A 113,486-nucleotide genomic window follows, 5' to 3' on the forward strand; every position below is an offset into this window, starting at 1 on the left:
CGTCACGCACAGGTTCACCACCACCGGGGACACCGGCCTGTTCGCCAGGCTCGGCCAGCGCTTCCTCGGTCCCGAGATCCAGGCGGTCGAGCTCGCGACGGTCGGGAACGGTTCGGGGAACGGCCAGGGACCCCACCGGACGACCCCGTGACACACAGCAAGTAGGAGGCCGCCGTGAAACTGACGATCATCGGATGCTCCGGGAGCTTCCCCGGCCCTGACAGCCCCGCCTCCTGCTACCTGCTGGAGGCCGAGGGGTTCCGCATGCTGCTCGACTTCGGCAACGGCTCACTCGGCGCGCTCCAGCGGCACATCGGCCTCTACGACGTGGACGCGATCTGCCTGTCCCACCTGCACTCCGACCACTGCCTCGACATCTGCCCCTACCACGTGGTGCGCACCTACTCCCCGCGCGGCCCGCTGCCCCGCCTGCCGGTCCACGCCCCCGCCGACGCCCCCCGCCGCCTGGCCGCCGCCTACGGCATGCCCAAGGAGCCCGGCCTGGAGACGGCCTTCGATTTCGTACGGCTCTCGCCCGGCGTCTTCGAGGCCGGCCCCTTCCAGGTGACGGCCGCCCTGGTCAACCACCCGGTGGAGACCTACGGCTTCCGCGTCTCCCACGGCGGGCGTTCGATCGCCTACTCGGCCGACACCGGAGAGTCGGCCGAGCTGGTCAAACTCGCCTCGGGGGCGGACCTCTTCCTGTGCGAGGCCTCCTTCGTCGAGGGTCCCGCCCAGCCCGCCGACCTGCACCTGACCGGGCGCCAGGCCGCCGAGCACGCGGCGGCCGCGGACGTGGGCACCCTGGTGCTGACCCACCTGGTCCCCTGGAACTCCACCGAGCAGGTCCTCGACGAGGCGTCGAGGGGCGGGTTCGCGGGCCGGATCGAACTGGCCCGCAGCGGCGCCCACTACGACCTGGAGGTGTGAAAGGCCCTAGGGTGAGCTCCATGGCTCGCGCAGATGGACGTTCTCCCGATCAGCTTCGCCCCGTCACCATCACCCGTGGCTGGCTCGCCCACGCAGAGGGGTCGGTGCTCGTCGAGTTCGGCGGCACCAAGGTGCTGTGTGCCGCCTCCGTGCAGGACAGCGTGCCGCGCTGGCGCAGGGGCAGCGGCCAGGGGTGGGTGACCGCCGAGTACGCCATGCTGCCCAGGGCGACCAACACCCGCAACGACCGTGAGTCGGTGCGCGGCAGGATCGGCGGCAGGACGCACGAGATCTCCCGCCTCATCGGCCGTTCCCTGCGGGCCTGCGTCGACTACAAGGCGCTCGGCGAGAACTCCGTCATGATCGACTGTGACGTGCTCCAGGCCGACGGCGGCACCCGCACCGCCGCGATCACCGGCGCCTACGTGGCGCTCGCCGACGCGGTGAAGTGGATGCGCACGCGGAAGATGTGCGGGGGAGACCCCCTCATCGACTCCGTCGCCGCCGTCTCGGTCGGTGTCGTCGGCTCCACCGCGCTGCTCGACCTCTGCTACACCGAGGACGTCGCCGCCGAGACCGACATGAACGTGGTGATGACCGGAAGCGGCCAGTTCGTCGAGGTCCAGGGCACCGCGGAGGGCAAGCCGTTCGACAGGGCCGCGCTCGACGAGCTGCTCGACCTCGGCGCCGCCGGATGCGCCGAGCTGACCCGCCTGCAGCGCGAGGTGCTGGCGTGAGTGCCGGGATCAGGCTGGTCCTGGCGACCAGGAACGCCGGGAAGATCACCGAGCTGCGCGAGATCCTGGCCGACGCCTCGATCACGGCCGAGATCGTCGGGCTTGAGGAGTTCCCCGAGATCGGCGACGTCGCGGAGACCGGCCTGACCTTCGCCGAGAACGCCCTGCTGAAGGCGGTCGTCGTCGCCAAGCAGTCGGGACTGCCCGCCATCGCCGACGACTCCGGCCTGTGCGTGGACGCGCTGAACGGCATGCCGGGCATCTTCTCCGCCCGCTGGGCGGGCAGGCACGGCGACGACCAGGCGAACCTCGACCTGCTGCTCGCCCAGGTGTCCGACGTGCCCGAGGAGCACCGGGGCGCCCACTTCGCGTGCGCGGCGGCGCTGGCGCTGCCCTCCGGCGAGGAGAGGATCGCCGAGGGCGCCCTGAACGGCGTGATCATCAACGCCCCGCGCGGCGCCAACGGCTTCGGCTACGACCCGATCTTCGTGCCGGAGGGCGAGGACCGCACGACGGCCGAGCTGTCCGCTCGGGAGAAGAACGCCATCAGCCACCGGGGCCGCGCCTTCCGCGCCCTGGCCCCGGTCATCGGGGAACTCCTCGGCTGACACCGTAATGGGCGTGTAAGAAACCGCCTGCCCGGACGGGCGTAACGTCGCAAGTATGGAGAGCAACAGACGTGCGCCCGGGTGGGCGGGCCCGCTGGTCGGCCTGGTTTCCTGCGCGACGGCGCTCGGGGTCTCCCTGCTGGCCGCGGGGCTGATCAAGGCGTCCGCCTTCCCCGTCGTCGCGGTCGGCGACGCCGCCGTGGACCTCGCCCCCGCCGGGGTGAAGGAGTTCGCGATCAGGACCTTCGGGGAGAACGACAAGAACGTCCTGGTCGTGGGCATCCTCGTGGTCCTCGCCGCGGTCGCCACGGCCATCGGCGCGCTGGCCGTACGGGATGTCCGGTACGGCACGGCGGGGCTGGTGGCCTTCGGCGTGGTCGGCGCGCTGGCCGTGCTGACCCGGCCCGACGCGGCTCTCCTGGACGTCGTGCCCACGCTCGCGGGCGTGGTCGTGGGCATCGTCACGTTGCGCCTGCTGGCCGGGCGCGCGCTGCGGGAGTCGCCCCCGGGGGAGGCCGTCGCGCTCGACCGGCGCGGGCTGCTCGTCGGGGCGGCCGGGGGGCTCGCGCTCGCCGGGGTGAGCGGCGTGATCGGCCAGAGCCTGTCGTCTGGGCACTCCGCGGTGAGCCGGGCCAGGTCCGCGCTGAAACTGCCCAGGCCCGCGAAGCCGCTGCCTCCGGTCCCGGCGGGCGCCGACCTGAGGATCAAGGGGCTGTCGCCGTTCGTCACCCCGAACCCCGACTTCTACCGGGTGGACACCGCCCTCGTGCTGCCGCAGGTCGATCCCCGCGACTGGACCCTAAAAATCCACGGCATAGTGGACAGACCCGTCGAGCTGACCTTCGCCGACCTGCTGAAACGGCCCGTGGTCGAGGCGGACGTCACCCTGTGCTGCGTCTCCAACGACGTCGGCGGCCCCTACGTCGGCAACGCCAGGTGGCTGGGGGTCAGCCTCGCGGGCGTGCTGCGCGACGCGGGTGTGCGGCGGGACGCCGACATGCTGCTGAGCACCTCCGCCGACGGCTGGACCTGCGGCACCCCGGTCGACGTCGTCCTCGACGGCCGTGACGCCCTGCTGGCCTTCGCGATGAACGGCGAGGCGCTGCCCGTCGTGCACGGCTTCCCCGTCCGCCAGGTCGTGCCCGGTCTGTATGGGTACGTCTCGGCGACGAAGTGGGTGACGGACATCAAGGTCACCCGGTTCGACCGGGACGAGGCCTACTGGACGCCCAGGGGGTGGGCGCCGAAGGGGCCGATCAAGACCGAGTCGCGCATCGACCTGCCCAGGGACGGGGCCAACCTGCCCGCCGGCCGTACGGTGGTCGCCGGGGTCGCGTGGGCGCAGCACAAGGGGATCGACGCGGTCGAGGTCAGAATCGACAGGGGGCCGTGGCGCCAGGCCAGGCTCGCCGAGGCGCCGACCGCCGACACCTGGCGCCAGTGGGTGCTCGACGACTGGGACGCCACCCCGGGCGAGCACACCATCGAGGTGCGGGCGACCGACGCCACCGGCTACACCCAGACCGCCGAACGCGCCCCCGTCGGCCCCGACGGCGCCACCGGCTGGCACAGCGTCGACGTGCGGGTCGCCTGAGCCTCCCGATCTGGTCAACTCGCCGCTGCCGTACGGCGGGGCGCCCTACCATCGGCCCGACACGAGGTCGAGGGGGGACCGGTGGAACAGGTGTTTTCTGCCGCGGGGACGCACGTGGGGACGTACAACCCCGTGGTGACCGCCGACGGGCAGCGGTGGCGCGACTTCGAACTCGACCCGCGCTCCTCGGTCGTCGTGGCGCCGCCCAGGGAGCCAGAGCGGGTTCCGTGGCGGCCGATCAGACTCGACAGGTGCAGGCCGTACGGCGCGGCGGGCGGGCTGGTGATGCCGGACCCGCAGACGCAGGAGGACATGCTGCGCTCGGTGCCGGTGACCGCCCAGGGGGCGCCGAGGCGCTTCCCCGACCCCCGGGGCATGTGGATCAGGCTGATCAACGGGGCGGGGGCAGCCGACGACCCGTTCCGGGCGACCAACTCCCTGGACTGCGCCCTGTCGGTGCTGTCCACGTGGTACGGCTCGCCGGTCGTCGCGGCACCGAGACGGCCCGAGTACGACCGGGTCGGCAGACCCCTGCTGACCGGGGAGGCGGGCGGGGCGGCCCGCGCCGAACGGTGGCTCGGGCAGCGCTTCCAGTACGTCGGGCAGGGGCGGCAGGCCTACGTCCCGATCGGGCAGGTGCTGCTCGCCGGGGGCCACGGGGCCGCCTCGATCATCGTCAACCGCTGGCCGGGGGGCGGCAGCCACGCCTGGAACGCGGTGAACGCGGCGGGAGAGGTCATCTGGCTCGACGCGCAGATCGGGCACCTGGCGGGTGAGCCGCTCTACGAGTCGGTGACCGGGGTGTTCTGCGTGGTCCTCGACGCGGAGGGACGCAGACTGTGAACCTCGAACAGGCCAGGGCGGTCGCCGAGGAGTACTTCAACGGGGTCAGGGGCCTCGGCGCCGCCATCGAGATCCGGATCTACGACTTCGCCGAGGGATACGTCGCCTGGGCCAAGGAGCCGGAGCCCGACGACCCCGGCGTGCTGCCGGACACGGTCGGCGGCGGCTGCCTGGTGATCGACAAGACCACCGGGGAGATCGCGATCAGGCCCCTCCTCAACCCGGAGACCGTCGCCGACCAGCGCCCCGCATGAGGGAGCCGGGGCACCCCGCGGGGCGCCCCGGCACCGGTCAGCCCGCGGCCAGCGCGTCCACGACCGAGGCCCGCGCGGCCTTGCGGGCGGGCAGCACCGCCGCGAGCACGCCCGCCAGGCCGGACAGCGCCACGAACGCCAGGACCTGCGGCACGGGCACGGTGAACACGACGTCGGACGTCGCGGTCCGCGCCGCGGCCCAGCCGAACGTGATGCCGAGCACCACCCCGACCAGCGCCCCGATGAGCCCCAGGATCAGCGCCTCGACCGAGAGCATCGCCCGCAACTGGGACCGGGTCAGGCCGAGCGCCCGCAGCAGCGCCGACTCCCTGGTCCGCTCGTGGACCGACAGGGACAGCGTGTTGGCGATGCCCAGCAGCGAGATCAGCACCGCCAGCCCGAGCAGCCCCGTGATGATCATCACGCTCATGTCGAGCGCCTCGTCGAACCCGCTCCTGATCTCCGTCGAGCTGGCCACCTTCGCCGTCGGGTACGGCTGCGCCGCCGCCTCGACCACCTTGCGCGTCACGTCGGAGGAGAGCCCCTCCTTGGCGTTGACCAGGATCCGGCTGTCGCCGACCGCGCCGAAGTAGCTGTCGAAGTCGGCCGCGGGCACCGTCACCTCCGTCAGGTTCGTCTTCTCGGCGTCGAAGACCCCGACGACCGTGAGCTCGACCCGGCCCGCCTTCTTCGTGCGCACCGGGAGCCGGTCGCCGACCTTGACCTTGAGGTCCTTGGCCACGTAGTCGGCGACCGCCACAGTCCCCGGCCTGAGCGCGCCGACCGACCCCGAGGTGAAGGCCGGGGCGAAGCCGGCCGCGGCGGTGAACGTCCCCGTCTGGTAGGGCTCGCCCTTGGCACCCACCTCGGCGTCGGTCTGGCGGAGCGCGACGACCGAGGTCAGCTCCGGCCTGGTCCGCAGCCCCTCCGCCAGGGCACGCGGCAGGTTCGACTCACGGGTCTGCGACTGGACCATGTAGTCGACGGGGAACTGCTCGTCGAGCTTGTGGGAGTAGGTCAGCCGCAGCGTGCCGGTGAGCACCGAGATGAGCGTCATCAGCGTCACGCCCACGGTGAGCGCGACCGTCGTGGTCGCCGAACGCCGGGGGTTACGCCCGGAGTTGTCCAGCGCGAGCCTGCCCGGCACCCCGAACAGCCTGCCGGGCAGCCAGCCGACGAAGGCCCCCAGCGGTCTGACGATCACCGGCCCGAGGATCAGCACCCCGAAGAACACCAGCGTGCCGCCCACCATCACGGTGACCAGCGCCGCCTGCCCGGGAGGACCCGACACCCCGACCCCGGTGACGGCCGCCCCCGCGAGCAGGAACAGCGCCGCCAGGACCACCCGGACGACCCCCGCCCTGAAGGTGTGCTCCTCGACCTGGGTGCGCAGCGCGGCGATCGGCGCGACCCGCGTCGCCGACCGCGCGGGCAGCAGGGCCGCCCCGACCGTGACGAGCAGGCCGACCGCCACGGCGAGCGCCACGGTGAACGGCGTCAGGGTCGCGGTCGCCTCGGGCAGCGGGGTGCCGGTGGCGCGCAGCAACACCATCGCCCCCGCGCCCATGCCGTACCCGATCAGCAGGCCCAGCAGCGACGACAGCAGGCCGACCACCACCGACTCCAGCACGACGGAGCCGAACACCTGCCCGCGCGTCGCGCCGATGCAGCGCAGCAGCGCCATCTCCCGGGTCCGCTGGGCGACGAGGATGTTGAAGGTGTTGTAGATGACCAGCGCCGCGACGAACATCGCCACCAGGCCGAACAGCAGCAGCCCCATCGTGAGGAACTGGCTGTCGGCGCCGTTCGCCTTGATCATGTCGTCGGCGTACTGCCTGCCGGTCTTGACCTCGTAGCCCGCTCCGACGGCCTTGACGACCGCGGCGCGCGCCTCCTCCTGGGAGACCCCCTCCGCCGCCGCGACGTCGATCTCCCTGAAGCCCTTCTGGCCGGTCATCTCCCTGGCCGTCTCCGTGACGTAGCCGACCGCCCCGGTGTAGGCCAGCTCCTGGTCCAGGCCCGGGTCGAACAGCCCGACCAGCGTGAACTCGTGCCTGACGTTCTCCTGGTCAAGCACCGCGATGCTGTCTCCGACCCTGAACCCCCGCGTCTTCGCGGTGTTCTTGTCGAGTACGGCCTGCGTCGCGGTCTTCGGCGCGGAACCGCTCACGATGGAGGTACGGCTCAGCGGCCCCTGGACGACGGAGACCCCCGAGGTCGGGTAGTCCCCGGCGGCCTTGCCGTCCTTGCCGATCAGCGCCGAGGTGCCCCGGACGAGCCCCTGGGCCTCGGCGACGCCGCCGACGGCGCGGATCCTCTCCAGCACGGCCTGCGAAAGGAACGCGGGTTCGTCCTTCTCGCTCGGGGCGGGGAGCACGGCGACGTCGATCCTGTCGGCCGCCGCGCCGAACTTCTCGGTGAAACCGGACTGCAGGGTGTCGGTGAGCACGAACGTGCCCGCGATGAAGCCGACCCCGAGCGCGATGGCCAGCGAGGTGAGCAGCAGCCGCAGCTTGCGCGCCCTGAGCCCGGCGATGGTCGTCCTGAGCACCGTCAGGCCTCCAGCTTCATCAGCGTGTCCAGCACGCTCTGCGGGGTCGGCTGGAACAGCTCGCTGACCAGCAGACCGTCCCGCAGGAAGATCACCCGGTCGGCGTAGGACGCCGCGACCGGGTCGTGGGTGACCATCACGATCGTCTGGTTCAGCTCACGCACCGACGTGCGCAGGAACGACAGCACCTCGGCGCCGCTGCGCGAGTCCAGGTTGCCGGTCGGCTCGTCGGCGAAGATCACCCTCGGCTTGCTGATCAGGGCGCGGGCCACCGCGACCCGCTGCTGCTGGCCGCCGGACAGCTCGGCCGGGCGGTGCCCGAGCCGGTCCCGCAGGCCGACGGTCTCCACGACCCGGTCGAACAGGACCTGGTCCGCCTGCCGCCCGGCGATCTCCAGCGGCAGCCGGATGTTCTGCTCCGCGGTGAGCGTCGGCAGCAGGTTGAACGCCTGGAAGATGAAGCCGATCCGCTCACGGCGCAGCAGCGTGAGCCGCTTGTCGTCGAGACCGGTCAGCTCGACCTCGCCTATGTGCACCTGCCCGTGGGTGACGGTGTCCAGCCCGGCCAGGCAGTGCATCAGCGTCGACTTGCCCGACCCGGAGGGCCCCATGATCGCGGTGAAGGCGCCCGACGCGAAGGAGACGTCCACTCCCCGGAGGGCCTCGACGGCCGCGTCCCCCTGGCCGTAGACCTTGGTCAGGCCCCTGGCCACCACGGCCGCCGCCGTGCCCCTGTGCGCGTGTCCCGCGCCGACCTCTCCGGTGATGGTCACGTCTCTGTCTCCTTGCAACAGCGTCTCTCTGCGAACGTGCAGAACGCTATTGGCGCGGGGCGGGGCCGTTCATCGGCCTGCGGGACAGAGTCCGTCTCCCCCGAAGGAGGCTTGTTCCAGGGCGACTGCGACCCGTGACGTAGCCCGGCATCGGCCATTCGGCCGAGAGGGGTTGTGCTCGGGTCTCGGAGGTGCCGGGCGCCTCGGCACGGTCTTGTGGGCGCCCGGCGGGTTTCTGGATGGGGGTGGGATTCCGCTTCACGGGTTGCGAAGGGGCGATTTATCGCCTTTTAACGGGCGGCTCTGCGATTTGTTGTGAAATAGGCGGAGATTTTCGGGGTTTGCCGGATTCGGGTTACTTCTCCGGCGGCGTCACGGCCCGCCAGAGGTGCGCCAGCGACGGCACCCCGCCCCACTGGCGGACCGGCACCACGTACACGTTGTTCAGCTCGTTGCTGCCCTGCGGGGCGAGAGCGTAGTCGGGGTAGACCTGCGGCACGATCGTGAACTGCTCCGACCCCGCCGCGGGACGCAGCAGCTGCCAGACCTGCTTGGGCGAGCCGTCGGGAACCTGGAGCCTGGGGTAGTCCTGGGCCGTCGCGCCCGCGGTCAGGCTGCGCTTGTTGTCGTAGCTCTTGATCAGGTAGGTGTTGCCGAGCACGTGGACCGGCTCCAGGTACCACAGGTGCCCGAGCAGGCCCTTGGCCGTCTGCAGGGGGTCACCGTTCCACGTCTGGACGGCCTCGTTCACGTTGTCGTGGTAGTTGTCGGTCTCCAGGTACGTCCCCGTGACCTGGTGGATGAGCATGAGAGCACCATTGAACGGCGTCGACATGATTCGCTTTCTCTCGGCGTCTGCTGGATGCGATGCGTTTCCGTTCGGAGCCGCCCGTGCGCGACCTTCGTGCATGACGAATATATGTCAACGATTTTGACAAAAGAAAGGGGGGCTGGAGAAATAAAGTGCGGGAAAACGAGAAAGGAATTCACGACTCCGCGGAATGGGGGGTCACGAGCCCCGACTCGTAGGCGTAGACCACCACCTGGGCCCGGTCCCGCAGACTCAGCTTCGCCAACACCCTGCCCAGATGCGTCTTGACCGTCGCCTCCGCCAGATCGAGCCGCTCGGCGATCTCCCCGTTGGACAGGCCACGGGCGACCAGCACCAGCACCTCCCGTTCCCGCGCCGTCAGACCCCCCAGCGCCACCGGCTCCGCCGTACCCCTCGAAGGAAGATGGACGGCGAAGCGCTCAAGCAGGCGCCTGGTCGTGCTCGGCGCGACGACCGAGTCCCCGCTGTGCACCGAATGGATGGCGCTGACCAGGTCGGAGGGCGGCACGTCCTTCAGCAGGAACCCCGACGCCCCCGCCTTCAACGCCGCGAACACGTAGTCGTCCAGGTCGAACGTCGTCAGGATCAGCACCCGCGGCCTGTCCCCGGCGGCACGGATCAGCCGGGTCGCCTCGACCCCGTCCATGACCGGCATCCGCACGTCCATCAGCACCACGTCGACGCCGCCGCCCCCGGCCGCCTCGACCGCCGCCGCCCCGTCACCCGCCTCCGCGACGACCTCGATGTCCGGCTGGGCGTTCAGCACCATGCGGAACCCGGCCCTCAACAGCGCCTGGTCGTCCACCAGCATCACCCGGATCACCGGCCACCCCCCTTCCCGTCCGCTGGAGACCCTCTCACGCGGCCCTGCTCCTGCCGGTCTCCCCGAACGGCAGCCGCGCCGTCACCCGGAACCCGCCCCCGGCGTACGGCCCCGCCTCGACGCTCCCGCCGAACATCGCCGCCCGCTCCCGCATACCGAGCAGGCCGTGCCCGTCCACACTCCTCGGCGCCGCCGCGCCACGCCCGTCGTCGGTCACCCGCACCAGCAGCTCCCGCGAGCCGTACTCCATCTCGACCACCGCCCTGCTGCCCGGCCCGCCGTGTTTGAGCGTGTTGGTGAGCGCCTCCTGGACGATCCGGTAGACCGTCAGCTGCTCTCCCTCCGGCAGCCGCGGAGCCTGGCCGGTGACCCGAACCTCGACCGGCAGCCCAGAGGCGCGCACCTGGGTCACCAGGTCTTCCATCTGCGACAGACTCGGCTGCGGGGCGTACTCCTCGATCCTGCCCCCGCCCCGGTCCTCCCCGGTCACGCCGTCGGTGCGCAGCACACCGACCATCCTGCGCATCTCGGCCAGCGCCTGCCGACCCGTGTCCGAGATGGCGCGCATCGCCTCCCTGGCCTGCTCGGGGTCGCTGTCGATCGCGTATCCCGCGCCGTCCGCCTGGACGATGATCACGCTCACGTTGTGCGCGACCACGTCGTGTAGCTCACGGGCGATCCTGGTCCGCTCGGCCGCGGCGGCCAGCCGTACCTGCTGGTCACGCTCGTGCTCGGCCCGTACGGCGCGCTCCTCCAGGCTGCGCAGGTAACGGCGGCGGGTGTTGGCGTAGATGCCCGCGATCCAGATGGCCACCACGAACACGGAGAGGCTGGCCCAACTCACGAAATCCGGATTTGTCACGATCTGGCCGAAGGAAAGGGCGAGCCCCAACTCCGCCACCAGACCCGCCGCGACCGCCCAGCGCAACAGACACCGCGCCGCCACGGCATACATCGCGATGAGCACCGACACGTTGAACGCCAGCGGCTCCACCCCGGCGAGCCACTGCACGAAACTCCCCAGCGAGACGACCGCGAAGACCCCGGCCGGGTACCGCCGCAACCACAGCAGCGGAACCAGGGTCACCAGGCCGAACGCCATGATCGCCTCCGGCCCCGTCACGACCCCCGGCCACGGCACGCTCCTCGCCCCCGACCCCGCCAGGGTCGCGGCGAACCACGCGTTCGTCACCGAGACCACCGAGAAGGGCACCAGCCAGAAGGCATCGACGACACCGGGATGCCGACGGCTCCAGTCGAGTAATCTGCCGAACACCTCACCACGATACGTATACGCAGATCAGTGCCCTTCCCTCTCAAGGCGGAACCGCGTCTACGACCCAGGTCGCACTCGCCGAAACCCTTACACCCCTCTTACGCCCCACCCGGCACCATGGTTGTCGGGAGCACCCTCCGGGGTGAGTAAAGGGAGAGATTGTTTGTGATGGCGGATCACAACAATGTCGGGCCGCGCGATGAAGAGGACGCATCGCGCGGCCCGTCGTCATTCCCGGCCCGTACAGCTCCCGGCTCGTGGGAGGCACGGAGCAGGCGGAGGGCCTCACGGAGGGCGGCGGATCTGGAGGGGGCGTTTCCCCGGCTGACGTAGGCCTCGACGAAGGCGACGTCCTGGGGGGCCAGGGTGACACTGACGGTCACCGATTTCAGAGTGACCGCATGAATTTTCGGCCGTTGGTGGGGCCGGTGGGATTCGAACCCACCCTGGCACGGACCTAAACCGTGTGTCTCTACCGCTGGACTACGGCCCCGATTCTTTCCCGCGAAATTGTCTGTCTGTGAATGGCAGTTCGGACAGAGGAATCGCAGGTTCTCTTTTCTGTTGTCCAGCCAGTCGCCGTTGATGTGATCGACGTGGAGAGTGAGATCCCGCCCCAGCCAGACGCCCTCGATCTTACAGCCAGCACAGTGGTATGGCATCCCGATTGTCCGCAGGTCCCGCCGCAGGCGGGCGGGGTTGGGGCGGGAGCTGCCCCTGGGGAGGACGACCAGGGCCTGGCCGGGGCTGCGGCGCCTGGGGGAGGGCTGCCCCCGGTTGGGGGCGACCCTGCGGAAGTGTGAGGTGTCGATGTTGAGGCGCTTCAGTTGGCGGCTGATGTGGGCGTGGTTTCCGCCCGCGATCGTGATGCCGAGGTGGCGCAGGACGTCGGTGACGCTGAGGGAGGCGGCCGCGGCCTCGGCCAGCATTTCGGGGGTGTATTTGTACTTCGCCGGCATGCCCCCGAGGTTACGGAAAGCTACCGACAATTCCTGCCGCATGAACTAATCACATTAAATGGCGAAAAAAGGGGAATCGTCGTTTGGGCTACGCGTCGAGGGCCTCGGTGTAGCGGCGGGCGAGGGTGCGGATGTGGGCGACCAGTTCGGGCGGGCCGTCGACGCGGAAGTCCATCATCAGCATGCTGAGGTAGATGGCGATGGTCTCCAGGGCGTCGGCGCCGGTGAAGAGGACGCTGGTGTGGGAGTCGACGGCCTCGACGATGCCGACGGCGGGGTTGATGCGGGCGATCACGGTCTCGGCGGGGGCGAGGACGGTGACGCGGGCCTGGACCTTCCAGCCGGTCTTCGCGACCTCGCGCAGGACGAAGGCGACGAGGTCGTCGTCGGGCAGGGAGCGGGCGGCGAAGCGGCGGGACGCGGACCGGACGCCGGTCAGGCCGGCGACGGGCAGTGCCCGCCAGGTGTGTGTGCCGAGGTCGTAGGCGACCAGGAACCAGCGGCGGCGCCAGCTGATCAGGCGGTAGGGCTCCACCTCGGTCTCGGCGTCGGCGTGGGTCACCAGCAGGGTCGCGCCGTCGCGGATGGCGCCCGCGACGACGGTGAGGGTTTCCGCGGGCACCGGGGCGTCCGGTTCGCGGGAGCCGACCGTGGCGGGTCCGACCGCGGTCGCTGAGCGCAGGGCGGTGACCTTGTGCTGCAGGCGTTTGGGAAGGATCTGCTGGAGTTTGGCGAGTGCCCGGGTGAGGCTGGCGTCGATGTCCGCGATCCCGGTCGAGCCGTCCTCCGCCAGGCCGACGGCCAGTGCCACGGCCACCGCCTCGTCGTCGTCGAGCAGCAGCGGGGGCATCTTCGCGCCCTGTCCGAGCCGGTAGCCGCCGACGGCGCCGCGGGTGGCGTGCACCGGGTAGCCGAGTTCGCGCAGGCGTTGGATGTCCTGCCGCAGGGTGCGTTCGGCGACGCCGAGGCGTTCGGCGAGTTCGCGGCCCGTCGCGGACCGGTCCTGCAGCAGGGACAGCAGGCGCAGCACCCGGGTCGTCGTCGAGGCCATCGATTTCTCGCCTTCAGGGATTATTAGGAGCAAAAGTAGCCTAATGGGCTCATAGGCTGATGTCGCAAGCGAGGAAGAGATCGAAGGGCAGAATCATGAACACCACCGACACCGCCACCGTCACCGCCCTGCAGCCGGTCTGGCGTGAGGTGCTGGCCGCCTCGTACCGGGCGCTGGAGAACAGCGTCGCGGGGGTGCGGGACGACGAGGGGGACAAGGTCACCCCGTGCTCGGAATGGACCGTCACCCAGGTGATTCAGCACGCGGCGGGTGACCAGCTCGCCTACGCGAAGGTGCTCGGCATCGGGGACGGCCCGGCCTACGACCCCTTCTCGCCTTCCGGGGCCGTCGACGGCAGCTCGGTGGCGCTGGTGAAGGACGCCGTCGGGCAGGCCGCCGCGGCGTGGGCGACGGTGCCCGACGACAGCGAGACCGTCCCGACGCCGCTGCCGCACGGTGACCTGCCCACCCCGGTCGCCGCGGTGATGTGCGCGCTCGACGCCGCCGTGCACGCGTGGGACGTCGCGATCGCCACGGGCCAGCCGTCCCCGCTCGACAACGAGCTCGCGGGCCACCTTCTCGCCGCCGCGCGGGGGACGGTCGAGCCGCTGCGTCAGTGGGGGGCCTACGCCCCGGTGGTCGAGGCCGCGGACAGCCCTTCCTCGACGCCGGTCGTCGACGAGCTGCTCCGCTACCTCGGCCGCGTCCCGCGCTGACGCTCGGTTCACGGGGCTTCCGGGATTGTCGGTGGCGGAGGCTACGGTGACCGGGAGGAGGCGGTAATCAGTGGAACTCACCCCCCAGCAGGTGCTTGGTCTGCGGATGTCCAGTCTGCTGCTGCGGACGTCGCCCGGCGAGGCGGGCCGGGCGACGGGCGTGGCCGAGGTGGTGACCTGGCTCGGGGCGATGCAGGCGCAGGACCTGGCCAGCGGGCTGTGGTCGTTCGGCGCGCGGCTGCCCGGGCACACCGTCGCCGACGTCACCGCCGCGCTTGAGCGGCGTGAGGCGCTGCGCACGTGGCCGATGCGGGGCACCATCCATTTCGTCCCGTCCCGCGACGCCCGCTGGATGGTCGAGCTGATGAGCGCCCGGGTGCTGAACAGCGCGGTGCGGCGGCGCGAGGAGCTCGGCCTCTCCGAGGAGACCGTCGCCCAGGCCATGGAGGTGCTGGGCGCGGCCCTGGCCGGGGGTGGGCGGCTGAGCCGCTCCGAGTGCCTGGCCGTACTGGCTGACAAGGGCATCGACACCGGTGACCAGCGTGGTTATCACCTGCTGTGGTACGCCAGCCAGCGGGGACTGCTGTGCATCGCCCCGAACATCGGCAACGAGCAGAGCTTCGTGCTGCTCGACGAGTGGGTTCCCGACCCGCACCGGCCTGAGCGCGACGAGGCGCTGGGCATCGTGGCGCTGCGGTACTTCCGAGGTCACGGGCCGACGACCCGGCAGGACTTCGCGGGCTGGACCGGCCTGACCATGGCCGACGCCAGACGCGGCATCGCCGTGGCCGGTGACGCGCTGGCCAGGGTGAGCGTCGACGGGGTGGAGATGCACCTCGACGCCGCGCTCCTCGACGTTGCCCCTCCCGTGGCGGGTGACGACGAGGTGCTCGTGCTGCCGGGGTTCGACGAGTACCTGCTGGGTTACAAGGACCGTTCGCTCATGGTCGCCGACGAGCACAAGGGGGCCATCATCCCCGGCAACAACGGGGTCTTCCAGGCCACGGTGGTGCGCGGGGGCCGGGTCGTCGCCATCTGGAAACGCACCTTCGCGAAGAGCCGGGTGCGGATCGCCGTCCAGCCGCTGGTGCCGTTCGGCGGAGGAGACAGGGCGGAGGTCGAGCGGGCGTTCGAGCGGTACGCGCGGTTCGTGGAACGCGACCCGGAGGTGCGCTGGCCGTGACCCGCCACGCGGCCACCGCACGATCACGCGGTGGCCGCCCGGAGTGTCAGTCCACGCCGAGTTCGCGGCGCAGGCGGGCCACGTGGCCGGTCGCCTTCACGTTGTAGAGGGCCTTCTCGATCTTCCCGTCCGCGTCGATCACGAAGGTCGAGCGCAGCACGCCGACGGTGGTCCTGCCGTACATCGTCTTCTCGCCGTAGGCGCCGTAGGCCTGGTGGACCTCAAGGCCGGGGTCGGACAGCAGGGGGAAGGTCAGGCCGTCGTGTTCGACGAACTTGGCGAGCTTGGCCGGGGTGTCCTTCGACACGCCGAGTACGGCGAAGCCCGCCGCGGCCAGCGAGTCGAGGCTGTCGCGGAAGTCGCACGCCTGCTTGGTGCACCCGGGGGTCATCGCGGCGGGGTAGAAGTAGAGGATCACACGTTTGCCGCGGTAGGCGTCGAGGGAGACGGTGCCGCCGTCGGCGGCGGGGAGCGAGAAGTCCGGGGCGGCGTCGCCGGGCTCTAGTTTCATGGGTTTCCTCCGTGGACTCGTTCCCGGGTCAACTTACCGGCCTGCCCGAAGTGCCGTGGGTGGGCCGGACCTGAGAGACTGATCAATGTCAAGGGTGACGAGAGGAGATCCGATGGCGGACACCGATCCCGCGGAGCTTGAGCGGCGGATCGAGCGGACCCGTGCGGAGTTGGCCCAGACGGTTGACGCCATCGCCGACCGGGTGAGCCCGAAGAAGGTCGCGCGCAGGACCGTCGCCAGGGCCGAGACGAGCGCGAAGCAGTTCCTGGTCTCGGTCGGAGACCGGGTGGGGGACGTGGTCGGGGTCACCCCGCGTCCGATCAAGCCGGATGACGAGCCGCAGGGCCTGTGGGCCGAGGAGGAACCGAACCTGGGTCCGGTGCTGGTCGGCGTCGGCGCCGTGCTGGTGGTCACCGCGGCGATCATGCTGTGGCGCCGCCGCCGTCGCTGACGGGTCAGTTGGCGGGTCAGAGGAAGGTGCGGCCCTCGCCCCGGTAGGTGGGGACGGTCTCGACGACCTCCTCACCTTCGACCAGGTGCAGGGCGGCGAAGTGCTCGCACAGCTCCCCGGCCTTGGCGTGCCGGAACCAGACGCGGTCGCCGGTCCTCAGGTCGTCCGCGGCGGGGCCGAGGAGCGGGGTCTGGACCTCGCCCGCGCCCTCGCCGGGGGCGTAGCGCAGCCCCTGGGGCAGATGGGGGTGGGGGAGGCGGTCCCGTCCCGGCGGTCCTGAGGCGTGGTAGCCGCCGCCGAGGACGGTGACGATCCCGGGGGGGGGGCGGCGGACGACGGGCAGGGCGAACAGGGCGGCGGGGCGGCCGGTGAAGCCCCGGTAGAAGTCGAACAGGCGGGGGTGGAAGAAGCCGGATCCCGCGGCGATCTCGGTAACGGCCTTCTCCCTTGCGGTCACGTCGATGCTGCCGGTGCCGCCGCCGTTGACGAACTCCAGGTCGGCGATCCGGGTGACGGCCTGGACGATACGGCCCCTGCGGACGAGGAGTTCGCGGCGGGAGCGGGCCTGGACGAGGCGGACGGCCCCGGTGAGGGCGGGGTTGCCGGGCCGGTCGTCGCCGAGTCCGGCGATCTGGGCCTCGTAGGCCATCACGCCGACCAGCCGGAAGCCGGGGCGTTTGGCGACGGTGGCGGCCAGGTCGGCGGCGTGGTCGGGCTCGCGGACGGGGGAGCGGTGCGCCCCGGCCCTGAACCTGCCGCCGAACGCCACGAACCCCGCATCGATGTCGAGACATATGCGGATCTCGTGGCGTCCGAGGCCCACCGTGGCGTCGATGAGGTCCAGGTGCTCGGCGCTGTCGATCGTCAGCGTGATCTCCCGGGCCGCCACGGGGTCGGCGGCCAGTTCGGCAAGCGCGGCCCTGTCGGTGGTCGGGTAGGCGACGAGCACGTCCCGCAACCCGGTCGAGACCAGCCAGAGCGCCTCGGGGAGGGTGAAGGCCATGATCCCGGCGAAGCCGTCCATGGCGAGGACGCGTTCGAGGAGGGGCCGGGAGCGGATGGACTTGCTGGCGACCCTGATCGGTTTGCCGCCCGCCCGCCTGAGCATGGCGGAGGCGTTCGAGCGCAGGGCTTCCAGGTCCAGCACGGCGAAGGGGGGATCCAGGTGCGCTGTCGCCCGGTCGTAGCGCTGGCGGTCGTCCATGCCCGCAGAATAGCCGCAAAACGACTAATATGAGCAGTGTTCATGTTGAGGTTCTCGCGGTAAATTCTCCGGCCAGGGCGATTCCAAGATCGTGAAAGTCGCCGCTTCGCCCCCTCGTGACGCCCCCGGGACGCGTAGACCTGACCAGGTGATGAGCACTCTCCAGGACATCATGGCGGGCACGGGCGGCGGGACCACGGCGGGGGAGCACCTGCACGCGGTCCGCCGCAGGTCGGTACGGCTGCTGCGGCCCGAGCGCAACCCCGCCGGTCTCGTGGCCGCGCTGCTGGTCTCGGTGACGCTCTCGGCGGCGGCCGGGGTGACGGCCGGACTGACGATGGGCTCCCCCGTGGGGCGGGTGCCGTACCGCAGACTCGCCGAGGGGGTCGGGGCGGCCAGGTGGTCCGACCCCGTGGTGTTCGCCGTCGCGCTGGGGGCCATGGCCCTCGGGATCGTGCTGCTCGCCCTGGCCGCGCTGCCGGGCAGGACCCGGCTCGTGCCGCTGGAGTCGGCGGACTCCCGGATGGTGATCGGCCTGACCAGGGCCGGGCTGCGCCGTACGCTGCGGGCGGCGGCGGAGTCGGTGGACGAGGTCGGGAAGGCGCGGGTGCGGCTCGGGTCGCGTGACATCGAGGTCACCGTGTTCACCGACGCCGACCGGGCGGGCCCCCTGCTGCGACAGGTCGGCACCGTCGTGGGCGACCGTCTGACGGCCCTGGGCGCGATGTGCGCGGGTGAGGTCGTCGTACGGCTGCGCAGGAGGGGCGTCTGATGAGGGCCTTTCTCGACAACAGGATCGGCCTGGCCCTCACCGGGGCCGTGCTGACCGGGGCGGGGCTGTACGCCTGCCTGCGGGGACAGGGCAGGTTCTCCTCCCAGCCGCGCGACGACAGGATCGTCGGCCGGGGGCTGCCCGCCTACCTGGAGCAGCACGCGTGGCTGGGCTGGCTGCTGGCGTTGCTACTGGTGGTAGTAGCGCTGCTGTCGATCAGGTGGCTGCTGCGCGCCCTGGGCTGGGGACGGGTCGGACGGCGCAGCGCGACCGGTACGGCCATGCTGTGGGTCGCGGTTAAAGAAGTCGAAGGGCTCGTCCGAGTGCGCGTCAGGCACGCGAAGGGTGATCGTCTGCGTGTCGCGATCACCTGCGGGCCCGCCACGGACGTCGGCAGGCTCGTCACCCGGCTGAACAAGGACGCCGTCGCGAAGGTCCGCAGGACGGTAGGGGACGAGGACCTCGGCGCCTGGGTCAGGCTGCACGTCAGGAGCCGTTGACCTGGGCGGCTCCGGCGAGACGGGGGTGCGCTCCCGTCTGGCGAAGGCGAGCCCGGCGGCCAGGCAGGCGAACGGGACGGCCGGGACCACGTAGCGGTGGTCGAAGGCCGCGATGAAGGGCGGCAGGACCAGCAGCACGGCCCCCGCCGCCCACGGCAGCAGCACGACGCCGCCGAGCCGCCGCCAGTTGCGCAGCACCCCGGCCAGCCCGAGCACCGCGATCACCGCGAGGAACGGGCCGCGCAGGAAGACGTTCTCCTGGTAGAGGCGCAGCCAGCCCGCGTACGGCTCGACGAGACGGGTCTCGCCGGAGGCGCCCTGGTAGGCGACGGTCAGCTCCTCGGCGGTCCTGCCCTGGGAGGCGGCGCCGGTGGGGAAGGACCTGACGGTGTCGGGGAAGACGTAGGCGCTCTGCGGCCCCGGGGTCGGGTAGACCCTGCGCTCCCAGTCGAAGATGTGGGCCACATCGGTCAGGCCCGCGTTGAGGAAGTCGAGCGGCTGCGCCCTGATGGCCTGGGTCGCGAAGGCGCCCGCGAGCCTGTCACGCTCGGCCCAGGTGCCCTTGACCCTGTTCAGCGGGGACGAGGCGTCCCAGATGTAGACGGGCGGGGCCTTGCGCTCGGCGACGGGGTCGGTGGGGCACAGCGCGGCCTCCGGACCGGAAGGCTTGATCTTCGCGCAGTCGGCGAAGGTGACTGTCCGCGCCCACAGGAAGGCGTTTCCCCTGGTCAGGCCGTAGGTGCCGTACTCGGAGGCGAACCAGGCCGCGTAGCCGCCCAGGCCGACCGCGCAGGCGAGCGTGGCGGCCGCGACCGCCCGCCAGCCGGACCGGCCGATCACCATGCACACCAGCACCACGGCGGCCAGCGGCAGGCCGATCGTCCTGGTCACCGTCGCCGCCGCGAGCAGGAGCCCGGCCAGCAGCGCCGCCCACGCCGAGGGGCGCCGCCGCCACATCACCAGCGTGACGGCCATGACCACGAAGAACTCCATCGGCAGGTCCGCCATCACGAGGTGTTCGAGCTGGACCTGGTGGACGTCGAGCAGCACCGGGAGCGTGGCCAGCGTCGCCCCCCACCCCGGCAGCCGTCCCCGGCGGCGCAGCAGGAGGTAGACGCACAGGGCGACGGCGAGCCCGAACAGGTGCTGGAGCACCACGACCGCCTCGACGCTGGACAGCGGCCGCATCGCCCACAGCAGCAGGGAGTAACCGGAGGGCCGCGACTCCATCGGCCGGGGGTCGAGCCCGGCGCCGAGATAGACGAAGGAGTCGGCCCAGAACCACAGCGCGGGCCGGTAGCCGAGCACGGCCAGCGCGCGCACCCCGGCCCCGGCGAGCAGGGCCAGCGCGAAGAGCCAGTGGGAGGCGAGGAACCGCAGGACACGGGAGCCACCGCGACCACGGTGGCCGTGGGGGAGGGGGGCCGCGCGGTGGCGGGCCCGGCCTCCCTGACGGGTCTCCTCCGGCTGCGGAACCTTCGTCGGCACGACGACCTCCCGACTCTCGGTGACAGCGGCACCCAGCATAGGGGCGTCACGACGACCGGCCGGGGGAGATGTCGAAGTTAAAGGCTTTTGAGTTGTTTGTCAGAACCTGGGAAGCGGCGTCAGCACTCGATGACGTTCACGGCCAGGCCGCCCCGGCTCGTCTCCTTGTACTTGTCGAGCATGTCGCGCCCGGTGTCGCGCATGGTCTTGATGGCCTTGTCCAGGGAGACGAAGTGGCGGCCGTCGCCGCGCAGCGCGATCCTGGCCGCGGTGATGGCCTTGATCGAGGCGACCGCGTTGCGCTCGATGCACGGGATCTGCACCAGGCCGCCGATCGGGTCGCAGGTCAGCCCGAGGTTGTGCTCGATGCCGATCTCGGCGGCGTTCTCCACCTGCTCCGGGGTGCCGCCGAGCGCCTCGGTCAGCCCGGCCGCCGCCATCGAGCAGGCGGAGCCGACCTCACCCTGGCAGCCGACCTCGGCGCCGGAGATGGAGGCGTTCTCCTTGAACAGCACGCCGATCGCCCCCGCGGTGAGCAGGAAGCGCACCACCCCGTCGTCGTCGGAGTGCGGGACGAACCGGTCGTAGTAGGTGAGCACGGCCGGGACGATGCCCGCCGCGCCGTTGGTCGGCGCGGTGACGACCCGCCCGCCCGCGGCGTTCTCCTCGTTCACCGCGAGGGCGAACAGTGAGACCCAGTCCATCGCGTGCAGCGGGTCCTTCTCCGCGGCCTCGCTCTGCAGCCTCCTGTGGAGCTGGTGCGCCCTGCGCCTGACCTTCAGGCCGCCGGGCAGCACGCCCTCCTTGGCGATGCCGCGCGCGACGCACTCGCTCATGACGCGCCACAGGTTCAGCAGCCGGTCACGGATCTCCCGTTCCGACAGGCCGAAGGCCTTCTCGTTCTCCAGCATCAGCCCGGAGACGGAAAGACCGGTCTCGGTGCAGTGGGCGAGCAGCTCCGCGGCGGTGGTGAAGGGGTACGGCAGGACGGTGTCGTCCGGTTTGATGCGGTCGGCGCCGGTGGCGTTCTCGTCCACCACGAAGCCGCCGCCGACCGAGTAGTAGACCTTCTCCCGCAGGACGTCGCCGGTCTCGTCGAAGGCGGTGAAACGCATGCCGTTCGGGTGGTGCGGCAGGGAGATCTTGCGTTCGAAGACGAGGTGCTCGCCGACCACGAACGGGATCTCGCGGGAGCCGTACAACTGGATCGTTCCCGAGTCGCGCATGGCGGCCAGCCGGTCGTCGACGGTGTCGACGTCGACGAGTTCGGGCTTCTCACCGGTCAGGCCGAGCAGGACGGCCTTGTCGCTGCCGTGGCCCTTGCCGGTCAGGCCGAGCGAGCCGTATAGGATCACCTCGACCCTGGTGGTCTTGTCGAGCAGGCCGTCGCGGTCGAGTCCCCTGGCGAACTTGTGGGCGGCGGCCATCGGGCCGCCGGTGTGCGAGCTGGACGGGCCGATACCGATCTTGAAGAGGTCGAAGACACTGATCGCCATTGATCTGTCCTGCCTTTGCGCCGTCGCCAGGCCGGGACCATGCGCGCCGATGGACGCGCATGATCACGACGCAAGCTGAGATATTTCAGGATTCGCCCGAAGTGAGCGCCGCGTACTCCTCGGGGGACAGCAGGTCCTCCGGGTCGCCCTCAAGACGGACACGGAACAGCCACCCCTCGCCGTAGGAGTCACTGTTGACCAGCGAGGGGTCGTCGACGACGACCTCGTTGATCTCGGTGACCTCACCGCTCACCGGCGCGAAGATGTCGCTGACCGACTTGGTCGACTCGACCTCGCCGACCGCGTCACCCGCGGTGACCGAGGAACCGACCTCGGGCAGCTGGACGAAGACCACGTCACCGAGGGCGTTGGCGGCGTAGGCGGTGATGCCAACGGTCAGGGTCAGGCCGTCGTCGATGCCCGAGATCCACTCGTGCTCCTTGGTGTAGTGCAGGTCCTCGGGAATGTCACTCACTTTTTCCTCCTGTAGAAAGGCAGCTCAACGACCTCGACCGGTTCGTGACTGCCCCGGATGTCCACGGCCAGTCCAGCGGACACTCCGTTGTCCACGTAGGCCATGGCGATCGGCCTGCCCAGGGTCTGGGAAGGCGCTCCGCTGGTCACCTCTCCGACGACGGCGCCGTCGGTGGAGACCACGGGATACCCGTGGCGGGGCACCCTGCGGCCGGTCGCGATCAGTCCCACCAGACGACGGGCCGGAGGGACGTCCTTGAGTGGCTCAAGGGCGGCCCTGCCGACGAAGTCGCCTGGTTTGTCAAACCTCACCACACGGCCGAGCCCCGCGTCGAACGGGGTGAGATCAGCGGACAGTTCGTTGCCGTACAGCGGCATCCCGGCCTCAAGGCGCAGGGTGTCGCGCGCCGAAAGCCCGGCGGGAAGCAGCCCGTACGGCTCGCCCGCCTTGGTGAGCGCGGCCCACAGCGGCTCGGCGTCCCCGGCCGCGACGAACAGCTCGAAGCCGTCCTCGCCGGTGTAGCCGGTGCGGGCCAGGAGCGCGGGACGTCCGGCGACGGTCGCGGGCAGCCCGGCGTAGTACTTCAGGCCGTCGAGGTCGGCGTCGGTGAGCTCGCCCAGGATCTCGCGGGAGCGCGGCCCCTGCACCGCGACCAGCGCGTACTGCTCGGAGCGGTCCTCGACGGCGGCCTCGAAGGTTCCGGCGCGCTCGGTCAGCTCGGCGGCGACCCGGGGGTAGTTGGAGGCGTTGGCGACGACCATGAACTCCTCGTCGGCCAGGCGGTAGACGATCAGGTCGTCCAGCACGCCGCCGCGGGAGTCGACGATCATCGTGTAGCGGGCGCGTCCCGGCTCCAGGGCGGAGATGTGGCCGACGAGCGCGTAGTCGAGGGCCTCGCCCGCCTGGGAGCCCGTCACGAAGATCTCCCCCATGTGGGAGAGGTCGAACAGGCCCGCCGCCTGACGGACCGCGTTGTGCTCGGCGGACTCGCTTCCGTAGCGCAGCGGCATCAGCCAGCCCGCGAAGTCGGTCAGCGTCGCGCCGAGGGCCTCGTGAACACCGCGTAGCGGCGTGGGTCGGGACATGTTCGCACCTCAGACAGGGGTCGGATGAGAAGCATCCTCCCCCTCTGTCATGGATGCCTGAGAGCTTCGCCCGGTTTTTGCCGGACTTTCACCTTCGGCGAGGCCGTACGGCCTGCTTTCCAGAGGCACCTACCCACGCGGTCCTTTGCCTTGAGAGGTTCGCGGGGAGGGCTTGCTCCTTCAGGGGTCCTGGCCTGGATGTCAGGACGCTCTCCCGCGCGGGTTCATCGGTGTCCCGGTCAGCCTAACCGTAGGTGAGGGCCGAGCGAAATCCCCGGGCGGCGACAGGCTGTCCGGTTAGGCGCGATCATGGGGGCCTCTCGCATAATCTGTCAGTGCAGTGGGGGATTTGTTCCAGCATCGAATCATGGAAACAGGACGGCTACCGCTCTTCTGTTTCTTCGTCGCGCTGATCGTCGCCTTCGTCTTCACGCGCATCAACGTCCGGCTCATCCGCGCCAAGATCGGGTGGTTCGGCAACGTCAGCGTCGGGGACATGCACATCCACCACGTGGTGTTCGGCGTGGTGCTGACCATGCTTGGCGGGGTCTCCGGCCTGCTCGTCTCCGGCGTCTCCCAGGCGTGGTACGCCCTGACCGCGGCGATCTTCGGGATCGGCGCCGCCCTCATCCTGGACGAGTTCGCGCTGATCCTGCACCTGCACGACGTCTACTGGGAGGAAGAAGGCCGCACGTCGGTCGACGCGGTGTTCATCGCGATCGCCGTCACGGGCCTGCTCCTGCTCGGGCTGCGCCCGCTGGGCTGGGAACGGCCGGACGGCACGTGGCAGGGGGTGTGGCTGGCGGTCGGCTATCTCGGGCTCAACCTCCTGCTCGCCGTGGTCACCCTGCTCAAGGGGAAGATCTGGACGGGCATGGTCGGCCTGTTCGTCCCGCTGCTGCTGATCGTCGGGGCCCTGCGGCTGGCCAGGCCGGGCTCTCCGTGGGCGCACTGGTTCTTCGCCCCCGGCTCCCGCAACCCCAGGCCGGGCAAGATGGCCAGGGCGCAACGCCGTGAGGAGCGCTGGCGCCGCCCGGTCATCAAGGTCAAGATCGCCTTCCAGGAGTTCGTCTCCGGCCGTCACGACCTGCCCTCCTCCCGCCTGCGCCCCCGCCGCTAGCCCTGTCCGGAACCCGTCACGCGCCGTCGTGCGCCCTGTGAACCTAATAGTATTAGGCAGAAGCTGGTAGGGTTAGCTATAGTCTAGGGGTCCTAGGAAATGGGGGTGCGTATGGCACGGGCCGGGTTGACGGTCGAGCGGGTGACGCTCGCCGGTGCCGAGCTGGCCGACGAGGTCGGCTTCGAACGGCTGACCATGTCGGCGCTCGCGCGGCGGCTCGGAGTCAAGGACGCCAGCCTCTACGCGCACGTTCGCGGCCTTGAGGACCTGCGCGGGCGGATCGCCCTGCTGGCGGCCGACGAGAAGACCGTCCGCATCGCGGAGGCGACCGCCGGGCTGGCGGGCCGGGACGCGCTGGTCGCCTACGCGGGCGCCTACCGGGACTACGCCCGCGAGCACCCGGGCCGCTACACGGCCACGCAGATCCCGACGGAGATCGACCCCGAGCTGCTGGCCGTGGCGCGGGGGCCCAAGCGCGCGGTCGAGCTGACCTACAGCATGCTGCGCGCCTACGCCCTGCGGGAGCCCGACCTGACCGACGCGGTACGGCTGATGCGCAGCATGCTGCACGGCTTCATCAGCCTTGAGGCGGCGGGCGGGTTCGCGCACACGCGTCCGGTCGAGGAGTCGTGGTCGCGCTGCCTCGACGCCCTGCACACCCTCCTTGAGCACTGGCCGGACGACCCGGACAAGGAAGGAAACACGACATGACCGGCACGACCATCGGACGCCTGCGCGTCGAGGGCGCGGAACTGCACTACGAGGTGCGCGGGCGGGGGCCGCTCCTGCTGCTCGTCCCCGGAGGCACGGGCGGCGCCGACTCCTTCGAGGAGATCGTCGATGACCTCGCCGAAGACCGCACGGTCGTCACCTACGACCCGCGCGGCCTGGCCCGCAGCCCGCTGGACGACCCCGAGGGACCCCAGCGGGTCGAACGGCACGCCGCCGACGCCCTCCAGCTGCTCGACCTGGTGTCCCCGGGGGCGTCCGCCGACGTGGTCGGCTGCAGCTCGGGGGCGATCGTCGCGCTGCACCTGCTCACCTCGGAGCCCGGACGGATCGGCCGCGTCGTGGCGCACGAGCCACCGGTGGTCGAGGTGCTGCCGGACGCCGCCGCGCACCGCGCGATGCTCGCCCAGGTCAGGGACGCCTACGACAGGGAGGGGCCGATGGCCGCGGCGACCGTGCTCGCGGCCGGTCTCAGACGGCCAGGCGACTCCCCGGACGTACGGCCCGCCGCCGAGCTGTCGCCCAGGGCCGCGGCGCGGGTCCAACGCTCGATGGCCGACGCGCCCTACTTCGTCGGGAAGATCATCCCGGGCTTCATGGCCTACGTCCCGGACGTGGACCGGCTGCGCGCCCTGTCCGACCGGCTCGTGCTCGCGGGCGGGACCGACTCCTACGGCGAACTGCCCTACCGGCCCGCGGCCTTCCTGGCCGAGCTGTTCGGCACGGAGCTGGTCCACTTCCCCGGTGGGCACACGGGCCTCAGCACCCATCCCGCGGAGTTCGGCAAGCTGCTGCGCGAGGTGCTGGACGCCCGGTGACAGCCCGGTTGAGGAGGGTGGGTTTGTCGGGGCCGTACGGCAGGATGTCGCCATGGATCACACTCGCTACCTCGACCTGATCCGCGCCGACGGCGATCGCCTGCTCGCGGCCGCGATTCAGGGGCTGGACGCCCGGGTGCCCTCGTGCCCCGGCTGGACCGGCCGTGACCTGCTCCACCACGTCGGAGGGGTCTACGACCACAAGGTCCTGTGCATGCGGCTCGGGCGCGAACCGGGCGAGGACGAGCAGGCGCCGCCGCCCGGCGACGCCACGATCACGGACTGGTTCCTCTCCCACCGTGCGGCGCTGCTCGACCAGCTCGTCCTGCGCGGTCCCGGGGCTCCCTCCCACACGTGGTTCCCCCCGGACCAGACGGTCGGCTTCTGGTACCGCAGGATGGCCCAGGAGACGGCCGTCCACCGGGTCGACGCCGAGTTGATCCACGGCGGGCCGACCCCGGTCGATCCGGACCTCGCGGCAGACGGCGTGGACGAGCTGCTCGGTTTCATCACCCACGACTTCGGCGGCAGGCCGGAGCGGGAGCAGGGCGTCGGCCGTACGGTCGGCCTGGGCTGCGGCGGGCGGCAGTGGGCGGTGACGCTGCGCGCGGACGGCGTGGCGTGGGCGCCGGAGGGGACGACGCCGGACGCGCGGATCGACGGCGAGCCCGATGACCTCCTGCTCCACCTGTGGAACAGGAGGAAGGCCGACGGAAACTCCCTCAGGAGCTCGGGCGACGTGAACGCGCTCGCCGGGCTGTGGGCGCGCCTGCAGGAGGAGACGCAGTAGCGCTCACGCGGCCCCGATGAGGCTCCGCACGGTCAGGCCGAGGCCGAGCAGCATGACGACCACGGCGGTGCCGACCGGCAGGAGCGAGGACAGGCGGGCCGCCACCCCGTTTCCCCCGGCCGCCAGACGGCCGAGCCGCCCGGCGATCCTGACCAGCAGCAACCCGGTGAGGGTCAGCGTGCCCGCCATGCCGACGCCGTACGCCAGGATCAGCGCGATTCCGAACCACGTGCGGCCCAGGCCGATCGCGCCCAGCAGGACGACGAGCGCGGAGGGGCTGGGCACCAGCCCTCCCGCGACCCCGAGCCCGACCAGCCCGCGCCGCGAGCGGGGCGCGGGGGCGGCGGGGGCCTCCTGGATCCGCCGTTCGAGTACGGCTACCCGCGAACCCTCTCTCACGGGGGCCGGGGCGTATTCGTGGGCGGGGATTTCAGGAACGGCGCCGAAGTGGCCGTGCCCGTGCCCGTGGGCCGGGTGCTCGCCGGTGCGGTGGGTGTGCCAGGCGGAGCGCAGCAGCCCGGCGCCGACCACGGTGATCAGCAGGCCGCTGGCCAGGCCGAGCCAGGCGAGCACGGCCTCGCCGGTGAAGGCGGACAGGACGGTCAGTAGCAGGCCGACCACCAGGACGCCGACGGTGTGGGTCACGGTGACGGTCGCGCCGACGACCAGCGCGTCGCGCGGACGCCCCTGCCTGCCCGCGAGGTAGGCCGCCATGATGGTCTTGCCGTGTCCCGGGATGAGGGCGTGTCCCGCGCCGAGCGCGACGGCCATGAGCACCGCGAGCAGCCCGAGCGGCGCGGTCGGCGAGTCGGTGCCGACCAGGTCGGTGAACGTGTGGTCGAGCCAGACCGTCACCCCGCCGAGCGGCCCACCGGACAGGCCGGACAGTTCGGACAGGCCGGACAGCGGGGGCGGTACGGCCGCCGAGGGGCCGGTCTCCGGGGTGACGTTCAACCGCGCCGTCCGCTGGTCGAGCGGGGCGGCGAGCAGATCATCCGGGTAGGTCCGCAGTTGCTCGCTGACGCTCGTGCCGGGGACGGAGGACCGGATCAGGCGCACACCCCCCGAGGCGACCGCGGTGATCTCCCGCCAGCCGGTCCGGTCCGGCAGGAAGTCGTCGCTGAAGCCGACCGTCCCCCGCGCGTGGACGTCGGCGGCCAGGCCGCAGGTCAGGCGGCTGGTCCGCAGGCCGCTCTGGCCGGGGGCGTACCGCAGGCCCGTCCCCGTGACGCGCCAGGCGACGGGGGAGCCGTTCACGGTCAGCCGCTGGGCCCCGGCGAGCGCGGCGCAGCGGGCGGCGCCGTACGCGGCGAGTTCGGCGTCGGACACCTCGCCCGAGCCGTCGGCGTCCATCTCGGGGAGGGCCTGGAGGGTGGGCAGTTCGGCGCTGTCGAGGACCGCCGTGTTCTCGATCCGGTCCGGGGTGATCCGCAGGCCGTCGTAGTGGTTGACGGTGAAGTCCCCCAGCGGATGCGCGGCCAGAACGGTGGCATGGGCGGGGGCCAGGGCGACGGCGGGCAGGGCGAAGGCCGGGAACATCGCGACCGTCAGGCAGGAAAGGGCGAAAAAGGACCTGCCGTGACGCGAGGCCCCCGGCTCCGGCCTGTCCACGTGCGGCTGTGCCTCCGCCCCCTCCGGACACGGTGTCCCGGCGTTCCCGGTAGGTGGTGGGACCTCTGCTGATGTCATGACAACCTCCCGAGGGCGGGATCGGCCTCACGGACGCGGGCGGGGGAGCATCCCTGGCTCCTCCGTCGTGCCGGCGAACGTTCGATCTCGGCGCGGGCGGTCCGGCGGTTCCGCCCGATCGCCGCTGGAATGCTCCCGGTTCTGACCGGCCTTTTCGCGCGCCGGGACAGGTGAGAGAGCAGAAAATTCAAGGATTTTTCCCTTGGGGAGACGGAAGCGGCGCCCCCGGCCTCCCCTGACGTCAACTGGGGTTGACGCCATCGATCGTGTCAACCTATGTTGACGGCAGCGACTTTCGTCTATGAAACCGGCCATGCCTCTCGAAAAGGACGCGTGCGCAGTAGATATGAAGCACGTCGATCGAGGGCCGGTCAGGTCAGCTCAGAAGGAGACAGGAATTGTCGGAGACCGCGTCGTGGCGCCCGCTGCTCGCCTACGTCAGGCCGCACCGGCCCGCCCTGCTGCTCGGCGGCGTGCTCAGCCTGGTCGGCTCGCTCGCCGGCCTGGCCATGCCCCTGCTCGCCAAGACCGTCATCGACGCCTTCGGTGAGAACCGCTCCCTCGTCGGCCCCGTGATCGGCCTGACGGCCGCCGTCATCGTGGGCGCGGCCGTCGGGGCGCTCGGCAGATACGTGCTCGAACGCATGGGGGAGGGGGTCGTCTTCACCGCCAGGCGGGGACTGGTCGGCCGCATCCTCAGGTTGCGGGTCTCCGAGGTGGACCGCCTCAAACCGGGCGACCTGCTGTCCCGGGTGACCTCGGACACCACGCTGCTGCGCGCGGTGTTCACCGAGGGCGTCGTCGAGATGGTCAGCGCGGTGTTCATGCTGGTCGGCGCCATCGTGATGATGGTGCTCATGGACGGCCTGCTGCTGGCGGTCACCCTGGGCGTCCTGGTCCTGGTCGGCTCACTCGTCGGGCTGGTCATGCCGCGCATCCGGCGCGCCTCGACGCAGGCTCAGGTCGCGGTCGGCGAGATGGGCGCGGTGCTCGACCGGGTGCTGCAGGCCTTCCGCACGGTCAAGGCCAGCGGCGCCGAGGAGCGCGAGATCGCCACCGTGGACGCCGCCGCCCGCGAGGCGCGTGACAGGGGCATCGCCGTGGCCTGGTGGACCTCGATCGCGGGCATCTCCGCCTGGGTCGCCGCCCAGCTCGCCTTCGTCGCCGTGCTCGGCGTCGGCGGCGCCAGGGTCGCCTCGGGCGCGCTCGCGGTTTCCTCGCTGGTCGCCTTCCTGCTCTACCTCTTCTATCTGGTCGCTCCGGTCGGCCAGCTCGTGCAGGGCTTCACCCAGATGCAGAACGGCCTGGCCGCGGTCAGGAGGATCAGGGAGATCGAGGACCTCCCCACCGAGGAGATCGGGACGCTGACGGACGCGCCCGGCACGGCTCCGGCGGGGGTGAGCTTCCAGGACGTGGTCTTCCGCTACGGCGAGGACCGGCCCGTCGTGCACGACGGCGTCTCCTTCGACATCCCGCCGCGTGGCCTGACCGCCCTGGTCGGCCCTTCCGGGGCGGGCAAGTCCACGGTCTTCGCCCTCCTCGAACGCTTCTACGAGCAGCAGTCGGGGACGATCACCGTTGACGGCCGTGACGTGCGGGACTGGCCGCTGCCCGACCTGCGGGCCGTGCTCGGCTACGTCGAGCAGGACGCGCCCGTGCTGGACGGCACGCTGCGGGAGAACCTCGTCTTCGCCGCCCCCGGGGTCGAGGAGACCGAGGTCCGGCGGGTGCTCTCGCTGACCCGGCTCGACGACCTGGTCGCCCGGCTCCCCGAGGGCCTGGAGACCGAGGTCGGCCATCGCGGGATCATGCTCTCCGGCGGAGAGCGTCAGCGGGTCGCCATCGCCCGCGCCCTGCTGCGCAAGCCCAGGGTCCTGCTGCTCGACGAGGCGACCTCCCAGCTCGACGCGGTCAACGAGATGCGGCTGCGCGAGGTGGTCGCCGAGGTGGCCAAGGAGACGACCGTGCTGGTGATCGCGCACCGCCTGTCCACGGTGACCAGCGCCGACCGGATCGTGGTCATGGAGGGCGGGGGAGTGCGGGCGGTCGGCACCCACGGGGAGCTTCTCGACGAGGACGACCTCTACCGCGAGCTGGCCGCGACCCAGTTCCTGCTGCCGACCTGAGCGAACCGGCCGCGGAGTCGAACTGATCCCCCACGTTTCGTACGGCTCCCGCAAATTTACGTGGTGGGGAGGGCGATGGTTCGGGCGCCGGTCTCCGGCGTCGGTTGGCGGCGGAGGAAACCGGGCATCCCGCCCTGTGCGGAGCCTCTTCTTCGCTCAGGAGCGTCCGTCGGGACGCTCGCCGGGTTCGGCCTCCGGTCCAGTCCGTGCGGGACAGGGCCAGGACACAGGCCGATGTGGCATTCGGAAAGGGTGGGGCGTCCCGGCGTGCGGCCTGGGGCGCCCCCTTTTTCGTGCTTGCATCCCTTCCACCGTCATATCCACCTTTCCGCGAGGTGTATGAACGACACCGGGGCGGGAGGGAGAGGGAATGCCGGTGGAGGGTGGAGCGGTTGGAGGGCACGTGGGGGAAGGACTCGATCGACTTCTGGAGGGCCGGAGGCTTTCGCCCGTGCAGCGGCGGATCGCGCGCTACCTCGACGACCACCTGGCCGAGGCCGTCTTCCTGTCAAGCGTGGAGCTCGCGGAACGGGCCGGGGTGAGCCAGCCCTCGGTGACCAGGTTCGCCACCTCGCTCGGTTTCGCCGGCTACCCCGAGCTGCGGCAGGCGCTTCGGCCCTTCGTGGTGAGCGAGCGGCCCCCCTCACGGGCCAACGACCTGCAGACCGCGATCGACACGGAGATCGAGAACCTGAGGAACGTGCGTGACCGGCTGGCCGACCCCGCGGTCATCGCCGAGCTGGGCGCGGCGCTGGCCGGGTGCGAGCCGCTGCCCGTGCTCGGGCTGCGGGTTTCGAGCGGGCTGGCCACCACGTTCGCCTACTTCGCCCGCAGGATCCACCCCGACGTGCGGCTGCTGACCCACGGCGGCTCCGAGCTTGCCGACGGCCTGCACGCCGCGCGCAGGGCGGGAGCCGCCTGGCTGGTGGCCGTGGTGCTGCCCCGCTATCCGGCCGAGGCCGTACGGGCCCTGCGGGCCGCGAGGGAGCTCGGCCTGCGGACCGCGGTGATCACCGACAGGCGGGACGTGCCGTTCGAGGCGGACGTGATCCTGGACGCCCCCGTCGGGGAGCGCCCGGTGTTCGACGCGCACACGGCGCCGCTCGCCCTGGCCATGGTGCTGGTCGAGGCCATGGCGGAGGCGACGCCGTTGCGGACGCGGGCCAGGCTTGAGGAGTACGAGCGGATGATCGACCGGGCCGGGGTCTTCGCGGACCGGCCGGGCACGGCTAGCCCGCCAGCTTCCTCAGCGAGCGCACGGACCAGGTCAGGGTGAGGGCGCCGAGCACGAAGAAGACGGCGAAGGCCACCGGGATCGTGCTGTCGGTCAGGCGCTCGGCGAACAGCGAGCGCCCGGCCTCGACCGCGTAGTAGAGCGGGTTGAACCTGGCGACCGTCTGCATCCACTGCGGCCCGAGGGAGACCGGCAGCAGCATCCCGGCCAGCAGGGTCAGCGGCAGGGCGAAGAACTGCACGATCTGCGACAGGCCGTTCTCGTCGCGGATGGCCAGCGCCAGGCCGTAGGAGAGGCTGGCGGCGAACAGGCCGGTGGCGGCCATGAGCAGCAGCATCAGCAGCGCCGCGGCCAGGCTCAGCCGCAGGCCCATGAGCACCGCGACGCCCATCACCAGCAGCGCCTGGCAGGCGAGCACGAGCATGTCCTTGAGCACCCGGCCGAGGATGATCGCGGGCCGCCAGGCCTGGCTGACCGCGAGCCGTTCGAGCACGCCGTTGCGGGTCTCGTTGATCATGGCGAAGCCGGTGAAGAGGGAGCCGAACAGCGCGATCATCATCATCGCGCCGGGGGTGAACATCCGCAGCGCCTCACCCATCGTCCCGCCCCGGGTGGTCGTGGTCAGCAGCGGGGCGAACAACAGCAGGTAGAGCACGGGCTGCATGATGCCGATCAGCGCCCAGGCCGGGTTGCGCAGGACGGTGCGCAACTCGTGGCCGAAGAACAGTGCGGTGTGCCGGAGCATGGGGGGTCCTAACGTTCCGTCGGTTGGATGGTCTCAGGCGGCGTCACGCAGGGAGCGGCCCGTGTGCCGCAGGAAGACGTCGTCCAGCGTGGCCCGGTCGAGCGAGATGGACCGGATGGCCAGGCCCCCGGCCTCAAGGGCGCGCAGCAGACCGGTCAGGTTGCGCTCGCCGTCGTCGAGATAGGCCAGCAGCGCGCCGTCCCGCTCCTGGGTCTCCTTGATGTACGGCTGCGCGGCGAGCAGGGCGAGCGCGGCGGCCTGGTCGTCCACCCTGAGGGTGACGACGTCCCCGGCGATCTCCTTCTTGAGCCCCTGCGGGGTGCCCTCGGCCACGACCTGGCCGTTGTCGATGATGACAAGCCGGTCGCACAGGGCGTCGGCCTCGTCCAGGTAGTGGGTGGTCAGCAGCACGCTGGTGCCCTGGTCGCGCAGGGCGCGCACCTCCTGCCACAGGTTGGCGCGGTTCTGCGGGTCCAGGCCGGTCGTCGGCTCGTCGAGGAAGACCAGCGGCGGCCGGTTCACCAGGCCGACGGCCAGTGCGAAGCGCCGCTTCTGACCGCCGGAGAGCGTCTTGAGGGGGCGCCTGGCGATCTCGGTCAGGCTGAAGGCCGCGAGCAGCTCGTCGGCGCGGACGGCCGCCTGCTTGCGGGAGTGGCCCGCGATGCGCGCGGCCAGCAGGAGGCTGTCGAGGCCGGGGGCGTTGTCGTCCATCCCGCCCGTCTGGCCCACGTATCCGATCCGCTCCCTGACCTTGGCCGCCTGCCGTACCACGTCGTGGCCCGCGACGGTCGCGGTCCCCTCGGTCGGGGCGGTGAAGGTGGCGAGCATCCTGACGGTGGTGGTCTTTCCTGCCCCGTTGGGGCCGAGGGCGGCGAAGATCTCGCCCTCCGCGACCGAGAGGTCGATGCCCCTGACGGCCTCGATCCGCTCGGTTCCGCCGCGTCCGCGCCTGGTGAAGGTCTTGCGCAGGCCGCGCGCTTCGATGATCATGACACTCCGTTTCTCCGGATGTTGGGGGGTGGCCGGGGAAGTCCTCTCTCAGGGCAGCTCCCCGTTCCTCACCTTCTCCATGGCCTCCTCGACCCAGGTGAGCTGGGCCTGGAGCTGGAGGATGTTGAGGCGCAGGCACTCGTCGATGTGCCGGGGGGCGCCGAAGGCCCGCTTGCCGCCGATCGCGCGCTCGGTCATGGAGATCGAGAAGCGCAGCTGCGCGGCCCTGGCCTCCATCGCCGAGGTCAGGTCGGCCTGTGAGAGCCGGTCCATGAAGGTGAGAGCGACCTGGAACGGGTCCACGATCGGCTTGATCTCCCACCAGTGGCTCATCAGGTGCCGGGCGAACTCCGCGCGGCCGATCTCGGTGATGCCATAGACGGTCTTGCCTCCCTTGCCCTCCTCGACCCGCTCAAGAAGACCTTCGTCGGCCATCTTGGCGAGCCCGTGGTAGATCGAGCCGTAGGCCACGTTGGCCCAGTGCTGGGTGCCCATGAGTTCGAGGCGGCGCCGTACCTCGTAACCGTGGAGAGGGCCGTCGAGCAGCACGCCGAGCAGTAGAACACGCGTTGAGGACATATGCAATTTTTTATTCAAGTTTGAATACCGTGTCAAACGTGGGCTACGGTGCCGACTGTGGCGCGGGAGCCACGGGTAGGGTGATCCACATGTCCGAACGTCCCCTGGCCCTGGTGACGGGGGCCTCCCGGGGGGTCGGCGCCGCCGTCGCGCGCGCCCTGGCCCCCACCCACGACCTGCTGCTCGGCGGCCGGGACGCCGAGGCGCTGGCCGCGCTGTCGGCCGAGCTGCCCGGCTCGCGTCCCTGGCCCGTCGAGCTGACCGCCGTCACCGAGGCCGACGTCGCGGGGATCGACCGGCTCGACGTGCTGGTGCACAGCGCCGGGGTAGCCATCCTGGGGCGGATCGCCCAGACGCCCGCCGAGGTCTGGCGGCGCACGCTGGAGGTCAACGTGGTCGCGGTCGCCGAGCTGACCCGGCTGCTGCTGCCCGCCCTGCGCGCGGCCTCGGGGCACGTCGTGCTGATCAACTCCGGGGCGGGCCTGCGGGCCAACCCCGACTGGGCGCCCTACGCCGCGAGCAAGTTCGCGCTGCGGGCCTTCGGCGACGCGCTGCGCCTTGAGGAGCCCGCCCTGCGGGTCACCTCCGTCCACCCGGGGCGGATCGCGACCGACATGCAGCGCGGGGTCCGCGAACAGGAGGGCGCCGACTACGAGCCGGACAGATATCTGACGCCCGAGTCGGTGGCGCGGGTTGTGCTCACCGCGGTGACCGCCACCCCCGACGCCCACATCACCGAGATCACCGTCCGCCCCTCGACGGGGCCGGTCAACTGAGCGGTGTCTTGGACGACCCTTTTGCGCCTCATGTGAGCCGCGCGGGACGCCCGTGAACGACCCTGTTCACATAATGGAGGGTGTTCGCCGCAGCGTCCCCGTCCTCCTCAGAGGCGCCGGAGACGGACTACTGGTGTGAGCTGGCCTGGCTGCCGCCGGGCGAGGTCGTCCCCGGGGTGCTCGTCACGGTCGCGGGCTCCCGCATCTCCGAGATCACCCCCGGCGTCGCCACCCCTCCCGCCGGTGCCGTACGGCTGGCGGGCCTGACCCTGCCCGGACTGGCCAACGCGCACTCCCACGCCTTCCACCGGGCACTGCGCGGGCTGACGCAGCGGGAGAAGGGCAACTTCTGGACCTGGCGCGAGCGCATGTACGGCGTCGCCGCGGCCCTGGACCCCGACTCCCACCACCGGCTGGCCACTGCCGTCTTCGCGGAGATGGCGCTGGCCGGGATCACCTGTGTCGGGGAGTTCCACTACCTTCACCACACGCCGGGCGGCAGGCCGTACGAGGACCAGAACGCCATGGGCCACGCGCTCGTCGAGGCCGCGCGACGGGCGGGACTGCGCATCGCGCTGCTGGACACCTGCTACCTGGCCGGGGGCATCGGCGTCCCGCTGACGGGCGCCCAGCTGCGCTTCGGCGACGGAGACTCGGAGCGGTGGGCGGTCCGGGTCGAGGAACTGCTCGGCTTCTACCGGGGAGAACACGACGTCGAGATCGGGGTCGCCCTCCACTCGGTGCGCGCGGTGCCCGCCGAGCAGATGCCCGTGGTCGGCGCCCTCTCGCACCACCACGCGGTCCCGCTGCACGTCCACGTCTCGGAACGGCGCGAGGAGAACGCCGCCTGCGTCGAGGCCTACACCGCCAGCCCCGTCCAACTCCTCGCCGAGCACGACGTCCTGGGACCCCGCGCCACCGCCGTGCACGCCGTACACCTGTCGGAGGTGGACGTGGCGCTGCTCGGGCAGTCGCGCGCCCACGTCTGCGCGTGCCCGACGACCGAGCGGGACCTGGCCGACGGGCTCGGACCCGTCAGGGCGCTGTTCGACGCGGGCTCACCCGTCACGCTCGGCTCCGACAGCCAGGCGGTGATCGACCTGTTCGAGGAGGCGCGCGGGGTCGAGCTGGGCGAACGGCTGGTCACCGAGCGGCGCGGCCACTGGACGGCCGCCGAACTCCTCCAGGCCGCCACCGCCTCGGGACACGCCTCGCTGGGCTTCCCCGAGGCGGGCATGCTCGTGCCGGGCGCGTGGGCCGACCTGGTCTCGGTGCGCCTGGACTCGGTCCGTACGGCGGGAGCCTGCCCCGAGGACGCCGTGGAGATCACGATCTTCGCCGCGACGGCGGGGGACGTGCACTCCGTGGTCTCGGGAGGCCGCCGGGTGGTCGAGGAGGGCAGACACGTCCTGGGCGACGTGGGAGCGGCCCTCACCGAGGTGATCGCGGAAGTGCGCGGGGATCACCTCTGACCGGTGTGGTTTGAGCCCTCCCCGACAGGGAACCGGGCGACCTCATGATGCTGTGTCCTGGAACATCCTCCTTGAGGAGGAAATCCAAAACCGTTCTCTCGGCGTACTTTTTTGGGGAATCTTTGCCCTGGTCCGGGCGTTGTTGAGGCAAGCGGCATGTTCGCGCGCCCGGGGTCTCGATTGAGCGCGCGGGCCTGCCATAAGCAGGCGGAACGAGGTGCCATCTGATGGCAAGGCCGACGGGGAATCGGACGCAGGATCAGCACGTCTCTGATCGAGACCTGCTTGGGACATACCTGGCTGAGATCGGGCGGGTCCCCCTGCTCACCGCGGAGGAGGAGGTCGAGCTCGCCAAGCGGATCGAGGCCGGTCTCTTCGCTGAGCAGTTGCTCGACGGCGGCTCGCCGGAGCCGCGGATCGGGGACGCGGCCGACGAGGAGCTCGAACGACTTGCTGTTTCCGGACAGCGGGCCAAGGACGAGTTCATTCAGGCCAACCTACGTCTTGTGGTGGCGGTCGCGCGCAAATACTCGGGGCGCGGAATGCCGTTGATCGACCTGGTCCAGGAGGGGAACCTCGGCCTGGTCAGGGCGGTTGAGAAGTTCGACTATCGGCGGGGTTACAAGTTCTCGACGTACGCGACGTGGTGGATCCGTCAGTCCGTCGGGCGGGCGATCCACGAGCAGGCCAGGCCGGTGCGCCTGCCGACCCACGCCGGTGAGCAGATGACCAGGCTGATGCGGGTCAGGCGCGACATGCTCGCCGAGTTCGACCAGGAGCCGACGGACGCCGACCTCGCCGAGGTGCTCGAACTGCCCATCGAGCGGGTGCGTGAGCTGCGCCGCTGGGCCTCCGACCCGGTCTCCCTGCAGCTCGGCGTGGGTGACGAGGACGAGACCGAGCTTGGCGACATGATCGCCGACGAGACGTGGGCCGACCCCGAGCAGCAGGCCATGGACATCCTTGAGCGCGAGCGTCTTGAGGAGTGGCTGACCGGCCTTGAGGGACAGACCCGCGAGATGCTCCGCTGGCGCTACGGCCTGGTGGACGGCCGCGAGCACACGCTGACCGAGGTCGGCGAGCGCTACGGCATCGGCCGTGACCGCGCCCGCCGCATCGAGCGCGACGCCCTGGCCAGGCTGCGGAAGATGGCCATGGCCGCCTGAAACCCTGCGATCCGGTACGGCCTCGGGGAGCCGTACCGGATCGGGTTTCCGTCAGAGGTCTGGGAGTTCCGCGATGACCCGGTTGAGGATGTCCCGGGTCCCGGTGGCGGGCTCCGCCTGGATCACGAGCTGGTTCATGATGTGCCAGTAGCGCTGGACGTCGCCCGGCCTGTCGGGGCAGACGGCGCCGGTGTGGTGCCGGAGACAGACCACGTCCGGGAGCTGCTGCTCGGGCATGCGCAGGATGGTGATGGGGCCGCCGCACGCGGCGTGGCCGCCCGCGCTGAACGGCATGACCTGGACGGTGACGTGGCTCAGCTCGGTCGCGGCGATCAGGTGCTCCAACTGGGCGCGCATCACCGCGGTGCCGCCGATCGGACGGCGCAGCGCCGCCTCGTCGATGACGGCCCACAGCCTTGGCGCGTTCCGCCGGTGCAGGATTTGCTGCCGTAGCATCCGCAGCTCGACGCGGCGCTCGCGTTCGGTGTTCGTGGCGTCCTGGTGGGCGAGGCGGATGGCGGCGCGGGCGTAGTCCTCGGTCTGCAGCAGCTCGGGGACGAGCTGGACCTCGTAGGCGCGGATGACCGCGGCGGCCTGCTCAAGCCCGAGATAGGAGTCGAGCCAGCTCGGCACCAGGTCACCGTAGGGCTGCCACCAGCCGCGCCTGCTGGCCTGCCGTGCCATCTCCAGCAGGGTGGCGCGCTCCGCCTCGTCGGTGAGGCCGTAGCGGGTGAGAAGGTCGGCCACGTCCCGCTGCTTGAAACCGGTGCGGCCCAGCTCCAGACGGCTGATCTTCGAACGTGACGCCCGGATCGTCTCGCCCGCCTCCTCAAGGGAGACGTTCTTCTCCTCCCGCAGCCGCCGGAGCCGGACGCCGAGCAGCATCCGCAGGACGATCGGCCCGGCCCCCGTGGGGGAGCCGTCCACGATCCGGTTCTCCCGCAGGTCCTTCGTGGTCTCGATGTGCATGTTCAGTCACTTTCTGGCGACGGTCGCCGACGCCGGACCACGACGCGCCGGTCCCGGACCGGCACGGCGGCCGTCTCGCGTGCGAGGGGCGCGGAGGCGGTCGCCGTGTGGTCGGATTCACGGCCCGTGGCCGGTTTATCGCTTACGGCCGACGCCGCCCAGCGCGGCGACGTCGTCGGCCGGGCCGCCTGCCGGGCCGCCTGCCGGGCCGCCTGTCGGGCCGTCTGTCAGGCCGAGGAACGGCACCTCGGGCCGCCACTGGGTGATCGGGACGACGCCGGGGTCGAGGAGGTCGAGGCCGTCGAAGAAACCGGCGAGTTCCCGCGCGCTGCGCAGGTGGTAGGGGGCGGCGCCGCTGTCGTTGTACTGCTGCGTGGCCGCGAGGTTGTCGGTGTTGGTGTCCACGCTGTCGTTGAAGGCCAGGAAGCTTCCCGGGGGCAGGGCGTCCATGAGCCGCCGCACGATGGCGTGCGCCTCGGCGGTGTCGCGGATGTGTCCGGTGATCTGCATCAGCACGAGCGCGACGGGCCGGGTGAGGTCCAGCGTCTCGGCCGCGGTCTCCAGGATCGTGTCCGGGTCGTAGAGGTCGGCGTTGATGTAGGTGGTGACGCCCTGGGGGGTGCTGGTCAGCAGCGCTCCGGCGTGCACCAGCACGAGGGGGTCGTTGTCGACGTAGACGATGCGGGAGTCGGGGGCCACCCGCTGGGCCACCTCGTGGGTGTTGTCCACGGTCGGCAGGCCCGTGCCGATGTCCAGGAACTGGCGGACGCCCTCCTCTCCGGCGAGGTGCCGGACCACCCGGGCGAGGAAGTGCCGGGAGGCGCGGGCGAGTCCGGCGATTCCTGGAAAGACCTGGGCGAACTGCTCGCCGGCCTCGCGATCGACCGGGTAGTTGTCCTTGCCGCCCAGCCAGTAGTTCCAGATCCGGGCCGAGTGCGGAACCGTGGTGTCGATTTCGGGCTTCTGCTGCTGTGGGGGAGAAGGTGAATCATCACGTTTCACCACAGGTGAGGGTCTCCTGTCGTACGCGTATTCCACTGTCGTCACACACGATAAGGTCCACGACCCCGGTCCGTAGCCGGTTATTACTGATCTTGTTGATCTTTGCTGGCTTTCGTCTGTTTTGTGGGTAAAAGGCCGTTGGGTGATGGTCTCGGGCCGGTGGTGTCCCATTCTTGGGTGGCTGGAAGGGGTCTGGCGGGAGCCGTACCGGATGGTGGCTTGGGGTCGGTTGCAGGGGCAGTTTCGGACATTTCGTGATCTGGGGTGGCTCCGTCCGAAACGTGGCTGAAACACCGTGCGGTGGAGTTTCACAGAGCCGAAACACATCGAGCGGCGTCGCGAAACCACCGGGGAACACGCTGGGGCGCATCGTCAGTGCGCGGCAGGTCAACGGAGCCCGGAAGCGTTCACTGCGACCTGAGACAGGCACGCGCCATTCGTAAGGAGGGTCGCTTCGAATGAAGATCGACAGCGGCACCACTGCCTGGATGCTCACGGCCACCGCGCTGGTGTTGCTGATGACTCCGGGCCTCGCGTTGTTCTACGGCGGCATGACCAGGGCGAAGAGTGTCCTGAACATGATGCTGATGTCGTTCGCGAGCATCATCACCGTAACCGTCGCCTGGGTGCTCTACGGGCACTCGCTGACCTTCACCGACAACGGCAACGGGATCGTCAACGCCTTCGTCGGCGGGTTCGACGCCCTGGGGCTGCAGAGCCTGGTGGACACCGCGACCAAGGCCGACGGCACCGGGATGCCGAGCCTGGTCTACTCCGCCTTCCAGCTCACCTTCGCGGTCATCACCGTCGCCCTGATCAGCGGCGCCGTCGCCGACCGGGTCAAGTTCGGCGCCTGGGTGCTGTTCACCGTGGTGTGGGCAACCGTGGTCTACTTCCCGGTCGCCCACTGGGTCTGGGGCAGCGGCTGGCTGTTCGACCTGGGCATCGAGGACTTCGCGGGCGGCACGGTCGTCCACATCAACGCCGGGGCCGCCGCGCTCGCGCTGGCCCTCGTGCTCGGCAGGCGCGTGGGCTGGCGCAAGGAGCCGATGCGCCCGCACAACCTGCCCCTGGTGCTGCTCGGCGCCGGTCTGCTGTGGTTCGGCTGGTTCGGCTTCAACGCGGGCTCTGAACTGGCCGTCGACGGGACCGCGGGCCTGGCGTTCATGAACACCCAGATCGCCGCCGCCGTCGCCGCGGGCGCCTGGCTGGTCGTGGAGAAGATCCGCGACGGCCACGCCACCAGCCTGGGCGTCGCCTCCGGCGCGGTCGCGGGCCTGGTCGCCATCACCCCCGCGTGCGGCTTCGTGGACCCCTGGGCGGCGATCGTCATCGGCGCCCTCGCCGGTGCGGCCTGCGCCTTCGCCGTCGGCCTGAAGTACCGCCTCGGCTTCGACGACTCGCTCGACGTGGTCGGCGTCCACATGGTCGGCGGCGTGCTCGGCGCGGTCTCGCTCGGCTTCCTCGCCGCCTACCCCTTCCTCGACCAGCAGGGCAAGGGGCTGCTGTACGGCGGCGGCCTCCGGCAACTGGGGCTCCAACTTCTCGGCCCGGTCGCCGTGGCGGCCTACTCCTTCGCCCTCACCTGGGTCATCGCCAAGGTCATCGACCGGGTGATGGGCTTCAGGATCGGCGCCGACGACGAGGTCACCGGGATCGACATCACCTCCCACGCCGAGACCGGCTACGACCTGGGCACCGTGCACGCCTCCGGCGTCACGGTCAGGACGCCCGTGGTCGCCGCGAAGACGGCCCCCAGCACCGCGAAGAAGGTCGACGCATGAGACTCATCACCGCCGTCATCAAGCCATTCAAGCTCGACGACGTCAAGGCCGCCCTCGAACAGTTCGGCGTCAGGGGCATGACGGTCAGCGAGGCCAGCGGGTACGGCCGCCAGCGCGGCCACACCGAGGTCTACCGGGGCGCCGAGTACCAGGTGGACCTGGTGCCCAAGGTCCGGCTCGAAGTGCTCGCCGAGGAGGACGACGCCGACGACGTCATCGACGTCATCGTCAAGGCGGCGCAGACCGGCAAGATCGGGGACGGCAAGGTCTGGTCCGTGCCCGTGGACACGGTCGTGCGGGTCCGCACCGGGGAACGCGGCCCAGAGGCGCTGTGAGCCGGTGAGAGGCGAGACCCGCTCCTACGCCGCGGCCCGCAGGGAGCGGGCCGCGGAGACCGACCGCTGGCTCGCCGGGCTGCTGAGGAGCGCCTGCGGCCCGCCGTACGACGGGGACGGCACCTGGGCGGCGGGCGCCCCCGAGCGCACCGGCGGGGTGGCGCTCGTGGCGGTCGGCAGCCTGGGCAGGGGCGAGCAGGCGCCGGGCAGCGACCTGGACCTGGTCCTGCTGTACGACGGCCGTCACGACGTGGCGGCCGTCGCCGACCGGCTCTGGTACCCGGTCTGGGACTCCGGCGCGGGTCTCGACCACTCGGTGCGGACGGTCGAGGAGGCCGTCACGGTCGCCGGGAACGACCTGAAGGCGGCGCTCGGGCTGATCCAGGCCCGGCACGTCGCGGGCGACCCCGAGCTGACCAGGGTGGCCCGCGAGGGCGTGCTCGCCGGGTGGCGCTCGGAGGCGCGGCGCAGGCTGGCCGAGCTGCGCGAGGCGGCGGACCAGCGGGCGGTGGCCTGCGGCGAGCTGGCCTTCCTGCTCGAACCCGACCTCAGGGACGCCCGCGGCGGCATCCGTGACGTGCAGGCGATGCAGGCGGTGGCCGCCGCCTGGGTCGCCTCCGCGCCGGGACCGAGGGTCAGGGAGGCCCACGAACTGCTGCTGGACGTCCGGCACGCCCTGCACCTGGTGACCGGGCGGCGCGGCGACCGGCTGGTGCTCCAGGAACAGGACGCGGTGGCGGGCGTGCTCGGCCTGCTCGACGCCGAGACGCTGATGCGCGCCCTCGCCGAGGCCGGGCGGACGGTCACGCACGCCTTCGACGCCACCTGGCGCGCCGTGGACCGGCTGGTCAACGGCCCTCCGCCCAGGGGGCGCCGCCCGCTCGCCGACGGAGTGGTCGAGCACGGCGGCGAGGTCGTGCTCGCCCGCGACGCCGACCCGCGCGCCGATCCGGTCCTCGTGCTGCGCGCCGCCGCCGCTGCGGCCGAGGCGGGGCTGCCGCTCGCGCAGGCGACCGTGAACGCGCTCGCCGTACAGTCACCGCCGCTGCCCGTCCCCTGGCCCGCGGAGGCGCGCGACGCGCTGGTCGGGCTGCTCGGCGCGGGACGGGCCGCGGTGCCGGTCTGGGAGGAGCTGGACCAGGCGGGCGTGGTGGCCGGGCTGCTGCCCGACTGGGAGCGCGTACGGCACCGCCCGCAGCGCAACCCCGTGCACCGCTACACCGTGGACCGGCACCTGATCGAGACGGCGGCGGGGGCTGCCGCGTTCACCCGTGAGGTGGCCCGTCCCGACCTGTTGCTCATCGCCGCCCTACTGCACGACCTGGGCAAGGGCTGGCCCGGGGACCACTCGGTGACCGGGGCGGTCGTGGCCCGGGATATCGGTGCCCGGATGGGACTCTCCGCGCCAGATGTGGAGACCTTGGAGCGGGTGGTTCGCCACCACCTGCTGCTGCCGGAGACCGCGACCCGCCGCGACCTCGACGACCCGGTGACGATCTCCAGGGTGGCCGAGGCGGTCGGATCACGCGAGGTCCTGGAGTTGCTGGCCGCCCTCGCGGTCGCCGACGGACGCGCCACGGGACCCGCCGCGTGGAACTCGTGGAAGGCCTCCCTGGTCGCCGACCTCGTGCGCCGGGTGCGTTCGGTGCTGTCCGGAACCCCCGTCAGGCCCGCGCCGATGCTCTCCGCGGCGCAGACGTCGCTGGCCAGACACGGTGGCGGCGCCGTACGGGTCAACGGGGGAGCGGTGACCGTCGTCGCGCCGGACAGGGCCGGGGTGCTGTGGAGCGCGGCCGGGGTGCTCGCCGCGCACCGGATGGTCGTGCGCGCCGCGTCGGCCGCCTCGGCGGGGGCGACGGCGGTGATCGAGTTCGCGGTCGTCCCCGAGTACGGCTCGCCGCCCGATCCGGCGACGCTTGAGGCTGACCTGCGGCTCGTCCTGGCCGGGCGCCTCGACATCGGGCAGCGCCTCGCCCGCAGAGCCGGTTCCGCCCGGCGACCCCGGGTGCCGGTCGCGCCACCGAGGGTGACCATTGTTGACGACGCGTCCAATACGGCAACCGTGATAGAGGTGCGCGTACGGGACCGAACGGGACTATTGTGGCGAATCGGCAGGGCTTTTGGAGACTGTGGTCTTGACGTGCGAGCCGCACGTGTAGAGACTCTCGGCGCAGAGGCGGTGGATGTCTTCTACGTTGTCGATAGAGCCGGGCGTCCTCTGACTGACGAGGCCCAGCGGGCACTGGTGCGGGACCGGGTGCTTGCCGCCTTGCGATAACCATAGGAAATCGTTCTCTCGTCACCTTCGTAACGATTGCGTCCGGTTTGTCGGCTATGTCGATTGCGTCCCGTGACCATGTGGTCTGATGAGGGCCACCTATGTCGTGATGGTGAGAGGTAGAGCGAGAGCGGTGACGACGGCGACAACCGAGGGCGGCAGAACCGCGGCACACAGCCGTGGCAGGCGCTTCGCCGCCCGGTTCGGTTTGCGGAACTGGCGTGTGCGGACGCGCCTCACCGCCCTGATCCTCGTGCCGACCGTGGTGGGCGTGGTGCTCGCAGGAACGCGCGTGGTCGCCTCCATCGACAGCGTGGCCGGATACCAGCGGACCGCCTCGGCGGCCGAGTACTCCGGTTCGCTGCGAGAACTGGCACAGGCTCTCGGTTTGGAACGTGACCGTGTGGCCTGGGCGGCCTTCCAGCCCTCGAACCAGGGGCTCCAGGAAGTGGCGACGGCGCAGGAGAAGACCGTCGACGCGCTGGTCAGCCAGGTGAGGCTCGACCTGCAGAGCATCGACGACAGCTACGGCCAGCGCGCGGCCGAGGCCGCCAAGGACGTGGGATACCAGCTCGCGGGCCTGGGCGAGCTCAGGAAGCTCCCCGGGACGAACCGGGCCGAGCGCTACAGCATCATGATCGCTCCGCTGCTGCAGCTGCACGAGGAGCTCACGCTGGTCAGCGACGACCCCGAGATCATCGGCAACACCCGGGCGCTCAGCGCGCTGGCCCGTGCCAAGGAGGAGGTCTCCCGGCAGCGTTCGCGTCTGCTCGCGGGCTACTACGCCCCCTCGCAGATCACCGCGCAGGAGATCGAGAAGTTCATCGCCTCCAGGTCGCGCATGGAGGAGTACAAGGCCGACTTCACCATCGAGGCCAGCGGCGCCAACCGCCAGCTCCTCGTCAAGGCCCTGATGGACGAGAAGGTCTACCGGGCCGAGCTGACCAAGGCCAGGGCGATCGTGCTGGCCAGCGGCTCGCAGCCGCAGGGCCGCCTGCTGACCGACTTCGCCGCCGTCAAGCAGTGGTTCTCCGACAACACCACGATCCTCGACCGGATGAAGAAGGTCGAGACCCAGGTCGCCGCGGCGGTGATCACCCGGGCCAGGGAGCTTGAGGACACCGAGCAGCGCAACGCGATCATCGCCTCCGGGCTGATCCTGCTCCTGCTGATGCTGGTCCTCGGTCTCACCGTCCTCATCGCCCGCTCGATGGTCCTGCCGCTGCGCCGCCTGCGCTCCGAGGCGCTGGACGTGGCGGGCTTCAAGCTGCCCGAGGTGGTGCGCAACCTCCGGGTCTCCGGGGAGACCAGGGCACCGGATGTCGCCCCGATCTCCGTGGACACCAAGGACGAGATCGGCGAGGTCGCCAAGGCCTTCGACGAGGTCCACCAGCAGGCCGTACGGCTGGCGGCCGAGGAGTCCGAGCTCCGCTCCAACATCAGCGCGATGTTCGTCAACCTCTCACGCCGCACCCAGACCCTGGTCGAACGGCAGATCTCGCTGATCGACGGCCTGGAGAAGGGCGAGGAGGACGGCGGACGGCTCTCCGACCTGTTCAAGCTCGACCACCTGGCCACCCGCATGCGCCGCAACTCGGAGAACCTCCTGGTCCTGGCGGGCCACGAGCCCTCCCGCAGGCGCAGCCAGCCCGCCAAGCTCGTGGACGTCGTGCGCGCCTCCCTGTCGGAGGTCGAGGACTACGAGCGGGTCCAGGTCAAGGTGCACCGCACGCTCTCCGTCGCGGGAAGCGCGGCCAACGACGTCGTCCACCTGATCGCCGAGCTGGTCGAGAACGCCATCCAGTTCTCCCCGAGGGCGAGCCAGGTCGTGGTCTCCAGCAGCATGATCGAGGGCGGCGGCGCGCTGCTCGCGGTCAGCGACGCGGGCATCGGCATGACCAACGAGGAGCTGATCGAGACCAACCGGCGCCTGGCCGACCCGCCCGTCGTCGACGTCTCCGTCTCCCGCAGGATGGGCCTGTTCGTGGTCGGCCGCCTGGCCCTGCGCCACGGCATCCGGGTGCAGCTGCGCCCGCAGGAGACCGGCGGCCTCATCGCCATGGTCCTGTTCCCGGCCGCGCTCATCGTCGAGACGACCCAGCCAAGCCAGACCCCCTCCTGGGGCGGAGACTCGCAGAGCCAGAGCTCCTTCGGGCAGAGTTCCTTCGGCCAGAGCTCGTTCGCGGGAACCTCCCTCAGCCGGACCTCCCAGAACTCCTTCCCGCAGAACTCCTTCGCGCAGGGACACCCCTCGTTCCCGCAGCAGGACCCCTTCGCCTCGGCGTCCTTCGCCGACGAGCACCCCTTCCCCGCCGACCAGCCCATCGCCTCGGGCTCGCTCGGGGCCCCGGCGGGTACGGCCTACCCGCTGCCCAAGCGGCCGGTCCCCGGCGCGGGCGGTGGCGCGGGGGCTCCCCCCTCGACGGCGAGCGGCTTCTCCGCCTGGGGGCACAGCTCCCACGACGCCCTTGAGGCCCACGACGACCCGGCGACCGCCTCGATGCCGGCCGTACGGGTCTCGCCGCTCGAACCCGAGCAGGAGGAGTTCCTGCCGATCTTCGCCTCGGTCGAGTCCGCCTGGTTCCGCAGGACCGAGGCGGCGGCCAACGGGTACGTCAGCCCCGAGGAGCCCGAGGAGCCCGAGGAGACCTACGAGCCGGAGGAGTCCGGCGGGCCGGTGCGGCCCGCGGCGCAGGACATCTCCGAGCCGGAGACACGTGACGACGCACCGGAGGCCCAGACCGGCGATCCCGGCCAGGACTCCGAGCCCGTCGCCCGGCCGCTCAGGCCGCGGACACCCGTCCGTGAACCGGAGAACTGGGAGACGGCGGCCGACGCAGGTTGGCGGGCCGCCCAGGCGGCCAGCGACCCGACCCTCGGCGGGATCACCGCCGCGGGCCTGCCCAAGCGCACGCCGAAGGCCAACCTTGTCCCGGGCACGGCCGGAGTCCCGGCCGCACCGTCGACTCCGATGCCGCCCCTCTCGCCCGAGCGGGTCCGCAGCCGCCTGTCGAGTTTCCAGCAGGGGGTACGGCGAGGACGGGCCGAACTCAACGAGGACGCCGCCAGGACCCTGGCGGACAGGGAGGAGAGCTCGTGACGATCCTGAGCCACGAGGCAAGCAGGTTCGACTGGCTGATCACCGAGTTCGTCCGGGGCACTCCAGGAGTGGCGCACGCCGTGTGCGTCTCGGCGGACGGACTGCGGTTGGCCAGCTCGGAGGGCTTTCCCGACGACCGGGCCGACCAGCTGTCCGCCGTCGCCGCGGGCCTGCTCAGCCTGACCGTCGGGGCGTCCCGCGTCTTCGAGGGCGGCGCCGTCACCCAGACGGTGGTCGAGATGGAGCGGGGGCTGCTGCTGGTCATGGCGATCAGCGACGGCTCCGTGCTCGCCGTGCTCGCCTCACCCGAGTGCGACATGGGACTGGTCGCCTACCAGATGACCCTGCTGGTCGACCGCGCGGGCCAGGTGCTCACCCCCGCCCTGCGGGCCGAACTGCAGGCCTCCCGAGGGAGATGACCATGAGCCTCGCTGGAGCTGGAGCTGGAGAGGGCCGTGCTCGGGAGTGAGGGGGGCGGGGACGAGGAGCCCCTGTTCCGTCCCTACACGGTCACCGGCGGTCGCGCCGAACCGCGCTACCACATGGCGATCGAGACCTTGGTCTCCTCCTCGTTCATCATGGACGAGGAGCTGGCCCTGCTCACCCCCGAGCAGGAGGCCATCATCAGGATGTGCCGGGCGTTCCGGTCGGTCGCCGAGATCTCGGCGCTGCTGAGGGTCCCGCTCGGCGTGGCCCGGGTGCTGGTCGCGGACATGGCGGACGAGGGACTCGTCCGTCTCCACCAGCCGAGCCTCGACAAGGGACAACCGGATCTCAACATGCTCGAAAGGGTTCTCAGTGGACTTCGCAGGCTCTAACCGTGGCGGCCTGACGTCGACGAAGATCGTCGTCGCCGGGGGCTTCGGCGTCGGCAAGACCACGTTCGTGGGTGCCGTCTCCGAGATCCTGCCGCTGACCACCGAGGCGGTGATGACGGACGCGAGCGCCGGTATCGACGACCTCGGTCTCACCCCGAACAAGGCGACCACCACGGTCGCGATGGACTTCGGCCGCCTGTCGCTCGACCGGGACCTGATCCTGTACCTGTTCGGCACGCCCGGCCAGCACCGGTTCTGGTTCATGTGGGACGACCTGGTCCGTGGCGCGATCGGCGCCGTGGTCCTGGTCGACACCCGGCGGCTGGCCGACGGCTTCCCGGCGATCGACTACTTCGAGGAGGCCAAGCTCCCGTTCGTGGTCGGCATCAACGGCTGGGACGGCAGGTTCCTGCACTCCGAGGACGAGGTGCGCGAGGCCCTGGCGCTCGCCCCGCACGTCCCCATCGTGCGCACCGACGCCCGCTCCCGCGACTCCGTCAAGTCCACGCTCATCACGCTGGTCGAGCACGTCCTGCGGGTCCGTGCCGCCTACGGCATGTCGGTCTGACCGACGCGGGGTACGGCACGGCGCCGTCCGTGCCGTAGCCGTGCCGTACCGGATGTCAGGTGGGGATCCAGTCCTTCCAGACGATCCCGTTCTCCCTGACCCACTTCTCCGCGGCCTTCTCCGGGCTCAGGTTCCCGTTGACGATGTCGTCGGACACGGCGTTCTGGTCGTCGTTGCTCCAGGTGAAGTTGCGCACCAGCTCGTAGGCCCTGCCGCCGGTCTCGGCGAACCTCCTGCTCACGACCTTGTCCAGCAGGTAGGGCGGGTAGTCGCAGGCCACCTTCTTGGGATCGTCGTCGCAGCCGATCGCGTAGGGGGGAAGGTTGATCTTGACCAGTTTGAGCCGGGTGAACAGCCACTGCGGCTCGTAGAAGTACATCAGCAGCGGGGTGCGCCGTTCCGTGGCGATCTCGGCGGCGTTGATCAGAGCTTTCTCACTTCCCGCGTAGACCACCTTGTAGTCGAGGCGAAGATTGCGCACCAGGGCCTCGTCATTGGTGACATAGGAGGGGTCGCCGTCGAGAATCTGACCGGCGTCGCCGGACTTCTGGGTCCTGAACAGCGCGGCGTATTTGTTGAGGTTACGCCAGTCGGTGATGTCGGGATATCGCTCGGCCATCCACTGGGGCACGTACCACCCGATGACGCCCCTGTTGCCGTTGCGCCCGGCGGAAACCGCGACTTTCCGTTCCTCGATATAGGTCTTCTTCTCCGCCTCACGGCCCCAGTTCTCGACGATGACGTCAACCGTCCCCTTTTCCATTCCCTCCCATGACTCGGTCTCGTTGAGCTTCACCTTCTGCACGGTGTAACCGAGTTCCCGTTCGAGCAGCACGCCGAGGACGGCGGCGCTCGCCTCGTAGCCGACCCACGGGTTGACGGCGATCCGCACCAGGCCGCCGGTCACCGGCCGCCTCTGCTGCGGGGCCGCACACCCGGGCAGCCACGCCAGCAGTACGGCTACCGCGACGAGACGGGTCAGGGTCCTCACTGGGGCATCCAGGCGGACCAGACGGACTCGTTGGCCTCGATCCACTTCTCCGCCGCGGCCTCGGGGGTCATGCCGTTGGTGGTGATGTCGTTGGCGACGGCGTTCTGCGCCTCGTTCGTCCAGGAGAAGTTCTTGACCAGCTCGTAGGCCCGGCCGCCGGTCTCGGCGAACCTCCTGCTCACGATCTTGTCGAGGTCGAGTTCTGCGTAGTCGCAGGCGACCTTCTTGGGGTCGGCGTCGCAGCCCTCGGCGTGCGGGGGCAGGGTGATCCTGGCCAGGTCGATCCTGTCGAACAGCCAGTGCGGCGTCCAGAAGTAGAACAGCAGCGGCTTGCGCTGGCGCTGCGCCTGGGTCGCCGACTCGATCAGCGCGGCCTCGCTGCCCGCCACGACCACCTTCAGGTTCAGCCCGAGGTTCCTGATCAGGGACTCCTCGTTGCTGACGTAGGACGGGTCGCCGAAGAGCAACTGGCCCTTCCCGCCTGACTCGGAGGTCCTGAACAGGTCGGCGTACTTGTTGAGGTTGCGGTAGTCGGTGATGCCGGGATACTCCTTGGCCATCCAGCCGGGGATGTACCAGCCGATGACGCCCTTGTTGCCGGTCGAACCCGCCTCGACGGCGACCTTCCTGTCCTGGATGAAGGTCTTCTTCAGGTCCTCGTGGCCCCAGTTCTCCACGATGACGTCCACGTCACCCTTCTCGAAGCCCTCCCAGGAGACCTGCTCGGCGAGGTTCTTGCGTTCGACGGTGTAGCCGAGCTTCTTCTCCAGCAGGTGGGAGAGCACCGCCGCGCTGGCCTCGTACCCGGCCCACGGGTTGACGGCGATCCGCACCACGGCGCCCGTCGATGTCGGCTCCGGTGTCGATGTCGGTGTCGTGGCCTGGCCCGTCTCGACCCTGGCGCCGCCGCACCCCGCGGCCAGCGCGACGGTGAGAGCGCCGGCGAGCAGGCGGAGGCTGCGTCCGATCCTCATGCGATCCTCTTCTTTCCGGTCTTTCCGGGAAACCTTCGGGAGACTTTCCTTGCGGGGCGCCCTGCCGCGCCCCGGGTGATCCGGTCGAGCGCGATCCCGACCAGCACCGTCGCCACCCCGGCGGCCAGTCCCATGCCGAAGTCGGCGCGCTGGGCGAAGCCGGAGACGACGTCGTAGCCGAGTCCGCCCCCGCCGACCAGCCCGCCGACCACGACCATGGCGAGTGTCATGACGACGCCCTGGTTGGCGGCGAGCAGGATCGCCCCCCTGGCCAGGGGCAGCCTGACCTTCCACAGCACCTGCCACTCGGTCGAGCCACAGGAGCGCGCGGCCTCGACGGCCGAGGGGGAGACGGCGCCGATCCCGTCCTGGACCAGGCGCGCGACCGGGGGCAGGGCGTAGACCACGCCGGCGAGGACCGCGGTGAAGCGGCTCGCGCCGAACAGGGCAAGCGCGGGCAGCAGGTAGACGAACGACGGCATGGTCTGCGCGGCGTCGAGCAACGGGCGCAGCGCGGCGGAGAAGCGGGGGGAGAGGGCCGAGGCGACGCCGAGCGTGAACCCGGCCGCCAGCGCCAGCGCCGTCCCGACCAGCACGGTGGTCAGCGTCTCCATGGTGTGCTGCCACAGCCCGAGCGGGGCCGTGGCCAGCAGGCAGCAGACGGCGACCACGGCATTGCGGGGACCGGCGCCGCGCCAGGCGACGGCCAGCGCGACCCCGGCCACCAGCCACCAGGGGGAGCCGGTCAGCACCTCCTGCAACGGGTTGAGCAGGGCCTCGGTCGTGAGGTTCCTGACCGCGTCCGTCACGCCGTACCACGAGAACTTCGCCCAGGTCACGGCCTCGTTCACCGGCCCGGCCAGGTGGAGCGTCCAGCCGGGAGGGAACCCGTTGCCCAGCAGGCCGGAGGCGGCGACCCCGCAGAGCGTCAGCGCCGCCGCTCCGACGAGCGTGCTCCTGGCGGGTACGGCGGAGCGCGCGGAGGCCGTGACGATCCTGTCGAGGACGACGGCCATCACCACGAGGGCCACACCCGAGGGAAGCATGAGACCCACGTCGGCCCTGGACAGACCGGTGACGATGCCCGCCCCGAGCCCGGGGGCCGCGATCAGCGCGGCGATCACCACCATGGACAGCGCCATCATGACGGTCTGGCCGACGGCCAGCGCGATCGTCGGGCGGGCCAGGGGCAGGTGGACCGTGCGTAGCGTCTGCCAGCGGGTCGCGCCGAGCGAGGCCGAGGCCTCGACCGCCGAGGGGGAGACCCGCTCGACGGCCAGCGCGGTGATCCTGATCGCCGGGGCGATGGCGTAGATCGTGGTGGCCACGACGGCCGCGGCCGGTCCGATCTGGAAGAACAGCACCATCGGCGCCAGGTAGGCGAAGGTCGGCATGATCTGCATCACGTCGAGGACCGGGTCGAGCAGGCGGCGCAGCCGTACCGAACGGCCGGCCCACACGCCCAGCGGAAGGCCGAGCAGCAGGGAGAGCAGGACCGAGGCGAGCACGAGCGCGAGGGTGTCCGCGCTCTGCGGCCACACCCCCAGTACCCCGAACGCGCAGAACCCGGCCAGCGCCGTCGCCGCGGTCCTCGGGCCACCGGCCAGCCAGCCGATCCCGGTGGCCAGGCCCGCGGTCCCGGCCCAGCCGAGCTCCCGAAGGAGCAGGGCGAGGCCGTCGTTCACGGCTCCCGCGAACAGGCGCACGTAGTTGACGAGGAACAGGAAGACCGGGCTGGCGTTCCTGTTGGCGTCCACCCACTCCCGCAGGTCGCCGAGGAGCCGGAACGGCGCCGCCTCGTCGTCGTGGGGCAGCGTCGCGCTCCCCCTGAAGAGCAGGTAGGCGGCCACCGTCGCGACCACCGCCGCCGCAGGCGTTCTCCACCGGTCGCGTACGGCGGGCACGCCCGTGCTCTCGGAGAGGACGGGTGGCGCCGGGGCGGTTCGCACGGGGGAGGCTGTCACGCGCGGCCCGCGCCCGTCGTCGGCAGGCCGCTCATCGCGGACAGCAGGTCGAGCCGGTCCACCACGCCGACCGCCCGGCCGTTCTCGACGACCACGATCGGCAGCGCCGTACCCATCGCGGTCGGCACCGCGTCGCGGATGACCGTCCCCGAGGCCAGGGCGGGACCGTCGAGGCGCTCGCCGTCACGCGGGCGGCGGCAGATCCAGCGCAGCGAGAGCACCTCGCCCCTGGGCACGTCCCTGACGAAGGCGGCCACGTGGCCGTCGGCGGGGGTGCCGACCAGCTCCTCGGGGGTGCCGAGCTGGACGATCCCGCCGTCCCGCATGATCGCGATGCGCTCGCCGAGCCTGAGCGCCTCGGACAGGTCGTGGGTGACGAACACCATGGTCGTGCCGACCTCGCGGTGCAGGCGGGTGACCTCGGCCTGCATGTCCCTGCGGATCAGCGGGTCGAGCGCGCTGAAGGGTTCGTCGAACAGCAGCACCTCGGGCTCGCACGCCAGCGCCCTGGCCAGGCCGACCCGCTGGCGCATGCCGCCGGAGAGCGTGTCGGGCCTGGCGTCGGCGAAGCCGTCGAGGCCGACCAGGGACAGCAGCTCCTCGGCCCTGCGCCGCCGCCTGGCCCTGGGGACGCCCTGGATCTCCAGGCCGTAGGCGATGTTGTCGAGGACTCCCCGGTGCGGCAGCAGGCCGAAGTGCTGGAAGACCATGCTCACCCGGTGCCTGCGTAGTTGCCTGAGCTGCGCCGGGGTGGCGGCGCGCACGTCCTGCCCGGCGATCGTGATCTCCCCGGCGCTCGGCTCGACCAGCCGGGTCAGGCACCGGACCAGGGTGGACTTGCCGCTTCCCGAAAGGCCCATCACGACGAACACCTCGCCGGGCCGTACCGAGAGGGTGACGTCCCTGACGGCGGCGACGCAGCCGGTGCGCTCCCTGAGCAGGGCGGGGGGAAGGCGCGCGAGGGAGCTGTGGGGGACGCGGTCGGCGCCGGGGCCGAAGATCTTCCACAGCCCGCGCACCTCGATCGCGGCACCGCCGGACGGGACCACTGACTCCTCCAACCTGACATCCGGATTCGGTGGGCCAAGGACGTAGTGAGTCAAGATATGAGGGAAATATCGTGAATTACAATGATGTGGCCTTCTGGAGATGTTTTGCGGTTTAAACGGGCGTCCTTAATTGCCGGGTGGAACGGTGTAAACGGTCACACGGCACAGAAAAACGTAATGAATATATAAGGATGTCCGTAACGGGGATTCCAGTCTGGAAATGCTGTCCAGTAAGTGGCCATTCGTCAAGCTGTGTGTGATTGGCCCTATAGGTTGAGATGTGCTCGAATTGCCGGGAGCCATGGGAAATTCGGCCGGTATTCGTCCACCGAGAGGCAGTGTTCGGTGAGTACACACAAGATCGAGGGGGCGGGCAGCGGCCTCCGCCTGCGGAACTGGCGGGTGCGCTCCAGGCTTGTCGCGCTCATCCTGGTCCCCACGGCGGCCGCGGTGCTGCTCGGCGGGATCCAGATCACCGCCTCCCTGCGCGCCGCCACCGACTACCAGCGGGTCAACGACCTGGCCAGACTCTCCGACCACATCGGTGCCCTCACCCACGAGCTGGCCCAGGAACGCGACCTGACCTCCTGGTACATCGCCCAGGGCCGTCCGCAGCGCCAGACGCAGGCCGTACGGCGGCAGATGGACGCGGTGGACACCCAGGCGACGGGCGTGCGCGACAGCGCGGCCCTGCTCAGGACCGTGGTGGGCGGCAGGACCAGGGACGAGGTCGAGACCGTGATCACCCGGTTGAACGACCTCGGCCCGCTGCGGAGCAGGGCGATGGGCTCGACGCTGCTGCCGGACGCGGCCGTCGACGCCTACACCCTGGTCATCGGCGACCTGCTGTCCCTCCATGACGAACTGGGCAAGGGCAGCGACGACGACACGCTGTTCGGCCAGGCGCTGACCCTCGGGGCGCTCGCCAGGGCGAAGGAGGCCCTCTCGCTGCAGCGGGCGCTGCTGTCGGTCGTCCTGGTCGCCGGGCGGTTCGAGCAGGACCAGATGGAGAGGTTCCTCGGCGCGCTCTCCGAGGAACGCAACGCGCGCCGGGCCTTCGCCGTCGAGGCCGGAAGTGACGAACGCCGCCTGTTCGACGAGACCGCCGACGGCCGCACCGCCGACCGGGCCGAGTTCCTCCGCGAACTGGTGCTGCTGCGCGCCTCCTCCGGCGCCTCCCTCAAAGGACTCGACCTGGCGAAGAAGGACGACGCCGGGGAGTGGTACGACGCGGTGACCGTCACCATCGACCGGATGCGCGAGGTCGAACGGCGGCACACCCAGGCCATCGTCACCCGCAGCCAGGAACTCGGCGCCGCCGAGCAGAGCCGCGCCCTGCTGACCGCCGGAGGCGTCGCGGGCCTGCTGCTGGTCGTGCTCCTGATCACCACCGGGGTCGCGCGCTCGCTGGTCAAGCCGCTGCGGCGGCTGCGCGGGGAGGCGCTGCGCATCGCCGAGGACCGGCTGCCCGCCTACGTCCAGCAGGTGCGCGAGTCACGCGACGGCGAGGTCCCCGCCGAGGTGGCCCCGGTCGGGGTGCTGTCCCGCGACGAGATCGGCGAGGTCGCCCGCGCCTTCGACGAGGTCCACCGGGAGGCGGTACGGCTCGCGGGCGAGGAGGCCAGGCTGCGCACCACGGTCAACGCGATGTTCGTCAACCTCTCCCGGCGCAGCCAGACCCTCGTCGAACGCCAGCTCACCCTGGTCGAGCGGCTCGAACGCGGCGAGCGCGACGACCGGCGCCTGGCCGACCTGTTCAAACTCGACCACCTCGCGACCCGGATGCGCCGCAACAGCGAGAACCTCCTCGTCCTGGCCGGTCAGGAGGTCGCCCGGCGCTGGCGCACCCCCGTCGAGCTGATGGACGTGGTCCGCGCCTCGCTGTCGGAGGTGGAGAACTACGATCGGGTGGCGATCCGGATCCAGGCCGAGGTCGCCGTCATCGGCCCCTCGGTCAGCGACGTGGTCCACCTGCTGGCCGAACTCCTGGAGAACGCGCTGTCCTTCTCCCCGAAGGAGAGTCCGGTCGTGGTCTCCAGCGGCGTCATCGACGGCGGGGGCGTGATGGTCTCGGTGACCGACCAGGGCATTGGCATGACGCCGGAGGAACTCGCCGAGGTGAACCGGCGCCTGGCCAGCCCGCAGGGCGCCGACGCCTCGGCCGCGCGCAGGATGGGCCTGTTCGTGGTCGGCCGCCTCGCGCTCAAGCACGGCATCCGCGTCCAGCTCCGCCCGCAGGAGAAGGTCGGCCTGACCGCCATGGTCCTGCTGCCCGAGACGCTCCTGACTCTGGTCGGCGCCCAGGACGGCAGGCCGGGCACCCCGGCGGGGGTCGTCCCGCTCGGTTTCCCCGGCGGAAACAGCGTGGGAAGCACGGTGCTCGCGGCGCCCGCCGTCCTGACCGAGGAGGCCGTCACGCCGCTGCCCGGCACCGTGGTCCCGGCGCAGGAGGAGGAGTTCCTGCCGATCTTCGCCTCTGTCGAGTCGGGCTGGTTCCGCGCCGGGGCCGCACCCCCGTTCTCCGGCCTGACCTCCACCGAGTCCCCAGGGTCCCCAGGGTCCCCGGACTCCCCGGACTCGTCTGACGAGGCGTGGTCCTCGCCGGGGGACGACGGCTGGCAGGCGGCCAGGGCGGCGGCGAACGACCCGGCCCTCGGCGGCACCACCGCCTCCGGGCTGCCACGCCGTACTCCCAGGGCGAACCTGGTTCCCGGGTCCGTCGCGGGTCCCGCCGCTGATCCGCCCCCGCCCAGGCACGCCAGGTCGGCGGAGGTGGCGCGCACCCGGATGTCGAGCTTCCAGGAGGGTGTGCGCAGGGCCCGCAACGAACTCCCGAAGCGGGAGAGCTGAGCCGTGTCCGGACACGACGCCTGGTACGGCGAGCGGCCTACCGAGCAGGGCGAGCCGATCGAGGAGGAGAGCTCGCTGGTCAGGATGTACGCGGTGACCGGGGGAAGGACGGCGCCCTCGGCCGGGCTCGCCATGGAGGCCCTGATCTCCTCGGCCACCTCGGCCAGACTCGGCCTGTCCTACGTCCGTGAGTATCGCGCCATCAGCGAGCTGTGCCGCCAGGTCCGCTCGGTCGCCGAGATCTCGGCCCTGCTGGGTATCCCGCTCGGGGTGGCCCGCGTCCTGATCTCCGACATGGAGGCGGAGGGGCTGGTGCGCGTGCACCGCCCGAGAGCCGAGGCCGGTGGCCCCGACCTGGCCACCCTGGAACGGGTCCTCAGCGGCCTGCACCGCCTCTGACCTGGTTCTACGCCCCGGCGATCCACCAGCGGGCGGCGACGAGCTCGGCCACCAGGGTCTCGGTGAGCAGGGCGACGTCCCGGTCGTCGTCGTGCCGGTAGCGGACGCTCGCCCTGGCGCCGGGCACCTCGCCGCCGACCGCCAGGACGGCCGAGCCGCGCTGGACGATCCACTCCATCGCCTGGGCGTCGTAGCGCGAGCCGGGGAACAGCAGCGCGCGGTAGTCGAGCGTCTTGGTGAGGTAGACGTCCACGTGGGACCAGTCGCCGGTCTCCCCGGCGTCGGCCGCCCTGCGCGGCCCCTCCCTGAACATCAGCGCCGACTGCTCGGCGGAGGACAGGCGCTCGGCGGGGGCGATCGTGTGGACGCCGTCCGGCCCGTCGAGCAGCTCCGCCGCCGGTCCGAGCCACAGGTCACGGCGTTCGAGCAGGTCACCGCTCGCCTCGGCGGTACGGCGCAGCAGCGCGGGCAGGTCCGTCTCCACGCCGGTGAGCCGGTCGCGCAGGGCCAGCAGCAGCGCCAGGGTGTGCTGGAAGGTCCGGCAGGCGACCCCGCCGCGCTCCTCGCCCGCCGCCATCGGCACCACCAGGTCGGCCCCCTCGGTGACCGGGGAGCCGGGGGAGTTGGTCATCGCCAGCACGAACGACCGGCCCCGGTAGTGGGCCAACGCGTCGAGGGTCTCCCTGCTGCCGCCGGTCGCGGAGATCGCGACGACCAGGGTGTCCGGCAGGGCCGGGGGCAGCAGCTCACAGGAGGCGTACTCGGCGACCGCCTCGACCCCCGCGGCCCGCAGCCGCAGCGCGGCGACCCCCGCCGCGTAGCGGGAGCTGCCCATGCCCAGCAGGAGCACCCGCCCGACCCGGCCGGGGAGCCCGGCGAAGGGGTCGCTCCCGGCGAGGAGCCCCGCGAGCTCGGCGAGCGCGGCGGGCTTGGCCTCCAGGTCGGCGAGGTACAGCTCGGGATTCACACTCTCTCCTTCTGCTTGTCGGCCTGCGGGCGACTCGTACGGCTTGTACGGTTTCTGTGGTTCGTACGGCTCGCACACGTCGGCTTGTACGGTTCGCGTCCGTCATCGGTACCGGGAGCGCAGGACGCCCATCGGGGCGTACCGCCAGCGGGGCAGGTGCCGGGCGGCGTAGATCAGCTCCCGACACTCCTGCTCGATCTCGAACGGATGCAACAGGGAGCGTTCCAGCAGGCCGGCGTGGCCGTGCCCGGTCAGCCGGGTCAGGTAGGCCTCCTCAAGGGAGGCCACGGCCTCGGCCGCCCACGCGCCGGTCGCGAGCGGGTCGGCGCCGCGACGCCTGACGGCGACCTGCCCGGCGTGCTCCAGGCTGGTGGTGAGCTGGGCCAGGTCACGCGCCAGGGGCTGGCAGGCGTCCGCCCCGGTGACCGTGGGGTTGCCGTCGAAGTCGATCACCGCGTACCCCTCCCGCCAGCGCAGGATCTGGCCCACGTGCAGGTCACCGTGGATGCGCGCCAGCGGTGTCGTGCCGACCGAGGCCAGCGGCGCGAGCCCGGCGCGCAGCGCCTCGGCGTGTTCGCGCAGCCAGCGTCCGTCCTCGTCGTCCTCCCCCGTCAGGGCGAGCGCCTCGCGCAGGGCCTCCTCGGCACGGGCGGCCAGGTCACCCCCGTCGCCCGCCCGCCGTACCGGATGGGGGAAGGTCGTGGACGGGGTGGCGAGGGCGGCGTGCAGGTCGGCGGCCAGCGCGCCCAGCTCGGCGGCGAAGGCCGTACGGCCCGCGGCCGCCTCGTCCACGCACCACCGCCAGCCGTCCGAGGCGCCGGGCAGGTAGGCGGTGACCAGGGCGAGGAGCGTCCCGTCCCGGCAGAGCGCCGCGTACGGCGTGGCGGTCGCGGTGAAGCCGACCTCGGCGAGATGGGCGAGCACGTCGGGAGCGGGCTGGGGGAGCGGGGCGGGTGGGGTGAACCACTTGACGACCACGCGCTCCCCGACGACCACCGAGTGGTTGGTCTGGTCCACCCCGACCCCTCGTTCGGCGGCGGAAGCCATAACAGAGGGGGCCGCCAGTTGAACTCCGGTTGAAAAGTCGGAGACCGGCGGGAAGGGTGGCGGGCCGAAACGCCTGACGGTGAAGGGGAGGGGAACGTCGCTGCTCAGCGCGGCGACCAGCGCACCGCTGCGCCCGTCTCCCGCCTGTGGCACGGTGTTCAGCCGAGTCCAGATTGAAGTGGAGTGCAACAGGCGGACCAAACTTTCCAGGGGTGATGACGCGCAAAGTCTTGCCCAAGTTATGGTTGGCTGCAACACTCCTGCTTTGGTCTGCCGTGTCCGTAACGGTCGGTGTCCACCACTTATCCCGAAAACTGAAGGAGTAGCGGCCGTGTTCCGTGCCCGGTACCCCCGTCGTCTTCCGGCTGTCACCCTGGTGGCCGGTCTCGCATTAGCCGTATCGGCCTGCGGCGGAGGAACCACGGCAGCCCTTCCCGAAGCGAGCCCGTCGGCGTCAGCGGAGCAGCTCAACCCCAACGCGAACCTCTCCAAGCAGAGCGTGACCATCTCGGTGTGGCCCGGTTACACCCCCGAGGACCTGGCCGCGCGCGTCGAGGAGAAGCTCAGGTTCAAGCTCAAGGTGGCCACGCACGACACCAACGAGATCATCATGGGCAAACTGACCGGGGGCGCCGACACCGGCATCGACGTGGCCTTCGTCTCCGGTCAGTACGCCCAGGCGCTCAACGCGGCAGGGTTGCTCGAACCGATCCATCCCGAGCTGATCCCCAACCTGGCCAACCTCTATCCCGAGGCCAAGGAACTCGCCTTCGACCCGGGCAACACCTTCTCCGTCCCCTACACCTGGGGCACGACAGGCATCTGCTACCGCTCCGACCTGGTGAAGACCCCGCCGACGAGCTGGAACGACATCCTCAGCCCGCCGGAGGACGCCAGGAAGAAGGTCACCATGATGACCACCGAGCGCTGGCTGGCGCTGCCCGCCGTCAAGGCGCTCGGGATGTCCGTCAACACCCGCAACGACCAGGACCTGGCCAAGGTCAAGGAGAAGCTGGTCGCGGCCAAGGCCAACCTGCTCGGCTACGACGACGTGACCTTCGGCGACCGTCTCAAGAGCGGCGAGGCCGTGATGGTCGAGGCGTGGGACGGCTGGTGCCCCACCTCGGAGAAGAACATCAAGTTCGTGGTGCCCAAGGAGGGCAGCGACCTGTGGGTCGACACGATGGTGGTGCTGCGCAGCTCCAAGAACAAGGAGGCGGCGCACGCCTTCATCAACTTCATCCTGGACCCGAAGATCCACAGTTGGGCCGCGCTGAACATCCTCTACAAGGTGCCGAACAAGGCCGCCATGGACGCGCTGCCCACGGAGCTGAAGCAGAAGAACGCGCCGCTGCAGATGTCCCCGTCCCAGTTGCTCGCCGGTGAGTCCATCGTCGACCTGGGTGAGGACTCCGTGAAGTACACCCGACTCGCCACCGAGGTCAAGGCAGCGCAGTGACAGTCCCCGCCGTCTCCGGCGCGACCGTGAACACTCGGTCGCGCCGGTCGCGTCTGGCGGAACGGCTCGTCTTCCTCGGCCCGGGGCTGGCCTACCTCATCGTCCTGCTGCTGATCCCGCTGGCGACGGTCCTGAGCTTCTCCCTCTTCCGCAGGGGACGCTTCGGCGGCGTCATCTACGAGGCCAGCGGGGACAACCTGGTGCGCCTGGCCGATCCGATCTACCTCGACATCGTGCTCGGCTCGCTGCGGATCGCCCTGGTCGCCACGCTGGTCGCGCTGCTGCTCGGCTACCCGACGGCCTACCTGATCGCCAGGCTCCCCAGGAAGTGGAAGACGATCGCCCTGGTGGCGATCGTGCTGCCCTTCTGGACGAACCTGCTGATCAGGGTCTACGCCTGGATCGTGCTGCTGAGCGGCCCCGGACTGGTCAACTCCGCCCTGGGCAAGCTCGGTCTCGGCCCCTTCGAGTTCCTGTACAACCAGGGCACCGTCGTCGTCGGGCTGGTCTACTCCTACCTGCCGCTCATGGTGCTGCCGCTGTACGCGGCGATCGAACGGCTCGACCCCCGGCTGGCCGAGGCCTCGGCCAACCTCGGGGCCAGGCCCGCCCGCACGTTCGTCTCGGTCACGCTGCCGCTGACCCTGCCGGGCGTCCTGACCGGCTGCATGTTCGTGTTCGTGCCGAGCTTCGGGAACTTCGTCATCCCGGAACTGCTCGGCGGCGGGCGTTCGATCATGGTCGGCAACCTGATCAGGGACCAGTTCCTCACCGCGCGCGACTGGCCGTTCGGGTCCGCGCTCACGCTGGCGCTGCTCGCCGTGCTGATCGTCCTGCTCCTCCTGCAGGCATGGAGTGCCCGCCGTGCGTAGACCGCGTCTGCTGTACGTCCCCTTCTGGGCGACCTACGTGTTCCTCTACACGCCGATCGTCGTGCTCGTCGTCATGTCGTTCAACTCCGGAAAGTCGCCCTACTCCTTCACCGGCCTCAGCCTGAAGTGGTACGGCAAGCTCGCCGGGAACGCCCTGGTGCGCGAGGGCCTGGTCAACACGCTGATCGTGGCCGCCGGTTCCACGGTGCTGGCCACCGTGCTCGGCACCCTGCTCGCCGTCGGCCTGGCCAGACACACCAGGTCACGGGTGCTGGACACGCTCGGCGTGCTGCCGGCCGTACTGCCCGATCTGGTGCTCGCCATCGGGTTGCTGGTGTTCTACGCGGCGGTCAGGATGACGCTCGGCCTGCAGTCGGTGCTGCTCGCGCACACGGTCTTCGGCATGGCGTTCGTGACGGCGGTCGTGCGCACCCGGCTCACCCACGTGGACGACTCCCTTGAGGAGGCCTCGCGGGACCTGGGCGCCTCGCCTTTCACCACGTTCGTGCGGGTCACGTTGCCGCAGCTCATGCCGGGCATCGTGGCGGGCGCGCTGCTGGCGTTCACGCTCTCGGTGGACGAGTTCGTGATCGCCTTCTTCACCGCGGCGCCGACCACGCCGACCCTGCCCATCGTCATCTACTCAATGGTCCGTTTCGGGGTCACCCCGGAGATCAACGCGCTGGCGACGCTGCTGCTGGCCGTGAGCTTCACGGTGGTGATCGCGGCCCAGCGGATGACCCGACTGACGGAGTCACTGTCCTGATGCTGCAGATCACAGATGTCAGCCGCCGTTTCGGAGACGTCCCGGCGCTGTCGGGGGTCTCCCTGGAGATCCGCCAGGGGGAGTTCTTCGCGCTGCTCGGCCCGAGCGGCTGCGGCAAGACCACCCTGCTGCGGATCCTGGCGGGCTTCGAGGAGCCGGACGCGGGCACCGTCACCCTCGACGGCGCCGACCTGCTCACCCAGGCCGCGCACCGCCGCCCGGTCAACCTCATGTTCCAGTCGTACGCGCTGTTCCCCCACATGACCGTGGCCAAGAATGTCGCCTACGGCCTTGAGCGGGAGCGGCTGCCGAAGGCCGAGATCCGGGAGCGCGTGGCGGAGGTCCTGGAGAAGGTCGGCCTGACCGAGACGGCGGGACGCAGGCCCGACCGGCTCTCCGGAGGTCAGCGGCAGCGGGTCGCGCTGGCCCGCGCGATCGTGAAACGGCCCAGGCTGCTGCTGCTCGACGAGCCGCTGTCCGCGCTGGACAAGAAGGTCCGCGCCGAGATGCAGCTCGAACTCAAGCGGCTCCAGCACGAGGTCGGCATCACCTTCGTCGTGGTCACCCACGACCAGGAGGAGGCGATGTCGCTCGCCGACCGGATCGCCGTCCTCAACGCGGGCCGGGTCGAGCAGGTGGACGCCCCGGTCACGCTGTACGAGCGGCCCGCGACACCGTTCGTCGCCGGTTTCGTCGGGGCCAACAACCTCTTCAGGGGTACGGCCTGCACGGGCGGCCTGTCGTGCGAGGGCCTCGGGGTGCTGGCCGGGCCGGACGGTCTTGAGGAGGGGGCGTCGGCGCTGCTGGCCGTACGGCCCGAGCGGGTTGTCCTCGCGGAGAGCGGCGCTGAGCGGGATTCTGCGGGCGACGACGCGGACGCCGCCGAGGGCGTCGAGGCGCAGGATGGCTCCGGTGACGCCGTGGAGGCCGTACAGGACACCCTGGAAGGCGCTGAGGTTGTCGCTGAGGGACAAGGAACGTCGCCGGAGGCCAATGCCCCAGATGTGAATAATGCACCTTCTGGGGCCATTGAGGGCGCCGGGGCGCTGCGGGGGAGGGTGGCCGACGTCAGCTTCTACGGTGGCGTCTCACACGTCTCGGTTCTCGTGCCCGGTCGCGACGGTGTCGTGCTGGTGGCGACCCAGGGGGCGACGCGGGTCCAGGTGGGGTCCTCGGTGACCCTCACCTGGGCGGCGGAAGACGGGGTGCTGATCCCTCAATGAGACGTCTTGAGCGGGTTGTTCGTGGCGGTCCTGGCGTAGGCGAGGATCAGCTCCGCCGCCTCATCCGGGCCGATCACCGGGTGGCGGGCCGTTATGCGGTAACCGTACGCGTCCTCCAGCGCGACGAGGTTGCGCGCGATGGTGAGGGAGTCGTCGGAGAGCGTGAAGGTTCCCAGCGCGGCTCCGGTCTCCAGGATGCTCTGGTACATCGAGACCTGACGGTCGTAGAGCGTGGTGAGCAGCAGGGCGTACATCCTGTTGCGGGGCGCCGCTCCGCCGAGCTCGTTGAGCAGCCGGACCTCCGGGTCGTCGGGACCGTGCGGAAGGCCGGAGCGGATGGTCACGACAAGCTTCTCGACGGGGTCGCGCATGCCGCTGATCCGCTTGGTCCGCTGCTCGTAGAAGCGCTCCATCCCCGCGTGGTGCGCGTCGACCAGCAGCTCGCCAAGCTGGGGGTAGTGGTACAGCACGGCGCCGGAGGTCAGACCGGCCTCCTCGGCGACGTGGTTGAGGTGCACCCCCTCGGTGCCGTGCCGGATGATCGCCCGGTGTGCGGCGGCGATGAGATCGAGGCGCCGATCCGCCCGTCTCTTGCGCGTCATATTCCCCCACTCGTCCGGGACCCGGTTCGGTACCGGGGTCCATAGTGACCGTTTCCTAGCGGTTTAGCTAGAGCAAGTATTGAACCATTCTTCAAGCCGCATAACTCCCAGTCACTTGGAGGCGTGATGTCCCTCACGATCCTGTTCATGCCGGAAAGCGCCTACGGACCCACGAACAACTGCATCGGCATCGGTGACATTCTTCGCAAGCGCGGCCATCGTGTCGTTTTCGCAGCTGAAGCATCGTGGAAAGGGAAATTGACCGCCCTCGGATTCGAGGAGGACCTGGTCGACCTGGCGCCCCCGGCCGAAGAGGAGCAGGACGCGGGGCAGTTCTGGAAGGACTTCATCCGCGACACCGCGCCGGAATATCGCAAGTCAACCGCCGATCAGCTGGAGACGGTGACCAAGCCGATCTGGGACGCGCTGATCGACGGTGTGAAGTACTGCGAACCGCGGCTGAAGGAGATTGTCGAGCGCGTCAGGCCGGACGTGATCGTCGAGGACAACGTAATCACCTTCCCCGCGCTGCTCACCGCGGGCAGGCCGTTCGTCAGGATCGTCTCCTGCAACCCCCTTGAGGTGCGCGGCGAGAACGTGGCGCCCGTCTTCTCCGGGCTGCCCGCCGACGACCGCTCCGGCTGGGAGGACTTCCGCGCCGAGTACGACAGGACCCACCGCGAGCTGTGGACCTCCTTCAACGAGTGGGTCGTCGCCCAGGGCGCCGCGCCGCTGCCCGACCTGGACTTCATCCACGAGGGTGACCTGAACCTCTACGTCTTCCCCGAGGTCCTCGACTACACCGACGCCAGGCCGCTGGGGGACACCTGGCACCGGCTGGACTCCTCGGTGCGCGAGACCGACGAGGACTTCACGCTGCCCGAGCCGCTGGCCTCCCGGGAGGGCGCGCTCGTCTACTTCTCCCTCGGCTCGCTCGGCTCGGCCGACGTCGCGCTGATGCAGCGGGTGATCGACGTGCTGGGCACGACGCCGTACCGCTTCATCGTCTCCAAGGGCCCGCTGCACGAGGAGATCAAGCTCGCCGAGAACATGTGGGGCGCGGAGTTCCTGCCGCAGACCACGATCCTCCCGCTGGTGGACCTGGTCATCACCCACGGCGGCAACAACACCACGACCGAGGCGCTGCACTTCGGCAAGCCGATGATCGTGCTTCCGCTGTTCTGGGACCAGTACGACAACGCCCAGCGCGTGGACGAGCTGGGCTACGGCGTGCGCCTCGCCCCCTACACCTTCACCGACGAGGAGCTGACCGGCGCGCTGGACCGGCTGCTCGGTGACACCGCGCTGCGCGAGCGGCTGGCCGCGGCGGGCGAGGAGATCCGCCGCCGCGACGGCCTGCGCAGGGCCGCCGACCTGATCGAGCGGGCCGGGGCCTGACGACCTCCCCGGCACCACGACGAGAGAAGTTCCATGAGCACGTTGATCAACCCGGCGACCGGTGAGTTCCTGACCGAGGTGCCCGCCACCCCGGTCGCGGGAGTCGCGGCGGCCGTACGGCGAGCGCGCGCGGCCTACCAGGAATGGAGCCAGGCGAGCGCCGGGGAGCGGGCCAGGGTGCTGCTGCGCTTCGCCGACCTGGTCGAGGCCGACGCCGAGGAGCTCACCCGGCTCGAAGTCGGGGAGACGGGCAAGCCCGCCTCGGTCTTCCGCGAGGGCGAGCTGCCCTTCGCCGTGGACAACCTGCGCTTCTTCGCCGGGGCCGCGCGCTCGCTTGAGGGCACCGGGGCCGGGGTGCTCAGCCCCGGCTACACCTCGGTGCTGGTGCGCCGCCCCGTCGGCGTCGTCGGGGCGATCGCGCCGTGGAACTTCCCGCTGGTGATGGCGGTGTGGAAGCTCGGCCCCGCGCTCGCCGCGGGCAACGCGGTCGTCGTCAAGCCCGCGCCGCGCACACCGGGCACCACGCTGCGGCTGGCCGAGCTGTTCGCCGCGGCGGGGGCGCCCGAGGGGCTGCTCCAGGTCGTCCTCGGTGACGGCGAGGTCGGCCAGGCGCTGGTCACCGACCCCGGTGTGGACCTGGTGAGCGTCACCGGCTCGACCGAGACGGGCCGCGCCGTGATGCGCGGCGCCGCGGCTCTCCCCAAGCAGGTCCACCTGGAACTGGGCGGCAAGGCCCCAGCGCTGGTCTTCGGCGACGCCGACCTGGCCGACATGGCCAGGGGGGTGGCGATGGGCGCGACCTACAACACCGGCCAGGACTGCACCGCCGCGACCCGCGTCTACGTCGCCCGCGAGGTGTACGGCGAGGCCGTCGAGGCGCTGCGCGCGACGCTTGAGGGGATCAGGGTGGGCGACCCGTGGGACCCGGCGACCGACATCGGCCCGCTGATCTCCGGTGAGCACCGCGAACGCGTGCACGGCTTCGTCGAACGGGCGGTCGCCGCGGGCGCCTCGGTGGCGCTTGGCGGCTCGGTGCCCGAGGGTCCGGGCTTCTACTACCCGCCCACGCTGGTCACGGGAGTGACACAGGACAGTGAGATCGCCCAAGAAGAGCTTTTCGGACCGGTCCTCCTGGCTCTACCTTTTGACGACGAGGACGAGGCGGTACGGCTGGCCAACGACACCAGGTACGGTTTAGCCTCTTCGGTCTGGTCCACGGACGTGGCGCGGGCACTGCGCGTCTCCCATCGACTCGACGTAGGTGTGACCTGGGTGAATGACCATCTGCCCATCGCGTCGGAGGCTCCGCACGGCGGCGTCAAGGGCAGTGGCTTCGGCAAGGACATGAGTCAGGAGGCGGTCCAGGCGTACTCGGTTACGCGCCATTTGATGATCAAACACCAGGTTCCGGAGGGCAAACAATCTTTCCGGCCCTCGTGAGGTTTGTCGCCAGATATCCCTTTTGGGGGGATTTAGCGGCACATACTCCATTCGAAGTGACATAAAGGATGTGCTCAAATTGCTACCGCCGTATCCAAAACCGGCGAGGGGTTACGTAGGCCAGTGATGACAAAAGACCGCCGCAACCACCGTGAGTCAGCGGTGGGCAGTCGCCTCCTGCCCTCGAACTGGCGCGTGCGTCCCCGTCTGGTCGCGCTGATCCTGCTCCCCACGGCCGCGGCGGTGGTGCTGAGCGGACTCCAGCTCTTCACCTCGCTGACCGGCGCCACCGAATATCGCAAGAACGCCGAGGTCGCCGCGCTCATCGAGCAGCTCACCGACCTGTCCTACGAGATGTCCGACGAGCGTGACCTCACCGCCTGGTACATCGCCGACCGCCGCAGGCAGGCGCGCCTGTCCAGGGTCAAGGACCTGCAGGGCCGGGTCGACCTGACCCGCACGAAGGTGCTCACCGCGATCGACGCCCTGGGCGACGACCAGGACCCGCGCATCGTCGCCGAGGTCGCCCAGGTCCGCAACTGGCTCAACGGTCTGTTCAGCCTGAGGAAGTCGCTCACCAGCGGCGACGTGCTCCCCCGTGCGGCCCTCGGCATGTACACGCGCATGATCTCCGACTTCATGACGCTCCACGACGACCTGGGCCGCAGCGCCCGTGACCAGCGCCTGGTCGGTGACGTCCTCGCGCTCGGCGCGCTCACCCAGGCCAGGGAGCAGGTCGCCAGGCAGCGAGGCATCCTGCTCGTCGCCCGCATCGAGGGCCGGTTCGACTTCGACGACCCCGCCGACTTCCTGGGCGCCTACAAGGGCCAGCTCAACGCGTTGACCACCTTCAGGTCGACCGCGTCGGCGGTGGACATCAGGCGTCTGAACGACGTGCTCACCGACCCGAAGATCGCCAAGGCCGACGCCATGCGCGCCCTGGTCATCTCCCGGATGCGCGAGCAGCTCGGCCTGCCCAGAGAGATGGGCATGAACGCCTGGTACGAGGCCTCCTCGGCCCTCGTCGACGGCATGAACGCCGTCGAGCGAAGCCTGGCCGCCTCGGTCACCTCCCGCAGCCAGGAGCTGCAGGCCGCCGAGGAGCAGAACGCCATCGTCACCGGTGCGACGATCCTGGTCCTGTTGATCATGATCCTGCTCGTCACCGCCTGGGTGGCGGGAACGCTGGTCAGACCGCTGCGCCAGCTACGCAGCGAGGCCCTTGAGGTCGCGGGCAACCGGCTGCCGGAGACCGTCCGCGTGCTGCGGGAGACCGGCGAGTCCGATCCCAGCGTGGAGGTCTCGCCCATCGACGTGGACTCCCGCGACGAGATCGGGGAAGTCGCCCGGGCCTTCGACGAGATCCACCGCGAGGCCATCCGCCTGGCGGGCGACGAGGCCAAGCTGCGTAACAACGTCAACGCGATGTTCATCAACCTCTCCCGGCGCACCCAGTCGCTCGTGGAACGGCAGATCGACCTCATCGACGACCTGGAGCAGGGCGAGCAGGACGACGGCCGACTGGCCAGCCTCTTCAAGCTGGACCACCTGGCCACCCGCATGCGCCGTAACTCCGAGAACCTCCTGGTCCTCGCGGGTCAGGAGCAGAGCCGCAGGTGGAGTGAGCCGGTCCCGCTGAGCGACGTCGTGCGAGCCTCCCTGTCCGAGGTCGAGAACTACGAGCGCGTCGGCCTGCGGGTCGAGGCCGGTACCATGATCGTTGGCTCCGCCGTCAACGACATCGTCCACCTGATCGCGGAGCTCGTCGAGAACGCCATCTTCTTCTCGCCGCAGGACACCAAGATCATGGTGAGCAGCAACGCCAACGAGACGGGGGCCATCATCCTGGCGGTCACCGACTCGGGCATCGGCATGAGCGACGAGGAGCTGGCCGAGGCCAACCGTCGTCTCGCCGAGCCTCCCGCGGTCGACCTGTCCGTCTCCCGCAGAATGGGCCTGTTCGTGGTCGGCCGTCTGGCCATGCGCCACGGCATCCGGGTCCAGCTCCGCCGTCCGGAGACCGGCGGCCTGAGCGCCGTCGTGCTGCTTCCCCCGCAGGTCGTCGCCCAGTCGCCGCTCATGCCGCAGCTGGCCATGGCCGGTCAGAACGTTCCCCCGTCCCTGGCCAGCCACGACCCGTTCAGTGCGACGCCGAGCGCCGACCCGTTCGGGAGCGTCCCCTCGATGGGCGGCCCCCGGCAGGCACCACCGCAGCAGCACATCCCCGAGCCCCCGATCCCGCAGACCCCGGCCCCCTCGGTCGCGGACCTGTGGTCGGCCCCGGTCGTCTCCGCCGCCGCGGTCGAGGACCTGTGGTCCTCGCCGCTCAGCCCGGCGCCGCCGTCCTTCCCCCCGGCGCACCCGTCGTTCCCGGTGGGAGACCCGTCCTTCCCCACGGCCCAGCCGCCGAGGCAGTCGGAGTCCTCCTTCCTGGCCGACCCGTCGTACCCCGCGGCGCCGCCGTCCTTCCCCGCCGACCCGTACTCCACGGGGCAGCAGTCCTTCTCCGGGGGGCAGCAGCCGTTCCCGGGAGGGCAGCAGTCCTTCTCCGGGGGCGAGCCGCAGCGGGGCGGACCGCCGCCCGCCTGGCCGGAGATGCCGCCGGTCGATCCGTGGACGCCGCCGAGGCGCGAGGTCCCGGACCACACCCAGGCCCTGCCCGCGGTCGAGGTCTCGCCGACGGAGCCGGAGCCCGAGGAGTTCCTGCCGATCTTCGCGGCGGTAGGATCCGACTGGTTCCGCAGCGCCGCCGCCCCCGAGCTCGTGGCCGAACCCGAGGCCGAAGCCGTACCCCCGGCAGAGGTCCGCGAGGTTCGGGAGGTCCAGGAGGAGGCGCCCGCACCGGAGCGGTCGCTCCAGGAGGAGCCGCCCGTGCTGCCCATCAGGCGGCCAGGGCGACAGGGACCACCTCCTTCTGAGGCTCAGCAGGAGAAGCAGCCGTGGAGTTCCCCGTCCGACCAGGGATGGGCCGCGGCCGAGGTCGCGAAGAAGCCCGTCGAGGGCGGTGTGACAGGCGCGGGCCTGCCCAAGCGGGTGCCGAAGGCCAACCTGGTGCCCGGAACGGCCTCCCCGGCCCCGAGCACTCCGGTGGCCCCGCTGCCCCCGATATCGGCGGAGCGGGTGCGTAGTCGTCTGTCCAGTTTCCAGCAAGGCATACGGCAGGGCCGCGCCGAGATGATCGAGCGGTTGAACGCCGCTGAGGGAGAGAACCAGTGAACCACCAACTCAGTCAGGCCGCCCGCGGCTTCAATTGGCTGATCACCGAGTTCGTCAAGGAGATGCCCGGTGTGGCCCACGCGGTGATCGTCTCCGCGGACGGTCTTCCGCTGGCCTACTCGCAGGGCTTCCCGAAGGACCGCGCCGACCAGCTCGCCGCGATCACGGCCGGACTGATCAGCCTGACCCAGGGAGCCTCCCGGGTCTTCGAGGGCGGTCCCGTCGCGCAGACCGTGATCGAGATGCAGCGGGGTCTGCTGCTGACGATGTCGATCAGCGACGGCTCAGCGCTGGCCGTACTGGCCTCGCCGGACTGTGACATGGGCCTGGTGGCCTACCAGATGACCATGCTGGCTGAGCGCGCGGGGCAGGCGTTGACGCCAGCCCTCCGGGCCGAGTTGCAGTCGGCTCAGCGATAGGGAGGTGATATGGACGCACCAGGTTGGCGCCCGGGGGAGGACCCCCCGAGCACGCCTCAGGCCAAGAGTGGACGTAATCGTCTGATTCGTCCGTACGCTGTGACCGGAGGCAGAACGGCGCCCCGCATGCAGCTCGCCCTAGAGGCGCTGGTCTCCTCGGCGACTTTCATGAGCGTGGACACCGCCACGCTCTCCACGGAGTACCAGGCGATCATCTCGTTGTCCCAGCAGGTGCGCTCGGTGGCGGAGTTGTCCGCCCTGCTGCGCATGCCGCTGGGCGTGACCCGGGTGCTGATCGCGGACATGGCGGCCGAGGGCCTGGTGCAGATCCACCAGCCGTCGCTGGATGCCGGAAAGCCGGATCTCAACTTGCTTGAAAGGGTGCTCAGTGGGCTTCGCAGGCTCTGACGCCGGAATGACGTCAACGAAGATCGTTGTCGCCGGAGGATTCGGTGTCGGCAAGACGACCTTCGTCGGAGCGGTCTCCGAGATCATGCCGCTGACCACGGAAGCGGTGATGACGGAGGCCAGCGCGGAGGTGGACGACCTCTCGCACATCCCGACCAAGCGGACCACCACGGTGGCCATGGACTTCGGCCGGGTTTCGCTGGACCGGGACCTGATCCTGTACCTGTTCGGTACGCCGGGTCAGCATCGGTTCTGGTTCATGTGGGACGACCTCGTCAAGGGCGCCATCGGCGCGATCGTGCTGGTCGACACCCGGCGGCTGGCCGACAGCTTCCCGGCGATCGACTACTTCGAGGAGGCGGGTCTCCCGTTCGTCGTCGCCCTCAACGGCTTCGGCGGGACGCACCTGCACGGTGAGGAGGAGGTGCGGGAGGCTCTGACGATCTCCCCGCACATCCCCGTCGTACGGACCGACGCCCGTTCGCGGGACGCGGTCAAGTCGACCCTGATCACCCTGGTCGAACACGTCCTGACGCTTCGCGTCTGATCCTTCCTTCCCGGTGTGGACCCGCCGTCGTGGCGGGTCCACACCGGGCCGGCTTCACCGGCGAGCCGGCCCGGTCACACCGGTCCCCGCTGGTTACTTCTCCGGGCGCACCCAGATGCCACGCTCGTGCATCAGCTCGATCTGCCTGTCGATGACCTCGGTGCGGAACTCCGTGTGGTTGTACGGCTTGCGGTCGAGGTAGAGGTTCTTCGGGTAGATCGGCTTCTCGTAGATGAGCTGGTACTGCTCGGTCTTGAGGTCCTTGATCCAGTTGTCCCACTGCGCGTTGGCGCGGAACCTGCGCAGGGCCTCGATGTCGATCGTGCCGGAGACCCAGGAGGAGGCGCCTCCGTAGTCGTGGCGCCCGACGATCTGTCCCTTGTAGTCCACGACCATCGAGTGCCCGCCGAAGGTGTCGATCGGGACGTCGGAGTCGGTGTTCAGGTAGTAGGTCCCGACGTTGCAGGCGATCAGGTAGCAGTTGTTGTCCAGCGCCCTGGCCTGGTTCTGGATCGCGTAGAGCCCGTTGCCGACGTGCGGGTGCGGGTACGGCCCGCGGTAGATGATCTCCGCGCCGTTCATGGCGAGCCCGCGGGCGTTCTCCGGGTAGGAGGCCTCGTTGGCCATGAGCACGCCGATCCTGCCGATCGCGGTGTCCGCGACGGGGTAGAACGCGTCGAGTGTCTTGCCGTACAGCTCGACCCAGCGGTCCCAGACGTCGTGCGGGGTGACCGAGTGCTCGACGGGCAGCAGCGGGACCGTCTTGTAGTGCGTCATGACGATCTCACCCTCGGGGTCGATCACCAGTCCGACGTTGAAGAAGCGGCCGGGGAACTCCGGGTGCAGGGCCTTGGCCTGGGCGACGATGTAGGTGTTCCACTGGCGGGCCAGCGCGCCGAGCCTGTCGGTCTCTGGGCCGGGCACCTCGATCGCGACCTCCCTGGCGAAGTCCTCGTGGTCGATGTCGAGGACCTCGTCGTTGAAGCCCTGCAGGGCTCCCTCGGGAATCGCGATCAGGCGGACGGGCAGGTCGAGGCTGGACAGCCAGGAGGCGGCCTTGACCAGGTGTTCGATGTGCTCCAGGTTGATCTGGATCTCGTCCCGGTTGCGGACGCCGCGCATGGTGGGGACCAGGCCGACAGCCTGGTATGCCTCGATCATTTCTGTCCTCCGAGCAGGAGCGAGTTGACGTCGAACGGCTTGGTCAGGTAGCCGTACTCAAGCATCAGGTCGGAGACCCGCTGCAGTCGTACGGCGTTCGTCGTGATGGGGAAACCGGGTAGCTGCATGATCTGCGCGGTCTGTGCGTTGATCTTGGTGTACTGGGGGATGGCCTCGGCGACGGCCTTGCGGTCGTTCGCGGCGATGGTCTGCGCCTTCAGCAGGGCGCGCTGGAAGGCGGCGAGGGTCTTGGGGCTCTTGCTCGCGAACTCCGAGGTGACGAAGTAACCCGCGATCGGGAAGCTGTCGGTGGGACCGGCCATCGTGTCGGCGAGCTTGACCCCTCCGTCGGCGGCGGCGGCGCTCACGAACGGCTCGGGCAGGAAGGCCGCGTCCACCTGGCCGCTCTTGAGGGCCTGCCACATGTTGGGGAAGGGCACCTCGATGAAGTCAATCTTGTCGCGTGTGACGTCCAGGCCGTGTACCTTCAGTGTCACGCTGGTCGACAGCGTCGCCACGTTCTTCTTCGTGTTGACGCCGATCTTCTTGCCCTTCAGGTCCTCGACCTTGGTGACGTGCGAGTTCGGTGCCGTCAGCAGGACGAAGGAGCCGGGCGTCGCGACGGTCGCCTCCGCGATCACCTTGAGATCCGCGAGGTTCTGCGACGCGGCGGTGAAGGCGGAGACGTAGTTGCTGTGCAGCACGTCGAACCCGCCGCTGAGCAGGGTGGGGAGCGCGGCCGCGCCACCCTCGATGAGCTTGTAGTTGACGTTCAGGCCCTCCGCCTTGAAGAAGCCCCGGCTGATGGCGATCTGGACCGGCGCGACCTCGGGCAGCGGCAGCATACCGATGGTGATGTCGGTCTTTTCCAGACCGTTCGCCGAGTTCGAAGTGGTTTTCTCGCTGCTGCAGGCGGTGACGAGAACGGAGAGAGCGGCGATGACCAGGCATGCTCGTGTTAGTGGACGGAACCTCATATGTGGCTCCTCGAAGAGGTGAGGGAATGCGGCATGAGTTGGACGTCCCGGAATCGGGGAGAAGAGATCAAGGAGCGATCGTAGATGCTCTCAAATCCAGCAGCAACCCTTAACGTCGGGTTTAGCGACAGTCCATAATTTATGTCCCCATATGGCATGTTTTGTTGCTGTCAGAGGGGATTTACCGGGTTAGTGAAGTGCCTACTTGACGGAATTGGGGCCTGTGTTACAAGGGGGAGCCGGTTTCCGGCCCTCCGTATGTGGGGGGCCGATGCCGCCGGATCGGGTATCACGGCCGTTTCGGGCCACCGGAATGTGTGCTGTACGGCGCGGGAACGACGATATCTTTTGCGTCCGTACGGTAGGGAATGGAACGCTCTAGGGGTTCGAAACGGATTTACCGGTGCCTCGAAAAGCTTTTACAGCGATCTTCAAAATGGTCCGCGGATTTTCACAAGCCCCCATGTCAGCGGCGGGGCAGGGCCGGACGTCCCGTTCTGAAGGGGCCTTCAACAGCGGCCGCCCCGGGCGGTGACACCCGGGGCGGCGGACGGTCGTCAGAGGGCGGACGGCTGTGAGGGACGCACCCCGCGCACCAGGCGGCCGACCTCGCCGCGCAGCCGTACGAAATCGGAGTGCTCCCTGGTGTTGATCTGGTCACGGGGGCCGGGCAGGTCGACCCGTAGGTCGCCGACCACCCTCGCCGGGGCCTTGGAGAGCACCACGACGCGGTCGCCGACGTAGACGCTCTCGTCGATGTCGTGGGTGATGAGCAGGATGGTCATGTTGTGCAGGCCGCGGACCAGCAGCGTCAGGTCCTCCAGGTCCTCGCGGGTCTGGGCGTCCACGGAGCCGAACGGCTCGTCCATCAGCAGCAGGGAGGGACGGTAGGCCAGGGCGCGGGCGATGGAGACACGCTGCTGCATGCCGCCGGACAGCTCCCAGGGATACTTGCTCCCCGCCGAGGCCAGGCCGACCTGTTCGAGGGCCTCCGCCGCCGAGCGGGTCCGCTGCTTCCTGCTCTGTCCCTTGCGGCGCAGCGGCAGCGAGACGTTGTCGGCGACCGACATCCAGGGGAACAGCGAGCGGCTGTAGTCCTGGAAGACCACGGCCAGGTCGTCCGGGATCTGGGCGACGGGGGTGCCGTCGAGTGTGATCCTGCCGCCGGTCGGGCGCAGCAGCCCGGCGATGGAGCGCAGCAGGGTCGACTTGCCGGACCCCGAGGGGCCGACGATGCACACCAGCTCACCTTCGGCGACGCGCAGGTCGATGCCGCCCAGGGCGGTGTGGGCCGAGGGGCCGCTTCCGTAGGTGTGGGTCAGGTTGGAGATCTCAAGCACGGCGGTTCCTCAGGTTGTCTGCTTGGCGGCGCGGTGCCAGGACAGGACCCGTCGCTCGACGGTGAAGAACGCCAGGTTCAGCACGTAGCCGAGCAGGCCGAGCACCACGAGGGAGCCCCACAGGCCGGGCGGGTCGAAGGCGCGCTCCGATTCGCGGAGCTGGAAGCCGATCCCGTTGGTACTGCCCACCAGCTCGGAGACGACCATGAGGATCAGGGCGAGGGACAGGCTGAGCCGCAGGCCCGCGAAGATCTTCGGGGTCGCGGAGGGAAGGATGACCCGCCACAGCCGCTGCCCACGGGTGAAGCCGAAGACCCTGGCGGTCTCCACGTGCTGACGGTCCACGTAACGGGCGCCCTCGACGGTGTTGAGCAGCACCGGCCAGACGACGCCGAACACGATCGTGGTCAGCTGCATCGGCGTGCCGATGCTCATCAGCGGGATCAGCAGCGGCAGGAGCATGGGCGGCGGGATCGCCCGCCCGAAGTGGACGAGCGGATCGACGAAGCGGGCCAGGACCACCGAGCGGCCCAGCAGCAAGCCGAACACGACGCCGACGATCCCGGCGAGGATCCAGCCGGTGAAGAGCCTGGCCAGGCTGGGCGGGAAGTTGTCCAGGGCGGCGTCGCTCAGCCACAGATGAGCCGCGGGGCCGGTGAGCCACATCTCCCGCATCCTGACCACGATCGTGCTCGGCGGCGGGAAGAAGCCGTTGGCGGCGACCCGGGTGACGACCTCCCACAGCACGAGCACGAGGAGGATCGGCCACAGACGCGTCAGGAAGCCGGGGGAGGAGGGGGTACTACGCGGCGCGGCGTGCGCGGGGCTCTTCACGCGGCCACCCCCGCCCGCGCGGTGTGCCAGCGGAACAGTCTCCGCTCGGCCCCGATGAACAGGCTGTTCGTCACCACGCCGAGGATCCCCGCCCACACGGTCGCGGCGATGATGAACTCAAGGCCGTCGGGGCTGCTGCTCGCCTCGATGACGTAGGCGCCGATGCCGTCGGAGCCGCCCGCGAGCAACTCGGCGCTGACGGCGAGGATGAGCGCGATGCCGCCCGCGAGCCGTACACCGGTGGCGATGAACGGCGCGGTGCTGGGCAGTGAGACTCGCCACAGTACGGCCAGCGGCCCGAAGCCGAAGCTGCGCAGGGTCTCCTTGGCCACCGGGTCCACGTCCCGCAGGCCGTACATGGTGTTGATCAGGATCGGCCAGCACGAGGCGTAGAAGATCACGGCGATCTTGAGGTCGAGCCGGTCGGGGAAGAGCAGGATCGCCAGCGGGATGAGGGCGACCGAGGGGATCGGGCGGAGGAACTCGATCAGCGGGCGCACCGTCGCCTCCACCTTCGGCAGGCTGCCGAGCAGCAGCCCGAGCGGGACCGTGACGGCGACGGTGAGGAGCAGGCCGAGGGACCAGGCGGTCATGGTCGCCGCCACGTCGGTCAGGAACTCCTCGTCCCCGGCGAGCTCGACGGTCCTGGCCACGATCGTGGAGGTCAGCGGCAGGGTGTCCTGGCCGAACAGGCCCGCCCTGCCCGCGGCCTCGGCCAGCAGGAGCAGCGTCGCGACCCCGAGGGCACCGCAGACCACCCTGTTGCGCAGCAGGGCCCGACCGCTCACCCGACCGGCTCCGCGTGAGACGTCCTGCTGAGGGGTCCGAGGCGCATGAGGGTCTCCTTAGGGGCGATTGACCGTGCGGGCCTGATCCGCCGGAAGCCGTCGTGCGATGGGGATGGTCCAAGGAAGCGCAGGATGAGGGGGCTCCCGGCCGTGCAGCAGCGTAGCGGAGGGGGCGCGCTTAATCGCAAGTATTGGCCAATAGGGGTAAATCGGACAAATATGGACTTTCGCGGGTGGGGTTTCGGATGGGTTCGTGGTGAATCGGAGCGTTCCAAAATCTCCCGTGGAAGGGGCGATGACATGTTGGGAAAGTCTGGGCGCCGGGTTGGATATACCCGTATAAATCTGCTCGGTGGGTCCCTGTGAGGGTTGCCCGGTTGTCCGCATCTAGTCCTGATTGCCCATAAGTTGCGACTTATGGGCTATTGGCCGAACTGTTCGGGCTATGCTCCAATAACCCTCGCCCCAAGGATGCATCCGCGTCACGTGAAGATCAGATGCATGACAGGATCCCCTCCAATCAGACAAACCGAGGAGAGGTAGCGGAGGCCAGTGAGGACGGCAATCCCCAGTGAACGCGAATCCGGGCTGGTTGCTGCCCAGGTCTTCGGCGAAACAGCGGCGCAGGAGGACAGCGCCGAGACGGTGAAGGCCCCCAAGGGCGGACGGCGCAAGGGCCCCCGCGAGAACGGCAGCAGGTTCGCGTTCAGGAACTGGCGCGTACGGTCGCGACTGATCGTGCTCATCGTCATCCCCACGACCGCGGCGATCGTCCTCGGCGGTCTGCGCGTGGTCGCCTCGGTCAACAACGCCGCCGAGTACGAGCAGGTGCGGGTGACCGCCGAGCTCTCGGCCGACCTGAGCGGGCTGGTGCACGGCCTGCAGCTCGAACGCGACCTGGCCGCGAGGTTCGTGGCCCAAGGCCGCCTCCGCGGTTCCCGCACCAAGCTCGACGACCAGTACGGCGCCGTCGACAAGTCCGTCGCGGCCGTGCGTGAACGGCTGCGCACCGCGGCGGCGGGCGACTTCGCCTCCCGCGAGCGCGAGGACATCGCGCAGATGAGCACCCGCCTCGACGAGCTGGCCAACGTGCGCAAGGCCGTCGTCAGCAGCGCGCTGCCCGCCCAGCCCGTCATCCAGGCCTACTCCCAGGCGATCGGCGACTTCCTCGTTCTCCACGAGAAGATCGTCCAGGTCGACGCAGACCAGTCCCTCAGCAGCAGCGCGGCGGCCTTCGCCGCCCTGGCCAGGGCCAAGGAGCAGGCGTCGAGAGAGCGGGCCGAACTCGCCGTCGCGCTCGCCAACAGGCAGTTCAGCACCGAGGGCCTCGACAACTTCATCGTCGCCCGCGCCCAGCGCGACAGCGAGCTGGCCGCCTTCAGGGGTGAGGCCTCCCTGGAGCAGCGCCAGTTCTACGACGACACCGTCAGCGGCCAGAAGGTCGACCGCGCGGAGTTCATCCGCCTCAGGTCCCTCGTCCTGGCGACCGCCAACGCCCCCCTGGTCAACGTCAACGCGACCGGCACCGGCGCGGGCGACCAGACCCAGTGGTTCGACGCCTCCAGCGTGATCATCGACAAGATGCGCTCGGTCGAGAAGGCCATCGCCGACTCGGTCATCACGCAGAGCCGTACCCTCCAGGAAGCCGAGCAGCGCGGCGCGATGATCGCCGCGGGCGCCAGCGGCCTGCTGCTCCTGCTGGTCCTCATCGTCACCACGATCATGGCGCGCTCGCTGGTCAGGCCGCTGCGCAGGCTCCGCACCGAGGCGCTGTCCGTCGCCGAGGAGCGCCTGCCCGAGACCGTCCAGTCGCTGCGGGAGAGCGGCGACCCGGAGAGCGTCAAGGTCCAGCCCATCGGCGTCAACTCCGACGACGAGATCGGCGATGTCGCGCGCGCCTTCGACGAGGTCCACCGCGAGGCCATCCGGCTGGCGGGCCAGGAGGCCACGCTGCGCAGCAACGTCAACGCGATGTTCGTCAACCTCTCCCGCCGCAGCCAGACCCTGGTCGAACGCCAGCTGTCCCTCATCGAGAGCCTGGAGCAGGGCGAACAGGACGAGCACCGGCTCGGCAACCTCTTCCGCCTCGACCACCTCGCCACCCGCATGCGCCGCAACAGCGAGAACCTCCTGGTCCTCGCCGGTCAGGAGCCCGCACGCAGGTGGAGCCAGCCCATCCCGCTCATCGACGTCGTCCGCGCCTCGCTGTCGGAGGTCGAGAACTACGAGCGGGTCACCCTGAACCTGTCGGCGGGCGTCTCCGTCGTCGGCACCTCGGTCAACGACGTCGTGCACCTCATCGCCGAGCTGGTCGAGAACGCGATCTCCTTCTCTCCCAAGGAGACGAAGGTCGTCGTGTCCAGCAACCGGATCGACGGCGGCGGCGTGATGGTCTCGGTCGCCGACCTCGGCATCGGCATGACCGCCGACGAGCTGACCCAGGCGAACTGGCGGCTGGCCAACCCGCCCGTGGTCGACGTCTCCGTCTCCCGCAGGATGGGCCTGTTCGTGGTCGGCCGCCTGGCCCTGCGTCACGGTATCCGCGTCCAGCTCAGGCAGCAGGACAGCGGCGGCCTGACCGCCATGGTGCTGGTCCCGGAGAACCTGCTGTCGGAGGCCGACTCCCGCCAGGCGCCCGTCACCCACGGCGGCGGCGACTGGTCGGCGGCCATGGGGCCGCAGGACCGGGCGGCGATGGACCGCACGCCGCTGCTGGCCAGCCCGACCACGCTCGACCCCACCCAGTCGGCCTTCACCTCCTTCGACGCCCAGCACTCCTTCAACCAGTTCGACGTACGGCAGCAGCTCGCCTCCTTCGAGGCGCCCAACAGCCCCGCCGGGATCGACCCCTTCAGCCAGTCGCCCTTCGACAGCGTGTGGTCAGGCCAGGTACCGCAGCAGGGAGGCGGCCCGAGCTGGTCGAACCTCTCCTCGGACCTCTCCTCGGACACGGTGTGGCCCGGCTCCCCGCGCCCCGGCGAGCCGGGAGGCCCGGGAGGCTGGCCGATCGCCTCCCAGCCCGACACGAGCGTGTGGCCGGACGCGCCCGCGCGTGGCGACTCGGGCATCTGGAGCAGCACCCCCGCGAGGGAGAACGACACCGCCTGGCCAGGCGCACCCGGTCAGAACGGGCGGCCCTTCGACAGCAGCGTGTTCGAGCCCTCGGACAACACGGGCCCGCTGCCCGTCGTCCCCGAGCCCTCGCTCATGGAGGAGGCGAAGGAGGAGTTCCTTCCGATCTTCGCCGCCGTCGAGTCCGACTGGTTCAAGAAGGTCGATCCCGTCCCGGGCAAGACCGACGCTCCCGAGGCGAGCACCCCGCCCCCCGCGGCCCCGCCGCCCTCCGACGTCTGGTCCTCGCCCGCCGACGCGGGCTGGCAGGCGGCGCGGGCGGCCAGTGAGCCGACCCTCGGCGGGATGACCGGAGCCGGGCTGCCCAAGCGGGTGCCCAAGGCGAACCTGGTTCCCGGTACGGCCGCGCCCGGCTCGGCGGCGGCCCCCCAGACCCCCGCGTTCAGGCCTTCTGTCTCCCCCGAAGCGGTCCGCAACCGCCTGGCGAGCTTCCAGCAAGGAGTACGGCAGGGCCGCGCGGTCGCCAGGGGCGAAGCCGGTGAGGGACAGCCCTACCCCGACTTCAGCCGTGACGTTGAAGGAAGAAACGAGGAAGACCGGTGAGCGAGCTCGCCCCGGTCGCCAAGGAGGATGACACGTGCGCGAAATGAGCCAGGCCGCCCGGGGGGTCAACTGGCTGATCACCGACTTCGTGAACAACGTCCCAGGCGTTGCCCACACGGTCGTTGTGTCGGCTGACGGCCTGCCGTTGGCGTATTCCGATGGATTCCCCAGGGACAGGGCCGACCAGCTCGCGGCGGTCGCCGCCGGACTGATCAGCCTGACGCAGGGTGCCTCCAGGGTCTTCGAGGGCGGAGCCGTCACCCAGACCGTGGTCGAGATGCAGCGAGGACTGCTGCTCATCATGTCGATCAGCGACGGCTCCTGCCTGGCCGTACTGGCCGCGGCCGACTGCGACATGGGGCTCGTGGCCTACCAGATGACCTTGCTTGTCGAACGAGCGGGCCAGGTGTTGACACCGGCGGTCCGCGCCGAACTCCAGGCCTCACACCCCCGGTGATGGCGATGACCATAGGAGGATGCCGTGGCAGGCCGCGGCTGGCCCGGTGAGGGTGACCCGCTAGGCGGGTCGCCCTACCAGTCCATGGACGACCCCCACCGGCAACAGGGTGGTCCTTCACATCACACGCAACCGGCACCCGTGGAGCAGAGCTCCCTGGTCAGGCCGTACGCCGTCACCGGAGGGCGCACCGCCCCCCGGACCCAGCTCGCCATGGAGGCCCTGGTCTCCTCGGCGACGTCCGCGCACCACGATCTGACCAACCGCACGCCGGAGTACCAGGCCATCAGCGGCCTGTGCCGGCAGGTGCGCTCGGTCGCCGAGATCTCCGCGATGCTCCGCATCCCGCTCGGCGTCACCCGGATCCTGGTCGCGGACATGGCGGCCGAGGGCCTGGTGCAGATCCACCAGCCGCAACTGGACGCGGGCAAGCCGGATCTCAACCTGCTGGAAAGGGTGCTCAGTGGACTTCGCAGGCTCTAGCCGCGGCGGCGGCCTGACATCGACGAAGATCGTCGTCGCCGGAGGCTTCGGCGTCGGCAAGACCACGTTCGTGGGAGCGGTCTCCGAGATCCTGCCGCTGACCACCGAGGCGGTGATGACCGACGCCAGCGCCGGTATCGACGACCTCGGCCTCACCCCGAACAAGACGACCACCACGGTCGCCATGGACTTCGGGCGTGTCTCGCTCGACCGGGACCTGATCCTGTACCTGTTCGGCACGCCCGGCCAGCACCGGTTCTGGTTCATGTGGGACGACCTCGTGCGTGGCGCGATCGGCGCCATCGTGCTCGTCGACACCCGGCGGCTGGCCGACAGCTTCCCGGCGATCGACTACTTCGAGGAGGCCAAGCTTCCCTTCGTCGTGGCGGTCAACGGCTGGGACGGCACCTACCTGCACGGCGAGGAGGAGGTGCGCGAGGCGCTCACGCTGGCGCCGCACATCCCGATCTCGCGCACCGACGCACGCTCCAGGGACGCGGTGAAGGCCACGCTCATCACGCTGGTCGAGCACGCCCTCACCATGCGGATGGCCGTGCCCGGCTGGGGTCGCTGAGGCCCTCCCGCCGAGGCCGGGGCGCCCGGGGCCAGTGACGGTCCCGGCGTCTTGTCATGTCCGTACGTGTGTTTTCTTGGACGTTCCGGCGTCCGTGCTCCCTGCCCGGTCCCGCGCGAGCGGCGCGGTCTCCCGCGGGATCGGGCAGGGAGCACGGACCGGTGTACGGCGCGGCCCGGGCGGCGCCGGTGTGTCGCCGGACATACCACCGCCATACCGCCGCACCGCGGAGGCGTGTTCCGCCCCCTCCAGCGGATAGGCTGGGAGGTCGAGTCGCAGACCCGAGAGCGCAGAGGCTGGCCAATCACGTGTTCGAGACGCTTTCCGACCGGCTGACATCGGTCTTCTCCTCCCTTCGTTCCAAGGGACGCCTGTCCGAGGCGGACATCGACGCGACCTGCCGCGAGATCCGCATCGCGTTGCTTGAGGCCGACGTCGCGCTGCCGGTGGTCAGGACGTTCGTGGCCCAGGTCAAGGAACGGGCCCGGGGCGCCGAGGTGTCCCAGGCGCTGAACCCGGCGCAGCAGGTCGTCAAGATCGTCAACGACGAGCTGGTCGAGATCCTGGGCGGTGAGACCCGTCGCCTTCGCTACGCGAAGAACCCGCCGACCGTCATCATGCTCGCGGGTCTCCAGGGCGCCGGTAAGACCACCCTGGCGGGCAAGCTCGCCCGCTGGCTGCGTGAGCAGAACCACACGCCGCTGCTCGTCGCCGCCGACCTGCAGCGCCCCAACGCGGTCCAGCAGCTCTCCGTCGTCGCCGAGCGCGCGGGGGTGGCGGTCTTCGCCCCCGAGCCGGGCAACGGCGTCGGCGACCCGATCGTCGTGGCCCGCCAGTCGATCGAGCACGCCAAGCGCCAGCAGCACGACGTCGTCATCATTGACACCGCGGGCCGCCTGGGCATCGACCAGGAGCTGATGAAGCAGGCCGCCGACATTCGCGACGCTGTCTCTCCCGACGAGGTCCTCTTCGTCGTGGACGCCATGATCGGTCAGGACGCGGTCTCCACCGCCCAGGCCTTCATGGAGGGCGTCGGCTTCGACGGCGTCGTGCTCACCAAGCTCGACGGCGACGCCAGGGGCGGTGCCGCCCTCTCGGTGCGGCACATCACCGGCAGGCCGATCATGTTCGCCTCGACCGGTGAGAAGCTTGAGGACTTCGACGCCTTCCACCCCGACCGGATGGCCTCCCGCATCCTCGACATGGGTGACATCCTCACCCTGATCGAGCAGGCGCAGAAGACCTTCGACGAGCAGGAAGCCGCCAAGATGGCGGGCAAGCTCACCTCCGGCGAGGGCTTCACCCTTGAGGACTTCCTTGAGCAGATGATGATGGTCCGCAAGATGGGCCCCATCAAGAACCTGCTCGGCATGATGCCCGGCATGGGGCAGATGCGTGACCAGATCAACCAGGTGGACGACCGTGACCTGGACCGCGTCGCCGCCATCATCCGCTCGATGACCCCGGGTGAGCGCCAGAACCCCAAGATGATCGACGGCTCCCGCCGAGCCCGCATCGCCAAGGGCTCCGGCGTCACCGTGACCGAGGTCAACAACCTGGTCGTCCGCTTCTTCGACGCGCAGAAGATGATGAAGCGCATGGCGGGCGGCATGGGCATCCCAGGCATGCCGGGTGGGCGCAAGAACAAGGGCGCGCAGAAGAAGGCGGCCAAGGGCCGCAGGGTCAGCGGTGACCCGCGCAAGGCGGCCCTCGGCAAGAACGCCGCCTCCGCCGAGGCCCCTGGCAAGGGTGGCGCCCTCGGCAAGCTCGGCGCCGGTCAGCTGCCGCCCGGTCTTGAGCTCCCGCCGGGCTTCGACCCCTCGAAGTTCAAGCTCCCCGGTCAGAAGTGAGCGAGGACCGCTTCACCAGGCGGACCAGGTGGATCTGGCTGGTCATCATGGCCGGGTTGATCGCCGTGACGGCCCTTGAGCTGCTGGGGTTCCGCCCCAAGTAGGCCCGTTCCCAGCCGGATCTCAGTCGGGAGGGGAGGGGCAGACGGCCAGGATCCGCAGCAGCGGGTCGGGTGACGGCGCCCCACAGGGGATCCACCCGGGGACGGCCTCCGGGGCGGACGGCGCACCGGTCATGGCCGTCACCCGCAGGGTGAGCGCCGCGGCCAGCACCGCCAGGGAACCGGCCGCGGCCGGCAGCAGGGATCTCAGGGTGGTTGCCACGGCGGCCAATTAGCGCAGCGAAGCGGCCCGCCCGCCCGCCGGACACACGCGGATTACCGAGATTTGCCGTCCGCGTGCCGTACGGGATGGGGCTTGGTTGGTCGGGCACCCCCGGGCGTCTGGCACAATGACATGTTGGAACACCGTGTCACGTGGGTGCCCTCTCACCCCCATGTGCCGCGCCTGTCCCCTGAACGGTCCTCTCCTCGTACCCCACTCGATGAGACGCCGCTCACCCACGCTCTAATGCAGGAGAGACCACACCCGTGGCAGTCAAGATCAAGCTCAAGCGGCTCGGCATGATCCGCAACCCGCAGTACCGCATCGTCGTCGCCGACAGCCGCACCAAGCGTGACGGTCGGGCGATCGAGGAGATCGGTCTGTACCACCCGAAGGAGAACCCTTCGCGCATCGAGGTCAACGCTGAGCGCGCGGCCTACTGGCTGGGTGTCGGCGCGCAGCCGACCGAGCCCGTGCTGAAGCTCCTCAAGCTCACCGGCGACTGGCAGAAGTTCAAGGGCGAGCCCGCCCCGGCCCCGCTCAAGGTGGCCGAGCCCAAGGCCGACCGCCACGCGCTCTACGAGGCCGCGGCCAAGGAGGCGCTGTCCCTGGACAACGCCACCACGCCGAAGAAGCCCGCCAAGAAGGCGAAGGCTGAAGAGCCCGCCGCCGAGGTCCAGGAAACGGCCGCGGAGGAGAAGCCGGAAGGCGAGGCCTGAGGTGCTTGAGGAGGCCCTCGAGCACCTGGTGAAGGGCATCGTCGAACATCCCGACGAGGTCCAGGTTCACGCGCGCCGCATCCGCAGCGGTCGTGTGCTTGAGGTCCGGGTCCACCCCGAGGACCTCGGCAAGGTCATCGGCCGTGGCGGCCGTACGGCCAAGGCGCTCCGCACCGTGGTGAACGCCCTGGGCGACGGCAAGTACATCAGGGTCGACCTGCTCGACCTGAACGAGGCCCGTTAGAGGTCCGTCTCCCGGGCCTCCAAGCCCGGGTGCGGGGCCAGGCACCCACAGAGATCCATCAGCGAACGGGTCACCCACCCAGCGTGGGTGGCCCGTCCGTCTTTCCACCCACGACTATTCGGGAGGCGGGCGTGCAGCTTGTCGTAGGCCGGATCGGCCGTCCCCACGGGCTTCGCGGCGAGGTGTCCGTCGAGGTGCGCACCGACGACCCGGACCGGCGTTTCGCCCCGGGGGCCGTCATCGCCACCGACCCCGCCGCCAGGGGGCCGCTCGTCGTCCGGTCGAGCCGCAGCCACGCCGGGACCCTGCTGGTCAGGTTCGAGGGCGTCGACGACCGTGACCGGGCCGAGGCGCTCAGGGGCACCATGCTCGTCATCGACTCGGCGGACATTCCGCCCTCCGACGATCCGGACGAGTTCCACGACCACCAGCTCATCGGCCTGGCCGTACTCACCCCTGACGGTGAGCGGGCCGGTGAGGTGACCGACGTGCTGCACCACGGACAGGACCTGCTCGTGGTGCGCAGGAAGGGCAGGGACGTCTACGTGCCGTTCGTCAAGGCGCTGGTGCCGGTGGTCGACCTGGAGAAGGGGCACCTCGTCGTGGACGGCCCTGCGGGTCTGCTCGACCCGGACGAGGTCGTCTGACATGCGCGTCGACATCATCTCGATCTTCCCCGAGTACTTCGCGCCGCTCGACGTCTCCCTCATCGGCAAGGCCAGGGAGCGCGGCATCCTGGACGTGCGCCTCCACCAACTGCGCGACTGGGCCCACGACGTCCACCGCACCGTGGACGACACCCCCTACGGCGGCGGCCCCGGCATGGTCATGAAGCCGGACCCGTGGGGCGAGGCCATCGACGCCGTCCTGGCCAGCGGTGAGGCGCCGCCCAGGATCGTCGTGCCGACCCCCAGCGGCGTGCCCTTCACCCAGCGGCTCGCCATGGAGTACGCCGCCGAACCGTGGCTGCTGTTCACCCCCGCCCGCTACGAGGGCATCGACTCACGCGTCATGGCCGAGTACGGCACGCGGACCCGGGTCGAGGAGGTCAGTGTCGGCGACTACGTGCTGGCGGGCGGCGAGGCCGCGGTGCTGGTGATGATCGAGGCCGTGGGACGGCTGCTGCCCGGGGTGCTCGGCAACGCCTGCTCCGCCGTTGACGACTCCTTCGCGCCCGGGGCGATGGAGAACCTCCTTGAGGGGCCGGTCTACACCAAGCCCCCGGACTGGCGGGGGCGCGAGGTCCCCGAGATCCTGCTGTCCGGGCACCACGGCAAGATCGCTCGGTGGCGGCGTGACGAGGCGCTGCGCCGTACCGCGCGGAACAGGCCCGAGCTGCTGGCCGCGCTCGACCCGGAGGGCCTGGACAAGCATGATCTGAAGATCCTCGCGGAGCTTGGCCTGCCCGCGCGGGAGGGCGACCGGCCGGTCTGACGCGCTGATTTCCGGTCGGTTGGATAAATATGGCAGACTGAAGCGTTGCCGCTTGCTGTCCGCGGGTTGGCGCGCGCAACCGGGCGGACGGCCCGGTTCCCCAGACACATCCAATCCAGCACGTGTGTCCATCGCGATGCCGCCCGCGCGGCCGGATGAACCTCCACGTGCTCACCTAGACGAGGTACCACTGTCATGCACACGCTGATCAGCGAGCTCGAGAAGTCCGCGCTCCGCTCCGACATCCCGGCCTTCCGCCCTGGCGACACGCTTGAGGTTCACGTCCGGGTCATCGAGGGCAACCGGTCCCGTATCCAGGTGTTCAAGGGCTTCGTCCTGCGCCGCCAGGGTGGTGGCTCCCGTGAGACCTTCACCGTGCGCAAGGTCAGCTACAGCGTCGGCGTCGAGCGCACCTTCCCGGTGAACAGCCCGGTCATCGAGAAGATCGTTGTGGTGACCCGCGGTGACGTCCGTCGCGCCAAGCTCTACTACATGCGCGACCTGCGCGGCAAGGCCGCCCGCATCAAGGAGAAGCGCGAGGCCCGCTGACGCGCCCGCATCCGAACGTTCTGGCCCGCTCCGCCACCGGTGGTGCGGGCCAGTCGCATGCAGGAGGGTTTGACCTCCTATGGCGGACCCATAGCTGTCAGGTAACCCGGTGGGCGCCTGACCGGCGGTTTCCATCATCTAGGCTCGTCACCGATGACTAGCGAAGACCGGGAGTCCGGCGCAGCCTCGCGTGGACCTGTCGAGGACGAGGTGGGCGTGATCGCCGGAGAGACCCAGACGAACGCCGAAGGTGGCCGGGACGAGCGGGCCGACGGCGACGGCAAGAAGAAGGGGGCCTTCTGGAAGGAGCTCCCCGTCCTGATCGTCGTCGCGTTGGTGCTCGCGCTCGTCATCAAGACCTTCGTGGTCCAGGCGTTCTACATCCCGTCGGAGTCGATGGAGAACACCCTCCTGGTCAACGACCGTGTTCTGGTGAACAAGCTCGTCTACCGGGTCCGCGACATCGAGCGCGGCGACGTGGTGGTCTTCTCCGGCGTCGACTCCTGGGACGGTGAGGTGCGCTTCGAGGAGCCCGCCAACCCGGTGGCCGCCTTCTTCCGGTGGGCCGGTGCCGCCTTCGGCGTCGTCCCCGGCGAGAAGGACTACATCAAACGGGTCATCGGCGTGCCCGGCGACACGGTGAAGTGCTGTGACGCCCAGGGACGGGTCACGGTGAACGGGGTGCCGCTCGACGAGAAGGCCTACCTCCACCCCGGCGACGTCCCCTCCGACCGGACCTTCAGCGCGAAGGTCCCGCCCGGCCACCTGTGGGTGATGGGCGACCACAGGTCCGTCTCCCTCGACTCCCGCCTGCACACGGGGGATCCCGGTGGCGGGAGCATCCCCATCGACAAGGTCATCGGCCGGGCCTTCGTGATCGTCTGGCCCTTCTCCAGGGCCGAGACCATCCCCATCCCCAGCACCTTCAACCAGTCGGCCCTCAAGGCCGCCGTCGCGGCGGGGGAGGCAGCTCCCTTCGTGGCCGGTTTCGCGGGGGCCGTTCCCCTGGTGCTGTGGCGGCGACGCCGACGTTCGAGGCGGTAGCCGTACCCCATGACCGTGGAACCCGAGAACAGGCCCGTCACCCCCGAGGACGAGCCCTCCCCCCAGCCGGTTCGGAAGTCTAAGCCGGTTCGGAAATCGAAGAGGAAGAGTCTGATCGAGTCGTCGCTCCTGTTGGTGGGCGGTGTGCTCGTGGCGCTGCTGCTGCGCCTCTTCGTGCTGGGCTCCTTCTCCATCCCGTCGGAGTCGATGGAGAACACCCTGATCGTCGGCGACCGGGTGTTCGTCAACAAGCTGTACGGCACGCCCGACCGCGGTGACGTGGTCGTCTTCAAGGGCTGGCAGGGCGAGGACACCATCAAACGGGTCATCGCGGTCGGTGGTGACACGGTGAAGTGCTGTGACGCCCAGGGACGGATCACCGTGAACGGGGTGCCGCTCGACGAGAAGGCCTACCTCCATCCCGACGACTTCCCCTCCGGTGAGAAGTTCGAGAAGGTCGTCCCGAAGGGGAGGCTGTGGGTCATGGGTGACCATCGTTCGGCCTCCGCGGACTCCCGGACGCACGAGGAGCAGGAGGGAGAGGGCACGATCTCGGAGAAGGCGGTCATCGGCCGGGCCTTCATGATCTACTGGCCGTTCTCCAGGATGGGACTACTCTCCACGCCGGAGATCTTCACCAAGCTGAGATAGCGGTACCGAATGGTCCAGATGGGGCGTACTCTCTGCTCATGGTCGCTATGTCTGCCGTGGTGCGATGACGATTGCGTTCCGCCCGACCGGGTCCCGCCCCGATGGGTTTCGCCCCCTGCCCAGTGTGGTCCGGCGTGACCTGGGCCTGTACGGCTATGAGCGGGCTCTCGCCCGTCGCGGCCTTGGACCGGTCGCCGGGGTTGACGAGGCCGGTCGGGGAGCCTGTGCGGGGCCACTGGTGATCGCGGCGGTCATCCTCGGACGCAGGATCGAGGGACTCGGTGACTCCAAGATGCTGACGCCCGCCCGGCGCGAGGCGCTGTATGACCGGATCATGGCGACGGCCAGGTCTTTCAGCGTGGTGACGATCTCACCGAAGGAGATCGACACGCGCGGCCTGCACAGGTCGAACATCGAGGGAATGCGCCGGGCCGTGGCACGGTTGTCGTGCCACCCCGGCTACGTGCTCACCGACGGTTTCCCCGTTCCCGGCCTGCCGGTGCCCTCGCTGGGTGTCTGGAAGGGGGACCAGGTCGCCGCCTGTGTCGCGGCGGCGTCGATCGTGGCGAAGGTGACACGCGACAGAATGATGATCGCACTCCACGAACGCCATCCCGTGTACGGCTTCGCGGAGCACAAGGGGTATGGCACCGTGGATCATCGCAGAGCACTGGAGATGTACGGCCCGTGCCCCGACCACCGTTTCTCGTTCGCGACGGTGGCGAGGTCCGGGCCGGGTGAGGTGATGGGTGAGAATGAAATGGGGGCCGGTGTCGTCTGATCAGGCGACCCGGGAAGGGCGCGCGACAGGAGGACCGGTATGAGCGCAGAGGATCTCGAGAAATACGAGACCGAGATGGAGCTGCAGCTTTACCGTGAGTACCGCGACGTCGTCGGTCTGTTCACCTACGTGGTCGAGACCGAGCGGCGTTTCTACCTCACGAACTCGGTCGATCTGGACGTCCGTACCGCTGAGAACGGTGACGTGTTCTTCGACGTGAAGATGCAGGACGCCTGGGTCTGGGACATGTATCGACCTGCGAGGTTCGTGAAGAACGTCCGGGTGGTGACCTTCAAGGACGTCAACGTCGAGGAACTCGCCAAGCCCGACCTGGAGATGCCCAAGGAGGGCTTCTCGAACTGAGCTCGCGTTCCGTTTTCCCCTTCTGAGGCTTCCTGGGTGCTTCTGGGGCCCCTTGTGCTTGGGGGGTGTTTTGTCGCCTCTTATGCTTTATTGGGCGATTTGGATGCCTTTGGGGTTGGGGTGGGAGGGTTCTTCGCCTGGGGCTTGCTGGCTTTGGGGCTTGCTGGTGGGTTCGGTGTGGGTGGCGTGGCTTCCGCCCTTGCTGCTGAACTCTCTCCGGGCTCCTTGGTTGTGTCGTGCTGGGGATCGAGGGTTCTGGGCTGGGGTCCGGCGCGGTGGTGGAGTCGGCTGCCGTGGCGCCAGGGGCTTGTATCGAGGGTTCCGGGGGCTGGTGTTTGGGTGGGTTCCTGTCGGCGCGGCGTTCTTCGACGGGGGATTTCTGCCGATAAAGAGTGATGTGTCCTCTTCTGGCTCTGGTTCCGGCTCCAGGGACCTGCTCATGGGGAACGGTGTCTCCCAAGTACCCGTAGAGCGCAGTAACTTCCGAGACGGGGGCGCTCGCAGGGCGCTGTGTCTCCCAGGAAGGGTGGGGGTGGCCTCTTCCAAGGAGGAAGCCCTGGTGCCTTCCGGGGCAGTGGTGTTCGCGGGGCGCAGCGTCTTCCAAGGAGGGCGACTGTGCGCAGGGGGTGACTCCTCCTGAGGAGCGAACTTGTGGGACAAGGCGTCTTCCAGGCGGGGAGCCCGGTGTTTATCCACAGAACGCCGTTCGGTCCATCGCGATGGGCTGGAAACGAGCATCCTCGAACGCGTGAGATCTTTCCTCGTCATCCTGCTGGCGCTGCCCCTGTTCGCCCTCCCGGCGGCCGGGGGCCTGCGGAGCACGGTCCCCGACGTCCTCTCCACCCGGTGGATTTGGCCGCTCACGGGGCGCCCCGTCGTGCTCCGGGACTTCGCCCCTCCGGCCCAGCCGTGGCTGGCGGGCCACAGGGGAACCGATCTCGCCACGACCCCCGGCGCGGAGGTGCACGCGGCCGGGGCGGGGACGATCGGCTACGCGGGACCGCTCGCCGGACGGGCGGTGGTGACGGTGCTTCACTCCGACGGCCTGCGGACGACCTATCTGCCGGTCCATCCCTCGGTACGGCGCGGCCAGACGGTGAGCCGGGGCGAGGTCATCGGCGTCGTCCAGGACCTTCCCGGGCACTGCCGTACGGCCTGCCTGCACTGGGGCCTGTTACGGGGCCGTTCCTACCTCGACCCACTTCTCTTGTTGGGACGGGGACAGGTAAGGCTGCTCCCGCTCTGGCCCTCGGGACCGTGAGTGCCCCGTGTCCTGTCGTGGGCTGGGCCCGTCCGTGCCGGGGTGAGTGTGGGGGACAGCGGATCGTCAGTGCTTGGCGGGCATGAGGAGGGTTGGCCGGGCCCGAGGGCGTGAAGGAAGTGGTCGCTTCGGGTCTCAGTGATCGTCGGGATGCGGGAGCCGTCCAGGGATGCGGGGAATTATCGGGGAGGTAGAGCACGGAGGAGCGCCGAGTGGGGGTGTGGCGCGGGAAAACCGGATGACATTGAGACCGGGGATGGCAATCATCAACGTGCCGGGACGCCAGAAAACCGACATATCGGGGTCCTGGTGTGTCGGGAGGTTGTGGAGGTGATGCGTGGGGGAATCGGCATGTCAGGAGGCTGGTCGAGCGCGCCAGAGGCCCATAGGAGCCTGTAGACAAGAGCATCCGAGGTCTACGGGTGGCAGGACGTAGACCCTACGGTGAGGAGAGCGCCGGACCCCTACAGCCCTACAACTGAGCTCCACGCAGCCGGAGCCTGCGAAAGTGACCGTTGGTGACCTGAACCATGGCTCTGAGGCCTGGTCGGCGACCTGGGGCATGGGGCTGAAGACGCAGTGCCTGTGGTTCGTGGTCGTGTTTGCGCTCGCGTTCTCGGGTGGGCATGAACGTCCCCGTCGGTGATCACCTCTCAGGCGATCGACGAAACCCGATCTTTCCTGTCAAAGCCCAAGGTCCTGGGGGCGTCCTCCTGGAACCTGGGGACGACTTCCTGGAAGCGGTGTCACGGGAGTGACGTCCCAGGAACGGATGTCGCCCAGCACCGTGTCGACCCATCCCGGAAGCTCAGCCAGGTCCACCCATCCCGAAAAGCTCGCCCATCCCGAAAGCCCAGCGATGTCTCCCCCTCCCAGAAGGCCAGCAGTGGCCCTCCAGAGTTCATCAGGAGTGTGATGATCCGTCGAATGACCGTCCCGGGGCTGTTTCCGCCCCCGGACTACGCGCACGCGGTCGTGGTCGAAGCCGGTCAGCGACTGGTCTTCATGGCCGGTGCCGTACCCCTGGACGAGGACGGTGGCCTCGTCGGAGCCGGTGACCCCGTCGCGCAGACCCGCCAGGTGCTGGCCAATCTGCGGACCGCGTTGCGGGAGGCGGGCAGCGATCTGAGCCATGTGCTGTCCAGCACCGTCTACGTGGTGGCGGACACTCCCGAAACCCTCGGCCAGGTGTGGCAGGTCGTGCGTGAATCCGATCTCGCGGAGGGACCACACACCTCGACCCTGCTGGGCGTCTCCTGCCTGGGATACACCGGCCAGCTCGTGGAGATCACCGCCGTGGCGGCGGTCTCCACCTAGCCTCCCGGCCTTCCGCCTGTTTCCCGGCGACGCCTCCTGCCGGTTTCCCGCTAGCCTCCCGCCGGTTCCTCAGTGACACCTCCCGCTGGCTTTCCGGCGACCTGTCTGGGGGGTCGGTCTGGGCGTAGTCGCCAGCCTTTCGCGACGCGTTCGACGTATCCGGCCGCGGCTAGGCCGCCCAGGCAGGACAGCACGGTCTCCAGATCGACGCCCGCGGCCGTCGCTATCACGGCCGGGCCGACTCCCGCGCGGACCGGCATGGCCTCCAGCACCCGGCGGGTCTCCGGATCCAGCCGGTCACGGGGGAGCACGGGGCCGCGAAGCTCGGGAGCGAGATCGTCACCCATCACGCCGACAAGCTCGATCATCTCCTCCGGGGTGGTGACACAGACCGCCGAACCCTGGCGGATCAGCCGATGGCACCCGGCTGACATCTCCGAGGTGACCGGGCCGGGAACGGCGGCCACGACACGGTTCAGCGAGGCGGCGTGTCCGGCGGTGTTCAACGCTCCGCTGCGCACGGCCGCCTCGATCACCAGGCTTCCCCGTGACAGGGCGGCGATGAGCCGGTTGCGGATCAGGAATCGCGGCCGGACGGGACGGACGCCCATCGGGCACTCACTCACCAGGAGCCCCTGCGCACGCACGGCCGCGAACAGATCGTGATGGGCACTGGGATAGGCGACGTCCGTGCCGCAGGCCAGCACCACGACGGTCGGCGCCCCGCCGTCGAGGGCACCGCGATGAGCCGCCCCGTCTATGCCGTAGGCGCCCCCGGAGACGATGCTCCAGCCGCGTTCGCCGAGCCCGGCGCCGAACTCCGCCGCCAGGTGCGCGCCGTACGGCGTCGCGGCCCGGGAGCCGACGATGGCGACGGACCGCAGGCAGGAGAAGCGGAGGTTCGCCTCGCCGTGGAGCCACAGGGCATAGGGAGCGCGGTCTTCGAGGTCGTTCAACTGGGTCGGCCATTCGGAATCTCCGGGGATGACCAGCCGTGCCCCGCGCCGCTCTCCTTCGGCGAGGTCCCAGGTGGGGTCGGCCGTCTCCAGGCGGGCCGCCCATGAGGAGAACATCCGGCTGAGCCGTTCAACGGCCTGTTCGTCACCCGCCCTGGACGAAGGGCTCCGGTGCCGGGGCGGCGGACTCCCGTGACGGCCGGGGGAGAGGTCTGCCGGCCCCCGGCGGGAATCGTGAGGGCTCCCCGGAACACCCGGATGGTCGGAACCGGTCCGTGCCTCGACACGGGGACCGCGCTGCGAGACCTCCCGGAGGCCCTGGACGCCGTGGGGATCGTGTTCTCCCGCGCCCATCCCAGGATCATCACCCGGCCTCGGACGGACACCATCACTCCTCGTCCCGTCCAGCGGCCCCTGACCGGCTCGCCTCCCAGGACGGTCATCATGGTCACCCGGCAGATCGGCCCACGTCTCGTGAGGGCTCCCCGGCCCGAGAGGAACGCCAGCATCCCGACCTTCCGGGCCCGTGACGTGTGTCCGAGGAACGTCGCCCGGCCCAGAACGGGCACCGCGGTCATCAGGCTCGAAGGCGGCATCGTCATCTCCTGTTTCGTTCGTCGTGGGTTTCCAGGCGGGGTGTCCGGGGCCGGGTGCTCTCCGGGTGATCGGTGAGCCGACGGCGTGACCGTTCCGACCACCAGGGAGACCAGGGCCAGGGCGGGCGAGGTGGCTGCCTCGTGTGTCCGGTGAGCTCGGACGGTGGGTTTCCGCGAACCAGCGGACGAGGTCGGGGTCCGGATGACCACGGCGGATCCGCCGGACGGCGCCCTCGGCGCCGTGGGTGGCGACGAGTCTGCCGATCACGGCGTCGCCGGGCTCCGCCACCCGCATCAGCATGACCCGTGCGAGACGGTCGTTCATCGTGCCTCCCCCAGCCACAGTCCGAGCGCCGCGTTGGTCTCGGTGACCTCGGGCGCGCTCTTTCCCGCGAGGTCGGCGAGGGTCCAGGCCACCCTGAGCGTCCGGTCGAGCCCCCGGGCGCTCAGCTCTCCGCTGTCGAGACAGCGGAGCAGCGGGGTCATCGCCTTCGCGGCCGGACGGTAGTCGGTGTGCAGCGCCTGGGCGGACACCTCCGCGTTGCACCGCCACGGCGTGCCGCTGAACCGTTTCGCGGCCTGTTCGCGGGCGGCGAGGACCCGCTCGGCCACCACCCGGCTCGGTTCGATGAACCGGCGGTCGGCGAGGAGCTCGCGGCGGCTCGAACGGTAAAGCGCGATCTTGACATCGACACGGTCGAGCAGCGGGCCGGAGAGCCTGGCGAGGTAGCGCCTGCGGGCCATCGGGGTGCAGCGGCACGGGTCGGCGGGGCCCGCGGGACGCGCGCACGGACACTGGTTGGCCGCGAGGACCAGCATGAACCGCGCGGGGAACGTCACCGATCCCATCGCCCTGGACACCGTCACCGTGCCGGACTCAAGTGGCTGCCTGAGCGAGTCGAGGACGGTCGCCGGGTATTCGGGGGCCTCGTCGAGGAAGAGGACGCCCCGGTGGGCGAGTGAGACCGCGCCCGGCCGAATCGCCCCGCTGCCTCCGCCGATGACGGCCGCGACGGTCGCGGTGTGGTGGGGAGCGACGAACGGCGGCCTGACCAGCAGGGGACGGTCCTCGGGCAGCGTCCCGGCGACGGAGTGGATGGCGGTCACCTCAAGGGCCTGCTCGTGCTCCAGATGGGGCAGGAGGGTGGGCAGGCGCTCGGCGAGCATGGTCTTGCCGGTGCCGGGCGGCCCCAGCATCCAGAGGTTGTGCCCGCCCGCGGCGCAGACCTCAAGGGCGCGGCGGGCGAAGGGCTGACCGGCCACGTCACCCAGGTCGGGGACGCCCGCTCTCGGCTCGGTCGCCGAAGAGGGCCACGCCCGCGTGATCTCGCCGGTCCCGTTCCGCGTGGGGGTCTCGGCCACGGGCGCGCAGGTCTGGTCGTCGTCGCGCAACCAGCCGATCAACTGGCCCAGGGTGGAGAAGGGGACCACCGTCACGTCGGGGACGAGGGCGGCCTCCGCGGCGTTGCGGACCGGGACGACGACCGTGCGGGCACCGGCCGCGGCGGCGGCCAGCACGGCGGGCAGCACACCCCGCAGGGGTCTCAGCGAGCCGTCCAGGCCGAGCTCGCCCAGGAAGAACGGGTCGGCAACCCTCGCGACGGGCACGACCCCGGCCGCGGCCAGCAAGGCGACGGCGATGGCGAGGTCGAACATGCTGCCTCTTTTGGGGAGACTGGCGGGGAACAGGCTGATGGTGATGCGGGCGTCCGGCCATGAGTGGCGGCTGTTGACCACTGCGGAGCGGACCCGGTCGCGGGCCTCGCTGAGCGCGGTGTCCAGCATGCCGATGAGGTGCGTGCCCGCGACGCCGCTGCCCACGTCGGCCTCGACGTCGATGGGATGGCCGGTCACCCCGACCAGGGCGACGCACCGGGTGCGTGCGACGGTCACTCCTCACACCTCCTGACGTGATGATCCGCGGGACATTCAGCACATCCCTCGTTCGTGACGGATGGTGAAGGTTCCGGCGAACCGTTCGAGGGCGACAACATCGACGCGGATCGCGTCGAACCGCTCGGTCAGGGGACACCGCTCGTCCTGCCATCTGGCGGCGAGCCTGCGCAGGCGGGTGACCTTCTCCTCGGTCACCGCCTCGAAGGCGGTGCCGTGGGTGCGCCCGGAGCGGGTCTTCACCTCGACCGCCACGAGCGTGTGGTCCTCGCGGGCGACCACGTCGATCTCCCCGTCGGAACATCGCCAGTTGCGGTCGAGAACCCGCATGCCGCGGGCCTGTAGGTAGGCGACGGCGAGCTGCTCGCCGTGTCTGCCGAGATCGTCCTTCGTGGCCATGGAAACCACCTCCGGTCCCAGACCTTCGCGCAGTTCGCCCCACCCGCGAGGGGCCGAATCCCGTTCTGTGGATAACGGGATCCGAGCCGACGAGCCTGTGGAAAACCCGCATGAAAGCTGTTGCTCGGGTGGACGAAGCTCTCAGAAGGGAGATCCCGGCGCCCGAGAGGAGTAGGTCGTATGGGTTTCGCAGGGAAAGTGGAGGTGCAAGGCTTCGTCGCATGTTCGGGGAGAGAAGACCGCCCACGAAGGGCCACATGAACGTAGAGGAACTCGTGCGGGGGCTGGGCGCCGAGACGGGGATCGAGTTGCCGCCCCTGCGGGTCACCGGCGGGGACCCGGTGCTGCCGTCCGTCTTCCGCGTCGATACGGCGGCCGCGGCCTCGGTCGGCGCCGTGACCGCGGTGGCGGCCGGTCTTGGGGGAGGCAACCGGGCGGAGGTGGACGTCAGGGAGGCGGCGGCCGCCTTCCTGGACGAGCACCACTTCATGATCGACGGGGTCCGTCCCACCGCTTGGTCGCCCCTCTCCGGCGACTACCGGACCATTGACGGCTGGGTCAGGCTGCACTGCAACTTCGACCACCACCGTGACGCCGCCCTGGCCGCCCTCGGGCTGTCCCCGGGTGCGGACCGTGAGGCCGTCACCAGGGCGTGTGCGGGCCGTACCGCACTGGAGGTCGAGGAGGTGGTGACGGCCGAGGGGGGATGCGCGGCCAGGATGCGGAGCGGGGCCGACTGGCGGGTCCATCCCCAGCGGGCGGCGGTCGCGCACTCGCCGCTCGTCAGCCTGACCAGGATCGGCGACGGACAGGCGCAGACGCCGAGCGGGACGGCGGACAGGCCGTTGGACGGGGTGCGGGTGCTGGACCTGACCAGGGTGATCGCCGGGCCGGTCGCCACCCGCACCCTCGCCGCGCACGGGGCACGGGTGCTCAGGGTGGGGGCCGGACACCTGCCGGAGGTGTCCGGGCTGGTCGTCGGAACCGCGTTCGGCAAGCGCTCCTGCCACCTCGACCTGAGAACCGGGCGAGGAGTCTCGGCACTGCGTGACCTGGTGGCCGGGGCGGACGTGTTCGTGCAGTCCTACCGGCCGGGCGCTCTTGAGGCACTGGGCTTCGGACCGGAGGAACTGGCCAGGATCAGGCCGGGCATCGTGTGCGTAGATCTGTCCGCCTATGGCACGCATGGTCCGTGGGCGGGCAGGCGGGGATTCGACAGCCTGGTCCAGATGGTGTGCGGTATCGCCCACGAGGGCGGCGACGGGACAGAGCCGCGTCCCCTTCCTGCCCAGGCGCTCGACCACGCCACGGGCTACCTTGCCGCCTTCGGCGCGATGGCCGCCCTGACGCGCCGCGCACGGGAGGGCGGCTCCTGGCGGGTAGAGGTCTCGCTGGCCAGGACCGCGCTGTGGCTGGACTCGCTCGGCCGCGCCAGAGCACAAGAAGGGACGCCGGAGATCGCCGACCTGCTGGACGAGATGGACAGCCCGTTCGGGAGGCTCACCTACGTCAGGGCGCCGGGGAGCATCGACGGTGCCAGGCCGTACTGGGAGAGCCCACCGCCGAGACAGGGGGAGCACCCGCCCGCGTGGTGGTGAGAGAGCCGCCGTAACGGGCACGGATGGTCCAGGGGGGAGGGATGGCGTGGAGACACGGGCGAGGCTGCGCCGTACGCTCTCGGTCCGGGACCTGATCGTCTACGGGCTGCTGTTCATCGGGCCGCTGGCCCCGGTCGGCATCTTCGGGGTGCTCGACGCCAAGAGCGCCGGGGCGGTCGGGCTCGTCTACGTCATCGCCACGGTCGCCATGGCCTTCACCGCGGTGTCATATGCCGAGATGTCGCGGGTCGTGCCGAAGGCCGGGTCGGTGTTCGCCTACGCCACGGCGGGGCTCGGTCCGACGGCCGGGTTCCTCGCGGGCTGGTTGATCATGCTCGACTACCTGCTCATCCCGAGCGTGGCCTACCTGTTCTCCGGGATCGCGCTGCACGCGCTCTTTCCCTCCGTCCCCGCCTGGGCCTTCACCGCGCTGGCCTTCGCCGTCACCACGGCGCTGAACCTCTCGGGGGTACGGCTGGCGGCCAGGGTCGGCCTGGTCGTGTTGCTGGCCGAGATCGTGGTGCTCGCGCTCTTCGTGGTCATGGCCGTGGCGGTGCTGGTCACCGAGGGGCCGGTCAGGCCGTGGGCGTCGCCGTTCACGGGGGTCGGCGGGACCACGACCGCCCTGGTGATCGGGGCCGTCTCGGTCGCGGTGCTGTCCTTCCTGGGGTTCGACGCCATCGCCTCGTTCGCGGAGGAGACGACCGGTGACTCCCGCCAGGTCGGCAGGGCGGTGCTGCTCTGCCTGGGGGTCGCGGGGGCGCTGTTCGTGCTGCAGACCTATCTGGCCGGGCTGCTGGCCCCGATGAGCCCGGCGGAACTGGCCGCCGACCCCGCCGCGCAGGGCACGGCCTTCTACGACGTGGTGGAGGAGTCGGTCGCTCCCTGGCTCGCGGGCCTGATGAAGGTCGCCAAGGCGGTCGGGCCCGCGTTCGCCGCGATGACCGCGGTCGCCGCCGCCGGTCGGCTGCTGTACGGCATGGCCAGGGACGGCGGGCTGCCCCGCGCGCTCTCGACGGTGGATCCGAGGTCGGGGACGCCGAGGGCGGCGCTGCTCAGCGCCGGGGCGGTGACGCTGGTCGTCTCCGTCTGGGCGGCGAGCAGGCCGGACGGCCTGGACGTGCTGGTCTCCGTGGTGGACATCGGGGCGTTGGCGGCTTTCACGATGCTGCATGCCTCCGTAGTGGGATATTTCAGGGTTCGTCGGGGGAGCCGTGACCTGTGGCGGCACCTGGCCGTGCCGGTGCTGGGCGGGCTCGTCGCGGTCTGGATCATCGTCCTGGCCGCTCCGCTCGCCAAGCTCGCCGGGATCGTCTGGCTGGCCGTCGGGCTCATCGTGCTCGCGGCGCGGAGGAACGGCCGATCGGGGAGAGCCGGATCCACACGATCGTGAGCGCGACCCCGGCCGCGCCGATCCACAGGACGGGCCGCAGCCCGAGCACCTGACCGAGCAGGCCGCCCGCGAGGCCGCCGAGGGCCAGCACCCCCTGGACGGCGAAGGTGTTGGTCGCGTTGACCCGGCCCCGCAGGTGGGCGGGAGTCTCCCGCAGGACGACGGCGCTGAAGCAGATGGAGAAGGCGAGCACGGCCACGCCGCTGACCAGCCCGCCGACGGCCAGGGCGGGGAAGGCGGCCCACACCGGCCCGGAGGCGGTCGCCGTGATCACGTAGTCGACCGGGAAGACGACGACGGCACACGCGATCACCCGGTGCTCGCCGTACCTCGCGGTCAGGCGCGGAGTGAGGGCCGTACCCACCAGGCCGCCGACGCCGAAGCACGCGGTGAGCAGGCCGATCAGCCCTGCGGGCAGGTGGAGCTCGGTGAGCGCGTAGAGCACGAAGACCGCGGTGAAGGCGGCCCCGAAGAAGTTGATGACGACCCCGCAGCCGCAGAGCGTCCTGAGCACGGGATTGCCGACGACCGCCCGCAGACCCTCGCCGACCTCGGTCCACAGGCCGCGCGGGGGAGCCGGGGTGTGGTTCTCGGGAGCCCTGATCGACCGGACCAGGAACGCCGAGGCCAGGAAGGACAACGCGTCCGCCACGATCGCGAACGGCGCGGTGAAAAGCTGCACGAGCAGTCCGGCGAGGCCGGGACCGCAGACGGAGGCGAGGGAGAAGACCGAGTGCAGGCCCGCCAGGGCCTCGGTCCGCTGCCGCTCGTCGACCACCACGGCCAGGTGGGGGAAGTTCACCGCGCGGAAGAGTGTGGTTCCGGTGCCGACGACGAAGGCGGTCACGATCAGCCACGGCACGGTCAGCAGGCCGGCGAACCAGGCCAGCGGGATCGTGGCCATGGCCATCGCCGAGGCCGCCTCGCAGGCGACCATGACCGGTCTGTGGCGTCTGAGCCGGTCGGCGAGCACTCCCGCCTGGAGCCCGAACATCAGGGAGGGCAGTGAGGAGACGGCGGTGAGCAGGCCCATCTGGACGGGGGAGGCGCCGAGCAGGGCGGCGGCGGTCAATGGCACGGCCAGCCTGGAGATCTCGGTGCCGATCTCGGAGACGGCACGGGAGGACAGCAGCAACCGGTAGTCACGCTGGGCGCGCAACGGGACGGTCTGGAGCACGACGACCACCTTCGGGGGAGCAGTTGTGAAGCGTTCCCTTCACAACTGTGAAGATAGTCCTTCATACTTGTGAAGGCAATCCTCATATCTGACTGTGGGTACGGTTTGCACATGACCCAGGCACGTGAGCCGCTCACCGATCCCGTGGCGATGCGAGCCCTCGCCCACCCCGCGCGGCTGGCGATCCTGAACCGGCTCCAGGTCGAGGGGCCCGCGACCGCGACCGAGGTCGCCGAGGTCGTCGGCATCACCCCGAGCGCGGCCAGCTACCACCTGCGCATGCTCGCCAAGTACGGCTTCGCCGAGGACGCTCCCCCCAGGGGCGACGGCAGGGAACGGATGTGGCGCGGCTCCTCGGAGAAGATGTCCATCACCCGCGAGCCGGAAGACAGGCCCGAGGTGCGGGCGGCCAAGGACCTGCTGATCAAGGCCGTGCGCGACCAGGCCGCCGACGAGGCCGCCCGCGCCCTGTCGGCCTTGGACCGCGAGCCCAGGCACTGGCGGGACGCCTCGGTGTTCAGCCGCACGATCCTGCTGGTCGGCGCCGAGGAGCTGCAGGAGATCAACCGCCGGATCGACGAGCTGCTCGCCCCCTACCGGATCACCGCGAGGGATCGGGCCGAGGCTCCGGCGGACGCCAGGGTCGCCGAGGCGCAGGTGAACCTCTTCCCCCGTGCCGTACGGCGGCCGCACGGTCTTCCCCGCGACGCGTGAGGGGCGGCCGAGCCGCCGAGGTCAGCGCGAGGCCCGGCTGAGGGTACAATTTTCGATGGCCTGTGACTCACGGGCCAACTTCGCATGCCCCGTCAGGAACCGCGTCCATCGGTCCGGGTGAGAACCCGGCTGGAGACGGTTCGGAGCATCAGGGCGGCGGTCGCGGACCGTCGCGTCAAACCGAGAACAGCGTCCAGAGATGGGCGCTCCGACCTGGAGGACAATCACATGTCCACCCCCGTCGTCACCATGCGGCAGCTGCTTGAGAGCGGCGTCCACTTCGGTCACCAGACCCGTCGCTGGAACCCGAAGATGAAGCGCTTCATCTTCACCGAGCGCAACGGCATCTACATCATCGACCTGCAGAAGTCGCTGTCCTACATCGACAGGGCCTACGACTTCGTCAAGGAGACCGTCGCGCACGGCGGCACGATCATGTTCATCGGCACGAAGAAGCAGGCGCAGGAGGCCATCGCCGAGCAGGCCGCCCGCGTCGGCATGCCGTACGTCAACCAGCGCTGGCTGGGTGGCATGCTCACCAACTTCTCCACCGTGCACAAGAGGCTCCAGCGTCTGAAGGAGCTTGAGGAGCTCGACTTCGACAACGTCGCCGGCTCGGGGCTCACCAAGAAGGAGCTCCTCATGCGCCGCCGCGAGAAGGAGAAGCTGGAGCGCACCCTCGGCGGTATCCGTGACATGTCCCGCGTGCCCAGCGCGGTGTGGGTCGTGGACACCAAGAAGGAGCACATCGGGATCAGCGAGGCCCGCAAGCTCAACATCCCGGTCGTCGCGATCCTCGACACCAACTGCGACCCGGACGAGGTCGACTACCCGATCCCGGGTAACGACGACGCCATCCGCGCCGTCGGTCTGCTGACCCGCGTCGTCGCCGACGCCGTCGCCGCCGGCCTCATGGCCCGCGCGGGCGCCAACCGTGGCGACGACAAGCCGGCCGTCGCCGGTGGCGCCGAGCCGCTGGCCGAGTGGGAGCAGGAGCTGCTCGCGGGTGCCGAGGGTGCCGCCGCGACCGAGGCCGCCCCCGCCGCCGAGGCTGAGGCCGAGGAGACCGCCGAGAGCGTCGAGGCCGTCGAGGTCGCCGAGGCTGAGGCCGAGGTCGCCGCCCCGGCCGCCGAGGACGCCGAAAAGGCCGAGGACGCCGACAAGCAGGCCTAGGCCCACCTCGTACGGCCCCGCCGTACGAACCGCAAGGCTCTTTCACGGGTGGGTGCGCTCCGCGCGGGGGCACCCACCCGATCCACGACGATTCCCACGAGGAAGAAGACAATGGCTTCCGTGAACATGGCCGACGTCAAGCGGCTTCGTGAGCTGACCGCCGCCGGCATGATGGACTGTAAGAAGGCCCTTGAGGAGTCCGAGGGCGACTTCGACCGCGCCGTCGAGCTCCTGCGTCTCAAGGGCGCCAAGGACGTCGGCAAGCGCGAGGCCCGCACCGCCTCCAACGGCCTGATCGCCCTCAAGCAGGACGGCGACTCCGCCGCCGCGCTGCTTGAGCTCAACTGCGAGACCGACTTCGTCGCCAAGGGTGAGCGCTTCCAGGAGCTCGCCTCCCAGGTCGTCGCGCACATCCTGGCCACCAAGCCGGCCGACGTGCCCTCCCTGCTGGAGTCCGAGCTCGACGGCAAGTCCGTCAAGGAGCAGCTGGACGAGGCCAACGCCGCGCTCGGCGAGAAGATCGAGATCCGCAGGTTCGCGGTGCTTGAGGGTGGCTTCATCGGCGCCTACATGCACAAGACCGACCCGCAGCTCCCGCCGACCGTCGGCGTCCTGGTGCAGCTCGACACCGCCAACGCGGCCGTCGCCAAGGACATCGCGCAGCACGCCGCCGCGATGGCGCCGAAGTACCTCGACGCCGCCGCCGTCCCCGCCGACGTCGTCGAGAAGGAGCGCGCGCTCTTCGAGGAGATGACCCGCGAGGAGGGCAAGCCCGAGGCCGCCATCAGCAAGATCGTCGATGGTCGCATCAACGGCTGGTTCAAGGACTTCACCCTGCTTGAGCAGGCTTTCGTCAAGGACAACAAGAAGTCCATCGGCAAGTTCGCCACCGAGAACGGCGTCCAGGTCCAGGCCTTCGTCCGCTACAAGGTTGGGCAGGCTTAGGCTTGACCCAGCTTCTCTCACCACATCGCTAGAACAACGAGGAGGCCGCCGCCGTGCAGGAGAAATCAGACCCCGCTACGTCGGCGGTTTCGTCGTACGCGGGCCCGCTTCGCTGGAAGCGCGTCATGTTGAAACTCTCCGGCGAGGCGTTCGCCGGGGGTGAGCCGCTGGGGATCGACCCCCGCGTCGTAGGGCATCTGGCCGACTCGATCGCCGAGGCGGTCCGCGAGGGTGTCCAGGTCGCGGTCGTGGTCGGCGGCGGCAACATGTTCCGTGGCGCGGCGATGTCCGAGCGCGGGATGGACCGGGCCAGGGCCGACTACATGGGCATGCTCGGCACGGTCATCAACTGCCTGGCCCTCCAGGACTTCCTGGAGAAACGCGGCATCGACACCCGCGTCCAGACGGCGATCACCATGCAGCAGGTCGCCGAGCCCTTCCTGCCCCGCCGCGCCATCCGCCACCTGGAGAAGGGGCGAGTGGTGATCTTCGGGGCGGGGCTCGGCTCGCCGTTCTTCTCGACCGACACCTGCGCCGCCCAGCGCGCGCTCGAGGTCGGCGCCCAGGCACTGCTCAAGGGGACCCAGGTGGACGGTGTCTACGACGCCGACCCCAGGAAGAACCCCGACGCCGTCAGGTTCGACCACCTCGAATATGGTGAGGTGCTGACCCGCGGCCTCGGTGTCATGGACGCCACCGCCATCAGCCTCTGCATGGACAACGGTCTGCCCATCGTGGTCTTCGACCTCATGGGTGAGGGCAACATCCTGCGGGCCGTACGCGGTGAGAAGATCGGCACGCTGGTGAGTCCAGCAGGGAAATAGGGAGCGAACCCGACGGAGCGAGCGGAGCGGAAGGCGACGAAGGAGCTTCCCGCGATGCGAGTGAGGAGGGTGAGTGACCTGGAGGCAGGGAGCGAACCCGACGGAGCGAGCGGAGCGGTGGGCGACGTAGGAGCTTCCCGTGAAGTGAGTGAGGAGGGTGAGTGACCTGGAGGCAGGGAGCGAACCCGACGGAGCGAGCGGAGCGGTAGGCGACGTAGGAGCCTGGCGTGATGTGAGTGAGGAGGGTGAGCGCCCCGGAAGACGGGGAGCGAGCCTGACCGCGGTGAGCGGAGCGGAAGGCGGCACCGGCCATATGGAGGGATCCCTCCGGATGGTACGGCGTTCCGCGAAGCGGGTGTGGAATGGTGAGTGACCGAGAAGGCAGGAGCCGCTGTGATTGACGAAACTCTCTTCGAAGCCGAAGAAAAGATGGAGAAGGCCGTGGCCGTGGCGAAGGACGACTTCGCCGGCATCCGTACGGGCCGGGCCACCCCGTCGATGTTCAACAAGATCAGCGCTGAGTACTACGGCGCCCTCACGCCCATTCAGCAGCTGGCCTCGTTCCATGTCCCCGAGGCCCGTATGGTCGTCATTCAGCCCTTCGACAAGGGCTCGATGGCCGCGATCGAGAAGGCGATCCGCAACTCCGACCTCGGTGTCAACCCGGGCAACGACGGCCAGGTCATCCGGGTTGCCTTCCCCGAGCTCTCCGAGGAGCGCCGCAAGGAGTACATCAAGGTCGCCCGCGGCAAGGCGGAGCAGTCCAAGGTGTCCATCCGCAACATCCGCCGTCACGCCAAGGAGACCCTCGACAAGATGGTCAAGGACGGCGACGCGGGCGAGGACGAGGTGCGTCGTGCGGAGAAGGAGCTCGACGACCTCACCCAGAGGCACGTCGCCAAGATCGACGAGCTGCTCAAGCACAAGGAAGCCGAGCTGCTCGAAGTCTGAGTTTGTGATCCTTGTCCCGCCCGGGCCTCCCGCGCGGGACAAGGATTTTCGCATGAGAGTAGGACCTCGTGGAACCTGCGGCGGGCGGTAGCCGTACCGGCCGGAACCTTCCCGTCGCGATCGCGGTGGGTGCCGGTCTGGGAGCGGTCATCATCGCCTCCCTCTATCTCGTCGAGTGGCTCTTCCTCGCCGTGGTGATCGCGGCGGTGGGCATCGGCGTGACGGAGCTCGTCAAGTCGTTCGCGGCCAGGGACATCGACGTCCCGGTGATCCCGGTCCTGGCCGGGATGGCCATCATGATCTGCGGCGCCTACTGGGGCGGGCCCGCGTGGCTCGTCGGCGCCTTCGCGATGACCGTGCTCGTGCTGATGATCTGGCGGATGTTCCAGGGCACGGAAGGCTACGTCCGCGACATCTCCGCGACGCTGCTGGTCACGGTCTATCCCTCGTTGCTCGCCGGGTTCGTCGCGCTCCTGCTCGCCAATCCCGACCAGGGGCCGGACCGGGTTGTCGTCTTCGTCGCGACCACGGTGGCGAGCGACATCGGCGGCTACTTCGCGGGCATCCTGTTCGGCAAGCACAAGATGTCGCCGAAGATCAGCCCGAAGAAGACCTGGGAGGGGTTCGCGGGTTCCGCGCTCGCCTGCATGGCCGTCGGCGGCTGGCTGGTGGCGTGGCTGCTCGGCGGCGCCGTGTGGAAGGGCGTGCTGATCGGCGCGGTCGCGGTGGTCTTCGCGACGCTGGGCGACCTCGTCGAGTCGGTGATCAAGCGGGACCTCGGCGTCAAGGACATGGGCAGCGTGCTGCCCGGTCACGGCGGCCTGATGGACCGTCTCGACTCGCTGGTGGCCACGTTGATCCCGATCTGGGCGCTGCTCACGCTGCTGGTCTGAGCCCTCAGAGGCCGGTGATCCGGGCGGCCGAGAGGCGGGGCAGGAGTGCCCGGTGGCCCGTCTCGCCGACCATGTCGAGTTCCTCGACGGTGATCGGGACCAGCCAGAGCCACTCGACGTTGTCCCCGCCGAAGGCGAAACCCGATAGGTCGGGCATACCGGGCAGGCCACCCAGCATGATGACGCCCTCGTAGGGGGAGCCGAGCGGGAAGGTCTCCGGGCGGTGGTACCACCTGGCGGTGTGGCCGTGGCCCAGCCAGGTGACCGAGCGCCAGGGATACTGGGCCAGCCACAGGAAGAGCCTGGCGGCCTCGCGTGGGTCGCCGGGGGTGGCGACGGCCAGCTCGATCCTGGCGTGGGCCCGCGACCGTTCGACGTACTGCTCCACGGTCGGCATCGGCTGGCAGCTCATCCCGACCGTGGACAGGACGGTGTACTCGCGGTCCCCCTCGGGAGGCCGTTCCGTGATGCCGACCGTCGGCAGCCGGTCGCCTCCGGCGTCCCAGAACCTGCCCGCCGTGCCGACCGTCCGGTCCAGGTGGCCCATCACGAACTGCTGGAACGTCGCCCAGGCTCCCTCCCCGGCTCGCCAGTCCCAGTAGGAGCGGGCCCTGGCCAGCCTGGGAGCCAGCCCTTCCAGGGCCTCCTCCAGGGGCCAGGCGAAGGGGAACTCCCCGACGGCGTCGAAGGAGTAGCCCGGCATGCCACGGCTCAGGTCGGCCCAGCCAGGAATGACCGCCAGCAACTCGTCGTTCTCGTACAGGGCGACGCCGTCACCCTCCTCGAACCATAACGCCCGCAGCCTGCCCAGCGGTGGCCTGCCGTCGGGGTGCCCGGTGTTCGCCCTGGGCGCCACCGGGGGGAGCCCCGCCTCGGGACGGGCCGGGTCGTAGGCCTCGGGGGCGCGGCCGTGGTTGGCCAGCCACACCGCTCCGTGAACCGTGCCGTGGGGCCCGCGCAGGTAAGCTACCGAGGAGGTCTCGTCGCGTTCGACCACCAGGGTGCGGCTCCCGTAGGGATTGACGTCGGTGAACACGACCTCGACGTCGTCTCCCCGCTCGCCCGTGGAGCGGATTGTCGCCATACCTCCGGACTCTAGATCAGGGGCGAGCACCGCTTCCGAAGTATTCGCGTAACCGTCGAGAGAAGGCTTTGCACCGTGTCCACTGCCAGCGAGAGCCGGACCCCCGCTCCCGGCCAGCTCACCTTCGTGGCGCCCCGCAGGGCGAAGCCCGCCCGTCACCTGGCCGACCTGACCATGGCCGAGCGCAAGGCCGTGGTGGCCGAGCTCGGCGAGAAGCCGTTCCGCGCCGACCAGCTCTCCCGGCACTACTTCGAGAAGCTCAACGGCGACCCGGCCCTCATGACGGACCTGCCCGCCGCGGCCAGGGAGAAGTTCGCCACGGCGCTGTTCCCGACACTGCTGACGCCGGTCAGGGAGCTGACGACCGACAGGGGCACCACCCGCAAGACGCTGTGGCGGCTGTTCGACGGCGCGCTGGTCGAGTCGGTCCTCATGCGCTACAGCGACCGGACGACGATCTGCGTCTCCTCGCAGGCGGGTTGTGGGATGAACTGCCCGTTCTGTGCGACGGGCCAGGCGGGGCTGACCCGCAACATGTCCACCGCCGAGATCGTCGAGCAGGTCGTCGCGGGCGCCAGGGCCCTGGCCGCCGGTGACGTCCCCGGCGGACCGGGCCGGATCAGCAACGTCGTCTTCATGGGCATGGGCGAGCCGATGGCCAACTACAAGGCCGTGATCGGTGCCGTGCGCAGGCTGGTCGAGCCCGCCCCCGACGGGCTGGGCATCTCGGCGCGCGGGGTCACGGTCTCGACGGTCGGCCTGGTCCCGGCGATCGGCAAGCTGGCCGAGGAGGGGCTTCCCGTGACGCTGGCGCTGTCGCTGCACGCCCCGGACGACGAGCTGCGCGACACCCTGGTGCCGATCAACACCCGCTGGAAGGTCGCCGAGGTCCTCGACGCCGCCTGGAAGTACGCCGCCAAGACCAAGCGCCGCGTCTCGATCGAGTACGCGCTGATCAAGGACATCAACGACCAGGAGTGGCGCGCCGACCTGCTCGGCAAGCTGATCAGGAACAAACTCGTGCACGTCAACCTGATCCCACTCAACCCCACCCCCGGCTCGAAGTGGACGGCCTCCCGCCCGGAGGACGAGGAGGCCTTCGTCCGCCGCCTGGAGTTCCACGGCGTCCCGGTGACGGTCCGCGACACCAGGGGCCGCGAGATCGACGGCGCCTGCGGCCAACTGGCCGCCGCCGAATAACCCCATCCTGTACGGCAAGCCCCCCACCCCCCGCCCGCCGTACAAGACCACCCCCGCTCGGGCGCCCCCCGGCCGCACGTGGTTCTCACCGTCACGCCCTGACGCACGAAGGGGCACGAGCCTGAGGCAGGGGCGCCATCTCCGGTCCCGCACATGGGGATGCCGGGGAGCCAGGAACCGACGGGCGACCCCGTGATGCCTGGCAGGCGTGGCGGCGCCGTCCCGCCAGATCCCACGCCGCCCCTCCTGGTCTGCCGGGTTCGTCCGGACGACAGCTCTGTCCAGATCACTCCAACCTCACGGATCGAGCGGAGCGGATCACGTAGGATCACCGGTCTCTGTGCCTGGCCCCGCGTTCCGGCCACCACCGATACAGGTCCATCCATGCTGACCAGGTATGGGACGGGGGAACTTCACGCAAGAACGCTGAATGGGACGTCTCTGGGAGCGTATAAACGTCCCATGCCTCCCAACGAACACCTACGATCCGCCCTGGTCACCGCGGGCATCACCGTCCGGAAACTGGCCGAGGAGGTCGGTGTCGATCCCAAGACCGTCGAACGATGGGTCAGCACCGGCCGTACCCCGCATCCCGGCATCGCCCACCGGGCCGCGGCCGTACTCGGTGAAGACCTCGCCCACCTGTGGCCCGCGATCGAGCAGGGACGACGCCGTAGCCGGGGAAGCGGTGAACTGGTCGCCGCCTACCCCACCCGGTCCTCTGCCCCCCTGGACGTGTGGCGGACCCTGTTCGAGCGGGCCGAGCAGCGCATCGGCATCCTGGTCTACGCCGCCAACTTCCTGCACGAGTCGTGGCCGGACTTCAACGGCCTCCTCGCGGCCAAGGCGCGTCAGGGATGTCGGGTGCGCGTCCTCCTGGGCGACGCCGACTCATCGGTTATCCGGGGTCGAGGAGCCGAGGAACGGTTCGGGCACGGCATCGAGTCACGCTGCCGCGTCGCGCTCATGCACTACCGGCCGTTGGCGACGTCGTCCGGCGTCGAGGTGCGGGTGCACGCCACCACGCTCTACAACTCCCTGTTCGTCGGCGACGATCACATGATCGTCAACGCGCACGTGTACGGCATGAACGCTTACGGCGCACCGGTCTACCATCTACGCCGCATGCACGACGAGGGGCTGTTCGACGTCTACGCCGCCAGTTTCGCGGCGGTGTGGGAACAGTCCCGGCTTCCCGGGGAGGATGGGTGACAGTGGCCCGTACCGAGTACTACGACGACCCCGACGCTCCCGAGCCCAACAGCCTGGTCGTGGGGGTGTCCGCCGTGGTCGTCGATGACCAGGGGCGCGTTCTGATGCAACGGCGGGTCGACAACGGGCTGTGGGCGCTGCCCGGGGGCGGGATGGACCTCACCGAGTCGGTGCCGCAGGCCGCCGTCCGGGAGGTGCGGGAGGAGACCGGCTACGACGTCGAGGTGACCGGTCTGGTCGGTCTCTACACCGACGCCCGGCACATCATCGCCTACGGCGACGGAGAGGTCCGGCGCCAGTTCAACGTCTGCCTCACCGCCCGGCTCGTCGGCGGATCACTCACGGTCAGCGACGAGTCGACCGACGTCCGGTGGGTCGGCCAGGAGGAGATCAAGACGCTGCCGATGCACGACACGCAACGCCTCCGGATCGGTCACTTCCTGGACGGGGCGGCCACGCCGTACGTCGGCTGAACGACGGGAGTGGCCACCCAGGGACGGGCAAAGAGGCGGCAAAGTCATGCTCTGGCGTGATGGCCATGGAGGCGGCTCGGTATCTGTGCTGGCTGGCCTGGGAGCAGAGCGCTGGGCGCGATGCTGGGGACCCTGTGGATGGTGGGTCTGACGCTCCCGCCGTACCTGCTGGCCAGGGCGATCGACGACGGCCTGGCGCCCGGCTGGGTGCTGGCGCTGTTCGGTACGGGCCTGGTCAACGCCTGGCTGGCGATGCTCCGGCACCGTACGATGACCAAGATCCGGATGGACGCCAACTTCCGCACCGTGCGCGCCCTGGTCGAGCAGATCAACAGGCTGGGCGCCGACCTGCCCAGGCGTGCTTCGGCGGGCGATGTGGTGACGATCGGCATCGGCGACGTCATCGCCGTCGCCGCCTCGCTGACGGTGACCGGGCCCGGTGTGGGCGCGGTGATCAGCTATGGCGTGGTGGCGGCGCTGCTGCTGCGGGTCTCCGTGGTGCTGGCCGTGGTGGTGCTGCTGGGCGTGCCGCTGCTGGCGATCCTGCTCGGCCCGCTGCTCGGGCGGCTGATGAAGGTGCAGAACGGCTACCGCGAGGCCCAGGGCGCCTGGTCGACCTGATCGAGGGGCTCCGGGTGCTCAACGCCTTCGGCGGCAAGGACACCTACGCCGCGCGGTACCGCGCCGACTCGGCGAGTCTGCGCGAGCAGGGCCTACCGGGTGGCGTCGCTGACGAGCTGGATCGGCGCGGTGGGCGCCGGACTGCCCGCCCTGTTCCTGGCCGTCGTCACCTGGCTGGGCGCCCGGCTGGCCGCCGAGGGGGCGATCACGGTGGGCGAGCTGGTCGGGGTGTACGGGGTACATCGCGGTGCTGGTGGTGCCGGTCTCCTCCTTCATCGAGGGCGGCTTCCAGATCAGCAACGGCCTGGTCGCCGCCCGTCAGGTCACCCGCTTCCTCGCGCTGCGCGCCAAGGAGCGGCCCCGGCCAGCCGGACCGGAGATCGTGCCGGGGACCCTGGTGGGGCTGGTCAGCGCGCGGCCGGAGGAGAGCGTGGCGCTGCTCGAAGGGCTGGGCGGGTTCGACGGCACGTCCCTGATCGCCGACCACGACGCCGCCCTGTTCGCGGGCACGCTGCGCGAGGTCCTCCAGGGCCGGGGCGAGGCGGACGACGAGGCCATCCACCGGGCCGTGCACGTCGCCGCGGCGCAGGACGTGGTCGCGGGGCTGCGTCACGGGCTCGACGCGGTGATCGAACCCGACGGCCGCAACCTGTCGGGCGGCCAGTGGCAGCGGGTCCGTCTGGCCCGGGCGCTGCTCGCCGAGCCCGAGGTGCTGCTGGCCGTGGAGCCCACCTCCGCGCTGGACGCGCACACCGAGTCCCTCCTCGTGGGGCGGCTCCGCACGGCACGCGACGGCCGTACGACGGTCGTGGCCACCACCTCGCCGCCGCTGTTCGCCCAGGCCGACCGGGTGCTGTTCGTCGAGGACGGGCGGGTGGCCGCCTCCGGCACCCACCGCGAGCTGATGGAGTCCACCCCTGCTTATCGGTCGGTGTTCGGGTGAACCGCGATCTGCCCGTCGCCGACCGTCAGCGGGTACGGCGGGCCGCCCTGCGCCTGGTCAGGCGCGACGTGCCGGGCTTCGTCGCGATGCTCGGCACCCATCGTGAGCTGATGGAGTCCACCCCTGCTTATCGGTCGGTGTTCGGATGAACCGCGATCTGCCCGTCGCCGACCGTCGGCGGGTACGGCGGGCCGCCCTGCGCCTGGTCAGGCGCGACGTGCCGGGCTTCGTCGCGACACTGCTGCTCAACAGCCTCGCGGCGGTCGCGGCGCTGGTCAGTCCGTGGCTGCTTGGCCGCATCGTCGACTCCGTCAAAGGCGGAGATCCGGTCGATCTGCTCGCCGCGACCGCCGTGGTCGCGGCACTGGCCCAGCTGGTCCTGACGAGGTACGCCGAGAGGGTCGGCACCCGCTTCAGCGAGCGGGTCCAGGAACACATCCGCGCCGAACTCCTGGACCGTGTGCTGGCGCTGCCCGCCGCCACGGTCGAGCACGTCCGCACCGGCGACCTGGCCGCCCGAGGCACCACCGACGTGGCCGTCGTCGGCCGTACCCTGCGCGACGCCGCTCCCGTGATCCTCTTCTCAAGCCTGCGGGCGCTCTTCCTGATCGTCGCCGTCTTCCTGGTCGATCCGCTCCTGGGGGCCTGCGGTCTGCTCGCGCCGGCCGGTATCGCGGCCGCCTCCCGCTGGTACCTTCGCCGGGCCCGTCCCGCCTACCTGGAGGAAGGCGCCGCCCGCTCGGAGCTGGCCGAGCACCTGGCCGCCAACGCCGCAGGCGCCCGCACCATCGAGGCCTTGGGCCTGCAGGACAGGCGCACGCGGGCGGCGGAACGGGTGATCGAGCGCGGCCGGACCGCCCAGCTGCGGACCCTCTTCCTGCGCGGCGTGCTCTGGCCCTCGGTGGAGGTCTCCTCGCTCCTGCCTCCCGTGCTGGTACTGCTGCTCGGCGGGGTGCTCCTGGACCGGGGCCAGGTCACCTTGGGCGCGGTCGTCACCTGCGTGCTCTACCTACGCCAGCTCGGCCAGCCGATCGAGACGATCCTGATCTGGCTGGAGCAGCTGCAGAGCAGCGGCGCCTCCTTCGCCAGGATCGAGGGCCTCGCGACCTCGGCGCGGGAGGAGATCGCAGCCGCGGAGCCGCGTGGCGACCGCATCGAGGCGTACGGCGTGCACTTCGCCTACGAGGGCGGCGACGACGTGGTGACCGCCGTCGATCTGACCGTACGGCCCGGCGAGCGCCTGGCCGTCGTCGGCCCCTCGGGAGCGGGCAAGTCCACCCTGGGCAGGCTGCTGGCCGGGATCGACCGTCCCCGCCTGGGCACAGTCACCGTCGGGTCGGTGCCCGTCGCCGATCTCTCTCCCGCCCGGCTCCGCGAGCACGTCGTCCTGGTCACCCAGGAACAGCACCTGTTCCTCGGCACCGTCCGCGACAACCTGCTGCTGGCGGATCCGACGGCCGGTGACGACCGCCTGGGCAAGGCGCTGGCGGCGGTCGGCGCCGACTGGGTCGTCTCGCTCGACGACGAGCTGGGGCCCCGGTCGTCCGGCGTCACCCTCGGCCCGGACCGGGTCCAGCAGCTCGCCCTGGCCAGGGTCATCCTGGCCGACCCGCACACCGTCGTGCTCGACGAGGCCACCGCCATGCTCGATCCCCGGACGGCCAGGCACGCCGAACGCTCGCTCGCCGCCGTCCTGGAGGGGCGGACCGTCATCGCGATCGCCCACCGCCTGCACACGGCCCGCGACGCCGACCGGGTGGTGGTCATGGACAATGGCCGGGTGGTCGAGGCCGGAACCCACGACGAGCTGGTCGCGGCGGGCGGGGTGTACGAGGCGTTGTGGAGGTCGTGGCACGGCTCACGGGGCTGACCGGCGAACGCCGTACGGCGCTCAGAGCGGGATCTCCTGGGTCAGGGGCGGGTGCGGCGTAGGCGGAGGTAGGCCAGGACACCTGCCGCGGACCACAGGAGCGTCGCGGCGGCGATCTGGGGCAGGACCTCGTCGAGTTTGCCCGAGTTGGTGGCCCGCATCCACGGCATGATCGGCACCAGGAAACCGCCGATCGGGGTGAGACTGAGCAGCAGCATGGCCACGTAGCCGCCGAACAGGACCACCAGGGAGGTGGCGGGCGAGGTCAGGATCGGGGCGCTGGCGAGCGCGCCGAGCGCGGTGCCGACACAGACCCCGAGCAGGTGGAGTCCGACGCCCCGCGCCAGGTCGCCGGGTGGGGGCAGGGCACCGAAGCGGATGAGCAGGGGAGCCACGACCGCGACCGTGGCCAGGCCGAGGTTGACGGTGAACGCGGCGGCCAGGCCGGAGACGACCTCCCGGCGAGGGTTGCCCGCCGCCGTCATCGAGATCAGCCGCTGGGTCGGCGGCTCGGTGTCGAGCAGGCTCTTGGCGGCCCAGGCGAAGACGATGATGAGCAGCGCGGCCGAGTCGCTGTAGGACTCCAGGGCGGGCCCCGGCGACGAGTAGAAGATGGCCAGCATCGCGCACAGGGCGATCACCGGCTGGAGCAGGCGGTGCGACCGGGTGTAGGCGGCCAGCTTGAAGCGGACGAGGGGAATCATCGAACCTTCCTGGGCATGGGGGCCGCCGCCTTCGGACGAGGGAGAGAACGCGGTGCGGTGCCGTACCGAGGGGAGATCCGGTGGGACACGGCGCTTTGGGCGAGGGAGGTCATGTGGCTCGCCTGGTCGTGCTTGGGCTCGGGCAGGAGGCGTGGTGCGGTGCCGTACACGGGGGAGATCCGGTGGGTGATCACGTGGCCCGCCCGGTTGTGCCCGAGGCGAGGCAGGAGGCGTGGTGCGGTGCCGTACA

Annotated in this window: 108 protein-coding genes, 1 tRNA gene, 1 pseudogene and 2 riboswitches (2 of these 112 cut by a window edge); of the genes and pseudogenes, 70 read left to right on the forward strand and 40 right to left on the reverse strand. The window is 70.3% G+C overall.

What is annotated here, in order from left to right; all coding sequences use genetic code 11:
• From murI to FHS44_RS08285, 7 genes are all read left to right on the forward strand, one after another.
• A protein-coding gene (murI, locus tag FHS44_RS08255; protein WP_184713239.1) for a glutamate racemase crosses the window boundary here: on the forward strand, positions 1–151 show its 3' portion. Its footprint begins 686 nt before the window's first position; 151 of the gene's 837 nt are visible here — the last part of the coding sequence; its start codon lies beyond the left edge, outside the window; the stop codon is at positions 149–151.
• Between the two features lie 23 nt (positions 152–174).
• A complete protein-coding gene (locus FHS44_RS08260) occupies positions 175–930 on the forward strand; it encodes an MBL fold metallo-hydrolase (RefSeq protein WP_184713240.1) in 756 nt (251 codons plus the stop codon).
• A 20-nt stretch (positions 931–950) separates the two neighbouring features.
• Positions 951–1,667 carry a ribonuclease PH gene (gene rph / locus FHS44_RS08265; protein ID WP_184713241.1) on the forward strand — a complete coding sequence of 239 codons (717 nt, stop codon included), beginning with the start codon at positions 951–953 and terminating at the stop codon, positions 1,665–1,667.
• The gene (locus FHS44_RS08270; protein ID WP_376771568.1) at positions 1,664–2,275 is read left to right on the forward strand and encodes an XTP/dITP diphosphatase; all 612 of its coding nucleotides are present in this window, start codon (positions 1,664–1,666) and stop codon (positions 2,273–2,275) included. Before rph ends, FHS44_RS08270 begins: the two co-directional genes overlap by 4 nt.
• Before the next feature lie 55 nt (positions 2,276–2,330).
• Complete coding sequence (locus tag FHS44_RS08275) at positions 2,331–3,869, forward strand: molybdopterin-dependent oxidoreductase (RefSeq protein WP_184713243.1); 1,539 nt, start codon at positions 2,331–2,333, stop codon at positions 3,867–3,869.
• 81 nt (positions 3,870–3,950) lie between these two features.
• The gene (locus FHS44_RS42275) at positions 3,951–4,712 is read left to right on the forward strand and encodes a toxin glutamine deamidase domain-containing protein (protein WP_184713244.1); all 762 of its coding nucleotides are present in this window, start codon (positions 3,951–3,953) and stop codon (positions 4,710–4,712) included.
• Positions 4,709–4,966 (forward strand): SUKH-4 family immunity protein, encoded by a 258-nt coding sequence (locus FHS44_RS08285; RefSeq protein WP_184713245.1) that lies wholly within the window; start codon positions 4,709–4,711, stop codon positions 4,964–4,966. The genes FHS44_RS42275 and FHS44_RS08285 overlap by 4 nt, the downstream gene beginning before the upstream one ends.
• A gap of 37 nt (positions 4,967–5,003) precedes the next feature.
• Here FHS44_RS08285 and FHS44_RS08290 read toward each other — a convergent pair whose 3' ends face one another.
• From FHS44_RS08290 to FHS44_RS08320, 8 genes and pseudogenes are all read right to left on the reverse strand, one after another.
• Entirely contained in the window at positions 5,004–7,517 is a 2,514-nt protein-coding gene (locus FHS44_RS08290) for an ABC transporter permease (protein ID WP_184713246.1), read from the reverse strand.
• Between the two features lie 2 nt (positions 7,518–7,519).
• The gene (locus FHS44_RS08295) at positions 7,520–8,290 is read right to left on the reverse strand and encodes an ABC transporter ATP-binding protein (protein ID WP_312863563.1); all 771 of its coding nucleotides are present in this window, start codon (positions 8,288–8,290) and stop codon (positions 7,520–7,522) included.
• Positions 8,291–8,645: 355 nt separating this feature from the next.
• Complete coding sequence (locus FHS44_RS08300) at positions 8,646–9,098, reverse strand: hypothetical protein (protein ID WP_184713247.1); 453 nt, start codon at positions 9,096–9,098, stop codon at positions 8,646–8,648.
• Between the two features lie 178 nt (positions 9,099–9,276).
• Complete coding sequence (locus FHS44_RS08305; RefSeq protein WP_312863564.1) at positions 9,277–9,945, reverse strand: response regulator; 669 nt, start codon at positions 9,943–9,945, stop codon at positions 9,277–9,279.
• 34 nt (positions 9,946–9,979) lie between these two features.
• The gene (locus FHS44_RS08310) at positions 9,980–11,221 is read right to left on the reverse strand and encodes a sensor histidine kinase (RefSeq protein ID WP_184713248.1); all 1,242 of its coding nucleotides are present in this window, start codon (positions 11,219–11,221) and stop codon (positions 9,980–9,982) included.
• A gap of 417 nt (positions 11,222–11,638) precedes the next feature.
• A tRNA-Leu gene (locus FHS44_RS08315) sits at positions 11,639–11,714 on the reverse strand.
• A 34-nt stretch (positions 11,715–11,748) separates the two neighbouring features.
• Positions 11,749–12,222, reverse strand: a pseudogene (locus tag FHS44_RS42705) (hypothetical protein); the annotation flags it as partial.
• Positions 12,223–12,268: 46 nt separating this feature from the next.
• Positions 12,269–13,231, reverse strand: coding sequence for a helix-turn-helix transcriptional regulator (locus tag FHS44_RS08320; RefSeq protein WP_184713249.1), 963 nt, complete (start codon positions 13,229–13,231; stop codon positions 12,269–12,271).
• A gap of 95 nt (positions 13,232–13,326) precedes the next feature.
• Here FHS44_RS08320 and FHS44_RS08325 point away from each other — a divergent pair, with 95 nt between their 5' ends.
• Positions 13,327–13,947, forward strand: a complete 621-nt coding sequence (locus tag FHS44_RS08325; protein WP_184713250.1) for a TIGR03086 family metal-binding protein — start codon at positions 13,327–13,329, stop codon at positions 13,945–13,947.
• A gap of 70 nt (positions 13,948–14,017) precedes the next feature.
• Entirely contained in the window at positions 14,018–15,130 is a 1,113-nt protein-coding gene (locus FHS44_RS08330; protein WP_312863565.1) for a winged helix DNA-binding domain-containing protein, read from the forward strand.
• 46 nt (positions 15,131–15,176) lie between these two features.
• On the opposite strand, the gene bcp is transcribed toward FHS44_RS08330, so the two are convergent.
• Entirely contained in the window at positions 15,177–15,641 is a 465-nt protein-coding gene (gene bcp / locus FHS44_RS08335) for a thioredoxin-dependent thiol peroxidase (RefSeq protein WP_184713251.1), read from the reverse strand.
• Between the two features lie 112 nt (positions 15,642–15,753).
• Between bcp and FHS44_RS41680 the strand changes: the two genes are divergently transcribed.
• A complete protein-coding gene (locus FHS44_RS41680) occupies positions 15,754–16,092 on the forward strand; it encodes a DUF3618 domain-containing protein (RefSeq protein ID WP_184713252.1) in 339 nt (112 codons plus the stop codon).
• A 16-nt stretch (positions 16,093–16,108) separates the two neighbouring features.
• Here FHS44_RS41680 and FHS44_RS08345 read toward each other — a convergent pair whose 3' ends face one another.
• Entirely contained in the window at positions 16,109–17,296 is a 1,188-nt protein-coding gene (locus FHS44_RS08345; RefSeq protein WP_184713253.1) for an amino acid deaminase/aldolase, read from the reverse strand.
• A 151-nt stretch (positions 17,297–17,447) separates the two neighbouring features.
• On the opposite strand from FHS44_RS08345, the gene FHS44_RS08350 reads away from it, so the two are divergent.
• On the forward strand, positions 17,448–18,068 hold the full coding sequence (locus FHS44_RS08350; protein ID WP_184713254.1) for a DUF6286 domain-containing protein: 621 nt from the start codon (positions 17,448–17,450) through the stop codon (positions 18,066–18,068).
• A gap of 188 nt (positions 18,069–18,256) precedes the next feature.
• Here FHS44_RS08350 and FHS44_RS08355 read toward each other — a convergent pair whose 3' ends face one another.
• The 4 genes from FHS44_RS08355 to gcvT form a co-directional block, all read right to left on the reverse strand.
• A complete protein-coding gene (locus FHS44_RS08355) occupies positions 18,257–20,056 on the reverse strand; it encodes a hypothetical protein (RefSeq protein ID WP_312863566.1) in 1,800 nt (599 codons plus the stop codon).
• Between the two features lie 119 nt (positions 20,057–20,175).
• Entirely contained in the window at positions 20,176–21,552 is a 1,377-nt protein-coding gene (locus FHS44_RS08360; protein ID WP_184713255.1) for an L-serine ammonia-lyase, read from the reverse strand.
• An 85-nt stretch (positions 21,553–21,637) separates the two neighbouring features.
• The gene (gene gcvH / locus FHS44_RS08365; protein ID WP_184713256.1) at positions 21,638–22,027 is read right to left on the reverse strand and encodes a glycine cleavage system protein GcvH; all 390 of its coding nucleotides are present in this window, start codon (positions 22,025–22,027) and stop codon (positions 21,638–21,640) included.
• On the reverse strand, positions 22,024–23,112 hold the full coding sequence (gene gcvT / locus FHS44_RS08370; protein WP_184713257.1) for a glycine cleavage system aminomethyltransferase GcvT: 1,089 nt from the start codon (positions 23,110–23,112) through the stop codon (positions 22,024–22,026). The genes gcvH and gcvT overlap by 4 nt, the downstream gene beginning before the upstream one ends.
• A 41-nt stretch (positions 23,113–23,153) precedes the next feature.
• Positions 23,154–23,238: riboswitch (glycine riboswitch) on the reverse strand.
• A gap of 2 nt (positions 23,239–23,240) precedes the next feature.
• A riboswitch (glycine riboswitch) is annotated at positions 23,241–23,339 on the reverse strand.
• 140 nt (positions 23,340–23,479) lie between these two features.
• Here gcvT and FHS44_RS08375 point away from each other — a divergent pair.
• The 4 genes from FHS44_RS08375 (at position 23,480) to FHS44_RS08390 (ending at position 26,569) form a co-directional block, all read left to right on the forward strand.
• Positions 23,480–24,232 carry a hypothetical protein gene (locus FHS44_RS08375; protein ID WP_221460382.1) on the forward strand — a complete coding sequence of 251 codons (753 nt, stop codon included), beginning with the start codon at positions 23,480–23,482 and terminating at the stop codon, positions 24,230–24,232.
• A 111-nt stretch (positions 24,233–24,343) separates the two neighbouring features.
• The gene (locus tag FHS44_RS08380) at positions 24,344–24,943 is read left to right on the forward strand and encodes a TetR/AcrR family transcriptional regulator (RefSeq protein ID WP_184713501.1); all 600 of its coding nucleotides are present in this window, start codon (positions 24,344–24,346) and stop codon (positions 24,941–24,943) included.
• Positions 24,940–25,779 (forward strand): alpha/beta fold hydrolase, encoded by an 840-nt coding sequence (locus tag FHS44_RS08385; protein WP_184713259.1) that lies wholly within the window; start codon positions 24,940–24,942, stop codon positions 25,777–25,779. The genes FHS44_RS08380 and FHS44_RS08385 overlap by 4 nt, the downstream gene beginning before the upstream one ends.
• Positions 25,780–25,831: 52 nt before the next feature.
• Positions 25,832–26,569 carry a maleylpyruvate isomerase family mycothiol-dependent enzyme gene (locus FHS44_RS08390; protein ID WP_184713260.1) on the forward strand — a complete coding sequence of 246 codons (738 nt, stop codon included), beginning with the start codon at positions 25,832–25,834 and terminating at the stop codon, positions 26,567–26,569.
• A 3-nt stretch (positions 26,570–26,572) separates the two neighbouring features.
• On the opposite strand, the gene FHS44_RS08395 is transcribed toward FHS44_RS08390, so the two are convergent.
• Positions 26,573–28,258 (reverse strand): High-affinity nickel-transporter, encoded by a 1,686-nt coding sequence (locus FHS44_RS08395; RefSeq protein ID WP_246435120.1) that lies wholly within the window; start codon positions 28,256–28,258, stop codon positions 26,573–26,575.
• A gap of 398 nt (positions 28,259–28,656) precedes the next feature.
• Here FHS44_RS08395 and FHS44_RS08400 point away from each other — a divergent pair, with 398 nt between their 5' ends.
• Positions 28,657–30,384 (forward strand): ABC transporter ATP-binding protein, encoded by a 1,728-nt coding sequence (locus tag FHS44_RS08400; RefSeq protein ID WP_184713261.1) that lies wholly within the window; start codon positions 28,657–28,659, stop codon positions 30,382–30,384.
• Positions 30,385–30,835: 451 nt separating this feature from the next.
• Complete coding sequence (locus FHS44_RS08405) at positions 30,836–31,660, forward strand: MurR/RpiR family transcriptional regulator (RefSeq protein WP_312863567.1); 825 nt, start codon at positions 30,836–30,838, stop codon at positions 31,658–31,660.
• On the opposite strand, the gene FHS44_RS08410 is transcribed toward FHS44_RS08405, so the two are convergent.
• The 3 genes from FHS44_RS08410 to FHS44_RS08420 are packed head-to-tail and all read right to left on the reverse strand — an operon-like array spanning position 31,614 to position 33,932.
• Positions 31,614–32,363: an ABC transporter permease gene (locus tag FHS44_RS08410; protein ID WP_184713263.1), complete on the reverse strand. Its 750-nt coding sequence runs from the start codon at positions 32,361–32,363 to the stop codon at positions 31,614–31,616. The genes FHS44_RS08405 and FHS44_RS08410 overlap by 47 nt on opposite strands.
• A gap of 33 nt (positions 32,364–32,396) precedes the next feature.
• Positions 32,397–33,353: an efflux ABC transporter ATPase subunit, DrrA-related gene (locus tag FHS44_RS08415; protein WP_184713264.1), complete on the reverse strand. Its 957-nt coding sequence runs from the start codon at positions 33,351–33,353 to the stop codon at positions 32,397–32,399.
• 48 nt (positions 33,354–33,401) lie between these two features.
• The gene (locus FHS44_RS08420) at positions 33,402–33,932 is read right to left on the reverse strand and encodes a PadR family transcriptional regulator (RefSeq protein ID WP_184713265.1); all 531 of its coding nucleotides are present in this window, start codon (positions 33,930–33,932) and stop codon (positions 33,402–33,404) included.
• An 89-nt stretch (positions 33,933–34,021) separates the two neighbouring features.
• Here FHS44_RS08420 and FHS44_RS08425 point away from each other — a divergent pair, with 89 nt between their 5' ends.
• The 3 genes from FHS44_RS08425 (at position 34,022) to FHS44_RS08435 (ending at position 37,346) form a co-directional block, all read left to right on the forward strand.
• On the forward strand, positions 34,022–34,708 hold the full coding sequence (locus FHS44_RS08425; protein ID WP_184713266.1) for an SDR family oxidoreductase: 687 nt from the start codon (positions 34,022–34,024) through the stop codon (positions 34,706–34,708).
• 80 nt (positions 34,709–34,788) lie between these two features.
• The gene (locus tag FHS44_RS08430; RefSeq protein WP_184713267.1) at positions 34,789–36,180 is read left to right on the forward strand and encodes a formimidoylglutamate deiminase; all 1,392 of its coding nucleotides are present in this window, start codon (positions 34,789–34,791) and stop codon (positions 36,178–36,180) included.
• Positions 36,181–36,407: 227 nt separating this feature from the next.
• Positions 36,408–37,346 carry a sigma-70 family RNA polymerase sigma factor gene (locus FHS44_RS08435; RefSeq protein ID WP_184713268.1) on the forward strand — a complete coding sequence of 313 codons (939 nt, stop codon included), beginning with the start codon at positions 36,408–36,410 and terminating at the stop codon, positions 37,344–37,346.
• 51 nt (positions 37,347–37,397) lie between these two features.
• On the opposite strand, the gene FHS44_RS08440 is transcribed toward FHS44_RS08435, so the two are convergent.
• Together FHS44_RS08440 and FHS44_RS08445 are read right to left on the reverse strand one after the other, a co-directional pair.
• The gene (locus FHS44_RS08440; protein WP_184713269.1) at positions 37,398–38,315 is read right to left on the reverse strand and encodes a Sco1979 family transcriptional regulator; all 918 of its coding nucleotides are present in this window, start codon (positions 38,313–38,315) and stop codon (positions 37,398–37,400) included.
• Between the two features lie 135 nt (positions 38,316–38,450).
• Complete coding sequence (locus tag FHS44_RS08445; RefSeq protein WP_312863568.1) at positions 38,451–39,317, reverse strand: SAM-dependent methyltransferase; 867 nt, start codon at positions 39,315–39,317, stop codon at positions 38,451–38,453.
• 458 nt (positions 39,318–39,775) lie between these two features.
• Between FHS44_RS08445 and FHS44_RS08450 the strand changes: the two genes are divergently transcribed.
• The 7 genes from FHS44_RS08450 to FHS44_RS08480 all read left to right on the forward strand — a co-directional run bounded on the left by FHS44_RS08450 (position 39,776) and on the right by FHS44_RS08480 (position 48,200).
• The gene (locus FHS44_RS08450) at positions 39,776–41,101 is read left to right on the forward strand and encodes an ammonium transporter (RefSeq protein WP_184713271.1); all 1,326 of its coding nucleotides are present in this window, start codon (positions 39,776–39,778) and stop codon (positions 41,099–41,101) included.
• The gene (locus FHS44_RS08455) at positions 41,098–41,436 is read left to right on the forward strand and encodes a P-II family nitrogen regulator (protein WP_184713272.1); all 339 of its coding nucleotides are present in this window, start codon (positions 41,098–41,100) and stop codon (positions 41,434–41,436) included. Before FHS44_RS08450 ends, FHS44_RS08455 begins: the two co-directional genes overlap by 4 nt.
• 4 nt (positions 41,437–41,440) lie before the next feature.
• Positions 41,441–43,714 (forward strand): [protein-PII] uridylyltransferase, encoded by a 2,274-nt coding sequence (locus FHS44_RS08460; protein ID WP_184713273.1) that lies wholly within the window; start codon positions 41,441–41,443, stop codon positions 43,712–43,714.
• Between the two features lie 133 nt (positions 43,715–43,847).
• Positions 43,848–46,814: a sensor histidine kinase gene (locus tag FHS44_RS08465; protein ID WP_184713274.1), complete on the forward strand. Its 2,967-nt coding sequence runs from the start codon at positions 43,848–43,850 to the stop codon at positions 46,812–46,814.
• The gene (locus FHS44_RS08470; protein WP_184713275.1) at positions 46,811–47,233 is read left to right on the forward strand and encodes a roadblock/LC7 domain-containing protein; all 423 of its coding nucleotides are present in this window, start codon (positions 46,811–46,813) and stop codon (positions 47,231–47,233) included. The genes FHS44_RS08465 and FHS44_RS08470 overlap by 4 nt, the downstream gene beginning before the upstream one ends.
• Before the next feature lie 36 nt (positions 47,234–47,269).
• Complete coding sequence (locus FHS44_RS08475; protein WP_184713276.1) at positions 47,270–47,632, forward strand: DUF742 domain-containing protein; 363 nt, start codon at positions 47,270–47,272, stop codon at positions 47,630–47,632.
• Positions 47,613–48,200, forward strand: a complete 588-nt coding sequence (locus tag FHS44_RS08480; RefSeq protein WP_376771569.1) for a GTP-binding protein — start codon at positions 47,613–47,615, stop codon at positions 48,198–48,200. The genes FHS44_RS08475 and FHS44_RS08480 overlap by 20 nt, the downstream gene beginning before the upstream one ends.
• A gap of 55 nt (positions 48,201–48,255) precedes the next feature.
• On the opposite strand, the gene FHS44_RS08485 is transcribed toward FHS44_RS08480, so the two are convergent.
• The 4 genes from FHS44_RS08485 to FHS44_RS08500 are packed head-to-tail and all read right to left on the reverse strand — an operon-like array spanning position 48,256 to position 53,190.
• On the reverse strand, positions 48,256–49,191 hold the full coding sequence (locus FHS44_RS08485) for an ABC transporter substrate-binding protein (RefSeq protein ID WP_312863569.1): 936 nt from the start codon (positions 49,189–49,191) through the stop codon (positions 48,256–48,258).
• On the reverse strand, positions 49,188–50,165 hold the full coding sequence (locus FHS44_RS08490; protein WP_184713277.1) for an ABC transporter substrate-binding protein: 978 nt from the start codon (positions 50,163–50,165) through the stop codon (positions 49,188–49,190). Before FHS44_RS08490 ends, FHS44_RS08485 begins: the two co-directional genes overlap by 4 nt.
• On the reverse strand, positions 50,162–52,114 hold the full coding sequence (locus tag FHS44_RS08495; RefSeq protein WP_184713278.1) for an ABC transporter permease: 1,953 nt from the start codon (positions 52,112–52,114) through the stop codon (positions 50,162–50,164). Before FHS44_RS08495 ends, FHS44_RS08490 begins: the two co-directional genes overlap by 4 nt.
• A gap of 11 nt (positions 52,115–52,125) precedes the next feature.
• A complete protein-coding gene (locus FHS44_RS08500) occupies positions 52,126–53,190 on the reverse strand; it encodes a quaternary amine ABC transporter ATP-binding protein (RefSeq protein ID WP_221460383.1) in 1,065 nt (354 codons plus the stop codon).
• 333 nt (positions 53,191–53,523) lie between these two features.
• Between FHS44_RS08500 and FHS44_RS08505 the strand changes: the two genes are divergently transcribed.
• Both FHS44_RS08505 and FHS44_RS08510 read left to right on the forward strand, forming a co-directional pair.
• Positions 53,524–56,028 (forward strand): sensor histidine kinase, encoded by a 2,505-nt coding sequence (locus tag FHS44_RS08505; protein ID WP_184713279.1) that lies wholly within the window; start codon positions 53,524–53,526, stop codon positions 56,026–56,028.
• A gap of 3 nt (positions 56,029–56,031) precedes the next feature.
• Positions 56,032–56,427 carry a DUF742 domain-containing protein gene (locus tag FHS44_RS08510; RefSeq protein WP_312863570.1) on the forward strand — a complete coding sequence of 132 codons (396 nt, stop codon included), beginning with the start codon at positions 56,032–56,034 and terminating at the stop codon, positions 56,425–56,427.
• Positions 56,428–56,434: 7 nt separating this feature from the next.
• Here the strand turns inward: FHS44_RS08510 and FHS44_RS08515 are convergent, their stop codons facing one another.
• The gene (locus FHS44_RS08515) at positions 56,435–57,394 is read right to left on the reverse strand and encodes an SIS domain-containing protein (protein WP_184713280.1); all 960 of its coding nucleotides are present in this window, start codon (positions 57,392–57,394) and stop codon (positions 56,435–56,437) included.
• Positions 57,395–57,496: 102 nt separating this feature from the next.
• Complete coding sequence (locus tag FHS44_RS08520; RefSeq protein WP_184713281.1) at positions 57,497–58,411, reverse strand: aminoglycoside phosphotransferase; 915 nt, start codon at positions 58,409–58,411, stop codon at positions 57,497–57,499.
• Between the two features lie 361 nt (positions 58,412–58,772).
• Between FHS44_RS08520 and FHS44_RS08525 the strand changes: the two genes are divergently transcribed.
• The 4 genes from FHS44_RS08525 to FHS44_RS08540 are packed head-to-tail and all read left to right on the forward strand — an operon-like array spanning position 58,773 to position 62,761.
• On the forward strand, positions 58,773–59,900 hold the full coding sequence (locus FHS44_RS08525; RefSeq protein WP_184713282.1) for a polyamine ABC transporter substrate-binding protein: 1,128 nt from the start codon (positions 58,773–58,775) through the stop codon (positions 59,898–59,900).
• The gene (locus FHS44_RS08530; RefSeq protein WP_184713283.1) at positions 59,897–60,772 is read left to right on the forward strand and encodes an ABC transporter permease; all 876 of its coding nucleotides are present in this window, start codon (positions 59,897–59,899) and stop codon (positions 60,770–60,772) included. Before FHS44_RS08525 ends, FHS44_RS08530 begins: the two co-directional genes overlap by 4 nt.
• Positions 60,765–61,538 (forward strand): ABC transporter permease, encoded by a 774-nt coding sequence (locus FHS44_RS08535; RefSeq protein ID WP_184713284.1) that lies wholly within the window; start codon positions 60,765–60,767, stop codon positions 61,536–61,538. The genes FHS44_RS08530 and FHS44_RS08535 overlap by 8 nt, the downstream gene beginning before the upstream one ends.
• A complete protein-coding gene (locus FHS44_RS08540; protein WP_246435121.1) occupies positions 61,538–62,761 on the forward strand; it encodes an ABC transporter ATP-binding protein in 1,224 nt (407 codons plus the stop codon). Before FHS44_RS08535 ends, FHS44_RS08540 begins: the two co-directional genes overlap by 1 nt.
• Here FHS44_RS08540 and FHS44_RS08545 read toward each other — a convergent pair.
• A complete protein-coding gene (locus FHS44_RS08545; protein WP_184713285.1) occupies positions 62,755–63,363 on the reverse strand; it encodes a TetR/AcrR family transcriptional regulator in 609 nt (202 codons plus the stop codon). The two genes, FHS44_RS08540 and FHS44_RS08545, sit on opposite strands and share 7 nt — an antisense overlap.
• Positions 63,364–63,621: 258 nt before the next feature.
• Between FHS44_RS08545 and FHS44_RS08550 the strand changes: the two genes are divergently transcribed.
• The 6 genes from FHS44_RS08550 to FHS44_RS08575 all read left to right on the forward strand — a co-directional run bounded on the left by FHS44_RS08550 (position 63,622) and on the right by FHS44_RS08575 (position 70,791).
• The gene (locus FHS44_RS08550) at positions 63,622–64,761 is read left to right on the forward strand and encodes a glycosyltransferase (RefSeq protein WP_376771570.1); all 1,140 of its coding nucleotides are present in this window, start codon (positions 63,622–63,624) and stop codon (positions 64,759–64,761) included.
• A 33-nt stretch (positions 64,762–64,794) separates the two neighbouring features.
• On the forward strand, positions 64,795–66,201 hold the full coding sequence (locus FHS44_RS08555) for an aldehyde dehydrogenase family protein (protein WP_184713287.1): 1,407 nt from the start codon (positions 64,795–64,797) through the stop codon (positions 66,199–66,201).
• A 162-nt stretch (positions 66,202–66,363) separates the two neighbouring features.
• The gene (locus tag FHS44_RS08560) at positions 66,364–69,417 is read left to right on the forward strand and encodes a sensor histidine kinase (RefSeq protein ID WP_184713288.1); all 3,054 of its coding nucleotides are present in this window, start codon (positions 66,364–66,366) and stop codon (positions 69,415–69,417) included.
• Positions 69,414–69,836: a roadblock/LC7 domain-containing protein gene (locus tag FHS44_RS08565; protein WP_184713289.1), complete on the forward strand. Its 423-nt coding sequence runs from the start codon at positions 69,414–69,416 to the stop codon at positions 69,834–69,836. The genes FHS44_RS08560 and FHS44_RS08565 overlap by 4 nt, the downstream gene beginning before the upstream one ends.
• A 9-nt stretch (positions 69,837–69,845) precedes the next feature.
• A complete protein-coding gene (locus FHS44_RS08570) occupies positions 69,846–70,244 on the forward strand; it encodes a DUF742 domain-containing protein (RefSeq protein ID WP_184713290.1) in 399 nt (132 codons plus the stop codon).
• Positions 70,245–70,251: 7 nt separating this feature from the next.
• The gene (locus tag FHS44_RS08575) at positions 70,252–70,791 is read left to right on the forward strand and encodes a GTP-binding protein (protein WP_184713291.1); all 540 of its coding nucleotides are present in this window, start codon (positions 70,252–70,254) and stop codon (positions 70,789–70,791) included.
• Positions 70,792–70,884: 93 nt separating this feature from the next.
• Here FHS44_RS08575 and FHS44_RS08580 read toward each other — a convergent pair whose 3' ends face one another.
• From FHS44_RS08580 to FHS44_RS08600, 5 genes are all read right to left on the reverse strand, one after another.
• The gene (locus FHS44_RS08580) at positions 70,885–71,952 is read right to left on the reverse strand and encodes a nitrilase-related carbon-nitrogen hydrolase (protein ID WP_184713292.1); all 1,068 of its coding nucleotides are present in this window, start codon (positions 71,950–71,952) and stop codon (positions 70,885–70,887) included.
• Complete coding sequence (locus tag FHS44_RS08585; protein WP_184713293.1) at positions 71,949–72,929, reverse strand: ABC transporter substrate-binding protein; 981 nt, start codon at positions 72,927–72,929, stop codon at positions 71,949–71,951. The genes FHS44_RS08580 and FHS44_RS08585 overlap by 4 nt, the downstream gene beginning before the upstream one ends.
• A 557-nt stretch (positions 72,930–73,486) precedes the next feature.
• On the reverse strand, positions 73,487–74,269 hold the full coding sequence (locus FHS44_RS08590) for an ABC transporter ATP-binding protein (protein WP_184713294.1): 783 nt from the start codon (positions 74,267–74,269) through the stop codon (positions 73,487–73,489).
• A 9-nt stretch (positions 74,270–74,278) separates the two neighbouring features.
• Positions 74,279–75,103, reverse strand: a complete 825-nt coding sequence (locus FHS44_RS08595; RefSeq protein WP_184713295.1) for an ABC transporter permease — start codon at positions 75,101–75,103, stop codon at positions 74,279–74,281.
• Positions 75,100–75,891, reverse strand: coding sequence for an ABC transporter permease (locus FHS44_RS08600; protein WP_184713296.1), 792 nt, complete (start codon positions 75,889–75,891; stop codon positions 75,100–75,102). The genes FHS44_RS08595 and FHS44_RS08600 overlap by 4 nt, the downstream gene beginning before the upstream one ends.
• A 552-nt stretch (positions 75,892–76,443) precedes the next feature.
• Here FHS44_RS08600 and FHS44_RS08605 point away from each other — a divergent pair.
• The 5 genes from FHS44_RS08605 to ffh all read left to right on the forward strand — a co-directional run bounded on the left by FHS44_RS08605 (position 76,444) and on the right by ffh (position 82,930).
• Complete coding sequence (locus tag FHS44_RS08605) at positions 76,444–79,566, forward strand: sensor histidine kinase (RefSeq protein WP_184713297.1); 3,123 nt, start codon at positions 76,444–76,446, stop codon at positions 79,564–79,566.
• Positions 79,567–79,609: 43 nt separating this feature from the next.
• Complete coding sequence (locus tag FHS44_RS08610; protein ID WP_197048434.1) at positions 79,610–80,023, forward strand: roadblock/LC7 domain-containing protein; 414 nt, start codon at positions 79,610–79,612, stop codon at positions 80,021–80,023.
• A gap of 84 nt (positions 80,024–80,107) precedes the next feature.
• The gene (locus tag FHS44_RS08615; protein WP_221460596.1) at positions 80,108–80,506 is read left to right on the forward strand and encodes a DUF742 domain-containing protein; all 399 of its coding nucleotides are present in this window, start codon (positions 80,108–80,110) and stop codon (positions 80,504–80,506) included.
• Positions 80,487–81,080 (forward strand): GTP-binding protein, encoded by a 594-nt coding sequence (locus FHS44_RS08620; RefSeq protein WP_012888558.1) that lies wholly within the window; start codon positions 80,487–80,489, stop codon positions 81,078–81,080. Before FHS44_RS08615 ends, FHS44_RS08620 begins: the two co-directional genes overlap by 20 nt.
• Before the next feature lie 308 nt (positions 81,081–81,388).
• A complete protein-coding gene (gene ffh, locus FHS44_RS08625; protein ID WP_184713299.1) occupies positions 81,389–82,930 on the forward strand; it encodes a signal recognition particle protein in 1,542 nt (513 codons plus the stop codon).
• Positions 82,931–83,053: 123 nt separating this feature from the next.
• Here ffh and FHS44_RS08630 read toward each other — a convergent pair whose 3' ends face one another.
• Positions 83,054–83,254, reverse strand: coding sequence for a hypothetical protein (locus FHS44_RS08630; protein WP_184713300.1), 201 nt, complete (start codon positions 83,252–83,254; stop codon positions 83,054–83,056).
• A gap of 266 nt (positions 83,255–83,520) precedes the next feature.
• Here FHS44_RS08630 and rpsP point away from each other — a divergent pair, with 266 nt between their 5' ends.
• From rpsP to FHS44_RS08685, 11 genes are all read left to right on the forward strand, one after another.
• Positions 83,521–83,973: a 30S ribosomal protein S16 gene (rpsP, locus tag FHS44_RS08635; RefSeq protein WP_184713301.1), complete on the forward strand. Its 453-nt coding sequence runs from the start codon at positions 83,521–83,523 to the stop codon at positions 83,971–83,973.
• Between the two features lies 1 nt (position 83,974).
• Positions 83,975–84,217 (forward strand): RNA-binding protein, encoded by a 243-nt coding sequence (locus FHS44_RS08640; protein WP_184713302.1) that lies wholly within the window; start codon positions 83,975–83,977, stop codon positions 84,215–84,217.
• Between the two features lie 131 nt (positions 84,218–84,348).
• Positions 84,349–84,864, forward strand: a complete 516-nt coding sequence (rimM, locus tag FHS44_RS08645) for a ribosome maturation factor RimM (RefSeq protein WP_184713303.1) — start codon at positions 84,349–84,351, stop codon at positions 84,862–84,864.
• A 1-nt stretch (position 84,865) separates the two neighbouring features.
• The gene (gene trmD / locus FHS44_RS08650) at positions 84,866–85,651 is read left to right on the forward strand and encodes a tRNA (guanosine(37)-N1)-methyltransferase TrmD (RefSeq protein WP_184713304.1); all 786 of its coding nucleotides are present in this window, start codon (positions 84,866–84,868) and stop codon (positions 85,649–85,651) included.
• A 195-nt stretch (positions 85,652–85,846) separates the two neighbouring features.
• Positions 85,847–86,200, forward strand: coding sequence for a 50S ribosomal protein L19 (gene rplS / locus FHS44_RS08655; RefSeq protein WP_184713305.1), 354 nt, complete (start codon positions 85,847–85,849; stop codon positions 86,198–86,200).
• Between the two features lie 153 nt (positions 86,201–86,353).
• On the forward strand, positions 86,354–87,244 hold the full coding sequence (gene lepB / locus FHS44_RS08660; protein ID WP_184713306.1) for a signal peptidase I: 891 nt from the start codon (positions 86,354–86,356) through the stop codon (positions 87,242–87,244).
• A 9-nt stretch (positions 87,245–87,253) separates the two neighbouring features.
• Entirely contained in the window at positions 87,254–87,895 is a 642-nt protein-coding gene (gene lepB / locus FHS44_RS08665) for a signal peptidase I (protein ID WP_184713307.1), read from the forward strand.
• Between the two features lie 64 nt (positions 87,896–87,959).
• Positions 87,960–88,676 carry a ribonuclease HII gene (locus FHS44_RS08670; protein ID WP_184713308.1) on the forward strand — a complete coding sequence of 239 codons (717 nt, stop codon included), beginning with the start codon at positions 87,960–87,962 and terminating at the stop codon, positions 88,674–88,676.
• A gap of 39 nt (positions 88,677–88,715) precedes the next feature.
• On the forward strand, positions 88,716–89,039 hold the full coding sequence (locus FHS44_RS08675; RefSeq protein WP_012888569.1) for a DUF2469 domain-containing protein: 324 nt from the start codon (positions 88,716–88,718) through the stop codon (positions 89,037–89,039).
• A gap of 748 nt (positions 89,040–89,787) precedes the next feature.
• Positions 89,788–90,300 (forward strand): murein hydrolase activator EnvC family protein, encoded by a 513-nt coding sequence (locus tag FHS44_RS08680; RefSeq protein WP_312863571.1) that lies wholly within the window; start codon positions 89,788–89,790, stop codon positions 90,298–90,300.
• A 915-nt stretch (positions 90,301–91,215) separates the two neighbouring features.
• On the forward strand, positions 91,216–91,617 hold the full coding sequence (locus FHS44_RS08685; protein WP_184713309.1) for a RidA family protein: 402 nt from the start codon (positions 91,216–91,218) through the stop codon (positions 91,615–91,617).
• 50 nt (positions 91,618–91,667) lie between these two features.
• Here the strand turns inward: FHS44_RS08685 and dprA are convergent, their stop codons facing one another.
• From dprA to FHS44_RS08700, 3 genes are all read right to left on the reverse strand, one after another.
• Complete coding sequence (dprA, locus tag FHS44_RS08690) at positions 91,668–92,690, reverse strand: DNA-processing protein DprA (RefSeq protein ID WP_246435122.1); 1,023 nt, start codon at positions 92,688–92,690, stop codon at positions 91,668–91,670.
• A gap of 800 nt (positions 92,691–93,490) precedes the next feature.
• Positions 93,491–95,062: a YifB family Mg chelatase-like AAA ATPase gene (locus FHS44_RS08695; RefSeq protein WP_184713310.1), complete on the reverse strand. Its 1,572-nt coding sequence runs from the start codon at positions 95,060–95,062 to the stop codon at positions 93,491–93,493.
• Between the two features lie 36 nt (positions 95,063–95,098).
• Positions 95,099–95,461, reverse strand: coding sequence for a YraN family protein (locus tag FHS44_RS08700; RefSeq protein ID WP_184713311.1), 363 nt, complete (start codon positions 95,459–95,461; stop codon positions 95,099–95,101).
• A gap of 257 nt (positions 95,462–95,718) precedes the next feature.
• Here FHS44_RS08700 and FHS44_RS08705 point away from each other — a divergent pair, with 257 nt between their 5' ends.
• Positions 95,719–97,059 carry a CoA transferase gene (locus FHS44_RS08705; RefSeq protein WP_184713312.1) on the forward strand — a complete coding sequence of 447 codons (1,341 nt, stop codon included), beginning with the start codon at positions 95,719–95,721 and terminating at the stop codon, positions 97,057–97,059.
• Between the two features lie 46 nt (positions 97,060–97,105).
• Entirely contained in the window at positions 97,106–98,452 is a 1,347-nt protein-coding gene (locus tag FHS44_RS08710; RefSeq protein ID WP_184713313.1) for an APC family permease, read from the forward strand.
• Here FHS44_RS08710 and FHS44_RS08715 read toward each other — a convergent pair.
• A complete protein-coding gene (locus tag FHS44_RS08715; protein ID WP_184713314.1) occupies positions 98,391–99,629 on the reverse strand; it encodes an MFS transporter in 1,239 nt (412 codons plus the stop codon). The two genes, FHS44_RS08710 and FHS44_RS08715, sit on opposite strands and share 62 nt — an antisense overlap.
• A 111-nt stretch (positions 99,630–99,740) precedes the next feature.
• On the opposite strand from FHS44_RS08715, the gene FHS44_RS08720 reads away from it, so the two are divergent.
• The 6 genes from FHS44_RS08720 to FHS44_RS08745 all read left to right on the forward strand — a co-directional run bounded on the left by FHS44_RS08720 (position 99,741) and on the right by FHS44_RS08745 (position 105,129).
• A complete protein-coding gene (locus tag FHS44_RS08720) occupies positions 99,741–100,343 on the forward strand; it encodes an ArsR/SmtB family transcription factor (RefSeq protein WP_184713315.1) in 603 nt (200 codons plus the stop codon).
• 228 nt (positions 100,344–100,571) lie between these two features.
• Positions 100,572–101,516, forward strand: a complete 945-nt coding sequence (rpsB, locus tag FHS44_RS08725) for a 30S ribosomal protein S2 (protein WP_184713316.1) — start codon at positions 100,572–100,574, stop codon at positions 101,514–101,516.
• A gap of 111 nt (positions 101,517–101,627) precedes the next feature.
• On the forward strand, positions 101,628–102,461 hold the full coding sequence (gene tsf, locus FHS44_RS08730; protein ID WP_184713317.1) for a translation elongation factor Ts: 834 nt from the start codon (positions 101,628–101,630) through the stop codon (positions 102,459–102,461).
• A gap of 125 nt (positions 102,462–102,586) precedes the next feature.
• A complete protein-coding gene (pyrH, locus tag FHS44_RS08735) occupies positions 102,587–103,285 on the forward strand; it encodes a UMP kinase (protein WP_221460386.1) in 699 nt (232 codons plus the stop codon).
• A 393-nt stretch (positions 103,286–103,678) separates the two neighbouring features.
• Positions 103,679–104,236 carry a ribosome recycling factor gene (gene frr / locus FHS44_RS08740; RefSeq protein WP_184713319.1) on the forward strand — a complete coding sequence of 186 codons (558 nt, stop codon included), beginning with the start codon at positions 103,679–103,681 and terminating at the stop codon, positions 104,234–104,236.
• A gap of 68 nt (positions 104,237–104,304) precedes the next feature.
• A complete protein-coding gene (locus FHS44_RS08745) occupies positions 104,305–105,129 on the forward strand; it encodes a phosphatidate cytidylyltransferase (protein ID WP_312863572.1) in 825 nt (274 codons plus the stop codon).
• A gap of 4 nt (positions 105,130–105,133) precedes the next feature.
• Here FHS44_RS08745 and FHS44_RS08750 read toward each other — a convergent pair whose 3' ends face one another.
• Complete coding sequence (locus FHS44_RS08750) at positions 105,134–106,213, reverse strand: suppressor of fused domain protein (RefSeq protein ID WP_184713320.1); 1,080 nt, start codon at positions 106,211–106,213, stop codon at positions 105,134–105,136.
• Positions 106,214–106,288: 75 nt separating this feature from the next.
• Here FHS44_RS08750 and rlmN point away from each other — a divergent pair, with 75 nt between their 5' ends.
• From rlmN to FHS44_RS08785, 7 genes are all read left to right on the forward strand, one after another.
• On the forward strand, positions 106,289–107,413 hold the full coding sequence (gene rlmN, locus FHS44_RS08755; protein ID WP_184713321.1) for a dual-specificity RNA methyltransferase RlmN: 1,125 nt from the start codon (positions 106,289–106,291) through the stop codon (positions 107,411–107,413).
• A gap of 462 nt (positions 107,414–107,875) precedes the next feature.
• Positions 107,876–108,625 carry a helix-turn-helix domain-containing protein gene (locus FHS44_RS08760; RefSeq protein WP_184713322.1) on the forward strand — a complete coding sequence of 250 codons (750 nt, stop codon included), beginning with the start codon at positions 107,876–107,878 and terminating at the stop codon, positions 108,623–108,625.
• Positions 108,626–108,627: 2 nt separating this feature from the next.
• Positions 108,628–109,098, forward strand: a complete 471-nt coding sequence (locus FHS44_RS08765) for an NUDIX hydrolase (protein WP_184713509.1) — start codon at positions 108,628–108,630, stop codon at positions 109,096–109,098.
• Between the two features lie 138 nt (positions 109,099–109,236).
• Positions 109,237–109,719 (forward strand): ABC transporter ATP-binding protein, encoded by a 483-nt coding sequence (locus tag FHS44_RS40785; RefSeq protein ID WP_184713323.1) that lies wholly within the window; start codon positions 109,237–109,239, stop codon positions 109,717–109,719.
• 247 nt (positions 109,720–109,966) lie between these two features.
• Entirely contained in the window at positions 109,967–110,662 is a 696-nt protein-coding gene (locus tag FHS44_RS40790) for an ATP-binding cassette domain-containing protein (RefSeq protein WP_312863573.1), read from the forward strand.
• Positions 110,659–110,811 carry a hypothetical protein gene (locus FHS44_RS08780; RefSeq protein WP_184713324.1) on the forward strand — a complete coding sequence of 51 codons (153 nt, stop codon included), beginning with the start codon at positions 110,659–110,661 and terminating at the stop codon, positions 110,809–110,811. The genes FHS44_RS40790 and FHS44_RS08780 overlap by 4 nt, the downstream gene beginning before the upstream one ends.
• On the forward strand, positions 110,808–112,532 hold the full coding sequence (locus tag FHS44_RS08785; RefSeq protein WP_184713325.1) for an ABC transporter ATP-binding protein: 1,725 nt from the start codon (positions 110,808–110,810) through the stop codon (positions 112,530–112,532). The genes FHS44_RS08780 and FHS44_RS08785 overlap by 4 nt, the downstream gene beginning before the upstream one ends.
• Before the next feature lie 41 nt (positions 112,533–112,573).
• Here FHS44_RS08785 and FHS44_RS08790 read toward each other — a convergent pair whose 3' ends face one another.
• Both FHS44_RS08790 and FHS44_RS08795 read right to left on the reverse strand, forming a co-directional pair.
• A complete protein-coding gene (locus FHS44_RS08790; RefSeq protein ID WP_184713326.1) occupies positions 112,574–113,236 on the reverse strand; it encodes a hypothetical protein in 663 nt (220 codons plus the stop codon).
• Positions 113,233–113,486 carry the 3' portion of a hypothetical protein gene (locus FHS44_RS08795; protein WP_184713327.1) on the reverse strand. The gene runs 25 nt beyond the window's last position, so only the last 254 of its 279 coding nucleotides appear in the window; its start codon lies beyond the right edge, outside the window; the stop codon is at positions 113,233–113,235. Before FHS44_RS08795 ends, FHS44_RS08790 begins: the two co-directional genes overlap by 4 nt.

Source organism: Streptosporangium saharense (assembly GCF_014203715.1).
In the GTDB taxonomy this organism is placed as follows: Bacteria; Actinomycetota; Actinomycetes; order Streptosporangiales; family Streptosporangiaceae; genus Streptosporangium; species Streptosporangium saharense.

Excerpts from the sequence above, each read along its gene's own strand:
- rph (WP_184713241.1), top strand. The coding sequence starts at position 951 with ATGGCTCGCGCAGATGGACGTTCTCCCGATCAGCTTCGCCCCGTCACC.
- FHS44_RS08275 (WP_184713243.1), top strand. The coding sequence starts at position 2,331 with ATGGAGAGCAACAGACGTGCGCCCGGGTGGGCGGGCCCGCTGGTCGGC.
- FHS44_RS08300 (WP_184713247.1), bottom strand. The coding sequence starts at position 9,098 with ATGCTCATCCACCAGGTCACGGGGACGTACCTGGAGACCGACAACTAC.
- FHS44_RS08320 (WP_184713249.1), bottom strand. The coding sequence starts at position 13,231 with ATGGCCTCGACGACGACCCGGGTGCTGCGCCTGCTGTCCCTGCTGCAG.
- FHS44_RS08325 (WP_184713250.1), top strand. The coding sequence starts at position 13,327 with ATGAACACCACCGACACCGCCACCGTCACCGCCCTGCAGCCGGTCTGG.
- bcp (WP_184713251.1), bottom strand. The coding sequence starts at position 15,641 with ATGAAACTAGAGCCCGGCGACGCCGCCCCGGACTTCTCGCTCCCCGCC.
- FHS44_RS41680 (WP_184713252.1), top strand. The coding sequence starts at position 15,754 with ATGGCGGACACCGATCCCGCGGAGCTTGAGCGGCGGATCGAGCGGACC.
- FHS44_RS08345 (WP_184713253.1), bottom strand. The coding sequence starts at position 17,296 with ATGGACGACCGCCAGCGCTACGACCGGGCGACAGCGCACCTGGATCCC.
- FHS44_RS08350 (WP_184713254.1), top strand. The coding sequence starts at position 17,448 with ATGAGCACTCTCCAGGACATCATGGCGGGCACGGGCGGCGGGACCACG.
- FHS44_RS08360 (WP_184713255.1), bottom strand. The coding sequence starts at position 21,552 with ATGGCGATCAGTGTCTTCGACCTCTTCAAGATCGGTATCGGCCCGTCC.
- gcvT (WP_184713257.1), bottom strand. The coding sequence starts at position 23,112 with ATGTCCCGACCCACGCCGCTACGCGGTGTTCACGAGGCCCTCGGCGCG.
- FHS44_RS08375 (WP_221460382.1), top strand. The coding sequence starts at position 23,480 with ATGGAAACAGGACGGCTACCGCTCTTCTGTTTCTTCGTCGCGCTGATC.
- FHS44_RS08380 (WP_184713501.1), top strand. The coding sequence starts at position 24,344 with ATGGCACGGGCCGGGTTGACGGTCGAGCGGGTGACGCTCGCCGGTGCC.
- FHS44_RS08385 (WP_184713259.1), top strand. The coding sequence starts at position 24,940 with ATGACCGGCACGACCATCGGACGCCTGCGCGTCGAGGGCGCGGAACTG.
- FHS44_RS08390 (WP_184713260.1), top strand. The coding sequence starts at position 25,832 with ATGGATCACACTCGCTACCTCGACCTGATCCGCGCCGACGGCGATCGC.
- FHS44_RS08395 (WP_246435120.1), bottom strand. The coding sequence starts at position 28,258 with ATGACATCAGCAGAGGTCCCACCACCTACCGGGAACGCCGGGACACCG.
- FHS44_RS08410 (WP_184713263.1), bottom strand. The coding sequence starts at position 32,363 with ATGCTCCGGCACACCGCACTGTTCTTCGGCCACGAGTTGCGCACCGTC.
- FHS44_RS08415 (WP_184713264.1), bottom strand. The coding sequence starts at position 33,353 with ATGATCATCGAAGCGCGCGGCCTGCGCAAGACCTTCACCAGGCGCGGA.
- FHS44_RS08420 (WP_184713265.1), bottom strand. The coding sequence starts at position 33,932 with ATGTCCTCAACGCGTGTTCTACTGCTCGGCGTGCTGCTCGACGGCCCT.
- FHS44_RS08425 (WP_184713266.1), top strand. The coding sequence starts at position 34,022 with ATGTCCGAACGTCCCCTGGCCCTGGTGACGGGGGCCTCCCGGGGGGTC.
- FHS44_RS08435 (WP_184713268.1), top strand. The coding sequence starts at position 36,408 with ATGGCAAGGCCGACGGGGAATCGGACGCAGGATCAGCACGTCTCTGAT.
- FHS44_RS08440 (WP_184713269.1), bottom strand. The coding sequence starts at position 38,315 with ATGCACATCGAGACCACGAAGGACCTGCGGGAGAACCGGATCGTGGAC.
- FHS44_RS08450 (WP_184713271.1), top strand. The coding sequence starts at position 39,776 with ATGAAGATCGACAGCGGCACCACTGCCTGGATGCTCACGGCCACCGCG.
- FHS44_RS08455 (WP_184713272.1), top strand. The coding sequence starts at position 41,098 with ATGAGACTCATCACCGCCGTCATCAAGCCATTCAAGCTCGACGACGTC.
- FHS44_RS08490 (WP_184713277.1), bottom strand. The coding sequence starts at position 50,165 with ATGAGGATCGGACGCAGCCTCCGCCTGCTCGCCGGCGCTCTCACCGTC.
- FHS44_RS08540 (WP_246435121.1), top strand. The coding sequence starts at position 61,538 with ATGCTGCAGATCACAGATGTCAGCCGCCGTTTCGGAGACGTCCCGGCG.
- FHS44_RS08545 (WP_184713285.1), bottom strand. The coding sequence starts at position 63,363 with ATGACGCGCAAGAGACGGGCGGATCGGCGCCTCGATCTCATCGCCGCC.
- FHS44_RS08555 (WP_184713287.1), top strand. The coding sequence starts at position 64,795 with ATGAGCACGTTGATCAACCCGGCGACCGGTGAGTTCCTGACCGAGGTG.
- FHS44_RS08570 (WP_184713290.1), top strand. The coding sequence starts at position 69,846 with ATGGACGCACCAGGTTGGCGCCCGGGGGAGGACCCCCCGAGCACGCCT.
- FHS44_RS08575 (WP_184713291.1), top strand. The coding sequence starts at position 70,252 with ATGACGTCAACGAAGATCGTTGTCGCCGGAGGATTCGGTGTCGGCAAG.
- FHS44_RS08580 (WP_184713292.1), bottom strand. The coding sequence starts at position 71,952 with ATGATCGAGGCATACCAGGCTGTCGGCCTGGTCCCCACCATGCGCGGC.
- FHS44_RS08585 (WP_184713293.1), bottom strand. The coding sequence starts at position 72,929 with ATGAGGTTCCGTCCACTAACACGAGCATGCCTGGTCATCGCCGCTCTC.
- FHS44_RS08610 (WP_197048434.1), top strand. The coding sequence starts at position 79,610 with ATGAGCCAGGCCGCCCGGGGGGTCAACTGGCTGATCACCGACTTCGTG.
- FHS44_RS08615 (WP_221460596.1), top strand. The coding sequence starts at position 80,108 with ATGGACGACCCCCACCGGCAACAGGGTGGTCCTTCACATCACACGCAA.
- trmD (WP_184713304.1), top strand. The coding sequence starts at position 84,866 with ATGCGCGTCGACATCATCTCGATCTTCCCCGAGTACTTCGCGCCGCTC.
- rplS (WP_184713305.1), top strand. The coding sequence starts at position 85,847 with ATGCACACGCTGATCAGCGAGCTCGAGAAGTCCGCGCTCCGCTCCGAC.
- lepB (WP_184713306.1), top strand. The coding sequence starts at position 86,354 with ATGACTAGCGAAGACCGGGAGTCCGGCGCAGCCTCGCGTGGACCTGTC.
- lepB (WP_184713307.1), top strand. The coding sequence starts at position 87,254 with ATGACCGTGGAACCCGAGAACAGGCCCGTCACCCCCGAGGACGAGCCC.
- FHS44_RS08670 (WP_184713308.1), top strand. The coding sequence starts at position 87,960 with ATGACGATTGCGTTCCGCCCGACCGGGTCCCGCCCCGATGGGTTTCGC.
- FHS44_RS08675 (WP_012888569.1), top strand. The coding sequence starts at position 88,716 with ATGAGCGCAGAGGATCTCGAGAAATACGAGACCGAGATGGAGCTGCAG.
- FHS44_RS08685 (WP_184713309.1), top strand. The coding sequence starts at position 91,216 with ATGATCCGTCGAATGACCGTCCCGGGGCTGTTTCCGCCCCCGGACTAC.
- dprA (WP_246435122.1), bottom strand. The coding sequence starts at position 92,690 with ATGTTCTCCTCATGGGCGGCCCGCCTGGAGACGGCCGACCCCACCTGG.
- FHS44_RS08700 (WP_184713311.1), bottom strand. The coding sequence starts at position 95,461 with ATGGCCACGAAGGACGATCTCGGCAGACACGGCGAGCAGCTCGCCGTC.
- FHS44_RS08705 (WP_184713312.1), top strand. The coding sequence starts at position 95,719 with ATGAACGTAGAGGAACTCGTGCGGGGGCTGGGCGCCGAGACGGGGATC.
- FHS44_RS08720 (WP_184713315.1), top strand. The coding sequence starts at position 99,741 with ATGACCCAGGCACGTGAGCCGCTCACCGATCCCGTGGCGATGCGAGCC.
- rpsB (WP_184713316.1), top strand. The coding sequence starts at position 100,572 with ATGTCCACCCCCGTCGTCACCATGCGGCAGCTGCTTGAGAGCGGCGTC.
- tsf (WP_184713317.1), top strand. The coding sequence starts at position 101,628 with ATGGCTTCCGTGAACATGGCCGACGTCAAGCGGCTTCGTGAGCTGACC.
- pyrH (WP_221460386.1), top strand. The coding sequence starts at position 102,587 with ATGTTGAAACTCTCCGGCGAGGCGTTCGCCGGGGGTGAGCCGCTGGGG.
- FHS44_RS08750 (WP_184713320.1), bottom strand. The coding sequence starts at position 106,213 with ATGGCGACAATCCGCTCCACGGGCGAGCGGGGAGACGACGTCGAGGTC.
- FHS44_RS08760 (WP_184713322.1), top strand. The coding sequence starts at position 107,876 with ATGCCTCCCAACGAACACCTACGATCCGCCCTGGTCACCGCGGGCATC.
- FHS44_RS40785 (WP_184713323.1), top strand. The coding sequence starts at position 109,237 with ATGGTGGGTCTGACGCTCCCGCCGTACCTGCTGGCCAGGGCGATCGAC.
- FHS44_RS08785 (WP_184713325.1), top strand. The coding sequence starts at position 110,808 with ATGAACCGCGATCTGCCCGTCGCCGACCGTCGGCGGGTACGGCGGGCC.
- FHS44_RS08790 (WP_184713326.1), bottom strand. The coding sequence starts at position 113,236 with ATGATTCCCCTCGTCCGCTTCAAGCTGGCCGCCTACACCCGGTCGCAC.